Raw genomic sequence first — 83729 nt, forward strand, 5'->3', positions numbered from 1 at the left:
TCCCGAAAGTCCTGCGGACAGCTTCGGGGGCCAGCCCCCGGACCCCCTCCCCCAAGCTCTCGGCTTCGCTCGAGCAGGGGGGACCCCCATCTCAAACGCCGGAGGGGCTGGATTTTGCGGCCAGGGGCTGATGTGCGAGTGCCGCTACGAAACAGTGCGTACCCGCAACGCCCGTTCCAGGTCGTCCAGTTGGTCCACCAGCTTGCGGCGCAGGGACGGGGGCGGGTTGTCGCGTTCCAGGCAGGTGCGGCCGAGGCTCAGTGTGGTGTCGCTGACGGCGATGGCGGGGAAGGCCCAGCGTCCCGCTGCGTCGCCGATGGCGGGGCCTCGGCGGGCGGCGACGGCGAGGGCGGCGTCGTAGTAGCGGGGGATGTAGTCGCGTACGAGGTCGAGTTGTTCGGGTTGCCAGAAGCCTTGGGCGGTGGCGGTGAACAGGTAGTTGGAGAGGTGGTCCTCTTCGAACATGGCGCGCCAGGCGGTGGCTTTGGCGACGGGGTCGGGCAGGGCGGCGCGGCAGCGGGCCGCGCCTTCCTGGCCGGTGGCGCTGGGGTCCTGGGTGAGTTCGGCTTCGATGACGGCGTCGTCGACGGCGCCGAGTACGGAGAGCCGGTGGAGGATGCGCCAGCGCAGTTCGGGGTCGAGTTCGGGGCCGCCGGGGACGCTGCCGGAGTCGAACCAGTCGCGGATGGTGTCGGGCTGGGCGGCGGCGGAGATGAAGTGGCGGACCGCGGTGAGGCGCAGGCCGGGGTGGGAGCCGTCCTCGGTGCGGCGGATGAGGTCGCGGCACAGGTCGGTGAGGGTGGCGAGGGCGGCGGGGCGTTCGGTCGCGGGGAGGAAGCGGTCGACGACGTGGGCGGCGGTGAAGGTGAGGACGCCCTGGACGAGGGCGAGGTCCGCTTCGCCGGGGAGGTGGGCGCGGGCGGCTTCCAGGTAGGCGGCGGGCGGGAGTTCACCGTCGCGTACGGCGTCGCGGAGGGCGTTCCAGACGACGGCGGAGGTGAGAGGTTCGGGGAGGTGGGAGAGGCCGGTCTTGAGGGTGGTGAAGGAGTGCTCGTCGAAGCGGATCTTGGCGTAGGTGAGGTCGCCGTCGTTGAGGACGACCAGGTCGGGGCGGCGGCCGGGGAGTTGCCGCGCGTGGACCTGCGGGGCGTCGGCGGGGATGTCGACGTCGAAGCGTTCGCGCAGGTGGAGGGTGGCGGCCGAGGCGGCGGTGGAGAGGGAGACGGTGTCGTAGAGGCCGATGGTGACGTGGTGGGGGCGGCTGCCGTCGTGGTGGACGGTGAGCTGCATGCCGTCGTCGGTGTCGCTCAGCGAAGGCGTGAGGGTGTCGATGCCGGTGGTGCCGAGCCAGGCGCGGGCCCAGGCGTGGACGTCGCGGTCGGTGTGGGCGGCGAGGTTGTCGAGGAAGTCGGCGAGGGTGGCGTTGTCGAACTTGTGGCGCTTGAAGTGGGTGTTGATGCCGGCGAGGAAGTCCTTCTCGCCCAGCCAGGCGACGAGTTGGCGCAGTGCGGAGGCGCCCTTGGCGTAGGAGATGCCGTCGAAGTTGAGGTCGGCGGTCGCGGTGTCCGGGACGAGTTCCGGGTCGGGGGCGACGGGGTGGGTGGAGGGGCGCTGGTCGGCGTCGTAGCCCCAGGGTTTGCGGGTGATGCCGAAGTCGGTCCAGGTGTCGGTGAATCGGGTGGCTTCGGCGGTCGTCTGGTAGCCCATGTACTCGGCGAAGGACTCGTTCAGCCAGATGTCGTCCCACCAGCGCAGGGTGACGAGGTCGCCGAACCACATGTGGGCCATCTCGTGGGCGATGACCATGGCGCGGGTCTGGCGTTCGGTGTCGGTGACGGCGGATCGGTAGACGAATTCGTCGCGGAAGGCGACGAGTCCGGGGTTCTCCATGGCGCCGGCGTTGAACTCGGGCACGAAGGCCTGGTCGTACGAGTCGAAGGGGTAGGGCTCGTCGAACTTCTCGTGGTAGCGGTCGAAGCAGCCTCGGGTGACGGTGAGGAGTTCCTCGGCGTCCGCCTCCAGGTGGGGGGCGAGGGAGCGGCGGCAGTGCAGGCCGAAGGGGAGTCCGCGGTGTTCGGTGCGGATGGAGTGGTACGGGCCTGCGGCGATCGCGGCGAGGTACGTGGAGATCGGCGGGGTCTCGGCGATCTCCCACTGGCCGGGGGTGTGCTCGGTGGCGATGCCGTTGCCGAGGACGGTCCAGCCGGTGGGGGCGGTGACGGTGATCGCGAAGCGGGCCTTGAGGTCGGGCTGGTCGAAGCAGGGGAAGATCCGCTGGGCGTCGTCCATGCACGCCTGGGTGTAGAGGTACGTCTCGCCGTCGGTGGGGTCGGTGAAGCGGTGCATGCCTTCGCCGGTGCTGGAGTAGCGCATGACGGCGTCGATGTGCAGGGTGTGCGGGCCGGCGGTGAGGGCGGGGAGGGGGAGGCGGCCGGCGGTGTATGTGGTGGGGTCGAGGGGGTGTCCGTCGAGGGTCGCGGAGCGCAGTGTTTCGGCTTTGAGCTCGATGAAGGTGTCGCCGTTCGCGGTGGCCGTGAAGTGGGTCACGGTGCGGGTGTCGAACGTGGTGTCGCCCTTGGTCAGGTCGAGGTGGACCTCGTACCGGTGGGCTTCGATGAGCTCGGCTCGGTTGTGCGCTTCGTCGCGCGTCAGTACGGACATGGGTTCATGCTGCACGATGCGGTCCTGTTGGCACAGGGGAACCCTGGTCCGGGGCCGGGCCCTGGGGGCTCTGCCCCCGGACCCCGGCTTGTCCGACCCTCGGGTCGCCGTTCAGCGCACTCGGAGCGTGGGGCTGTGCCCACCCTCCCCCAAGCTCTCGGCTTCGCTCGAGCAGGGGGGACCCCCATCGCCCTGCGGAACGCCTGCCCACAGCAGGGCACAGCCAGCGAGGGCTAGGACCTCGCGATCGTCTCGTGGTGGCGGATTACCTCGGCGATGATGAAATTGAGCAGCTTCTCCGCGAACGCCGGGTCCAGTTTCGCGCTCTCCGCCAACGCGCGGAGGCGTTCGATCTGTTCGGCCTCGCGGTTGGGGTCGGCGGGCGGGAGCTGGTGCTGGGCCTTGAGATGGCCGACCTGCTGGGTGCACTTGAAGCGTTCCGCGAGCATGTGGACGACTGCGGCGTCGATGTTGTCGATGCTGTCGCGCAGGCGGGCGAGTTCGGCGCGGACCTGTTCGTCGACGCCCTCGGCGGGCTGACCGTTGTCGCTGTTCGTGATGCTGCTCATGGGGTCGAGCCTACGTTGCCGGGTCGAGCATGGGCGGGTCGTCCGGGTCCGGTATCTGCTGGGACCAGCCACCCGGTACGGCGCGGCCCTGCTGCTGGCGGAAGCGGACGGGGGCGACGCCTACGCGGCGGGTGAACAGGCGGGAGAAGTAGGCGGGGTCGTCGTAGCCGACGCGGCGGGCGACGGCGGCGACGGGGAGTTCCGTGGCGGCGAGGAGTTCCTTGGCGCGGCCGAGGCGGATGCCGAGCAGGTAGTCCTTGGGGCTGCAGCCGGCGCCGCGGCGGACTGCGGTGCGCAGCTCGGCGGGTGTCATGCCGTGGCGGGCGGCGTGCTCGGCGACGGAAAGGGGCTGAAAAGCATCGCGGGCGAGGGCCTGGAGGACGGGGTCGCCGTCGGGGGCGATGTCGGCGCGGGCGCGGCGCAGGGCGACGAGGAGTTCGTGGACGGCGGCGCCGGTCTCCACTTCGAGGAGGGGGTTGCCGCGGCGGGCGGCGCGGGCGATCCGGCCGACGGCGGTGCGCGGTGCGGCGGCGTCGGCCAGCGGGATCACGGGGCGCTCGGGTTCGATGTAGCCGAGTTCGGTGTACGTGCTGGTGGCGGGGCCGGTGAAGTCGACGAAGGACTCGTCCCAGCCGGTGTTCGGGTCGGCGCCGTAGTGGTGCGGGACGCCGGGGATGATCCACAGCAGGGCGGGGGCGGTGACGGTGGTGCGGTGGCCGTCGGGGCCCTGGTACCAGCCGCTGCCGGCGCTGATCACGATGGCGACGTGGTGGTCGAGGGTGCGGGGGCCGACGGTGGGCAGGGTGCCGTGCTGGAGTCCGACGCCGAGGCAGACGAGGCCGAGGCGGTGGTGGACGGGGCTGGGCGTGAAGTACCGCATCCACGTGTGATACATGCCTTTTTGCCCCTTTCGTCCTGGCCTGCGCGTGCGCTGCGCGGCCGCTGTTGCGTCCAATCAGGGCTGATCTTTGTCCATGGACCGGCCCGCCGCCAGGGGGTGAGGGTGGGGCGCACTGTGCGTGACGGAAAGGCGGGCCCGGTGGGCGAGTTTGTGGTGGGGGACGAGGAGTTCGAGCTGGACGGGCGGCCGGTGCGGCTGCTGTCGGGTGCGCTGCACTACTTCCGGGTGCACGAGGCGCAGTGGGGGCACCGGCTCGCGATGCTGCGGGCGATGGGCCTCAACTGTGTAGAGACGTACGTCCCGTGGAATCTGCACGAGCCGCGCCCGGGTGAGTGGCGGGATACGGCGGCGCTCGGCCGGTTCCTGGACGCGGTGGATCGGGCGGGCCTGTGGGCGATCGTGCGGCCGGGCCCGTACATCTGCGCGGAGTGGGAGAACGGCGGGCTGCCGCACTGGCTGACCGGGCCGCTCGGCGGGCGGATCCGGACGCGTGACGCGGAGTATCTGGCGCAGGTGGAGCGCTGGTTCGGGGTGCTGCTTCCGCAGGTGGTGGAGCGGCAGATCGACCGGGGCGGGCCGGTGATCATGGTGCAGGTGGAGAACGAGTACGGCTCGTACGGCTCCGATCAGGAGTATCTGCGCCACCTCACACAGATGCTTGAGGACTTGGGGGTGCGCGTGCCGCTGTTCACCTCCGACGGGCCCGAGGACCACATGCTGACGGGCGGGTCGGTGCCGGGGGTGCTCGCGACGGTCAACTTCGGCTCGCAGGCCCGGGAGGGCTTCGCGACGCTGCGCCGTCACCGGCCGAAGGGCCCGCTGATGTGCATGGAGTTCTGGTGCGGCTGGTTCGACCACTGGGGCACGGGGCACGTCGTACGCGACCCCGCGGACGCGGCGGCCGCGCTGCGGGAGATCCTGGAGGCCGGGGCGTCGGTGAACCTGTACATGGCGCACGGCGGTACGAGCTTCGCGGGGTGGGCGGGCGCCAACCGGGCCGGGGGCGCGCTGCACGACGGGGCGCTGCTGCCGGACGTGACGTCGTACGACTACGACGCGCCGGTCGACGAGTTCGGCCGTGCCACGCCGAAGTTCTGGGCGTTCCGTGAGGTGCTGGCCGGGTATGCGGACGGGCCGCTGTCCGAACTGCCGCCCGCACCGCAGGAGTTGGCCACCGCGTCGGAAGCCGCCCTCGGCGACTGGACCCCGCTGGGGGAGGTCCTGGACGCCCTCGGCGGACCGGAACAGGCCTTCGGGTCCGCGCCCACCTTCGAGGAGCTGGACGTGGACCGCGGCCTGGTCCGCTACCGCGTCGACGTGCCCGGGCCCCGGCAGCCGTACCCGCTGCGGGCGCGGGGCCTCAGGGACCGGGCGGTGGTGCACGTGGACGGCGTACGGGCCGGGGTGCTCACCGAGGACTCCCCCGAACTCCCCGAACCGGTCGCCGGACCGGCACGCGTGGAGCTGGTCGTGGAGTCCCTGGGCCGCGTCAACTACGGCCCCCGCCTGGGCGAGCCCAAGGGACTCACCGGGGGTGTGCTGCACGAGCGGCAGTTCCTGCACGGCGTACGGGCGACGGGGTTGCGGCTCGACGCGTTCGACGATGCGGAGCGGGTGCGGGGGCTTGCCTCCCGTGCCCCGGAGGGTGGGGCGGGCCTGTACCGGGGCACTCTCGACGTACGAGGCGCGGGTGACGCCGTGCTCGAACTCCCCACGTTCACACGCGGGTTCGTGTGGGTGAACGGGTTCTGTCTGGGGCGGTACTGGAGCGTCGGGCCGCAGAAGTCGTTGTACGTGCCGGGGTCCGTGTTGCGGGAGGGGGCCAACGAGGTGTGGGTCCTTGAGTTGGAGGGGGCTGGGGCGGGGGCGTCGGTGCGGGTGGGGGCGCCTGCGGCGGGCTGATCCCCTACCCGCCCCTTCCCGAAAGTCCTGCGGACAGCTTCGGGGCTCCGCCCCGGACCCCGCTCCTCAATCGCCGGAGGGGCTGAAAAATCAGCCCCTCCGGCGACGCCTAAACCTCCCGCACCTCGAAGCCGTCAAGGACGAACTCCGCCTTCCCGTCCTCCCCCACCTTCCTGAGGCCGACCCACGCCTCGCCCTTCTCCGGGGCCGTGAACTCGTAGGACAGAACCGTGGGTTCAGTAGCCACCGGCAGCGGCTCGCGGGACAGCTCCCGCTCCCCCGGCTCGTCCACCGCCGTGATCCAGGCGTACTGCCCCGCCTTCTCGTTCTCGTACCGGAACGTCACCCGGTACCTGCGGCCCGCGGTGAAGCGGACCGTGTGCGGGACCGTGCGGTAGACGAGGCCCTTGTTCTCGCCGCGGGACTTCAGGGACTCGGAGCCGTCGATGACGTCGTCGATCGCCTTGCCGTTCCAGCCGCGCTGGGTGTACGGGGCGTGCCGCTGGGCGATGTGGGTGCGCGGGTCGGTGGCGCCGCCCGCGTCGCCCTTGACGAAGACGCCCCAGCCCTGCGGCACGTGCTCGAAGTCCTCGAACGCCAGGGCGCCTTCGGGCAGCGCGGAGCGTCGTGCCGGGACGACCCGCAGGTTGTCGAAGCGGACCCGCGCCTGCCCCTTCTCCGCGCGGAGCGTGAGGGCGACCGGGCCGCCGCCCTCGGGGACCGTGAAGTACGTGAACAGGCGCTGGAAGCGGGTGCCGTGCTTGCGGTCGGCGGCGACGTGGTTCCCGGCCGTGGACGTGTGCGTGAAGTTCTCCGCCCGTACCCCGTCCGCGGTGCGCACCTCCAGGGCCGCCTTGCGCCGCTCCCCCGCCTTCGCGCCGACCTCGACCTGCACGGACGCCGCGTAGCTGCCGGGGGCGAGGCGGGTGAGGCGCTGGCCGACGGCGGCCGCGGCGCCCGCGCCGATCACCAGCTCGTGGTCGCCGAGCGCGCTCAGCTCCACGGAGGCCGGTCCTGACACCGTCCAGCCGTCCAGGGAGCCGGAGTTGAAGCCCGGGTCGTGCAGCGGTGTGGCCTGGCCCCAGTCGGGGTCGCGGGGTGCCGGGACCTTCTCGCGGTAGAGGACGTACGGCTGCTTCGCCTCGGCCTTCAGCGTCACCTTGCCGCCGCGGGCGACGCGTACCGTGCCCTCGTACACCCGGCCCTGGTCGGTGAGGCGGTACAGGGCCAGCTTCGAGGCGTTCGACCAGCCGCGCGGCAGTTGCCAGGTGCTGGAGCCGGCCTTCGGCGCGTAGTGGTAGAGCTTCGGCGGGTTCAGGGCCTTCCTCGGCTCCCAGGGCAGCAGATAGCGGCCGTCCTCGTAGACGGTGCGGCCGTCGGTGGTGATGACGCGCTTGCCGCTCGCGTCGGAGACCTTCGTGGCGGTGTCGCCGAAGAGCGTGATCTCGTGCTCGGTCCAGGTCTTGATCGGGTGCGCCTGCAAGTACTTGGCGGGCAGCGAGTCCGTCCAGATCTGGTCGTAGAACACGCTCCAGTCGGTCTTGCCGACCCAGCCCTCGAAGTTGCCGGTGCACGGGATGCCCAGGAGCGTGGGCCACTTGTCGGCGAAGACGTCCTTGTGGTCGTTGCGGATGAAGCGGATGAGCCGGGAGTTGATGCCGCGGGAGGTGTCCGGGCCGTAGTCCGTCTCCGTCGCCCAGTGCGACCAGAGCGAGGAGCGCTCCAGGCCGTGGCCCCACTCGGTGGTGACGTGCCAGCCCTGCTCGCGCAGGGCGCGCTGGAGCCGGTCGGAGTTCCAGCCGGACTCGCGGAACACGTCGATGTAGAGGGTGTTGAGGGCCGGGTCCGCCTCCGCGCGCAGGTCGGCGAAGCGCTTGACGATGTCGCCGGAGACCAGGTCGCGGCGGGGGTCGATGCGGTAACTCTGGTCGAGCCAGTCCCACTGCTCGTCGGTCTTGTCGACGAGGGTCTCGGAGAAGGCGTTGGCGACGGGGTACGACTCGGTGGCGTTGACGTGCACGCCGAAGTCGCTGCCCCACTTCCTGCCCTCCCTGACGAGGGTGTTGAGGTCGGCGAGACCGCCCGCGCGCTTGTTGTGGTTGCCCGCGTAGTCGGGGTGCGCGGAGTCGTGGCCCTCGGACTGGTAACCCTTGAGCAGGGTGTACTGGCGCAGCCCGTCCGTGGCCAGCGAGATCCGCTTGACGTGGTCGAGGGTCAGCAGGAACGGGTTAGTGGCCTGCGAGGCGAAGTTGAACGGAATGTGCGGGACCACGCGCAGGTGCTGGTCCTCGGCGCCGAGCGGCATCACCATCACGTCCCGGAACGCGATCGCGGCGTCCTGCCAGTCGACCAGCTCGTCGCCGTTGCGGTCCCCGGTGACGATGACGGTGGCGTACGGGAGGGGCTCGGTGGCGTCGACCGGCGAGGTGGCGGCGCGATGGGTGAACTGGCCGAGGGCGAGCCGCGCCTCGACCCGGCCGTCCTTCCGTACGGTGCTGCGCCGCAGACGCCCGTTGTCCCAGGTCGTGCCGGCCTCCGAAGTGGGCTTGTCGTAGACGGTGTTGGTCTCGACGGCCCCGCCGAGCCGGTCGTGCGCGACGACCGCGTACGCGCAGCCCTTGGCCGCCTCGGCCGGGGTGTCCGGGGTGACCTCGACGAGGGTGTCGCCGCTCTTCGCCTTGTCCAGCTCGATCCGCGCGGCGAGCAGCGCGGCCCCCGGCTGGTCGCTGCGCACCGCGAGCAGGGGCAGGTCGGGGAGATCCAGGGTGCCGACGCGCAGCGCCGCCGTGTCGGCGATCCGCGTGATGCGCCAGTGCACGCGGTCGCCGTCGACGCGTATCTCGGCGTCGATCTCGGTGCCGCCGGTCAGGGCGAGGGTGTACGTGATGCGGTCGGCGGCGGCCTTCGAGGTGACCTTCGGGGTGTGCTCGGTGCCGTCGATCACCAGCGTGGTGACGGGGGATCCGGCGCCGTGCAGGACGGCTCCGGAGGAGCGGTGGGTGTAGTCGACGACGCGCGGGAAGGCGGTGTCGACGCGTACGTCGAGCGTGCGGGAGCGCAGTACGGCCTCGCCCCTGGTCGCTGCGGCGGCTGTGGCTGCGCCGGGAAGCTGGACGCCGAGGGCAAGGCCGGCGCCCACGGCCGCGGTGGCGGTCACGACGCTGCGGCGGGACGGTCCATCGGTCTGTGCGCGCACTGCACCCCTCCTCGGGACGGTTCTGTGTGGCCGTCACGATGCGGGAAGGCGGGGCGGAGGGCCCATGGACAAAGGAGCGGGAGTGGTTGGACAAACCATTCCGGCGAAGGCGCGCACACACGCGTCCCCCGACCAGCCGCCGTGCGGGCCGGGGGACGCGTGGGTTCAGGAAACCGCCGGACGGCTTACAGCTCCGAGGCCGCCTTGGCTATGTCCGCGTTGAAGTGCGACACCTCGGTGTAGACACCGGGCTTGCCGGGACGGGCGCAGCCCTCGCCCCAGCTGACGATGCCGACCTGGATCCACTGGTCGGAGTCGTCCTTGCGGAACATCGGGCCACCGGAGTCGCCCTGGCAGGTGTCGACCCCGCCCTCGTCGATGAGGCCGGCGCACAGCTCCTCGCCCTCGATGAGGTTGGAGTACGCCTTCTTGCAGGTGGCGTCGTCGACGAACGGGACGGTCGCCTTCAGCAGGTGCTGCTGCTGCGCGCCGCCCTCCTTGTCGGCACCCCAGCCGGCGATGGTGAAGTCGCCCTTGTCGTAGGCGTCCGAGTCGGCCGTCTTCAGGGTGGGGATGCCGAGCGGCTTGTCGAGCTTGATGAGCGCCCAGTCCTTGCCGTTGCCGTCGTAGCCCGGGGCCTGGAGGACCTTGGTGGACTTCGCGGTGACGGCGTCCGGGGACTCCAGGTCCACGACGCCGCCGGTGGCGGTGATGGACGTGTCGTCACCCGAGCCGTCCACGCAGTGCGCGGCGGTCAGGACGATGTCCTCGGCGTACATGGAACCGCCACACCCCATGGAGAGCCGCACCATGAACGGGAATTCGCCCTGCTGGGCCTTGGTGCCGCCGACGACGCGGGTGGAGGGGCCGCCGCCGTTGTCGGACTGGGCCTGGGCCGAGGACAGGGGCTGCAGGCTGACGGCGGCGAGGGTGATCGCGCCGAAAGCGGCTGCTCTCTTGAATGAACCAAACGGGTTCTTCAACTGTCTTCCTTTCGTGGGGGGTTGCACGCGCACGGCAGCGCCCCGCCGAAATCCGATCGACATGGGCATGCCAAGCGCGTGCCTCGGATTATTGAGGGCCGAACGGCGCAGGGGCAAGGGTCTGTTTCAGGTCAGGAGGAACAGCACGTTTCCTGACGAACCCCCGTACAGTGGAAGTCCCTTGACCGGCGTGTGGCCGGTCCCGGCCGAGCCGAAGGCGGTGCGGGCGTGACGTACGGCAGCGGACGCCCCGTCGAGCACGGATTCCCGCACCTGGACACGGTGCGGGCGGCGATCAATGCCCTGTACCGCCGCCTCACCCCCGAGGCGCTGCGCACGTTCGACACCAGCGTGGCCCCGGCGGACGTGGCCTTCGCCGACCAGGACGAGCTGCATCTGGGCGTGCAGCGGGTGGCCCGCGCGATGGTGCAGCACCTGCGGCTCCCGGACGCCCGGATGATCGTGAGTTTCCGTGCGATGGAACACGCCGCGAATGTCGAACTGGCCGCGGGGCCCGAGTACTTCATCGAGCTGAACGACCGATTCCGTACGCACCGCAGGGACATCGGCGCGGCCCTCGCCCACGAGGTCATGCACGTCTACCTGCACCGCATCGACCTCGCCTTCCCCGGCACCCGCGGCAACGAGATCCTCACGGACACCGCCACGACCTACCTCGGCGCGGGCTGGCTGCTCCTGGACGCCTTCCGCGAGGACGGCACGTCGTCGCAGAAGCTCGGCTATCTCACCCCGGAGGAGTTCGGGTACGTCCTGGCGAAGCGGGCTGCGCTCTTCGATGAGGACCCGGCGATCTGGTTCACCAGCCCGCAGGCGTACACGGCGTACGAGAAGGGCCGCGAGCTCGCCCGCGAGGACACGCGGCAACCCCCGCTGACCGCGGCGGGCTGGGCGGGCCGCCACCACTACGCCAAGGCCCGCCGCCGCGCCGCGGCCGCCCCCGCCGGAAACGTCCGCTACCGCTTCGACCCCGGCCCGCCGCTCCGCGTCACCTTCCCGTGCCCCACCTGCGAACAGCGCATCCGCGTCCCCGTCAGGGGCCGGGTCAGGGCGCGGTGCGGACTGTGCGGGACGGTGCTTGAGTGCGATACGTAGGGTCCCGCTTCGCGGGTGGCGGCCCCACTCCCTCACCACTCCACGTCGGGCAAGAACCTTACGGGTTGGGCGAGTTGGCCGCTCCCGCGCGGGCGGCGGTGGAACGGCGGTACGGCGGTCTCGGGCTGTGCCCCCGCACGCTGGTGGCGTTGCGGGGGCGACTGGTCACCGAGGGCCGGGAAGAAGGGCGGGGCTCAGGCGGCCGCGCGGCGGCCGCCGCCCTGGGGCCTGCGGCCCCGACCGCCCGAACCGCGCCGCGCACCACCGGACTTGGCGCCGGAAGCACCGGAAGCACCGGCACCGGCTCCGGCTCCGGCTCCGCTCCCGGAGCCCGACTGGCCCCGCCGCGCGCCCGCGCCCGTACCCGTACCCGTGCTCGTGCCGGAACCGGACCCCGACGCGGACGTGCCCGCGGACCGGGAACCGCCGCGGCCGCCGCCCGTGCGCGAGCGGGACCGCGAGGGCCGCGACGGTCGCGACTTCGCGCCCGCGCCGGAAGCCTGCTGGGGCTCCGGTGCCGGAAGCGTCACCGCCACGCCGGACGGCTCGCGCGCGCCCGTGATCCGGGCCAGTTCCTCGTCCGTCGAGCGGATGCGGGTGGTGGTCGCGTCGATGCCGGCGACCGACATCAGGCGGCTCATCTCGCGCTTCTCCTCGGGCAGGACGAGCGTGACGACGCTGCCGGAGGCACCCGCGCGGGCCGTGCGGCCGCCGCGGTGCAGGTAGTCCTTGTGGTCGGTCGGCGGGTCCACGTTCACGACCAGGTCGAGGTCGTCGACGTGGATGCCACGCGCGGCGACGTTGGTGGCGACGAGCGCGCTGACGACGCCGGTCTTGAACTGCTCCAGGGTGCGGTTGCGCTGCGACTGCGAGCGCCCGCCGTGCAGCGCGGCCGCGGGCACGCCCTGGCCGAGCAGCCGCTTCGCGAAGCGGTCGGCGGCGCGCTTGGTGTCGACGAAGAGGATGACGCGTCCGTCGCGGGCGGCGATCCGCACGGCGACGGCCTTCTTGTCGGTCTCGTCGGCGACGTGCAGCACATGGTGGTCCATGGTGACGACCGCGCCCGCCGACGGGTCGACGGAGTGCACCACGGGGTCGCTGAGGAACATCCGGACGAGCCTGTCGATGTTCTTGTCGAGCGTCGCGGAGAACAGCAGCCGCTGCCCGTCCGGCTCGACCTGCTTCAGGAGGGCCGTGACCTGCGGCATGAAGCCCATGTCGGCCATCTGGTCGGCCTCGTCGAGGACGGTGATCGCCACGTCGCCGAGGGTGCAGTCGCCGCGGTCGATGAGGTCCTTGAGGCGTCCGGGCGTGGCCACGACGACCTCGGCGCCGCGCCGCAGCGCGCCCGCCTGCCGTCCGATGGAGAGCCCGCCGACGACGGTCGCGAGACGTATCCGCAGGGCGTTGGCGTACGGGGTGAGGGCGTCGGTGACCTGCTGGGCGAGCTCACGCGTGGGCACCAGGACCAGGGCCAGCGGCGCCTTCGGCTCGGCGCGGCGGCCCGCGGTGCGGGCGAGCAGGGCGAGGCCGAAGGCGAGGGTCTTGCCGGAGCCGGTGCGGCCGCGGCCGAGCAGGTCGCGACCGGCGAGCGAGTTGGGCAGCGTCGCGCCCTGGATCGGGAAGGGCTCGGTGACGCCCTGGGCGGCGAGGGTGCCGAGCAGGGCCTCGGGCAGGTCGAGCTCCGCGAACGACGTCACGGCGGGCAGCGCGGGCGTGACGGACTCCGGTACGGCGAACTCGCCCTGCGCAGGCACGGCGCGGCGGGGCGTGGCCCTGCGCCGGTTGGTGTTGCCGCCGTTCCTGGAGCCGCGGGCGGGACGTGCGGAGCTGGTCGTGCCGATGATGCCCTCCTGGAGCGTCGAGCCCCCGGTCCGGAGACCGACGGCAGAAACCGGGGCCCGCACCGGCTGGTGCGGGCCCCGGCTGTGGGATGCGCGATCCCCCGGACGTCAGGCCGGGAGGATGTTCTCCGCCTGCGGGCCCTTCTGGCCCTGCGTGACGTCGAACGTGACCTTCTGGCCCTCCTGGAGCTCACGGAAGCCCGAGGTCGCGATGTTGGAGTAGTGGGCGAAGACGTCGGCGCCGCCGCCGTCCTGCTCGATGAAGCCGAAGCCCTTTTCCGAGTTGAACCACTTCACGGTTCCGGTGGCCATGTTTTTCTCCTTCTGTTGGGGCAGATCCAGGGAGTCGCACCTCGCGGCTCCCCTTGTCGCGCTTGAGCCCCGTCCGGAGCGGCCGGAATAGAACCGGAACGGCCGGAAAACAAAAATGCGCCTGAGGATCATTCCCGTCAGGCGCACATAAAGTTCATGGGTACCAAAACTGCAACCCGGTCACCCTAGCACGATTCGGGCCCCGCCCACGTGACGCGTGCCACGTGGCCGGTACGAGGCCTCTGACCAGGGCATACGGGCGGTGCCGCAGGCCGCCTCACGCACGTACGGCGATTCCGTCCAGGACCATCGACAGGTACTGCCGGGCGATCTCCTCCGGGCTGTGCAGTCCGCCGGGCCGGTACCAGGAGGCCGCGACCCAGACGGTGTCGCGGACGAAGCGGTAGGTGAGCCGGATGTCCAGGTCGGAGCGGAAGACCCGGTCGGCGACGCCGCGTTCGAGGGTGCCGAGCCAGGCCTTCTCGAACTTCTCCTGGGACGCGGCGAGATACCCGAAGCGGGGCTGGCGGGCGAGGTGGCCGGACTCCTTCTGGTAGATCGCGACGGCGGCGCGGTGCCGGTCGATCTCGCGGAAGGACTCGGTGACGAGGGCCTCGATGGTCTCGCGGGGGCCGAGTCCGGCGGCGAGGACCGCGTCGTACCCCTCCCAGAGTTCGTCGAGGAAGGTGGAGAGGATCTCGTCGAGGATCCCCTCCTTGGAATCGAAGTGGTAGTAGAGGCTGCCCGCGAGCATGCCGGCCTCGTCGGCGATCTTGCGGACGGTGGTGGCGTTGTAGCCCTGCGCGGCGAATACCTCAGCGGCGGTCGCGAGCAGCTCGCGGCGGCGGTCGGGCGACGGGGGCACGTTCTTGGCGGTCTGCTTCGGGTTCTTGGCGGTCTGCTTCGGGTTCTTGGCGGTCTGCTTCGGGTTCTTGGCGGTCTGCTTCGGCACACGTCCATTGTCCGCCCCGCGACCGCATGCCTGCGCATGTTTCAGGGCCGCACGATCCCCTGTCCCCGCGCCGCCGCCAGCCACGACGGGAACTCCCCGACCAGCCGGTCGTAGAGCACCGCGTCCGGCACCGCCCGAGGGTCCGCCCCGGCATGGAAGAACCCCGCGTTGTCCACCGCCCGCCGCCCCGGCACGGGCAACTCGTCCAGCTTGCGCAGGAAGTCGAACTGCTTGCTGTCCGGATCTCCGAAGCCGATGAACTGCCAGAACAGCGGAAGTCTCGCCGCCTTGCAGAGGTACCGCTCCGCGGCCGGGCGGCTGATCGGGCCGCCGTCCGTCTGGAAGACCACCAGGGCGGGTTCCTTCGAACCGCTGTCGAGGTAGTGGTCGATGACCGCGTCCATGGCCAGGTGGTAGCTGGTCTTCCCCATGTGCCCGAGCCGGGACACGATCCGCTCGACACTCCCCCGGTGGTCGTCCAGGGCGACGGAGTCGACGGCGTCGATGTCGGTGGAGAAGAGCACCGTCGGCACCCGCCCGTCGTCGTCCAGGTGCGCGGCGAGCCCCAACACCCGCTCGGCGAGCGCCTGGACGGTGCCGTCCTTGTAGTACGGGCGCATCGAACCGGAGTAGTCGAGGACCAGGTACACCGCGGCCCGCGCCGAGTCCAGGCCGTGCTTGGTGAGGCTGACGCCCGCGTGCTTGTAGAGGTCGACGAGGGCGGGGGCGGTCTCCTCGACCTTGCGCAGGGAGATGGCGGACGGCATGCGGCGACTCCTCACGGACGGCCACGAACGGCCTGGCTCCTGCCTGTTGAGGTTACGGCAGGCGCTGTTCCTGGTGTCGGACGACGGCGGCAGCCGGCTCAGCCCTTGACCGCCCCCGCCGCGAGGCCGGAGCCGAGCTTGCGGTGGACCACGACGAAGAAGATCATCACGGGCACGGTGACGAGCGTGGAGCTGGCCATCACCGGGCCCCAGGCCGTCGAGTTCTCGCCGAAGAACTGGTAGATGCCCACGGCGGCGGTGTACTTGTCGCTGCCCTTCATGAAGGTGTACGCGAACACGAACTCGTTCCACGCGGTGATGAACGCGAAGATCGACGTGGCGACGAGGCCGGGCGCAACCAGCGGAAGCAGCACGGACCAGAACATCCGCGGCCAGGACGCCCCGTCGATGTACGCGGCCTCCTCGACCTCCTTCGGCACGGTCTGGACGAAGCCGCGCAGCGTCCAGATCGCGAACGGCAGCGACAGCGCGATGTAGACGACGCTCAGGCCGAGCAGCGAGTTGAGCATCTCGTAGTCCCGCATCTGGATGAAGAGCGGGATGACGAGGGCCTCCAGCGGCACCATCTGCACGATCAGGATCATGATCAGTACGGAGGTGCGGAAGCGGAACCTGAACCGGGCCACCGCGATCGCCGCGAACAGCGACAGCAGAGCGGCGGCCAGGATGGTCGCGCCGCCGACGATCGCCGAGTTCAGCAGATACGTACCGAAGTTGCCGCGCTCGAAGACAAGTTGGAAGTGGTCGGAGGTGACGCCGCTGGGCAGCAGGTCGGAGCCGCGGGTCAGGGCCTTCGGGTCGAACGCGGTGGAGACCATCCAGTAGACGGGGAAAAGCGTGAAGACGAGGAGCGCGGCGACGGCGGCGCCGAGCCCGAGCCGGCGCACTGGCGAGCCCTTGGTCTTGGCCTTGGTCAGGCTCTGGGTGCTCACAGGTCCTCCTCCCCCTGCCGGAACAATGTGCGGATGTAGACGATCGTGATGGCGAGCAGCAGCAGCGTGAGCAGCACGGCGGCCGCCGAGCCGGCCCCGTAGTCGTTCTTGGCGAACGCCTCGATGTACGAGAAGACGCCGAGGTTGTAGACATCCGGGTTGGAGCCGTTGCCGCCCGGCATCACGAAGATCTGCGTGAAGACCTTGAAGTCCCAGATGGTCGACAGGATCGTGACGACGAGGAACACCGGCTTGATCGTCGGCACGGTGATCTTCCAGAACCGCTGCCAGGCGTTGGCGCCGTCCAGCATGCCCGCCTCGTACAGCTCCTTGGGGATGGTGAGGAGGCCGGCGAGGACGGTGATGGCGACGAACGGGAAGCCGTGGTGGACCACGTTCACGGTGGCGATGGCGTAGAACGGCAGCCGCTCGGTGAACCAGTTGGTGGTGGCCGGGTCGATCAGGCCGGCGGCGCCCGCGAGTTGACTGAACAGCCCGTCCTGCGGCTGGAAGAGCCAGATCCAGACGTACGTGCCGGTGACGGCGGGCATCGCCCAGGCGGCCAGGATCGCGATCGAGCAGATCAGGCGCCAGGTGGTGCCGAGCCGGTTGAGCAGCAGCGCGACGAGGGTGCCGAGGGCGATGGTCAGGCCGACGCAGGCGACGGCGAAGAACACCGTGTTGGGCAGGACCGTCTTCCAGAGCAGACCGCTGGTGAGCAGGTCGGCGTAGTGGTCGAAGCCGGTGAAGGTGCCGACGCCGCCGCCGAACTTGACCTCGTAGTCCTGCAGGGAGAGCTTGCCGACCTGGATGAGCGGCCAGAGCAGCAGTCCGGCCAGGACGATCAGGGCGGGCGCCAACAGGAGCCAGGGGCGGGTGAGTTCGACCCGTCTGCGGCGGCGGAGCGCGGCCTTGTCGGTCGTGGGGTTCGCGGGGGCGGGGCGGCCGGCCGTCAGGGTGTCCCCGGCGTCCGGCCCGCTCCCGTCGATGAGCGTCTTGCTGGGCTTCACCTGCGCGCCGTCCTCACTCGTCCTTGGCGAAGATCGCGTCCATGTCCTTGGCGGCCTTGTCGGCGGCCTCCTGGACGCTCGCCTTGCCGCTCAGAATCGACTGGATCATGCCGGGGACGACCTGGGAGGCCTGGATCTCGCCGTACGCCTTGGTCTTCGGGACCGTGGCGCCGGCCTCCAGCATCTGCTTCGCGAACGGCTCGACCAGCGGGTCCTTCTTCGCGGCGACCTTCTCCAGCTCGGAGTTCTGGCCGGGGAAGTAGTTGGTCTGCTCGGCCCACTTGGCGGCGAACTCACCGGTAGTCAGGAGCTTCACGAACTCCCAGGCCAGGTCTTTGTTCTCGGTGTTGAACGTGGAGAGGTACGAGCCGCCGAGGAAGGAGCGGCTCATGCCGCCGTCCTTACCGGGGATCGGGATGGCGCCGAGCTTGCCCTTGAGGTCGGGGTTGGCCTCGACGATGGCCTTCGGGGTCCAGTTGCCGCCGATGGCCATGGAGATCTGGCCCTTGTTCCAGGCGTCGCCGACCTCCTTCTCGGTCCAGGTGTTCACCTTGGCCGGGGAGAGCTTCTCCTTGGTGGCGAGGCCGGTGTAGTACTCGATGCCCTCGACGGACTTCGGCGAGTTGATCGCCGACTTCCACTTGCCGCCCTTCTCGGTGGCGAGCTCGCCGCCCGCGCCCCAGATGAACGCGGTCGCGAACATCTCGGCGCCGCCCGCGACGGGGAAGGCGACCTTGTCGGGCTCCTTCTCCTTCAGCGTCCTTGCGGCGGCGGTCAGTTCCTTCCAGTTCGTCGGCGGCTTGATGTCGTGCTTCTCGAACAGGTCCTTGCGGTACACGATCGAGCGCACGCCCGCGTACCAGGGCATGCCGTACTGCTTGCCGTCGAGGGTGCCCGCGTCCTTGAGGCCCTCGACGAGGTCGTCGCCGAGCCCGGACTCCTTGACCTTGCCGGTGACGTCGACGAGCGCGCCGGTCTCGGCGAACTGGGGCACCCAGGTGGTGCCGACCTCGGCGACGTCCGGGACCTGGTCGGCGCCGCCTTCGATCGCGGTCGTGAACTTCTTCTGGCCAGTGGCCCACTGCTGGTACTCGACCTTGATGTCGGCGCCGGTCTTCTTCTTGAACGCCGCCGCGGCCTCCTTGAAGAAGGGCCGCGCGTCCGGGTTGGTGCCCTCCATGATCCATACGGTGAGGGTCTTGCCCTTGCCGTCGGTCGCGGACTCCTCGTCGCCCGACCCTTCGCCGCATGCCGTCGCGGTCAGGCCGAGCGTCAGGGCGATCCCCGCCGCGATGACACGTCGCTTCATACCGGCGCCTCCTGGATGGCGGTCCAAACGGAGATCTCGGTGAACGACCCCCGCTGTGGGTGATTCTCGCCACGCGGGATCGAGCCGGTCTAGACCCATCCGGATACGCGGCCGAACCGTGACTGTCATTGCGACGGGTGCAATATGTGCGGGCGTGATTGCAGAGCACGCAACTCAGCCTGCGGCACTCGTGCCCCGAAAGGGGCGCGGGGAACTGCGCGAGCAACCACGACGGCGCAGCAGCCGAACGAACAGCGCCGCAGACTTTCGGGAAGGGGCGGGGAGGGGCGGGGAGGGGAAAGACGAAATGCCGCAGCGCCCGCCCTGTCGTCCGGTCGGGGACAGTCAGGCAGGCGCTGCGTCAGGTCCGTACGCCGTTGTACGGAGCGTCTGTTGGAGCCGTACGGGTTACACCGTCAGGGCGCGGTCCGTGGGCTTGATGGGGGCCGGGAGGTCCGACGCCCCGGTGAGGAAGCGGTCCACGCCGCGGGCGGCCGAGCGGCCCTCGGCGATGGCCCAGACGATGAGGGACTGGCCGCGGCCCGCGTCACCGGCGACGTACACGCCGGGGACGTTGGTCTGGAAGTCGGCGTCGCGGGCGACGTTGCCGCGGGCGTCGAGCTCCAGGCCGAACTGCGAGACGAGGCCGTTCTCCTGGTCGGTGCCGGTGAAGCCCATCGCGAGCGTGACCAGCTGGGCCGGGATCTTGCGCTCGGTGCCGGGCTTCTGCTCCAGCTTGCCGTCCTTGAACTCCACCTCGACGAGGTGCAGGAACTGGACGTTGCCGTCCTCGTCGCCCTCGAAGTGGGTGGTGGAGACGGAGTAGACCCGCTCGCCGCCCTCCTCGTGCGCGGAGGTGACCTTGTAGAGCATCGGGAACGTGGGCCAGGGCTGGCCCGGGTTCCGGTCGTCGCCCGGCTTCGGCATGATCTCCAGCTGCGTGACGGAGGCCGCGCCCTGGCGGTGGGCGGTGCCCACGCAGTCCGCGCCGGTGTCACCGCCGCCGATCACGACGACGTGCTTGCCCTCGGCGGTGATCGGGGGCGCGACGTAGTCGCCCTCCTGCACCTTGTTGGCGAGCGGCAGGTACTCCATCGCGAAGTGGATGCCGTTCAACTCGCGCCCGGGGACCGGGAGATCGCGGGAGACCGTCGCGCCCGCGGCGATCACCACGGCGTCGTACCGCTTGCGGAGCTTCGCGGCGTCGATGTCGCGGCCGATCTCGATCTCGGTGCGGAACTTGGTGCCCTCCGCGCGCATCTGCTCGATACGGCGGTTGATGTGCCGCTTCTCCATCTTGAACTCGGGGATGCCGTAGCGGAGCAGGCCGCCGATACGGTCCGCGCGCTCGTAGACGGCGACGGTGTGGCCGGCCCGCGTGAGCTGCTGCGCGGCGGCCAGGCCCGCCGGGCCCGAGCCGATGACCGCGACCGTCTTGCCGGAGAGCCGCTCCGGGGCCTGGGGCGCGACATCGCCGCGGTCCCACGCCTGGTCGATGATCGAGACCTCGACGTTCTTGATGGTCACGGCCGGCTGGTTGATGCCGAGCACGCACGCCGACTCACAGGGCGCCGGGCAGAGGCGGCCGGTGAACTCCGGGAAGTTGTTGGTGGCGTGCAGACGCTCCTGCGCCGCCGACCAGTCCTCGCGGTACGCGTAGTCGTTCCACTCGGGGATCAGGTTCCCGAGCGGGCAGCCGTTGTGGCAGAACGGGATGCCGCAGTCCATGCAGCGCGAGGCCTGCTTGGAGATGATCGGGAGCAGCGAGCCGGGAACGTAGACCTCGTTCCAGTCGCGGACCCGCTCTTCGGTGGGGCGGGTCTCGGCGACCTCGCGGCCGTGGTTGAGGAAGCCCTTCGGGTCAGCCATTGATCGCCGCCTCCATCATCTTCTCGTGGGTCTCGGACTCGGGGAGCCCGGCCAGCTCGGCGGCGTCCTTGGCGGCGAGCACTGCCTTGTACGTACTGGGGATGATCTTGCTGAAACGCTCCACCGACACGGACCACTCGGCGAGCAGCTTCTCGGCGACCGTCGAGCCGGTCTCCTCCTGGTGGCGGCGCACGACCTCGTGCAGCCACTGCTTGTCGGTCTCGTCGAGGGCCTCGACCGCCCCGGCGTTGCCGGAGTTGACGTTGTCGGAGTCCAGGTCGATGACGTACGCGGTACCGCCGGACATGCCCGCCGCGAAGTTGCGGCCGGTCTCGCCCAGGACGACCGCCTGGCCGCCGGTCATATACTCGCAGCCGTGGTCGCCCACGCCCTCGGAGACCACCGTGGCACCGGAGTTGCGGACGCAGAAGCGCTCGCCGACCCGGCCGCGGAGGAAGACCTCGCCGCCGGTCGCGCCGTAGCCGATGGTGTTGCCCGCGATGGTCGAGTACTCAGCGAGGTGGTCGGCGCCGCGGTCCGGGCGGACCACGAGGCGGCCGCCGGAGAGGCCCTTGCCGACGTAGTCGTTGGCGTCGCCCTCCAGGCGCAGCGTCACACCGCGCGGCACGAAGGCGCCGAAGGACTGGCCCGCGGAGCCGGTGAAGGTGATGTCGATGGTGTCGTCGGGCAGGCCCGCACCGCCGAACTTCTTCGTCACCTCGTGGCCGAGCATGGTGCCGACCGTGCGGTTGATGTTGCGGATCGCGACCTGGGCGCGGACGGCCTGGGCCTCCTGCGCGGAGTTCGCGGCGAGGGCGTCACCGGCGAGCTTGATCAGCTCGTTGTCCAGCGCCTTCTCCAGGCCGTGGTCCTGCTCGACCAGCTGGTGGCGTACGGCGCCCGCGGGCAGCTCGGGCACGTGGAACAGCGGGTCCAGGTCGAGGCCCTGCGCCTTCCAGTGGTTCACGGCGCGCTCGGTGTCGAGGAGTTCGGCGTGGCCGACGGCCTCCTCGATGGAGCGGAAGCCGAGCTCGGCGAGGAGCTCGCGGACCTCCTCGGCGATGAACTCGAAGAAGTTCACGACGTACTCGGCCTTGCCGGAGAACCGGTCCCGCAGGGTCGGGTTCTGGGTGGCGATGCCGACCGGGCAGGTGTCCAGGTGGCAGACGCGCATCATGACGCAGCCGGAGACGACGAGCGGCGCGGTCGCGAAACCGAACTCCTCGGCGCCGAGCAGCGCGGCGATGATCACGTCGCGGCCGGTCTTCAGCTGGCCGTCGGTCTGTACGACGATGCGGTCGCGCAGGCCGTTGAGCAGCAGGGTCTGCTGGGTCTCGGCGAGGCCCAGCTCCCAGGGGCCGCCCGCGTGCTTCAGCGAGGTCAGCGGGGACGCGCCCGTACCGCCGTCGTGGCCGGAGATCAGGACCACGTCCGCGTGCGCCTTGGAGACACCCGCGGCGACCGTGCCGACGCCGACCTCGGAGACCAGCTTCACGTGGATGCGGGCGGCCGGGTTGGCGTTCTTGAGGTCGTGGATCAGCTGAGCCAGGTCCTCGATGGAGTAGATGTCGTGGTGCGGCGGCGGGGAGATCAGGCCGACGCCGGGCGTCGAGTGCCGCGTCTTGGCGACCCACGGGTAGACCTTGTGGCCGGGCAGCTGGCCGCCCTCGCCGGGCTTGGCGCCCTGGGCCATCTTGATCTGGATGTCGTCGGCGTTGACCAGGTACTCCGAGGTCACACCGAAGCGGCCGGAGGCGACCTGCTTGATGGACGAGCGGCGCGCCGGGTCGTACAGGCGGTCCGGGTCCTCGCCGCCCTCACCGGTGTTGGACTTGCCGCCCAGCTGGTTCATGGCGATGGCGAGGGTCTCGTGCGCCTCCTTGGAGATGGAGCCGTACGACATGGCGCCGGTGGAGAAGCGCTTGACGATCTCGCTCGCGGGCTCGACCTCGTCGATGGAGATGGACGGCCGGTCGCTCTTGAAACCGAACAGGCCGCGCAGCGTCATCAGGCGCTCGGACTGCTCGTTGACGCGGTCCGTGTACTGCTTGAACACGTCGTACTTGCGCTGCCGCGTGGAGTGCTGGAGGCGGAACACCGTCTCCGGGTCGAACAGGTGCGGCTCGCCCTCGCGGCGCCACTGGTACTCGCCGCCTATCTCCAGGGCGCGGTGCGCGGAGGGGACGCCGGAGGCCGGGTAGGCCTTGGCGTGGCGGGCGGCGACCTCGTCGGCGATGACGTCGATGCCGACGCCGCCGATCTTGGTGGTGGTGCCGTTGAAGTACTTGTCGACGAAGGCCTGGTCGAGACCGACACCCTCGAAGACCTGCGCGCCGCGGTAGGAGGCGACGGTGGAGATGCCCATCTTCGACATGACCTTGAGGACGCCCTTGCCGAGCGCGTAGATCAGGTTCCGGATGGCCTGCTCGGCTTCGATGCCGGGCAGGAACGTGCCTGCGCGGACGAGGTCCTCGACGGACTCCATCGCCAGGTACGGGTTGACCGCGGCGGCGCCGTAGCCGATGAGCAGGGCGACGTGGTGGACCTCGCGGACGTCACCGGCCTCGACGAGCAGGCCCACCTGGGTGCGCTGCTTCGTACGGATGAGGTGGTGGTGGACGGCCGCGGTGAGCAGCAGCGACGGGATCGGCGCGTGCTCGGCGTCCGAGTGGCGGTCGGAGAGCACGATCAGGCGGGCGCCCGCCTCGATGGCCGCGTCGGTTTCGCCGCAGATCTCCTCGATGCGGGCGGCGAGGGTGTCGCCGCCGCCGGAGACCCGGTAGAGGCCGGACAGGGTCACGGACTTCATGCCCGGCATGTCGCCGTCGGCGTTGATGTGGATGAGCTTGGCCAGCTCGTCGTTGTCGATCACCGGGAAGGGCAGGGTGACCGAGCGGCAGGAGGCGGCGGTGGGCTCCAGGAGGTTGCCCTGCGGGCCGAGGGAGCTGTGCAGCGAGGTGACGAGCTCCTCGCGGATGGCGTCAAGGGGCGGGTTGGTGACCTGCGCGAACAGCTGCGTGAAGTAGTCGAAGATCAGCCGGGGGCGCTCGGACAGGGCCGCGATCGGGGTGTCCGTACCCATCGAGCCGATCGGCTCCGCGCCGGCCTTGGCCATCGGCGTGAGCAGGACGCGCAGCTCTTCCTCGGTGTAGCCGAAGGTCTGCTGGCGGCGGGTGACCGAGGCGTGGGTGTGCACGATGTGCTCGCGCTCGGGCAGGTCGGAGAGCTCGATCTCGCCGGCCTCCAGCCACTCCGCGTACGGGTTCTCGGCGGCGAGGGCGGCCTTGATCTCGTCGTCCTCGACGATGCGGTGCTCGGCGGTGTCGACGAGGAACATGCGGCCGGGCTGCAGGCGGCCCTTGCGGACGACCTTGGCGGGGTCGATGTCGAGGACGCCGACCTCGGAGCCGAGGACGACGAGGCCGTCGTCGGTGACCCAGTAGCGGCCGGGGCGCAGGCCGTTGCGGTCGAGCACGGCGCCGACCTGGGTGCCGTCGGTGAAGGTGACACAGGCCGGGCCGTCCCAGGGCTCCATCATCGTGGAGTGGAACTGGTAGAAGGCGCGCCGGGCCGGGTCCATCGAGGCGTGGTTCTCCCAGGCCTCGGGGATCATCATCAGGACGGAGTGCGGCAGCGAACGGCCGCCCAGGTGCAGGAGTTCGAGGACCTCGTCGAAGGACGCTGAGTCGGAGGCGTCCGGCGTGCAGACGGGGAAGATCCGGTCCAGCTTCTGCTCACCGAAGAGATCGGACACGAGCTGCGACTCGCGGGCCCGCATCCAGTTCCGGTTGCCCTTGACGGTGTTGATCTCACCGTTGTGCGCGACGAAGCGGTACGGGTGCGCGAGCGGCCACGACGGGAAGGTGTTCGTGGAGAAGCGGGAGTGGACGAGCGCGACGGCCGAGGCGAGGCGGCGGTCGGACAGGTCCGGGAAGAAGGGCTCCAGCTGGCCGGTGGTCAGCATGCCCTTGTAGACGATGGTGCGGGCGGACAGCGACGGGAAGTACGTCGCGGCCTCGCGCTCGGCGCGCTTGCGCAGGACGAAGGCCTTGCGGTCGAGCGCGATGTCCTTCGAGGCGCCGTCCCCCACGAAGATCTGGCGGAAGACCGGCATCGTGGACCGGGCGGAGGCGCCGAGCAGCTCGGGCGCGACCGGCACGTCACGCCAGCCGAGGACGTTCAGGCCCTCTTCGGCGGCGATGGCCTCGATGCGCGCCGCGGTCTCGTCGGCGCTGTCCACGGGCAGGAAGGCGATACCGACGGCGTACGCGCCCGCCTCCGGCAGGTCGAAGCCGGCGGCCTCGCGCAGGAAGGCGTCGGGGACCTGGAGCAGGATGCCGGCGCCGTCACCCGAGTCCGGCTCGGAGCCGGTGGCGCCGCGGTGCTCGAGGTTGCGCAGAACGGTGAGCGCCTGCTCGACCAGCTCATGGCTGGCAACACCAGTCAGGGTGGCCACGAACCCGACACCGCAGGCGTCGTGTTCGTTACGGGGGTCGTACATGCCCTGGGGGGCGGGGCGACCGTCCATGGGCGACCAGGCGTCGGAACGCATCGGCACTCCCGTCGTCGTCGAGGCAAATGTGCAGTGTGTGCATGTGCCGAGGGACGACGTTGGCCCTCGCGGTGCGCAAAATTTCGTGCAGATTACATGATGGCGGCCTTCTCGAAAACCGGATACTTCGTTCCACCATGCGGACACCACCGAGCTGGCTCATGCGGTGAAAGAGGGTCGACCCGGACAGATCAACGACCGTCGACCCGGTGCGAGGGAGCTTCGTTGCCCACAGCGCTTACGGCTCATGCCCGGCGATCACGCAACCGAAACCGCCGAGTAACGATTGGTTATGCGGGACTTTGCATAGACCTTCGTGTGCTCATCCTAGAGCGGTTCCGAAGAGAGTGCCCAGGGCGTACGTCACACCGGCCGCCGCACCGCCGAGCGCGAGCTGCCGCAGACCGCTGAACCACCAGGACCGCGCGGTCACCCGGGCCACCACGGCACCGCAGGCGAAGAGCCCGAGCAGCGCGAGCACCACGGCCGGCCACAGCGCGCTCGCGCCGAGCAGATACGGCAGTACGGGAAGCAGCGCACCGAGCGCGAACGCGCCGAACGACGAGGCCGCGGCCAGCACCGGCGAGGGCAGGTCCCCCGGGTCGATGCCGAGCTCCTCGCGGGCGTGGATCTCCAGGGCCTGCTCGGGGTCCTCGGAGAGCTGCCGCGCCACCTCGCGCGCGAGCGCGGACTCGACACCGCGCGCCATGTACAGCTCGGCGAGCTCCTTCTCCTCGTCCTTCGGATGCTTGCGCAGCTCCCGGCGCTCGACGTCCAACTCGGCCTGGACCAGCTCGCGTTGGGAGGCGACCGAGGTGTACTCACCGGCGGCCATCGAGAACGCACCGGCCGCGAGACCGGCGAGCCCGGTGATGACGATGGTCTGCTGCGACACGGAGCCGCCCGCGACGCCCGTCATCAACGCCAGGTTGGACACGAGCCCGTCCATCGCGCCGAACACGGCGGGCCGCAGCCAGCCGCCGTTGACGTCGCGGTGGGTGTGGTTGTCCCGGTGGGCCTCGTGCAGCGTGGCCTCGTTGTCGATGATCGCCATCGCCCGTGGTGCTCCTTTCCCCTTCAGCCCGGTTCCGTACGCCCGGACTCCCCTCCGAGGCCCTCCCCGGGCCCCTTCACGGACTCGAAAGTACGCCCGAAAAATCGCCCTCGCCAGCAAGGAAGGCCGTACTTACCGGCCCCCGCGGAAGGTCAGGAAAGTCTGCCTCACCAGGGCTTCCGGGCCCGCCTCACCAGCGCTTCCGGGCCGCCTCGTACGACGTCGAAGGAGTGTCGAAGGGGTGACGTCGGCGGCCGTGCGCGGCGTGGACCGCCCGGTGTGGGAAGCATCTGCCATGGCGTCGATTGCATGCGATTTCCCGGTACCCGCACCCGGCGACGCGGCAGAGCTCCGGCCCCGCGCCCGCGGCGCACTGCTCGGCCTCGCGATCGGCGACGCGCTCGGTGCCCCCGTCGAGAACATGAAGCCCTCGGAGATCCGCCGCCGTTGGGGCCGCATCGAGGGCTTCGTCGCCGAGGACCCGGCGGGCACGGACGACACCGAGTACGCGATCTTCTCGGGCCTGCTGCTCGCCCGGCACGGCTCGGCCCTGACCGTGGCGCACGCCGAGAAGGCCTGGCACCGGTGGATCGCGGACGTCGACGAAGGCCCGTTCCGCGGCGCGGGGTTCAGCGAACGCGGCACCCTGGAGAACCTCCGCCGTGGCCTCGCCGCTCCCGTCACCGCACAGCACCGGCACGCCTGGAGCGACGGCCTCGCGATGCGCGCGGCCCCCTTCGGCGTCTTCGCCGCGGGCGACCCGGCCGAGGCGGCCCGCCTGGTCGCCATCGACGGCACGGTCAGCCACGACGGCGAGGGCATCTACGGCGCGCAGGCCATCGCGGCGGGCGTCGCCGCGGCCATGGTGGGCGAGGGCCCGGCGGCCGTCATCGGGGCGGCGCTCTCGGTGATCCCCCTGGACTCCTGGACGTCCCGCTCGCTGCGCCGCGCGGTGGTGGCGGCACCGGGCGGCGACCGCGCGGTCCGCAAGGCGGTGGTGATCGGCGGCTACCCGTGGACGGACCTCGCCCCGGAGGCGGTGGGCCTCGCCTTCGGCGCGTTCGCGGCGGCCCGCGGCGACTTCCGCGAGGCGGTCCTGACCGCGGTCAACATGGGCCGCGACGCGGACACGACGGCGGCACTCGCGGGCGCGCTCGCGGGCGCGCACCGCACGATCACCGCCATCCCCCCGGACTGGGCCCGCACCATCGGCCCGGTCCGCGGCACCTGCCTCCCGTCGATGGCGGGCTACCACGTCCTGGACATCGCGGACCTGCTGACGCCGGAGGAAACGTGACCGCTGACCCAGCTGTGGGCAGGCGTTCCGCAGGGCTGGGGGCACCCCCAGCGGTAGCTGGGGGAGGGTGGGCACAGCCCCACGCGCCGGGTGCCCTGAAGGAGGGGTCCAGCCCAGGACCAGCGAGGGCAACCCAGCCAACCCGCACAAAACTCCAGGGCCTACTCCTCGGCCTCGCCGCAGGCGACGCGGCAGGCTGGCCCGCGGCCAGACACAGAGCGGCCCGCATGCCGGAGTGGACCCGGCGACTGACCCGAGAACTCGACACCTTCGCCGAGCAGAACGCCACCACCACCCTCCCCGTCCCCATCGCCCTCAACCAGCCCCCCGAACCCCTCCGCCTCGGCCCCTCCGACGACGCCGAGTGGGCCGCGTACACCGCAACCGCCGTACTGGCAGCCACAGTTGACGGAGCAACGGACGTACGCGCCGCCATCGACCACCACTGGCAGATCCTCGCCGCCCAGATCGCCGCCGCCGCCGACCGCGCCCCCGAGGTCGAGTCGGCGCAGATCCCGCTGCGGGCACGGATCTCCGTACGCGCCGGGCTCGGCAATCTCGCCACCGGCCTGCGCCCGCCCGCCACCGGGCACGACAACCCGCACTTCTTCGACGACGCGGCCTGCGTACGGGCCGCCGTGCTCGCCGCCGTGCACCCCGGCGCCCCCCAAGCCGCCGCCGAGCTCGCCGAGTTCGACGCCCGGTACACGAACGACGGGGACGGCGTGCACGGCGCCCGGGCGATCGCCGCCGCCGTCGCCGTGGCGCTCGCGCAACCGGACGGGCGGTCCGACGTGGACGAGGTCGTGGACGCCGCCCTCGACCAGCTCCCGCACGAGACCGAGATCGGCCGTAACGCCCGCCTCGCGGTCCACCTGGCCCGGCACGCCGACGAGAACGGCACCTTCGTCCTCGTACCGCTCCTGGAGCACCAGATCGTGGACCACGTCTACAGCTACGGGATCGCCGCCGCCGAGACCGTGCCCGTGGCGCTCGCCCTGGCCACCGCCGCGCGCGGCAGTCTCGCCGAGGCCGTGCCCGCCGCCGCCTGCCTGTCGCGGGTCGCGGACTCGGCGCCGGCCCTCGCGGGCGCCCTGACCGGCGCGCTCGGCGGCGCCGAAGGTGTGCCGAAGAGCTGGCGGGACGCCTGCCGGACCCTGTCGGGCTGTGCGCTGCCCCGGCTCGCGGGGACCGATCTGGTGGAGCTGGGCACCGAACTGGCCGACGTGCTGTCGCGCCCCCGCCACAACTGACCGCTCCGGGTGGACACTCCGCCCCATGACCGACACAACAGACACCACACCCCAGGCCCGCAGGCCCACGCTCGACGAGCGCGTCACCGCGAGCCTCGTCGGCGCCGCGGTCGGCGACGCGCTCGGCGGGCCCGTCGAGGGCTGGACGCCCGAGCAGATCAGCGAACGCCACGGCGGCCGGGTGGGCGGCATCGTCGGCCCCTGGCACGGCGACGACTGGCGTACGGCCCGGCCGATCGCCCCGTACCACAAGGGCGACGGGCACATCACCGACGACACCCTGATGACACACGCGCTGGTCCGCGTCTACGCCACGGTCCGCGACCACCTCGACGCGTACGCGGTCGCCGACCACCTCGTCCCCGACCTGATGGGCACGCCCCGCTGGATCCCCGACCTTGAGGCCGAGGCGCTGCCGCTGCAGCGGATCTTCCTCGCCGAGAAGTGGATCGTGGCCCGCCTGCACTACGGCCACGTCGACCCGCGCGAGGCCGGCACCGGCAACATCGTCAACTGCGGTGCGGCGATGTACATGGCGCCGGTCGGCCTGGTCAACGCGGCCGACCCGCGCGCCGCCTACACCGAGGCCCTGGACGTAGCGGGCGCCCACCAGTCCTCGTACGGCAGGGAGGCGGCCGGGGTGTTCGCGGCGGCGGTCGCGGCGGCCTGCTCGCCCGAGGCCAGCCCCGCCTCGGTCGTGGACGCCTGCCTCCGCCTCGCCAAGGACGGCACGCGCGCCGCGATCGAGGCGGTCTGCGAAGTCGCCGTGCGGCACCAGGACTTCGAGTCCGCGCTTCGCCCGCTGCGCGAGGCCGTCGCCCCCTTCGACACGGTCGGCCCCGACTACCGCGCCCCCTCGCTCGGCGCCCGCCGCCCCTCCCGGCTGCACGCCATCGAGGAACTCCCCATCGCCCTGGGCATGTTGCTGGTCGGCGCGGGCGACTACCGCCGTACGGTGCTCGGCTCCGTCAACTACGGCCGGGACTGCGACTCGATCGCCACGATGGGCGGCGCGATCGCGGGCGCCCTCGGCTCCGGACCGCCGGACGAGTGGGCCAAGCAGGTCGCCGAGGCCAGCCGGCTCGACCTGCACGCCCCGGCGGAGCTGCTCGCGGCGGTGGCCCGCGAGGTGTTCGCCCGCGACCAGGAGCGCAGGGCCGCGCACGCGGACGCCTTCCAGCTGCTCGCGGGCGACCCGGTATGAGTCCGGCCACGGCGCTGCGGCTGACCTGGGTGCAGCCGGAGGACCTGCTCGGCCACGAGCTGCGCCAGGCCGCCGAGGACGGCCGGGACGCACGGGCGGTCGCGGACATCGAGCACCGCTGGCGCAAGGCGGGCGGAGCCCCGGCCCCGGTACGCGCGGGCGCCGCCACCACCCCGGCCACCCCCGAACTCCGCGCCCTGGCCGTCCAACTCCTCGACGAACTGGACGAACTGAACGAACTGGACGAGTCGACACCCCGGGGCCCGTACGCCGAACCCACCGCGCTGCCCGAGATCAGGGCTCTCTGCGGCACCTCCTGGCCCTCCCCCGACCCCGCGGCCGAAGCCTGCCTCGACCGGCTGCACGCCGCCTGGCTGGGCCGCGCCGTCGGCTGCCTGCTCGGCAAGCCCGTCGAGAAACTGCCGCTCACCGGCATCCGCGCCCTCGCCCGCGCCACCGGCAACTGGCCCCTCACCGGCTACTTCACCGCCCACGGCCTGCCCCCCGCGCTCGCCGCCGCCTACCCCTGGAACCGGCGCAGCGCCGCCACCTCGCTCGCCGAGAACATCGACGGCATGCCGGAGGACGACGACCTCAACTACCCATTGCTGAACCTGGAGTTGCTACGGCGGTACGGGCCCGGCTTCACGACCCGTGACGTGGCCGCGCTCTGGCTGGACGAGCTGCCGGCGGGCCGTACGTTCACCGCCGAGCGCGTCGCGTACCGCAATCTCCTCGACGGGGTCGAGCCCCCGCGCACGGCCCGGCGCCGCAACCCGTTCCGCGAGTGGATCGGCGCCCTCATCCGCGCCGACGTGCATGGCCTGACCCACCCCGGCGACCCCGGCGCCGCCGCCGATCAGGCCCACCGGGACGCCTGCCTCACGCACACCGCGAACGGCGTGTACGGCGCGATGTTCGCGGCGGCCACGATCGCCTCGGCCGCGAGCGGCACCGCCGACGTGCACCGCGCGCTGCGCGCCGGGCTCGCCGTCGTACCGCCCGGCTCCCGGCTCGCGCGCGCCGTGCGGCACGGCATCCGGCTCGCCCGTACGCACACGGCGTTCGACACGGTCGTCGACACCCTGCACGCCACGTACGGCACACACCACTGGGTGCACGTCGTGCCCAACGCCGCGCTGCTCGCCGCCGCGCTCACCCACGCCGACGGGGACTTCGACGGCTCGGTGACGCGGGCGGTGTCGGGCGGCTGGGACACAGATTCGGTCGGCGCGACGGCGGGTTCGGTGGCGGGCCTGCTCGCGGGCACCCCGGACACCATCGACACCCGCTGGACGGCTCCCCTCAAGAACCGACTCGCCACATCCGTCGCCGACTTCAACGGCACCAGCTTCGACGAGCTGGCCCGCCTGACGTACACGCAGACCACGCCGCCGCCCTCTCCCAACCCGCCCTCCCCCGTTGTGGGCAATCGTTCCGCTGGGGCGGAACGGGTGGGCACAACGCCACCGCGCCGAGTGCGCTGAACGACAAGCCCTGCACCGGGAGGACCCCGTATGCACACCCCACCCCTGAAACCCCTCCGCGTCCTCGACCTGGCAACCCTCTTCGCCGGCCCCCTCGCCGCCACCATGCTCGGCGACTTCGGCGCCGAGGTGATCAAGGTGGAGCACCCGCGCCGCCCCGACCCCTCCCGCGGCCACGGCCCCGCCAAGGACGGCGTCGGCCTCTGGTGGAAGCTGCTCGGCCGCAACAAGCGCACCGTCACCCTCGACCTCTCCACCGACGGCGGCCGCGCAACGCTCCTGCGCCTCGCCGCCACCGCGGACGTCGTGATCGAGAACTTCCGCCCCGGCACCCTGGAGCGCTGGGGCCTCGGCTGGGACGAACTCAGCGCCGCCAACGAGCGGTTGGTGCTCGCCCGCGTCACTGGGTTCGGCCAGTTCGGCCCGTACTCGCACCGCCCCGGATTCGGCACCCTCGCCGAGGCGATGAGCGGCTTCGCGGCGATCACCGGTGAGCCGGAAGGCCCGCCCACGCTCCCGCCGTTCGGCCTCGCCGACTCCATCGCCGGTCTGGCCACCGCGTACGCGATCATGACCGCGCTCGCCGCGCGCACCGCCACCGGCCGGGGCCAGGTAGTCGACATGGCGATCATCGAGCCGATCCTCACGGTCCTCGGCCCGCAGCCGCTCTGGTACGACCAGCTCGGCTTCGTGCAGCCGCGCACCGGCAACCGCTCCACCAACAACGCGCCCCGCAACACCTACCGCACCGCCGACGACCGCTGGGTGGCCGTCTCCACCTCCGCGCAGTCCATCGCGGAGCGGGTGCTGCACCTCGTCGGCCGGCCCGACCTGATCGACGAGCCCTGGTTCGCGACCGGCACGGACCGCGCCGCGCACGCCGACGTCCTGGACGCGGCCGTCGGCGACTGGATCGCCCAGCGCACCCGCGACGAGGTCATCGCCGCCTTCGAGAAGGCCGAGGCGGCGGTCGCCCCGATCCACGACGTACGGGACGTCCTCGCCGATCCGCAGTACGCGGCCCTCGACTCCGTCACGACGGTCGACGATCCCGAACTCGGCGCGCTCCGTATGCAGAACGTCCTCTTCCGCCTCTCCTCGACACCGGGCGCGATCCGCTGGGCGGGCCGCCCGCACGGCGCGGACACCGACAGCGTCCTGGCCGAACTCGGCCTCGGCGACGAGGAGATCACCGACCTACGAAAGACCGGCGCCGTATGACCACCGACGCGATGTACACCGACGCGCTGACCACCGCCCCCGCACCGGCCCTCACCTGGCTGTACGCACCCGGCGACCGCCCCACCACCGTCGCCAAGGCGCTCGCCTCCGGCGCGCACGCCGTCGTCGTCGACCTCGAGGACGCGGTCGCCCCCGAGCGCAAGGAGTACGCCCGCTCCGCCACCGCCGAGCTGCTCACCGCCCACCACCCGGTGCCGGTGCACGTCCGCGTCAACGCCCTGGACGGCCCGTACGCCGGCGCCGATCTGCTCGCGCTGACAGGCCTTGTGGGCCTCGCGGGCCTGCGGCTGCCGAAGATCACGGACCCCGCCCAGGTGGTCCGGGTCGCCGAACTCACCGACTCCCTGCCGCTGTTCGCCCTGCTGGAATCGGCCCTCGCCATCGAGCGCGCGTACACCCTCGCCACCGCGCACCCCGCCCTGCGCGGCCTCGCCCTGGGTGAGGCGGATCTCCGGGCCGACCTGGGTGCGAGCGACTCCGGCCTGGACTGGGTCCGCTCCCGTGTGGTCTGCGCGAGCCGTGCGGCGGGACTCGCTCCCCCGGCCCAGTCCGTCTTCCCGGACATCCGCGACGTGGACGGCCTCGCCGCGTCCTGTGCCCATGGCCGCGCCCTCGGCTTCCTCGGCCGCGCGGCGATCCACCCGCGCCAGCTGCCGGTGATCGAGCGGGCCTACCTGCCGGATCCGGCGGAGGTCGCGGCGGCGGAGGAGATCGTCAAGGCGGCGGAGTCGGAGTCCGGCGCACTGGCCCTCCCGGACGGCCGTTTCGTGGACGCGGCGGTGGTGCATGCCGCCCGACGCACTTTGACCTTGAGCAATCGCCGGAGGGGCTGATTTTCAGCCCCTCCGGCGATTGAGGAGCGGGGTCCGGGGCGGAGCCCCGAAGCTCCGCAGGATTTCGGGAAGGGGCGGGGAGGGGAGGGGAAAGAAACCCTCAGACCCGCTTGGCGGTACTGGGCCCGTCGGCCCCGTCGGACTCCTCAGACCTCTTGCCCGAGGACTCGGAACCCTCCGAGGACGGCTCGTCCTCAGCCTCCCCGGGCTCGACGATCTCCTCCCGCCCCGGCCGCAGCCGAGCCGACACCACGATGTAGATCACCGCGAGCAGGAAGACCAGGATCGACGTCCACACATTGAGCCGCAGCCCGAGCACGTCGTCCATCTGGACGTCGTCCACGCGCATGTACTCGATCCAGCCGCGCCCCGCGCAGTACGCGGCGACGTACAGGGCGAAGGCCCGGCCGTGGCCCATCTTGAAGCGGCGGTCGGCCCAGATGACCAGGAACGCGACGCCGATGCACCACAGCGACTCGTAGAGGAACGTCGGGTGGTACGTGCCCGGCACCCGGCCGCCGTCGGCGCGGGTGATCTCCAGGGCCCACGGCAGGTCCGTGGCACGGCCGTACAGCTCCTGGTTGAACCAGTTGCCCCAGCGGCCGATGGCCTGGGCGAAGGCGATGCCGGGGGCGACGGCGTCGGCGTACGCGGGGAGCGGGATGCCGCGGCGGCGGCAGCCGATCCAGGCGCCGAGCGCGCCGAGCGCGATGGCGCCCCAGATGCCGAGGCCGCCCTCCCAGATCTTGAGGGCGTCGACGGGGTTGCGGCCCTCGCTGAAGTACAGCTCGTAGTCCGTGATGACGTGGTAGAGCCGTCCGCCGACGAGGCCGAAGGGCACCGCCCACACGGCGATGTCCGCGACCGTCCCGGCACGGCCGCCGCGGGCGATCCACCGGCGGCCGCCGAGCCAGACGGCCACGAAGACGCCGATGATGATGCAGAACGCGTAGCCGCGCAGGGGGATGCCGAAGGGGTCGATCTCACCCTTGGCCGGGCTGGGAATGAAGGCAAGGAGTTCCATGGCGGGGTCGACGCTACCGTGCCGGGCGGGATGCACGGCAATCCGCCCGGCCTAACGGCTCCATAACGGGCCCCGGCCCGCCCACGGCCCTACTTGTTGGCGGCCTGCACCAGCTGCTTGAGCTTCGCCGGCGTCAGCGGGTTCTGCTGGTCGCCGAAGATGTCCTTGCCGTCGAGCTGGACGGTGGGCGTGCCCCGGAATCCGGCCTTCTGGAAGGCCTCGTTGGAGCGGGCCACCCAGCTGTCGTGCTTGCCGTCGTTCACACAGCTCTCGAACGCGGGGGTGTTCAGGCCCTCGACCTTCCCGGCGAGTTCGAGGAGCTTGCTGTTCTGCGCGAACGCGTCGTCGGTTTCCTGCGGCTGGTTCTGGAACAGCACGTCGTGGTACGGCGTGAACTTCCCGGCGTCCTGGGCGCAGGCCGCGGCGTTGGCGGCGCGTACGGAGCCCTCACCGCCCATGTTCCCGTCGATGATCGTGGCGAGGTGGTACTCGACCTTGAGCTGGCCCGCGTCGACGAGTTCGTGGATCGTCTTGCGGTACATGTTCTCGAACTGGGCGCACGCCGGGCAGCGGAAGTCCTCCCAGATCGTGAGGGTCGACTTGGCGCTCTCTTGGCCGACCGGGATGGCCAGACCGTCCTTGCCCATCGCCCCCTTCGGGGCCACGACCGGGCCCGCACTCTCCTTCTCGTCCTTGCCCGCGTTGGCGGCGATCACACCGACGACGGCGGCCAGGCCCAGGACTCCCACCACGGCCGCGGCCACGATCAGTGTGCGGCGCCGCCGCTCCTGCGCCTTCTGCTTCTCGCGCTCGATCGCCAGCCGCTCGCGGGCGGTGCGCTTTCCCTCACGGTTCTTCTCGCTCACACCCCGCAAACGAACCGGGGAGGCATGAGCATGCCTCCCCGGTCCCAGGTCCACCCGTACGAGCGATGAGCCCGCCGAGCCGTTCTAAGCGGCCTGCTAGGACTCCCGCACCCCGCTGCGCACGCCCTGTGCGAGGTCGGCGGCGAGCGCCCGCACCGCGTCGAGGCCGGCGGCCTCGTCCGGGGCGTCGAGCATGGCCTTCACGAAGGCGGAGCCGACGATCACACCGTCCGCGAAGCCCGCGACCTCGGCGGCCTGCCGGGCGTTGGAGACGCCGAGGCCGACGCAGACCGGCAGGTCCGTGGCGGCCGCCGACCGCGTGCGGCGCACCAGGTCGGCGGCCTGCGAACCGACGGACTCACGGGTGCCGGTGACGCCCATGAGCGAGGCCGCGTACACAAAGCCCGAACCGGCCGCGGTGATCGTGGCGAGGCGGGCGTCCTTGCTGCTGGGCGCGACGACGAAGACGGTGCCGAGCCCGTGCTTGTCCGCGTGCTCGCGCCACAGTCCGGACTCCTCGACGGGCAGGTCGGGCAGGATGCACCCGGCGCCGCCCGCCTCGGCGAGCTCGGCGGTGAACCGCTCGACGCCGTAGCGGTCGATGGGGTTCCAGTACGTCATGACGAGGATCGGCTTGCCGGTCGCGGCGTGCGCCTCGCGGACCGTACGGAGCACGTCCTTGATCTTGACGCCGCCGCGCAGGGCGATGTCGTCGGCGGTCTGGATGACCGGGCCGTCGAGCACCGGGTCGCTGTGCGGAAGGCCGACCTCCACGACGTCGGCGCCGGACTCCAGGACCGCCTTGGCGGCCGCGATGCCGCCCTCGACGGTCGGGAACCCGGCCGGCAGGTAGGCGACGAGCGCGGCCCGGCCCTCCGCCTTGGCGGCGGCGAGGGTCTCGCTCAACAGCCGTACGTTCCCGCTCACTTGGCGTCCCCCTCGATCTCGGCGGTGTCGGCGGCGTCGGCCGCGACCTCGGCGTCGGTGCCCTCGTCGTACAGGCCGAAGTAGCGCGCGGCGGTGTCCATGTCCTTGTCGCCGCGGCCGGACAGGTTGACGACGATCAGGCCGTCCTCGCCCAGCTCCTTGCCGACCTCCAGCGCACCGGCCAGGGCGTGGGCGCTCTCGATCGCCGGGATGATGCCCTCCGTACGGGAGAGAAGGCGCAGCGCCCGCATCGCGGCGTCGTCGGTCACGGCCCGGTACTCGCCGCGGCCGCTGTCCTTGAGGTAGGCGTGCTCCGGGCCGATGCCCGGGTAGTCGAGCCCGGCGGAGATCGAGTAGGGCTCGGTGATCTGGCCCTCCTCGTCCTGCAGGACGTACGACCGCGAGCCGTGCAGGATGCCCGGCTCGCCCGCGGTCAGGGTGGCCGCGTGCTCGCCGGTCTCGACACCGTGCCCGGCGGGCTCGCAGCCGATGAGGCGTACGTCGGCGTCCGGGATGAAGGCGTGGAACAGGCCGATCGCGTTGGAGCCGCCGCCAACGCAGGCGACCGCGGCGTCGGGCAGGCGCCCGGCGCGCTCCAGGATCTGCCGGCGGGCCTCGACGCCGATGACGCGGTGGAAGTCGCGGACCATGGCCGGGAAGGGGTGCGGGCCTGCGACGGTGCCGAAGAGGTAGTGCGTCCGGTCGACGTTGGCGACCCAGTCGCGGAACGCCTCGTTGATGGCGTCCTTGAGGGTGCGGCTGCCGGACTTCACGGCGACGACCTCGGCGCCGAGCATGCGCATGCGGGCGACGTTGAGGGCCTGGCGCTGGGTGTCGATCTCGCCCATGTAGATGGTGCAGTCGAGGCCGAAGAGGGCGCAGGCGGTGGCCGTGGCGACGCCGTGCTGACCGGCGCCGGTCTCGGCGATGACGCGGGTCTTGCCCATCCGCTTGGTCAGCAGGGCCTGGCCGAGCACGTTGTTGATCTTGTGCGAGCCGGTGTGGTTGAGGTCCTCGCGCTTGAGGAACACCCGTGCGCCACCGGCGTGTTCGGCGAAGCGCGGCACTTCGGTGAGCGAGCTGGGGCGCCCGGTGTAGTGCACGAGCAGATCGTCGAGCTCGCGCGCGAACTCGGGGTCCTGCTTCGCCTTGTCGTACTCGACGGCGACCTCGTCGACGGCGGCGACGAGCGCCTCCGGAATGAACTTCCCGCCGAAGGCGCCGAAGTAGCCCTGCGGCGTGGGAACTTGGCCGTCCGGATCGGGAATGAAGAACTGACTGGACATGCTGGACATGTGCGACATGCTCCTAGGAGTACGCGATGGGGTGGGCGTGTGGCGCCTGCGGCGGGCTTCTTCCCCACCCCGCCCCTTCCCGAATTCGTCCTGCCGGACAGGCCTCCTCAAACGCCGGAGGGGCTGATTTTCAGCCCCTCCGGCGATTGAGGAGCGGGGGTCTGGGGGCTGGCCCCCAGTTACGGGAAGGGGCGGGGCTGGGGAAGAGACCCCGTCGCCCCGGGCCATCGCATCCCGTTGACCTGACCGGGCTCCGAGCCGATCACGTACCGCACACGCCGCCCGTGCACACGCCGCGCAGGCGCGCGACAGCCCCGGGGCCTGCACCCCGGAGCGAGACGGACGGCGATGGGCATCAGGAACTCAGCTCCGTCCGTGCCGCAGCGCGGGGTGCGCGCCCGCGGCCACGAGGTCCACGACGGCGGCCTTCGGGTCCTTGCCCGTCACGAGGGACTCGCCCACGAGGACCGCGTCCGCGCCGTCGTTGGCGTACGCGATCAGGTCGTGCGGGCCGCGCACGCCGGACTCGGCGATCCGCACGATGTGCGGCGGGATCTCCGGGGCGACGCGGGTGAAGGTCGAGCGGTCGACCTTCAGGGTCTTCAGGTCGCGCGCGTTCACGCCGATGATCTTCGCGCCCGCGTCCACCGCCCGCTCGACCTCCTCCTCGTCGTGCACCTCGACGAGCGGCGTGAGCCCGATGGACTCGGCCCGCTCGATGAGGGAGACGAGGGCCTCCTGGTCGAGGGCGGCGACGATCAGCAGGACGAGGTCGGCGCCGTACGCCCGTGCCTCCCACAGCTGGTACGCCGTGACGATGAAGTCCTTGCGCAGGATGGGGATGTCGACCTTGGCGCGGACGGCCTCGAGGTCGGCGAGCGAGCCGCCGAAGCGGCGCTGCTCGGTGAGGACGGAGATGACGGCGGCGCCGCCCTCCTCGTAGTCGGCGGCGAGTCCGGCCGGGTCGGCGATCGCGGCGAGCGCGCCCTTGGACGGGCTGGAGCGCTTGACCTCGCAGATCACCTTGACGCTGTCGCCGCGCAGGGCGGCCACTCCGTCCTTGGCCCGGGGTGCCTTCGCCGCCCGCTCCTTGAGCTCGTCGAGGCTGACGCGCGCCTGCCGCTCGGCGAGGTCCTCACGCACGCCTTCGATGATCTCGTCGAGCACACTCACGCGAGCGGCCCCCTTCCCTGACGGCTAAGCGAGCTGACTGCACCGGATCCCGTGGATCCGATGGGGAACTGCCCCACCGGGGTGTTTGCGCCAGGGGCGCATTCCGGTAGGCACTGCGATGGTATCCGGACACCGGCGCAGGCTCCGCATCCGGCGGACGGCGGTCCCACTACCTGGACGTTCGCCACGTGGAGTGACCGGTTCCGGGTGGCGGTCACGGCGCCAGCCAGGCGCCGAACGGCAGGTTGCGCACGACGCTGAAGACCGCGAGGACCGCGCCGATCGTCCACAGCTGCGCGGAGCTCGGATTCAGCCGCCAGGCCCGCCCGCGGGCCGACGCGACGGTCCAGGCGATCCAGCCGACGGCGAAGGCGACGAAGCCCACGACGGCCGCCGCGTTGGCGCCGAGCGCGGTCAGGAAGTCGCCGGTGATGAACGCGTGCGCGCTGCGCAGGCCGCCGCAGCCGGGGCAGAGGATCCCGGTGAGCGCGAGCAGCGGGCAGGTCGGGTAGTGACCGGGTTCGTTGGGGTCGACCGAGCCGACGTACGCGAAGGCCGCGGCGACCGAGCCGAGCACGGCGACGGGCACGAGCAGCCGCTTGGCGACGGCGCGCGGGCGCATGTCGGGCGCGGGCGCCGTCGCGTACGGGCCGTACGGGCCGTACGGGCCGCCGGGCGCGGGCTGCCGCGGTGGGTGCGCGGCCGACTGCCTCGGCTGGTGCGCGGCCGACTGCCTCGGCTGGTGCGGGGCCGACTGCCTCGGCTGGTGCGGGGCTGCGGTGCGTTCTGCGGTCACCCCCGCATTCTGCCCTGCCGCCGAGTCACGCGCCCGGGGACGGCCGGGTACGGAACGGGACTTGTGGCCGGCCGTCTCGGGGCCTTCGGCCCGGTCGGGGGCGGGCGCCGCGGGGGCATGGTGGAGGTGCGTCGCCGCCGCCCGGGGCGGGCCCTGTCTTCCGGGCGGCGGCGCGCTGTGCGTCCGTACGGCGCCAGAGCGGATGTCCGCGGACGGACGGGTCCGCGGACAGAAGGCGAGAAGGGGCGGAACCGGTTCTCCCGGTTCCGCCCCTTCTCGTGCTCGCTGTCGGGGAGGCTCAGCTCTCGGCGCTGACGACCACCTGGTGAGCGGCCTTCGGCTGGCCCATGCCCGCGGCGCGCATGGCCATGCCGACCACACCGCCCAGGGCGACGACGATCAGGCCGCCCCAGAAGCCCAGCGGCTGGTTCATCACCATGAACGCACCGGAGATGCAGAAGCCGATGAACGCGATGATGACGCCGGTCCAGGCGGCCGGGGTGTGTCCGTGGCTGCTGCCCGCCATGAGTTGCTCCTCGTGTGCTGAAAGTCGAAAGCTCAGACCCATTGTATGGACCGGTGCGGGGCTGCTTCCGTCCAGCCCCTGAACCGTGGGCAACCTCACCCGGGCGGTGCGGGCCCGATCCGCAGAGACCGGGGAGACGGGCCCTAGTTCGTGGGGTCCTCGCCGCGGTCCAGGGCCTTCCACAGGTCCTCGGGGCGGTCCGGGTCGGTCTTGTCGGCCTTGCCGTGGCCCGTGCCCCGCTCGTACTTGCCGGACATCGCGGGCCAGCTCCCGCCGAAGCGCAGCGCGAGCACCCCGGCGAGCAGCAGCAGGAGGCCGCCGGCCGCGGCCACGAACGGCCAGGGCGTGAACGTGACGGCGTCGATCGTGGCGCCGGCCTGGCCGCTGGCCGTCGCCGCCTTCTCGTCCAGGGCCGCGGGGTCCTGCGCGCCCAGCAGGGCCGCGGCGATCGTGCCCGCGCCGCTGAGGGCGAGCAGGGCCGAGACCAGGACGCGGCCGGTGCGGCGGACCGCGAAGACGGCGACGAGTGCGGCGAGGCCCACGATGGCGAGCGCGGCGGGCACGCCCGTCACATCGCTGCCCTTGGCGACCTGGTGCAGGGCACCGCCCGCCGTGGCGGCGTCACCCTCGGCCCAGGTCTGCCGGGAGGCGAGCAGGGCGACCGCCGCGCCGAGCGCGCCGAGCAGCAGGGCTGCGGCGAGGCTGCGCCGGGCGGCGGGCGCCTTGGTCCGCCGGGATTCTGCGCGGGGCTGGGGTACGGCTGCGGAAGTCACGCCTTCCACTATCCCTCACGGCCTCCGCGATCACTCAGGCGGTTGGCGCTGTGCACCGCGCGCAGCACCGCCGCCGCCTTGTTCCGGCATTCGGTGTCCTCGGCGACCGGGTCGGAGTCCGCGACGACACCCGCTCCTGCCTGGACGTACGCCGTGCCGTCGCGGAGCAGGGCCGTACGGATGGCGATGGCGGTGTCGGAGTCGCCCGCGAAGTCGAGGTATCCCACACAGCCGCCGTAGAGGCCGCGGCGGGAGGGCTCCAGCTCGTCGATGATCTGCATCGCGCGGGGCTTGGGGGCGCCGGAGAGGGTGCCCGCGGGGAAGCAGGCCGTGAGGACGTCGAACGCGGTGTGGCCGTCGGCGACCTGGCCGGTGACCGTCGAGACGATGTGCATCACGTGCGAGTACTTCTCGATCGACATGAAGTCGACGACCTCGACGGAGCCGGGGGTGCAGACCCGCCCCAGGTCGTTGCGCCCCAGGTCGACCAGCATCAGGTGCTCGGCGCGCTCCTTGGGGTCGGCGAGGAGTTCCTCGGCGAGCGCCTGGTCCCGCTGCGGGGTGGTGCCGCGCGGCCGGGTGCCCGCGATGGGGTGCAGCATCGCCCGGCCGTCCTCGACCTTGACGAGAGCTTCGGGCGAGGAGCCCACTACGTCGAAGCCGTCGAACCGGAAGAGGTACATGTACGGCGAGGGGTTGGTGGCGCGCAGGACGCGGTAGACGTCCAACGCGCTTGCCGGACAGGGGGTTTCGAAGCGCTGCGAGGGCACGACCTGGAAGGCCTCGCCGGCCCTGATGCGCTCCTTGATGTCCTCGACGGCGTCCTGGTACTCGGCGCCGCCCCACAGGGCCGTGAACTCGGGCAGCGCGGCGTCCGGCAGGGAGGAGGGGTGCTGGGCGACGGGCCGGGCGAGGTCGGCCTCCATGGCGTCGAGGCGGGCGAGCGCGTCCGCGTAGGCCTCGTCGACGCCGGTGTCGAGGTCGTTGTGGTTGATGGCGTTGGCGATGAGCAGGACCGAGCCGTCCCAGTGGTCGAGGACCGCCAGGTCGCTGGTGAGGAGCATGGTCAGCTCGGGCAGCTTCAGGTCGTCGCGCTCGCCGGGGCCGATCTTCTCCAGGCGGCGCACGACGTCGTACCCGAGATAGCCGACCATGCCGCCGGTGAACGGGGGCATGCCGTCGTCGTGCAGGTCGCGGGGGGTGTGCAGGGCCTCGACCGTGGCGCGCAGGGCCTTCAGCGGGTCGCCCTCGGTGGGCACGCCGACGGGGGCGCCGCCCAGCCAGTGCGCCTGGCCGTCGCGCTCGGTGAGGGTGGCGGAGCTGCGCACGCCGACGAAGGAGTACCGGGACCAGGACCTGCCGTTCTCCGCGGATTCGAGGAGGAACGTGCCGGTGCGCTCGGCGGCGAGCTTGCGGTACAGGCCGACCGGGGTGTCGCCGTCGGCCAGGAGTTTGCGGCTCACGGGGATGACGCGGCGGTCGGCGGCGAGCTTGCGGAAGGTGTCGAGATCCATGCGATCCATGTCGGCCGACCCTACTGACCGGCGGGGCCGGGCTGCTCCACCGGCGTGCTGACCGGCAGCACATCGGCGTCGAAGCAGGTGCGGGCGCCGGTGTGGCAGGCGACGCCGACCTGGTCGACCTGGACGAGGACGGTGTCGGCGTCGCAGTCGAGCGCCACGGACTTCACGTGCTGGAAGTGGCCGGAGGTGTCGCCCTTCACCCAGTACTCCCCGCGGCTGCGGGACCAGTAGGTGCAGCGGCCGGTGGTGAGCGTGCGATGCAGCGCCTCGTCGTCCATCCAACCGAGCATCAGCACTTCGCCGGTGTCGTACTGCTGGGCGATCGCGGGCACGAGGCCGTCGGCGCCGCGCTTGAGGCGGGCGGCGATGGCGGGGTCGAGGTTGCTGCTCATGGGCCCATTGTGCCGGGTGACGCGGAGGGGGCGGCGCGGTTGTCCACAGGGTGAACGTCGCAGTCATACGAATGCCCGGCCCCTGTGGAAACGAGTGGGCGCCGTTCGGCGCACGGGCTTAGCCTTGCAGCATGTCGACCCATGCCAAGCGTGAACGGCTGCTCCTGGCGGACCTGTTGGAGGCGGCGGGCCCGGAGGCTCCCACCCTGTGCGAGGGCTGGACCGCCCGGGACCTGGCGGCCCATGTGGTGGTGCGCGAGCGGCGTGCCGACGCCGCGGGCGGCCTCCTCGTCAAGGCCCTGGCCGGCCGCCTGGAGAGAGTGATGGCGGAGTTCACGGAGAAGCCGTACGAGGAGCTGATCCAGCTGATCCGCACGGGCCCGCCGCGGTTCTCGCCGTACGCCGTGAAGCAGCTGGACGAGGCGGCGAACGCGGTGGAGTTCTATGTGCACGCCGAGGATGTGCGCCGGGCGCAGGAGGACTGGAGCCCGCGGGAGCTCGACCCGGTGTTCGCGGACACGCTGTGGTCGCGCCTCGAGAAGATGGCCCGGGTCCTTGGCAGACAGTCGCCGACGGGTCTGGTGCTGCGGCGCCCGGACGGCCGCACGGCGGTGGCCCACCGCGGCACGCCGGTGGTGACGGTCACCGGGGAGCCGGGTGAGCTGACGATGTTCCTCTTCGGCCGCCAGGACCACGCGCGCGTGGAGCTCGACGGCGACAAGGAAGCGATCCAACTCCTGCACGGCGCCAAGCAGTTGGGGCTCTGAGGGGTAGGGCGCGTCCGTAGAGCCCCTCCCCCGGCCTCCGGCCGGGAGGGGCCCCCAAGCCCCGCCCTGGTGAAGGACGCCCTGCTCACCAGCGCACGGGCAGGGTCCGTACGCCGCGCATCAGGAGACCGGGCACCCACGGCAGTGCGGCCTCGTCCGCGTCGAGGGTGAGGCCGGGGCAGCGCTCCAGGAGGGCGCGGACGGCGATGCGGCCTTCGAGGCGGGCGAGCGGGGCGCCGAGGCAGTAGTGCAGGCCGTGGCCGAAGGCGATGTGGCCTCGGGCGTCCCGGCGGATGTCGAAGCGGTCGGGTGCGGCGAAGCGCGCCGGGTCGCGGTCGGCGTCGGCGAGGGCGACGAGGACGACGGCACCGGCGGGGACAGGGCTGTCGCCCACGGTGACGGGTTCGGTGGTCCAGCGGGGTGTGGCGGTCTCGACGGGGCCGTCGTAGCGGAGCATCTCCTCGATGGCGCCGTCGAGCAGCCCGTCCGGGTCGGCGCGCAGCAGTTCCAGCTGGTCGGGGTGGGCGAAGAGGGCGCGCAGACCGTTGCCGATGAGGTTGACGGTGGTCTCGTGGCCGGCGATGAGCAGCAGGAAGACCATGCCGATCAGCTCGTCGCCGGAGAGCCGGTCGCCGCCTTCGTCGACGGTGTGGACGAGCGCGCTGAGCAGGTCTTCCTCGGGCCGTTCGCGTTTGGCCGCGGTGAGCCGGCGCAGGTAGTCGACCATGTCCCGGTAGGTCGCGTGGAGCCGGCCCTGTTCGGTGGGGGCGACGACCTCGTTGGACCAGGCGCGGAAGGCGTCCCGGTCGGCCGCGGGGACGCCGAGGAGTTCGCAGATGACGGTCATCGGCAGCGGGTAGGCGAGGGCGGCGATCAGATCGGCGCGGCGGGCGCCGCCGTCGAGCATCGCGTCGAGGAGCGCGTCGGTGATCCGCTGGACGCGCGGGGCGAGACCGGCGATCCGCCGCGGGCTGAATTCGCGGGCGACGAGCTTCCGGAGCCGGGTGTGGTCCGGGGCGTCGCGCAGCAGCATGTGGGTGAGGGCCGGGCTGTCGGCGCCGTCCTTCCCGAAGGGGTGCATCGCCGGGTCGACCTTGCGCAGGTCGCGGGTGAGCCGCGGATCGACCAGCGCGGCCCGGCAGGCCTCGTGCCCGACCACGATCCACAGTTCCTCGCCCTCCGGGGTCCGTACGTGGTGGACGGGGCCCTCGGCGCGCAGCGCCGCGTACACGGGGTAGGGGTCGCGGACGAAGTCGGGGCCGAGTTCCTTGAGATCCAGTACGGGGGCCGGTGACATGACGCTCCTCACGGGACGTACAGCTCGTCTCGCTCGGACGCTACCCGCGCGGCGGTCCGCGCGCCGCTCTCTTTCGGCCGGGTCCGAAGGTTGTCCGGCAGGGCGAACTGGCCAGTTCTGGCGGGGAGTCCAGGCATGCCAAGCTGCCGCTCATGACGAAGACTCCTGATTCGACGACTCCTGATTCGACGACTCGTACTTCGACAACTCCTTCGACTCCGGCTTCGACCCCCTGGACCATCGCCGTGCTCGGGCCCGGCGGGGTCGGCGGCCTCGTGGCCGGGCTGCTCGCGCGGGCCGGGCACCGCGTGATCTGTCTGGCGCGCGAGGAGACCGCCGCCGTCCTCGCCGAGCGGGGCCTGACCGTGCGCAGCGGCACGTTCGGGGACTTCACCGCGCGCGTGCAGGCGGACACCGAACTGCGGGAGCCTGTCGACGCGTTGATCGTCGCGCCGAAGGAGACCGGCCTGCGGTCGGCGCTCGAGCGGGTGCCGCGCGAGGCCCTCGGCGCGGGCCTCGTCGTCCCCCTCCTGAACGGCTTCGAGCACGTCGACGTGTTGCGCGGGCGCTACCCGGCCGAGCAGGTCGTACCGGGCACGATCCGGGTCGAGTCCACGCGGGTGGGGCCCGGGGTGATCGAGCACGGCGGGCTCAGCGCCCGGATCGAGCTGGCCAGTTCGACCGTGCCGCACGCGCGCGTGGAGGCGTTCGCCGAGGTGCTGCGCGGGGCCGGGCAGCAGGTGGACGTACTACCGGACGAGACGGCGATGCTGTGGGGCAAGCTGTCGTTCCTGCTGCCGATGGCGCTGCTCTCGACGCGGTACGGGGTGCCGGTCGGCGAGGTGCGTACGGTGCACCGGGACCGGATGCTGGCCGTGATCGGGGAGTTCGCCGAGGTGGCCGCGGCGCAGGGGGCACCCCCCGACGTACCGGCGCTGCTGAAGTTCGTGGACGCGGTGCCGGAGGCGACGCGGTCGTCGATGCAGCGGGACGCCGAGGCGGGCCGGCCGATCGAGGTCGACGCGATCGGCGGGGCGCTGCTGCGCGCGGCGGACCGGCACGGCATCGACGTCCCCGAGACGGCGGCGCTGGTCGCGGAGGTGGAGCGGCTGGGCGGTTGACGCGTCGAGCGGCTCGCCGGGGAGGGACTCCGCGGACGCGGCCGAGGGGGCGTCTCCCCGATCTTCGCGGATCAGACCGCGGCGACTGGTGGTGCTCTGGGGGTCCCCTCGGCCGGAGGCTGGGGGAGTGCGCCCGGATCGCCCTCGTACTGCACGTACTTGGGTGATTCGGGCGTGCGGCGAGTGGGGTCCCCCAGGCGAAGGCTGGGGGAGCGTGCCTGGGGGCACCTCCCGGCCGGAGGCTGGGGGAGTCGCGGGCCCACGAAGATCGGGACCCCTAGGCCGTCGACCGGCTGGGCGCAGGGGCAGGTGCGGGCGGTGTGCCGGGGCCGGGCAGGGACGCGCGGCGTAGCGCGGGCGACAGGGAGCCGACGATCGCGCCGCTCGCGCTGATCGCCCCGCCGATCAGGAACATCGGCCCCACCCCGAAGGCCCCGGCCGCCGCGCCGAACAGCGGGAAGGCGAGCGGGGCGATGCCCACGTGGGTCAGGGCGTTCACGGCGGCGACCCGGCCCTGGAACGCGGCCGTGGTGTGGGTCTGGATCAGCGCACCGGCGAGCCCGCCGCACAACCCGCTGAGCAGACCCGCGCCGAGCGCGACGGCTGTGGCGCCGGGGACGGTCGGCAGGACGCCGATGGCGCCGATGGCCGCGGAGGCGACGACGAGCAGGACGTTCTGGGCGACGCCCGCGCGCCGGAACCGTCCGCGCACCGTCAGGGCGAGCCCGCTGATCCCGGCGCCGACACCGAACGCGGCCAGGATCCAGCCGATGCCCGCCGCGTCCCAGCCCCGCTCGGCGGCGAGCAGGACGCCGCCGACCTGAAGCGGCGGCACGATCCCGAACTGGCTGAGCGCGCCGGACAGGACCAGGGGGCCGACGATCGGATGGCGCCGGATGTAGCCGAGGCCGTCCGTCAAGTCCCGCCAGGGGGTGGTGGGTTGGGCCGCCTTGTCGTCGGGCGGCAGGGGTCCGATGCGTACGAAGAAGAGCAGGACGAGCGAGAGGACGAAGAGGCCGCCCGCGACGGCGAAGGCCGCCGCGCTCTGCCCGTACGCCATGGCGAATCCGGCGAGCGGCGGTCCCGCGGTGGTGCCGACGCGGGTCAGGAGCATCCGCAGGCCCTGGACGCGGACGAATTGATCGGGGCTGGTCAGGCGGGGTGCGAGCGCGCCGACCGCGGGCATGAACAGCGCGTCCACGACGCCGAAGGCGAGGGCGACCACGACGAGCAGCCAGAGCCCCGGCCGCGCGAGCCACAGGGCCGCGGCGACGCCGAGGATCATCAGGGCGCGGGCCGCGTCGGAGCCGATGACGACGCGGCGCGGGTCGAATCGGTCGGCGACCACTCCCCCGACGAGCATCAGGATCGCCCGCGGCACGGCCCCCACGGCCATCACAAGCCCGACCTGCGCGGGCCCGGCGACCTGGGCGGCGGCCCAGCCGAGCGCCATGAAGTAGACGCTGTCGCCCATCACGGAGAGGCCGTACGCGCACAGCCAGCGCAGGACGTGGGGGTCGCGGTGGGCGGGGCAGGGTCTGCCGGTGCGGGCAGCGGAGTCGGCTGGGGTCACACGGCCGGATGATGCGCCCGACTCCGGTGCGGTGCAAGCGATTTCTCCCCTGACCCGCCCCTTCCCCAAAGTCCTCGCCGGACGGGCCTCCTCAATCTCCCCCAGCTACCGCTGGGAGGTGCCCCCAGAGGGGCTGAATTTGCGTTTGACGGCCTACCGCACCGGATGCCCCGCCGACCGCAAGGTCTGCTTCACCTCGCCGATCCGCAGGTCCCCGAAGTGGAAGACCGACGCCGCGAGGACCGCGTCCGCGCCCGCCGCGACCGCGGGCGGGAAGTGGTCGAGGCGGCCCGCGCCGCCGGAGGCGATGACGGGGACCGTGACGTGCTTGCGTACGGCCTCGATCATCTCGATGTCGTAGCCGTCCTTCGTGCCGTCCGCGTCCATGGAGTTGAGCAGGATCTCGCCCGCGCCCAACTCGGCGGCCCGGTGGGCCCATTCGATCGCGTCGATTCCGGCGGAGCGGCGCCCGCCGTGCGTCGTCACCTCGAAGGAGCCAGGACAGCCGCTGCGGGAAGGGGCGCGGCGCGCGTCCACGGACAGGACGAGCACCTGGCGGCCGAAGCGCTCGGCGATCTCGCGGATCAGCTCCGGGCGGGCGATCGCGGCCGTGTTGACGCCGACCTTGTCCGCGCCCGCGCGAAGGAGCTTGTCGACGTCCTCGGCGGTACGGACGCCGCCGCCCACCGTGAGCGGGATGAAGACCTGCTCGGCGGTGCGGCGGACCACGTCGTACGTCGTCTCGCGGTTGCCGGAGGACGCGGTGATGTCCAGGAACGTCAACTCGTCGGCGCCCTCGGCGTCGTACACCTTGGCCATCTCGACGGGGTCGCCCGCGTCGCGCAGGTTCTGGAAGTTGACGCCCTTGACGACCCGGCCGTTGTCCACGTCCAGGCAGGGGATGACTCGGACCGCCAGGGTCATGACTGATCGGGCTCCTCGTACGAGTCCCGGGCGCCGCCCAGGAAAGCTTCCAGTTCCACTTCGACCAGGATGCGCGGGTCGACGAAGCCGCTGACGACCATCATCGTCATGACCGGGCGCACGGAGTCAAAGACCTCCCGGTGTGCCCGCCCCGCCTCGTCGACGTCCCGCGCATGGGTCAGGAGCAGCCGCGTCCGCACCACCGACTCGGCGCCGATGCCGAACTCCCCGATCGCGTCGAGGGCGTTGGCGATGGCGACGCGCGTCTGCTCGTACGGATCGCCCTCGCCGTACAGGACCATCCCCTTGAACGAGGTGGTGCCGCCGACCACGACCCGGTCGCCCGCCGCTACGGCGCGCGCGAAGCCGAAGGCCTCTTCCCAGGGGCTGCCGCTCTGCACGCGTCGTACGTCGCTCATGAGGACACGGCCTCCAGGGCCTCTTCCAGGGTGAAGGCCTTGGCGTACAGGGCCTTGCCGACGATGGAGCCCTCCACGCCGAGCGGCACGAGCTCCGCGATGGCGCGCAGGTCGTCGAGCGAGGACACGCCACCCGACGCGACCACCGGGCGGTCCGTCGCGGCGCAGACGTTGCGCAGGAGCTCCAGGTTGGGGCCCTGCAGCGTGCCGTCCTTGGCGATGTCGGTGACGACGTACCGCGCGCAGCCCTCGGAGTTGAGGCGCTCCAGGGTCTCGTAGAGGTCGCCGCCGTCACGGGTCCAGCCGCGGCCGCGCAGCGTCGTACCGCGCACGTCCAGGCCCACCGCGATCTTGTCGCCGTGCTCGGCGATGACCTTGGCGACCCACTCGGGGGTCTCCAGGGCGGCGGTGCCGAGGTTGACGCGGGTGCAGCCGGTCGCGAGTGCGGCCGCGAGGGACGCGTCGTCGCGGATGCCGCCGGACAGCTCCACCTTGATGTCCATGGCGCCCGCGACCTCGGCGATCAGGGCGCGGTTGTCGCCGGTGCCGAACGCGGCGTCCAGGTCGACGAGGTGCAGCCACTCGGCGCCGGAGTTCTGCCAGGCGAGGGCCGCCTCCAGCGGGGAGCCGTAGGACGTCTCGGTGCCGGACTCGCCGTGCACGAGGCGGACGGCCTGGCTGTCGCGGACGTCGACGGCGGGCAGGAGTTCAAGCTTGTTCACAGTCGTCACAGTACGGAGATCCAGTTCTTCAGCAGCTGCGCTCCGGCGTCGCCGGACTTCTCGGGGTGGAACTGCGTCGCCCACAGCGCGCCGTTCTCGACGGCCGCCACGAACTTCTCGCCGTGCGTGGACCAGGTGACGAGCGGGGCGCGCATCGCCGGGTTGGCGGTCTGAAGGGTCCAGTCGTGGACGGCGTACGAGTGCACGAAGTAGTAGCGCTCGTCCGGCGAGAGGCCGTTGAACAGCTCGGAGCCCTCGGGGGCCTCGACGGTGTTCCAGCCCATGTGCGGGACGACGTCCGCCTTGAGGGGGCCGACCGTGCCGGGCCACTCGTCCAGGCCCTCGGCCTCCACGCCGTGCTCGATGCCCCGCTCGAAGAGGATCTGCATGCCGACGCAGATGCCGAGGACGGGGCGCCCGCCGGACAGGCGCCGGTCGACGACCCAGTCGCCGCGCGCCTCCTTGAGGCCCTTCATGCAGGCGGAGAAGGCGCCGACGCCGGGGACGAGGAGTCCGTCGGCGTTCATGGCCTTGTCGAAGTCACGGGTGATCTCGACGTCGGCCCCGGCGCGGGCGAGGGCCCGCTCGGCGGAGCGGACGTTGCCGAAGCCGTAGTCGAAGACGACAACTTGCTTGTCAGTCATGTCAGTTCCCGTATTCGAGCATGTCAGTTCCCGTATTCGAGCATGTCAGTTCCAGTAGTCGAGCCGCAGGACGCCCGCGAGCAGGCACATGCCTGCGCCGATCGAGAGGAGCGTGATCAGGCTCTTGCCCATGCCCTGCTTGGCGAACGAGATCACGCCGCCGATCAGGAACAGGCCGACGACGATGAGGATGGTCGAGAGGCCGTTCATGGTTAGAGCGCGCCCTTCGTCGACGGGAGGATGCCGGCGGCCCGCGGGTCACGCTCGGAGGCGTACCGCAGGGCGCGCGCGAGGGCCTTGAACTGGCACTCCACGATGTGGTGCGCGTTGCGGCCGTACGGCACGTGGATGTGCAGCGCGATCTGCGCCTGGGCGACGAAGGACTCGAAGATGTGCCGGGTCATCGTCGGGTCGTACTCGCCGATCATCGGCGCCATGTTCTCGGGCTCGGTGTGCACGAGGTACGGGCGGCCGCTCAGGTCCACCGTCACCTGGGCGAGGGACTCGTCGAGCGGGACCGTGCAGTTGCCGAAGCGGTAGATGCCGACCTTGTCGCCGAGGGCCTGCTTGAAGGCGGCGCCCAGGGCGAGCGCGGTGTCCTCGATGGTGTGGTGGCTGTCGATGTGCAGGTCGCCCTCGGTCTTCACCGTGAGGTCGAAGAGGCCGTGGCGGCCGAGCTGGTCGAGCATGTGGTCGTAGAAGCCGACCCCGGTCGAGACATCGACCTTTCCGGTGCCGTCGAGGTCGATCTCGACGAGGACGGAGGTCTCCTTGGTGGTGCGCTCCACGCGCCCGACGCGACTCATGCGCTCTGCTCCTGCTCCTTCTTGAGTTCGCGTACCGCATCGAGGAACGCGTCGTTTTCTTCCGGGGTGCCGGCGGTGACCCGCAGCCAGCCGGGCACGCCGTTGTCCCGCACCAGGACGCCTCGGTCGAGGATCTGCTGCCAGACGTCGTGGGCGGCGCCCTCTCCGTCGAAGCGGCCGAACTGCACGAAGTTCGCGTCGGACGCGGTGACTTCGTACCCCATCGACCAGAGTTCGCGGACGAGGCGGTCGCGCTCCTGCTTGAGCTGGTCCACGTACGCCAGGAGCGTGTCCGTGTGTTCCAGGGCGGCGAGCGCGGTGGCCTGGGTGACGGCGGAGAGGTGGTACGGCAGCCGCACCAGCTGCACCGCGTCCACCACCGCCGGGTCGGCGGCGAGATAGCCGAGGCGCAGACCGGCCGCGCCGAAGGCCTTGGACATGGTCCGGGAGACGACGAGATTCGGCCGACCTTCGAGCAGCGGGAGCAGCGAGGCGCCGTGGCTGAACTCGACGTACGCCTCGTCCACCACGACCAGGGACGGCTTGGCCGCCTGGGCCGCCTCGTACAGGCGCAGCACGGTCTCGGCCGGGACGGCGGTGCCCGTGGGGTTGTTGGGCGAGGTGATGAAGACGACGTCGGGCCGGTTCTCGGCGATGGCCTTCTCGGCGAGCTCGGTGTTGATCGTGAAGTCGTCGTTGCGCGGCCCGGAGATCCAGCCGGTGCCGGTGCCTCGGGAGATCAGCGAGTGCATCGAGTACGAGGGCTCGAAACCGATCGCCGTGCGGCCCGGTCCGCCGAAGGTCTGGAGCAGCTGCTGGATCACTTCGTTGGAGCCGTTGGCCGCCCAGACGTGGGCGGCCGTGACCTCGTACCTCCCGGTGCGGGTGAGGTAGCGGGCCAGTTCGGTGCGCAGCTCGACCGCGTCCCGGTCCGGGTAGCGGTTCAGCTCGCGGGCGGCCTCGCGCACCCGCTCGGCGATCCGCTCGACGAGCGGCTCGGGCAGCGGGTACGGGTTCTCGTTGGTGTTGAGCCGGACGGGCACGTCCAACTGGGGGGCGCCGTACGGGGACTTGCCGCGCAGCTCCTCGCGGATGGGGAGGTCGTCGATCCTGGTCACTTCCCGGGAACCTCCCATCCGAATCGCGCCTTGATGGCCGCACCGTGGGCAGGCAGGTCCTCGGCCTCGGCGAGCGTCACCACGTGGTGGGCGACGTCGGCCAGGGCGTCCCGCGTGTAGTCCACGATGTGGATGCCGCGCAGGAAGGACTGGACGGACAGGCCGGACGAGTGGCAGGCGCAACCGCCGGTCGGGAGGACGTGGTTGGAGCCCGCGCAGTAGTCGCCGAGCGAGACCGGCGCCCAGGGGCCGATGAAGATCGCGCCGGCGTTCTTGACGCGCCCGGCCACGGCGGTGGCGTCGGCGGCCTGGATCTCCAGGTGCTCGGCGCCGTACGCGTCGACCACGCGCAGGCCTTCCTCCAGGCCGTCGACCAGGACGATCGCGGACTGCCTGCCGGCCAGGGCGGGCTTGATCCGGTCCTCGATGTGCTTGGTGGCCGCGACCTGCGGCTCCAGCTCCTTCTCGACGGCGTCGGCGAGCGCGGTCGAGTCGGTGACGAGGACGGCGGCGGCCATCGGGTCGTGCTCGGCCTGGCTGATCAGGTCGGAGGCGACGTGGGCCGGGTCGGCGGTGTCGTCGGCGAGGATCGCGATCTCGGTCGGCCCGGCCTCGGCATCGATGCCGATCCGGCCGGTGAAGTAGCGCTTGGCGGCGGCCACCCAGATGTTGCCGGGGCCGGTCACCATGTTCGCCGGGGCGCAGCCGTCGGGGCCTTCTGTGCCGTACGCGAACATCGCCACGGCCTGGGCACCGCCCACCGCGTACACCTCGTCGATGCCGAGGAGGGCGCAGGCGGCGAGGATCGTCGGGTGCGGCAGGCCGTCGAAGTCGGCCTGCGGCGGGGAGGCGAGGGCCATCGACTCGACGCCTGCCTCCTGGGCCGGGACCGCGTTCATGATCACGGAGGACGGGTAGACGGAGCGGCCGCCCGGTGCGTACAGGCCGACGCGCTCGACCGGCACCCACTTCTCGGTGACCGTGCCGCCGGGCACGACCTGTGTGGTGTGCGGGGCGCGGCGCTGCTCGCGGTGGACGATGCGGGCGCGCCTGATGGACTCCTCTAGGGCGGCGCGCACCTCGGGGCCGAGCCCGGCGAGCGCCTTGGCGAGGGCCTCGGCCGGGACGCGGACCCGGTCGAGCTTGACTCCGTCGAACTTCTCCGCGTAGTCGATCAGCGCCGCGGTGCCACGATGATGCACGTCCTCGCAGATGGGCCGCACCTTGTCCAGGGCGGCCGCTACGTCGAACTCGGCACGGGGCAGCAGGTCGCGCAGGGCGCCACCCTCGGGGAGGGAGTCACCGCGCAGATCGATTCGGGAGATCACGGAACCAATTCTCGCAGACGGCCCGCGGGGGGCGATCGCCCGTATCAATGGCTGATACAAGCCCCTGGTCGGCGATGGGACGTGCATAAGGGCTCCCCGGAAGATCGGCTTCACCGCTAGGGTCTGCCCGGCGGGTCGGGCGGGACCCAGTCGACGGCGCCTGGCAGTCGAGCTGAGCGGGGCGATGGGGGTCCTCCCTGCTCTGGGGGCACCTCCCTCCTCTGGGGGTACCTCCCGGCCGAAGGCTGGGGGAGCCGAGAGCGTGGGGGTGCGGGCCAGCCCCGCGCCCCCGGAATGACCCGCCGGAGAGGCCCTGTGCGTTCGGGTCGTCACGCAGCGGGCATCACGGGGGCACGGGGGCACGCGCCGGGGCGGACATTCACGGGGAGGAAGTCGAGCAGTGGTCGACGGGCAGCACACGGACATGCCGGACGGCCTGACCGCGGCCGAGATCGGCATGTGGCAGGCCTTCCAGAACGGCAGCAGATACGACCTGTCCAGCGGCGACCAGGACGTGGACGACCCGCACGGCGGCCACCCCTGGGGCCCCGAGCGCAGCGTGCGCGCGCGGGTGATCTGCCTGCTGATGCTGGACGGGCCGCCGCCGCTGCCCGGCCGGGTCTCGTCGATCAAGCTGACCGGCGTGCAGATCACGGGGACGCTGGACGTCGCGGGCGGCACGGTCGAGCCGTACGTGGAGATGAAGGGCTGCCGGTTCGAGAAGGAGATCGTGCTGCCGGAGAGCCATTTCTCCACGCTGCGCCTGGTGGACTGCTCGATCCCGCGGTTCGAGGCGGCCCGGCTGCACACCGAGGGCGATCTGCATCTGCCGCGCTGCCATGTGCACCGCGGTATCCGCCTCACCGACGCCCAGATCGGCACGGACCTGCTCCTGAACCAGGCCGTGGTGCACCGCGACCGGCGCGGCCGCACGCTCACCGGAGACGGACTCACGGTCGGCCAGGACTTCCAGGCCGAACTGATGGACTCGCACGGCGAGATGAGCCTGCGCGGCGCCCAGATCGGGGTCTCGCTGAGCCTGCGCGGCAGCCGGCTGCTCAACCCGTACGGCAGCAAGGCCCTGAACGCCCCGCAGCTGACCGTGGAGCGCACGCTGTACATGACGCCCGCCGCGGCCTCCAACCCGCCGCTGACCGGCGGTTCGACCCCGGCGCGCGGGGTGCGGGTGCAGAAGTTCGAGTGCCAGGGCGGGATCCGGCTCGACGACGGGCGGTTCGGGGACGCCCTCGACCTGGAGCAGGCCCGCTTCCAGATGGAGAGCGAGCAGGAGCTGTCGCTTCGCCGCATCCAGGCGCCCGAGCTGCGCTTCCTGGGCGAGAAGCCGGCCCGGGGCAGTGTGGTCCTGTCCGGCGCGAAGATAGTCAACCTGGTCGACAAGTCGACGAGTTGGCCGGGTCCCGGCCAGCTGCGGGTCGGCGGTCTCACGTACGAGAACCTCGTGCCGCGCGGCAGCTTCCCGCTCGCCCGGCGCCTGGAGTGGGTGCTCTCGGCGACGCCGGAGTACAGCCCGGAGCCGTACGAGAAGCTCGCGACGGTGCTGCGCAACAGCGGCGAGGACGCCGACGCCCGCGAGGTGCTGCTCGCCAAGCAGCGCCGCCGCCGCGAGACCCTGCCGCTCGCGGGCAAGCTGTGGGGGTACGCGCAGGACTGGACGGTGGCGTACGGCTACCGGCCGGGCCGGGCCGCGGTGTGGATGGCGCTGCTGTGGGCGCTGGGCGCGATCGCGTTCGCGCAGTACAAGCCGCCCGCCCTGAAGCCCGGCGAGGGCCCGGAGTGGAATCCCTCGCTGTACGCCCTGGACCTCCTGGTCCCGGTGATCAACCTGGGCCAGGACGGCTACTGGCGGGTGGAGGACCACTGGCAGTGGGTGGCGGCGGCGCTCGTCCTGCTCGGCTGGATCCTGGCGACGACGGTGGCGGCGGGGGCATCACGGCTGCTGCGGCGGGGGTGAGCGCTCGCCTTCCGGACCACGTCCCGCACCGTCGGCTCAGGCGCCGTCGATCGCCCTGCGGGCTCGTCCTCAATCTCCCCCAGCTATCGCTGGGAGGTGCCCCCAGGACGGGCTGAAATTCAAACCGTTACCCGCCCCCGTACAACCCGGCGCCCCGTACGACCGTCATCCCTCCACGCAAGCACCAGGTGCAAGGGAGGAGGCCTCACGCCATGGCTCTGTTCCGTGCCGTGATCGGCACGGCCCGGATGGTCCGGCACGCGCCGCGCCTCGCGGCGGATCTGCCGGACGACGACGCGGTGCTCCTCGACGCGCCCGACGACCGCCTCGCCCCGGCCCTTCTCGCCGCGGGGCACGGGGAGTACGACGCGGCCGCGAAGCTGCTCGCCGGAACGCGCGAGGGCGCCGAGTGGGAGAACCGGGACCGGTATCTGCTGCGCCTTGCCACGTTCGCGCAGGCCCGCGGTGACTGGTTCGAGGCCTGGCAGTGCGCCGCGCCGCACGACCCGGACGCCCTCCTCGTCAAGGCCGAACTCGCGGTCCGGCACGCCTGGGAGTCCCCGGCCCGCGCCGAGCTGCTCCGCGAGGCGGCACCGCTGATCACGGCCGCCGCGGAGGCCGATCCGCGCGACCCGGTGCCCTGGCGGATCGCCCTCGACCACGCGCGCGGCCGGGGGGCGTCGCGCACCGCGTTCAACGCGCTGTGGGACCAGGCGGTGCGCCGCTCGCCGCATCACTACGGCTGTCACGCGGCGGCGCTGCAGTACCTCTCGGCGTCCTGGTACGGCTCGCACCGCGAGTGCCTGGACTTCGCCGAGCGGGCGGCGGCCGAGGCGCTGCCGGGGTCGCTGGTGCGGGCGCTGCCGGTGCGGGGCGCGTTCGCGTATCTGGCGGGTCCTGGCCGGTCCTCGGTGCCCGCGGGCCGGCTGCACGCGGCGGCGGACTGCGCGATCGAGCTGTCGGCGGCGTACGAGGCGGGCGACCCGTACCCGGCGGAGGTGCGCAATCTGCTCGCGTACGTCCTGGTCCGCCTGGAGCGGTGGCGCGATGCCCTGGAGCAGCTGCGGCTCATCGGGCCGTACGCGACGTCCTTCCCGTGGGACCGGATCTCCGAGGACCCGCTCGGCCAGTTCCTCGAACTGCGCGACGGCGTACGCCTGGAGGTGGCCGCCGCGACCCCGCTGCGCGCAAGGTCGTGTCCGTAAAGCCCCGTCGTCGCCCGAAGGGCGGCCCCGGCGGCGTCATGGGGGTCCCCCCTGCTCGAGCGGAGCCGAGAGCTTGGGGGAGCGTGCTCTCGGCGTGCCGGGCGCAGGCCCTCGTACTGGATGTACTTGGGCCTTCGCTCGGTGCGGCGAGCGTGCGTGCCAGGCGTCGCGGGGCTGGGGGCACCTCCCGGCCGGAGGCTGGGGGAGGGGCTTTACGGACACGGCCTGGCGCTCCGCGCGCGGCGGGCCGGGGCGGAGGAATCCGCTCTGGGCGGACTCGCTCCGGGCGGGCTTGAGCGGCCATTAGGCTAGTCCGTCGTGACCACCGTCCGGCTTCCGCTCTTTCCGCTGAACACCGTGCTGTTCCCGGGACTCGTGCTGCCTCTGAACGTCTTCGAGGAGCGCTACCGCGCGATGATGCGCGACCTCGTCAAGGCCTCGCCCGACGACTCCGACGAGCCGCGCAGGTTCGCCGTCGTCGCCATCCGCGACGGCCATGAGGTGGCGCCGGCCGAGCCGGGTCTGCCCGACGCGACCGCGGTGCCCGAGCGCGGCGCCGCCGCCGGCTTCGGGTCCGATCCGCTGAAGTCGTTCCACAAGATCGGCTGCATCGCGGACGCCGCGACCATACGGGAGCGCGCAGACGGCAGCTTCGAGGTCCTGGCCACCGGCACCACCCGGGTCCTGCTGCACTCCGTGGACGCCTCTGGCCCGTATCTGACGGCCGAGCTGGAGGAGCTGGAGGAGGATCCGGGCGACGAGGCGGGGGCGCTCGCGGAGGGGGTGCTCCGCGCGTTCAGGAACTACCAGAAGCGGCTCGCGGGCGCCCGTGAGCGCTCGCTCTCCACGGGCGCGGAGCTGCCGGACGAGCCGTCGGTGGTCTCGTACCTGGTCGCCGCCGCGGCGGTCCTCGACACCCCGACCAAGCAGCGCCTCCTTCAGGCCCCGGACACCGCGTCCCGGCTGCGGGACGAGCTGAAACTCCTTCGCGCGGAGACCGCGGTGATCCGTAACCTGCCGTCGCTCCCCGCCGTCGACCTGACGCGCGGGCCGACGAGCATGAACTGACCGCGTACGCGCAGGCGAGGGCCCGATGGCGAAGAAGTCCAAGAGCAAGCAGCAGCAGTCCGGCGGCACCCCGGCGACGGTGGCCCTCACCGAGGCGGGCGTCCCGTTCACGGTGCATGCCTACGAGCACGACCCGGCCCACCCGTCGTACGGCGAGGAGGCGGCCGAGGCGATGGGCGTCTCCCCCGACCGCGTCTTCAAGACCCTGGTGGCCGACGTGGACGGCGCGCTGACGGTCGCCGTGGTCCCGGTCGCGGGCTCGCTGGACCTGAAGGCGCTGGCCGCGGCGGTCGGGGGCAAGCGTGCCGCGATGGCCGACCCGGCGGCGGCGGAGCGCACCACGGGCTACGTCCGCGGCGGCATCTCCCCGCTCGGCCAGCGCAAGCGCCTGCCCACGGTCCTGGACGACTCGGCCTCCGGGCACGCCACGATCTGCGTCTCGGCGGGCCGCCGCGGCCTGGAGGTGGAGCTGTCCCCGGACGACCTGGCGAAGCTCACGGGGGCTGTGATGGCCCCGATCGGCCGGGCCTGACCTTCCGGTTCAGTCGGTACGCGTTCCCTGCGCGCCGTGGTCCGGCGGGTACGGGTGGGCGTCGCCCGGCTCGGCCGGCCAGCCGTGGTACGGGCCGAGGGGAGGCTCGGGGTCGCGCGGGCCGAACAGGGCCGTGAGGCCGAGGTGCACGGCGAGTGCGGCGATGGGCCAGGCGAGCAGGGAGCCGAGGGAGTTCAGCTCCAGGGGCGCGTCGAAGGCGACACCGGGACCGACCTCCTTGGCGCGGGCCACCACGTCGTCGCCCGGTCCGAGCAGCAGCCCGAGCCGCCACGCCACGACCGACGCGAGCAGCCCGCCGAGCGCGAGCCCGACCACCAGCGGGATGCCGCCGCGCCGCCGGAGCAGGAACACCACGATCCCGCTGACCAGGCCGAAGCCGAGCGCGAGCAGGATGAACGTGCCGTCGGCGCCGATCGCCTGCTCGCCCTCGATCTCCTTGAGGAACACGGCCTTCTCGTCGGCGACCAGCGGCACCCGCGGCGCGAGCTGCCCCCACAGCAGGCCGAGCAGCGCACCGGAGACCGTGAGGACCACCGCGACGAGCGCCGCCTGGATCAGTTCCCGCCGCAGTCCGGGCCCGTCGTCCTCGGGGACCGGAGGGGCGTTGTCGTACGACTGGGGCGTGGCCCAGGGGTCGTGGGCGGAGGCCTTGTGGGGAGGTGTGTGCGGTGCGGTCACCCTGCCATCGTGCCAGGCCCTCCGGGCGGCGGCGGCCCCGGGCCGCTGATGATCCGCCTCAGCGGACGGCGGCCCTCCGGTACGCCCGGGTCGCGACCGCGAGGGAGAGCACGCCGACGCCCGCGCACACCGCGAGGTCGAGGCCCACGGCGGTCCAGTCGGGGTGCGCGTCGAAGGTCCGGGCGAAGGCCTCCACGCCGTACGTCGAGGGCAGCAGGTCGCGCCCGTACTGCAGCAGGAGCGGCATCCGCTCGGCCGGGAGCACGCCGAGGAGCAGCGCCGCCGACATGCCCAACTGGCCGAGCAGCGTGGCCAGTTCGGGCCGCGGCGCGAGCAGGCCGAGGGCCGCGCCGAGCCCGGCGAGCGCGGCGCCCGCGAGCGGGATGACCGCCACGAGCACCCATACGTGCGTGAGCGGAAGCCCGAAGAGGAGACTCCCCACGACGGCCGTGACGAGCGTGCCGGGCACGGTGAACGAGGCGTACGCACCGGCCGCGCCGAGGACGACGGCGGCGGGCGGCACGGGCAGCGTCGCGTAGTGGTCGAGGCCGCCCTGGGCGCGCAGCTGACCGAAGTACTGGGCGAGCAGGTTGAGCGCGACGAAGGCCACGACGAGCACCGCGGACCCGGCGACCACGGCCCGCGCCTCCTGCCCGCCGTCGACGACGCCGCGCATCAGGACCATGATCCCCACGGATTGGAAGGTCGCGACGAAGAGCAGCGGGATGCGGGCGACGCGCGCCCGGGACAGCTGGGCCCGGTACACGGCGCCGAGCGCGGGCAGCAGGCGTGCGGGCGGGGCGAGCGGGGCCTCGGGCAGGGCGGCCACCGAGCCGCCGGCCCGCCCGGCCGCCGTACCCCTCTCCGTCTCGTACACCGTCACACCTTCACCAAACCCTTCGTACGCCCGCCGAGCGCGAGGTACACGTCCTCCAGGCTCGGCGTGGCCAGTGTGAAGTCATCGAGCGCCGCGAAGGCCTCGCCGCCGGTGACCGCCGCGACGGCGGCGCGGGCCTCGTCGGGGGCGAGCCGCAGCGTCCAGCGCCGCCCGGTCTCCTCAGCGGAGGCGTGCAGGGCCGCGACCTCGGGAACGTCGAGCGGCGCGCTCTCGCGCCAGACGAGGTCGAGCCGGACCTCCCCGGCGACCGCGCTCTTGAGGCCCGAGGGGGTGTCGCAGGCGATGACGCGGCCCTGTTCGAGCACGGCGACCCGGTCGAGCACGGTCTCCGCCTCGATGACGTTGTGGGTGACGAGCAGCACGGTCGTGCCGCGTTCGGCCCGACGCCGGTCGACGGCGGCCCACACCGCGCGCCGGGCCACCGGGTCCATGCCGGTGGTCGGCTCGTCGAGGACGAGCAGCGGCCGCTCGCCGACCAGGGCGGCGGCGAAGCAGGCGAGGCGCCGCTGGCCGCCGGAGAGTTTCTTCAGGGGCCGCCCGGCGAGCGGGGCGAGGCCGAGTTCGTCGAGGACGTCGTCGCGTTCGGCACGGGCGGCGCGCAGGTCGAGGCCGCGCAGCCGTCCGGTGGTCTCGGCGGCGAGGGCCACGGTCAGCTCGTCGAGCGCGGTGGACTCCTGGCCGAGGTAGGCGAGCAGCCGCGCGGCCCGCTCGGGGTGGCGCACGATGTCGTGCCCGAGGATCCGCACAGCGCCGGAGTCGGGCCGCATCAGCCCGGTGAGCTGTCGTACGAGGGTGGATTTGCCGGCGCCGTTGGGGCCGAGGAGGCCGAAGATCTCGCCGCGCCGCACGGTGAGCGTGATGGCGTCGGTGGCGCGCACGGCGGGTGTCGCGGGGGAACCTCGGCGCCCGCGCGCGGCGGGATACGTCTTGACCAGCTCACGCGTCTCGCACACGGTCTCGTCGCCGTGTGCACGGTCGTTCGGGTGGCCGGTGCGCGTACTCACGAGGGACGAGACTACGGGACCGGCCCGCCCGGGTCGGCCACGGGGACGACTAGGGCCCCGCAAGGGGCGCGGGGCTGTGACATATGCGGCTCCGCCGCGTGGGCGCGACAAGCCACGACGGAGCAGCGGCCGAACGACGGGCCCGGGGGGCAGGCGCCCCAAAAGGGGCGCGGGGAACTGCGCGCCCAGCCACAACGGCGCGGCAGCCGAACGACAGCCCAGCGGGCAGGGGGCTTAGGGGGACGCGCAGCGGACCCCCTACTCCCCCGAAGGCGCAGACGCAGCCACATGCACGTCGACCTCACGCCAGAACCCGGCCCGAATCGCGTACCGGTCGTGCTCGTCGATCTGGTCGTCCTTGTGCGCGAGGAGGCCGAACCGGGCGGCGTAGCGCAGGAGTTCGCCGTCGATGCGGTGCGGGATGCGCGGATACATGCCGGAGAGCCCCCGCACCTCGGCGGATTCGGGCAGCCGGGCCATCCAGCGGCGGGCGAAGACCTGCCCCACCTCGAAGGGGTCACCGCCGACCGCGGTGATGTCCTCCTCGCGGTCCGCCCAGCGCTGTTCGGCGGTGGTGAGCTGAGCGAGCGTGGGCAGCGCCACGACGTCGGGGGGTTCGCCGGGGCCGCCGGGCCGGTCGACCCAGCCCTTGTCGGAGGACCAGCGCAGCGTGGCGTTGGGCTGCTCCTTGCCGGCCGGGGCGCCGGGGCCGTGCAGCGCGGCGAGGTCCTTGGGGGTGGGTACGCCGGGTTTGGCCGGGGTGCGCTCGGGTCCGGGGTGCTCGGCGGCGCGGGCGGCGGCGGGACCGGCGTGGCTGCCGTTCTGCGGCGTGGCGGGTTCCTGGGGGGCGTGCTCGGCGAGCGCGGACTCGGGCAGCGGCGCGGAGAGGATCGCGGCGATCTCCGGACGGGGCGCGGGCTGCGGCGCGCAGACCCCGGTGATCTCCTTCGCGCGTACGGCCTGGGTGATCCAGGCGCGGTCGAGTACGCGCCGCTCGTCGGCCTCGGCGACCAGGTCCTCGGACTGGTTGTAGTCCCCGTCGGCGGCCTGCACGGCCCAGAGGTGGACGGCGACGCCGTGTTCCTTGGCGGACATCAGCCCGGGCAGCAGATCGCCGTCGCCGGTGACCAGGACGACGTCGGAGCAGGCCCGGTTGCGGGCGAGTTCGGTCAGCTCGGCGTGCATCGCGGCGTCCACGCCCTTCTGCGCCCAGCGCCCGTCGCTGCGGGTCAGGGCGCCGAGCCGGACGGTGACGCGGGGCATCACGCGGAGCCTGCGGTGCTCGGGCTGCGGTACGCGGTCGGGGGCGCCGTCGAACCAGTAGATCCGCAGCAGGGGGCGCTCGGTCTCGGTCTCGGCACGTTCGCGGAGGGCCTGGATGAGGGCGGGATGGTCGACGGTGATCCGTGACCGTGAGGGCTCCTTGGCGAGAAGACTCGCGGCGGCACCGAGGAGATACCCGGCGTCCACCAGGACGACGCAGCGGTCCACGCTTTCCACCCTCTTTCCCTGTGGCTCCCGACTGCGGGAATCGGGGGCGGGTTCGGTTCGGGTTGTCTTTCGAGTCTGCCCGACCGCACAGGGGTTGACGTCCCGAACTCGATCTTCGGCGTGGCGTTTCCGCAAGTTCGGCGCGCGCTTTCTCCGGATCGGTTAAAAGGGGCGGCAATTACGCACGGTAATCCTCTGACATGCGCGCTATGTCGGCGTATGTGAATCTGAACCCGGCCCTGGCCCCTAGATCCCCTTCAGGAGGCAGATCACCATGGCCAAGAACAAGAATCGCCAGCAGGCGGCCCAGCGGACGCAGTCGAGCCGCGGCCAGCAGCAGCCCTCGGAGCGCGGCGCGGAGCAGCAGGTCCAGTCCGAAGTGCGGAGCGACGCTCCGAGCCCTTCGAACCTGGCCGAGCGTGGCAAGCGGCAGAAGAAGTTCGGCCACAACTGACCCGGGCGGTACGCCACCTGACACTGGCGACGAAGGGCGCGTCCTTTTCAGGGCGCGCCCTTCGCGTACGTATCAATTCCCGCCGTGTGACCGGCAATTACGCGTCACTGACGCGCATGGCTATCCGGCCAGGCACTGCGGGCCGAGCAGCACCTTGAGGTCGCCGAAGAGCGCCGGATCGGGCTGCACGCGGTGCTTGTCGAGGCGGAGCACGGTGGTCTTGCGGGCGCCGACGAGCTTGATGCGCACCTCGGAGTTGCCCTTGTGGTGGCTGAGCACCTCGCCGAGGCGGCTGACCATCGGCGGGGTGACCTTGACCGTCGGGATGGTGATGAGGACGGGGGCGTTGGTGCCCGCGTGGGAGAGGTCCGGGACCTGCATCTCCATGGCGACCAGGCGCGGCACGTCCTCCCGCTTGTCGAGCCGTCCCTTGACGAACACCACGGCGTCCTCGACGAGTTGGGTCGACACCAGCTGGTATGTCGCCGGGAAGAACATGCACTCGATGGAGCCCGCGAGGTCCTCGACGGTGGCGATCGCCCACGCGTTGCCCTGCTTGGTCATCTTGCGCTGGAGGCCCGAGATGATGCCGCCGATGGTGACGATCGAGCCGTCCGAGTAGTCCCCGCCAGTGAGCTGCCCGATGCCCGCGTCCGCCTTGTCGGAAAGCACGTGCTCCAGGCCGAACAGCGGGTGGTCGGAGACGTACAGACCGAGCATCTCCCGTTCCTGCGCGAGGAGATACGTCTTGTCCCACTCGTCCTCGGAGAACTCCACGTCGAGCCCGAAGCCCGGCTCGTCGCCGCCCGCTTCGTCGCCCATCCCGCCGAAGAGGTCGAACTGACCCTCCGCTTCCTTGCGCTTGACCGCGACGACGTTGTCGATCATCGGTTCGTACTGCGCGGTGAGGCCCTTGCGGGTGTGGTGCATGGTGTCGAACGCGCCCGCCTTGATGAGCGATTCGGTGGTGCGCTTGTTGCAGGCGGTGGCCTCGACCTTGTCGAGGTAGTCGGGGAAGGAGCTGAACTTCCCCTTGGCCTTGCGGGAGCGGATGATCGACTCGACGACGTTGGTGCCGACGTTGCGGACCGCCTCAAGGCCGAAGAGGATCACGTCGTCCCCCTGGGCCGCGAAGTTGTGCACCGACTCGTTGACGTTCGGCGGGAGCACCTTGATGCCCATGCGGCGGCACTCGTTGAGGTAGACGGCCGACTTGTCCTTGTCGTCCTTGACCGAGGTGAGCAGCGCCGCCATGTACTCGGCGGGGTGGTTCGCCTTGAGGTACGCCGTCCAGTAGGTGACCAGGCCGTACGCGGAGGAATGCGCCTTGTTGAACGCGTATCCGGCGAAGGGGACCAGGACGTCCCACAGCGCCTGGATGGCTGCGTCGGAGAAGCCCTTCTTGCGGGCGCCGGCCTGGAAGAGGACGAAGTTCTTCTCCAGCTCCTCGGGCTTCTTCTTGCCCATCACGCGGCGGAGCACGTCGGCCTCGCCGAGCGAGTATCCGGCGATGATCTGGGCGGCCTTCTGCACCTGCTCCTGGTACACGATCAGGCCGTAGGTGAGACCCAGGGTCTCCTTCAGGGGCTCTTCGAGCTCCGGGTGGATCGGGGTGATCTCCTGGCGGCCGTTCTTCCGCTCCGCGTAGTTGATGTGCGAGTTCATGCCCATCGGGCCCGGCCGGTACAGGGCCGAGACGGCGGAAATGTCCTCGAAGTTGTCGGGCTGCATCTGGCGGAGCAGCGAACGCATCGGGCCGCCGTCGAACTGGAAGACGCCGAGGGTGTCACCGCGGCAGAGGAGTTCGAAGGTCTTCGGGTCGTCGAGCGGGAGGTTGAGCATCTCCAGGTCGACGCCCTTGTCGGCCCGCACCATCTTGACGGCGTCGTCCATGATGGTGAGGTTGCGCAGGCCCAGGAAGTCCATCTTGAGCAGGCCGAGCGACTCGCACTGCGGGTAGTCCCACTGCGTGATCGTCACGCCGTCGGTGTGCCGCGTCCAGAGCGGGGCGTGGTCGACGATCGGCTCGCTGGACATGATCACGCCGGCCGCGTGCACACCCATCTGCCGGACCAGGCCCTCCACACCCTTCGCGGTGTCGATGACCTTCTTGACGTCCGGCTCGTTCTCGTACATCCCCCGGATCTCGCCCGCCTCGCTGTAGCGCGGGTGCTTGGGGTCGGTGATGCCGGAGAGGTCGATGCCCTTGCCGAGGACGTCGGCGGGCATGGCCTTGGTGAGGCGGTCGCCCATCGCGTACGGATAACCGAGCACGCGCGCGGAGTCCTTGATGGCGTTCTTCGCCTTGATCTTTCCGTACGTGCCGATCATGGCGACCTTGTCGGAGCCGTACTTCTCCGTCACGTACCTGATCACCTCGACGCGCCTGCGCTCGTCGAAGTCGATGTCGACATCGGGCATGGAGATGCGCTCGGGGTTGAGGAACCGCTCGAAGATCAGGCCGTGCGTGATCGGGTCGAGGTCGGTGATGCCCATCGCGTACGCCACGATCGAGCCGGCCGCGGAGCCTCGGCCCGGGCCCACCGCGATGCCCTGGTTCTTCGCCCACATGATGAAGTCGGCGACGACCAGGAAGTATCCCGGGAAGCCCATCGAGATGATGGTGTCCATCTCGTACTCGGCCTGCTTCTGGCGGTCCTCGGGGACGCCGCCCGGATAGCGGCGCTCCATGCCGCGGCGGACCTCCTCCTGGAACCAGGTGACCTCCGTGAAGCCGTCCGGGATGTCGAACTTCGGCATCAGGTCGCGCTTCTCGAACATGCCCGTGGTGTCGATCTGCTCGGCCACCAGGAGCGTGTTGCGGCAGCCCTCCTGCCAGGCGTCCGACGAGTCGATCGCGTACATCTCGTCGGTCGTCTTCAGGTAGTAGCCCGTGCCGTCGAAGCGGAAGCGGTCCGGGTCGGAGAGGTTCTTGCCGGTCTGGATGCAGAGCAGGGCGTCGTGGGCCGTCGACTCGTGGGAGTACGTGTAGTGCGAGTCGTTGGTCACGAGCGGCGGGATGCCGAGCTTCTTGCCGATCTCCAGGAGGCCGTCACGCACCCGGCGCTCGATCTCGATGCCGTGGTCCATCAGCTCCAGGAAGTACCGGTCCTTGCCGAAGATGTCCTGGTACTCGGAGGCCGCCTTGAGCGCTTCGTCGAACTGGCCGAGGCGCAGCCGGGTCTGGAGCTCGCCGGAGGGGCAGCCGGTGGAGGCGATCAGGCCCTCCGACCACTGGGCGATGGTCTCCTTGTCCATGCGGGGCCACTTCTGCAGCCAGCCCTCGGCGTACGCGTCCGAGGAGAGCTTGAAGAGGTTGTGCAGGCCCGTGCTGTTCGACGCCCAGATCGTCTTGTGGGTGTAACCGCCCGAACCCGAGACGTCGTCCCGCTTCTGGTGCGGCTGGCCCCACTGGATCTTCCGCTTGTACTGCCGGGACTGGGGCGCGACGTACGCCTCGATGCCGATGATCGGGGTGACCCCGGCCTTCTTCGCGGAGTGGAAGAAGTCGTACGCACCGTGGAGGTTGCCGTGGTCCGTCATGGCGACATGGGTCATGCCCATCTCGTTGCAGGCGTTGAACATGTCCTTCAGCCGCGCCGCGCCGTCGAGCAGCGAGTACTGGGTGTGGACGTGCAGGTGCGTGAAGGGCGGCCTGGACGAGGCGGTCACGGTGGAAGACCTCCGGTGGAACTCACGGCGACGGGCGGGAAGACGCTCCCAGGGGGGACAGCGCTGAAGTCTACGTCCGGGGACTGACAACCCGCGGGCACTCACGAGTAGCTTCGTGCGTTGGAAGGGGCGGAACACCTGTCCCAAATGTCATGCACCAGGAGGCACCCAGCGATGTCGGTCCCCGAGCTCAGCGCCGAGCAGCGAGGCGAGCAGATCCTCGCCGTCTTCGACACCGCGTTCGGCGAGCTCCTCGCCGCGGATCCGGCCGCCTTCCGCGTGAAGTTCCGCAAGATGGCGGCCAGTGCCTTCGCCTTCTACCGCGGCACGGCGTGCCTCTTCTACCACGACCTGGAGCACATACCGGACGGCTCGTACCTGGACGAGCGCACCGGCAAGGTGTGGATCCACGGCGATCTGCACGCCGAGAACTTCGGCACGTACATGGACTCCCAGGGCCGCCTGATCTTCAACGTCAACGACTTCGACGAGGCGTACGTCGGCCCCTTCACCTGGGACCTGAAGCGGTTCGCCGCCTCCGTCGCGCTGATCGGGTACTCCAAGGCGCTCTCCGACGAGCAGATCACCGGCCTGGTGCGGACGTACGCGAGCGCCTACCGCGAGCGGATCCACGCGCTCGCGACGGGCGCGAAGGATGACGAGGTGCCGCCCTTCACCCTGGACACGGCCGAGGGGCCGCTGCTCGGCGCACTGCGCTCGGCCCGCTCGCTGACCCGGTTCGGGCTGCTCGACTCGATGACGGAGATCCGGGACTTCGAGCGCCGGTTCTCGGCGGGCGGCGGCGCCGTCGAGCTGGACGCCGCCACGCGGTACAAGGTCCTGGCCGCCTTCGACGGGTACCTGGAGACGCTGCCCGAGTCGTCCCTGTCCCGCCCCGACTCGTACCGCGTGAAGGACGTGGTGGGGCGGCGCGGGATCGGCATCGGCTCGGCGGGGCTGCCGTCGTACAACATCCTTCTGGAGGGCAATTCCGACGCCCTGGAGAACGACGTCGTGATCTATCTCAAGCAGGCGCAGACCCCGGCGGTCTCGCGGCACCTCACGGACCCGGCGGTCCGTGAGTACTTCCGGCACGAGGGCCACCGCACGGTGATCTCGCAGCGCGCCCTCCAGGCCCACGCCGACCCGTGGCTGGGCTGGACGGAGCTGGACGGCTCGGGCCAGCTGGTCGCCGAGGTGTCGCCGTACGCGGTGGACCTGGACTGGTCGGACATCGACGAAGCGGACGAGATCGCCGCCGTGATCGCCGACCTGGGGCGGGCCACGGCCACGATGCACGCGGCGGCGGACGACGAGAGCGGGCACTCCGAGCTGGTGCCGTTCTCCACGGAGCGGGCGATCGACGCGGCCATCGCGGGCGACGAGAACGGCTTCGGCGACCTCCTCGTGGAGTTCGCGCACGGGTACGGGGCGCGGGCCCGCCGGGACCACCAGATCTTCGTGGACCTGTTCCGCAACGGCCGGATCCCGGGCCTCTAGCCGTCGGCCAAGGCTTTCGCCCGGGGCTTTCACAGGAAACCTTGAAGGGGGGCTTACGCCGAGGCATGGCAGACTTTCGCGCCATGGACATATCCGGGTCGCAGCTTCGCGCGGCGCGGGCAGCGCTCTTCACGGCGGTCGTCGTGACGCTGTCCGCCGCCTCGCACGTGCTGCTGTCCGGGGTGCCGCTGCCGCTGACCACGGTCGTCGGGGTGAGCGCGGTCGTCTTCGCGCTCGCCTATCTGCTCGCCGGTCGCGAGCGCGGGTTCTGGCGGATCGCCGCCCTTCTGGTGCCCCTGGAGCTGGCCGCGGACACGGTGTTCACGGCCGGCCAGCATGTCTGTTACGGCGCGGCGGGCGGCCCGGTCGCCGGTCCGCTGCGCTCCTTCGGGTTCGACGTCCTGTGTGCCGGTGACGGGGTGGGCGCCACCCTGGCGCGGGCCGCGGGCGGCGGACAGCACCAGGCCGCCGGACTGCTCGCCTCCCCCGATCCGGCCGCGGCCTGGCTGCTGCTCGCCGCGCACGTCGGCGTGGGGCTCGTCGCCGCGGCCTGGCTGCGGCGCGGCGAGAGCGCCCTGGCGCAGCTCCTGCGCGCGGCCGCGTCGCTCGCCTTCCGGCCACTGCTGGTCGCGGTGGCCACCGTCGCCGTACGCATCGAACCGGTGCGGCGGGCCCGTACGTGGGCGCATCAGATCCGTATCCCGCGCGCGTGGCTCGTCGCGCACTCCGTGAACCGGCGTGGACCGCCGTGCCAGGCCCCTGTTCTCGCCTGAGCACGAGCACCAGCACCCACACCAGCTGGACCACCCCACACCACGTCACGTACGGAGAAGATCATGAGCAAGCGCAACAGCCAGGCGGCGAAGACGGCGGCCCGCGAGCGGCTGCGGGCCGAGCGGGAGCGGCAGGCCAAGAAGGACAAGGTCCGCCGGCAGGTGATCGTCGGCGTGAGCATCGTCGGCGTCCTGGCCGTGGCCGGCGGCGTCGGCTGGGCCGTGATGCAGGCGAGCAAGCCCTCGGCGTGGGAGGCCGCCAAGACGGCGAAGGTCGTCGCGCCCGCCAACACCTCGGGCAAGAACGGCACTACGGTCGTGATCGGCGAGGACAGCGCGAAGAAGACCCTGGAGCTGTACGAGGACCCGCGCTGCCCGATCTGCGCCACGTTCGAGCAGGGCGTGGGCAAAACGATCGAGAAGGACGTCGAGGACGGCAAGTACAAGGTCAAGTTCGTCGGTGCTTCGTTCCTCGACGGCGACAGCCTCGACGAGGGGAAGATCGGCAACCGCGGCGAGGGCTCGAAGAACGCCCTGAGCGCGCTCGGCGCCGCCCTGAACGTCAGCCCCGAGGCCTTCCTCCAGTTCAAGTCGGCGCTCTACTCCGCCGAGCACCACCCGGAGGAGTCGGACGACAAGTTCAAGGACGACTCGGCGCTGATCGAGATCGCGAACGACGTCCCGGAGCTGAAGGGCAACGCGAAGTTCGAGAAGGCGGTCGAGGACGGCACCTACGACCGGTGGGCCCTGGAGATGTCGGAGACGTTCCAGAAGAGCGGTGTGCAGGGCACGCCGACGCTGAAGATGGACGGCAAGAAGCTGGAGGCGAAGTTCCCCGACGGCCAGAAGGGGACGCCGATGACGGCCGAGCAGTTCACGAAGACGATCGACGCGGCGCTGAAGGGCTGAGTCTCCGGACCTTCTGAACGAGCGGGGAAAGAGCGGGCGAACTTTCGGAGTTCGTCCGCTCTTTGCTCATACCGGTCAGTAATCTGACCGTTCGTGACCAGTAGACTCCCCCGCCAGACCAGCAGCCGGACCACCGGCCAGACCACCGGCCAGACCACCGGCCCTTCGGCCTCAACTCCCAAGCGCCGCACGGTCGTCAAGGCGGCTGCCGCCACCGCGGTCGTCGTCCCCCTCGCGGCCGCCCCGCTCGCGCACGCCGCCGAGAACGGCCCCGCCTTCCTGCACGGCGTCGCGTCCGGCGATCCGCTGCCCGACGGGGTCCTGCTCTGGACCCGCGTGACGCCCACCCCGCAGGCCCTGCCCGGCTCGGGCAACGGGCCCGACACGGCGGTGCGTTGGGAGATATCCGAGGACCGGGACTTCAGCCGGATCGCGGGGAGCGGGTCCGTCACCGCGCGCGCGGCGTCCGACCACACGGTGAAGGCCGACGTAAGGGGTCTGCGCCCGGCGACCGACTATTACTTCCGCTTCAGCGCGGGCAGTGCGGCCTCCTCCGAGGACTCCCCCATCGGCTCCCCCACCGGCTCCCCCGCCGTCTCCCCCATCGGCCGCACCCGCACCACCCCCGCGCACGAGGCCACGGCTCCCCACGTCCGCTTCGGCGTGGTCTCCTGCGCCAACTGGGAGGCCGGCTGGTTCTCCGCGTACCGCCATCTCGCCGACCGCCCCGACCTGGACGCGGTCCTCCACCTCGGCGACTACCTCTACGAGTACGCCTCCGGCGGCTACCCCGTCGACGATGACGTGCTGCGGCAGCACGAGCCGAAGCACGAGATCCTCTCGCTCGCCGACTACCGCACCCGGCACGGCACCTACAAGACCGACCCCGACCTCCAGGCGCTGCACGCCCGCCACCCCGTCATCGCGATCTGGGACGACCACGAGATCGCCAACGACACCTGGTCGGGCGGCGCCGAGAACCACACGCCGGGCGCCGAGGGCGACTGGTCGGCACGCCAAGCCGCCGCCAAGCAGGCCTACTTCGAGTGGATGCCGGTCCGACCCGCCACCGAGGGCACCGTCTACCGCCGCGTCCGCTACGGCAAGCTGGCCGATCTGCACCTGCTCGACCTGCGCTCCTTCCGCTCCCAGCAGACGACGGTCGGCAACGGCGACGTGGACGACCCCGAGCGCACCCTCACCGGCCGCGCCCAGCTCGACTGGCTCAAGCAGGGGCTCGCCGCCTCGCAGGCGCGGTGGAAGCTGGTCGGCACCTCGGTGATGATCTCGCCGGTGGCCTTCGGCTCCGTACCGGCCCATCTCCTCGGCCCGGTCGCTGAGTTGCTCGGGCTGCCGAAGGAGGGGCTCGCGGTCAACGTCGACCAGTGGGACGGCTACACCGACGACCGCAGGGAGCTGCTCGCCCACCTCACGGACCGGGGCATCCGCGACACCGTCTTCCTCACCGGTGACATCCATATGGCCTGGGCCAACGACGTGCCGGTGAAGGCCGCCACGTACCCGCTGCCGCAGAGCGCCGCCACCGAGTTCGTCGTCACCTCGGTGACCTCGGACAACCTGGACGACATCCTGAAGGTCGCCCCGCAGACCGTGTCCCTCGTCGCGGCCGGCGCGGTCAAGGCCGCCAACCGGCACGTGAAGTGGCTCGACATGGACTCGCACGGCTACGGCGTCCTGGACGTCACCGCGGAGCGCTCGCAGATGGACTACTACGCGCTGTCCGACAAGGCCGACCCGCGGGCCACCTCGTCCTGGCTCCGCTCGTACCGCACACTTTCGGGCACACAGCGGGTGGAGCGGGCGCAGCAGCCCGTACGCTGACCCGCATGAACGGGGACGGGGACGCGGCCCGCAGCAGAGTGGTCGACGGGCGCTTCGAGCTGATCGAGCGGCTCGGCAGCGGAGGCATGGGCACGGTGTGGCGGGCGCGCGACACGGCGCTGCACCGCGAGGTGGCCCTGAAGGAGGTCCGCTCCCCCGACCCGGCCCTGTCCCCGGACGCGGACCGGGTGCTGCGCGAGCGGGTGCTGCGCGAGGCCCGCGCGCTCGCCCGGCTCAGCCATCCGCACGTGGTGACGATCCACCACATCGTGGACGCGGCGGCGGACGGCCACCCGTGGCTCGTCATGGAGCTGCTGCCCGGCCACACCCTCCAGGACCGGCTCGCCCAGGGCCCGTTGGGTCCGCGGGAGGCCGCCCGCCTAGGCCGCCAGGTCCTCTCCGCGCTGCGCGCCGCGCACGCCGCCGGCATCCAGCACCGGGACGTGAAGCCCGCCAACGTGATGCTGCGGGCGGACGGCAGTGCGGTGCTCACGGACTTCGGCATCGCCGCCCTCCAGGGCACCTCAGCCCTGACCGCCACGGGCGACCTGATCGGCTCCCCCGAGTACATCGCCCCGGAACGCATCCGCGGCACCGACGACGACCCCGCCTCCGACCTCTGGTCCCTCGGCCTCGTCCTGTACGTCGCGGTGGAGGGCGTGAGTCCGATGCGCCGGGCCACCACGCTCGCCACCCTGGCCGCGGTCCTTGACGAGCCCGTGCCGCCGCCGGTCCGCTCGGGCCCGCTGGCGCCGGTCCTGTCCGCCCTGCTCGTACGGGACCCGGCGGCGCGGCCCGACGCCGTCCGGCTGGACGCGATGCTGGCGCGGGCCGAGTCCGGCGAGCCGCCGCTCTGGTCGGCACAGCCGACCCGGACCTCGTACGCGCCGACGCCTCCCCCGCCGCCCACGGCCCTGGACAGCCCGCGCCCGGCGGCGCCCGGTCATCCCGGGCCGGGTCCGTATGCCCCCGTGCCTGCGCAGGCGCCCACCCGGCGGCAACAGCCCTCGGGCCGCTCCCGTACGCCCGTGATCGTGACGGTGATCGCGGTGGCCGTCGCGCTGGTCGTCGGCGCCGGTGCGCTGTTCGCGCTGCGCGGCGGCGGTGGCGGTGGCGGTGGCGGTGGCGGTGAACGGACCGAGGGCGGCGGAGGCCCGAAGCCCACCCGTACCTCCGGATCCGGCCCCTCCCAGTCCGCAGGCCCCGGCCCCTCCAAGTCCCCCGGCCGCGGGGCCGGTCCGGACCGCGGCAAGGAACCGGCGCCGACACGCAAGCCCAGCCGGACGCAGCAGCCTCCGGCCGCCGGCAGCTGGGTCGCCCAGCTCTTCTCGGAGCCGGTATCCACAGGTACGGCGGCCCGCGACAAGCGCCTGGCGAACATCCGCAAGACCGTGCCCGGGGCCCGCTACGTCCGCAGCGACAACTACGCGTCCCTCAAGCCGGGTTACTGGGTGATCTACGCGCCGGGCCCGTTCGCCGACGGCCGGGCCGCGCTCAACCACTGCGCGACCCTCGGCCGGAACAGCCCGAACACCTGCGTCGGCCGGTACCTGAGCCACGACCGCGCGGACTTCCCGCTGCAGTGCCGCCCACCGTCCGCGAACCCGACGGGCCGCTGCACGCGCCCGTGACCGTGACCGTGACAGCTACAGGGACTCGATGAACCCGAGCGCCACCCGCCACGTCTGCTCGGCCGCCTCCGCGTCGAAGTCCGGCAGGTCCGGGTCCGTGTAGAGGTGCCCCGCGCCCGCGTACCGGAAGACCTCGACGTCCGCCCCGGCCCGCCGCATCCGCAGGTACCACGCGTTCAGCCAGTCGTGCGGCTCGAACGGGTCCGGGTCGGCGACGTGCAGCTGCACCGGCAGGTCGTCCACCGACGCCTCGTCCGCGATGTCCGACGTGCCGTGCAGCAGAAGCAGCCCGCGGGCCTTCTCGTCGGCGAGCGCGAGGTTCTGCGCGAGGGAGCCGCCGAGCGAGAACCCGGCGTACACGAGGCCGCGCTCCGAGTACGGCGCGGAGGCGACGACGGCGCGGCGGAGCAGCTCGTCCGAGCCGATCTCCTCCTTGATCTTCATTCCCTCCTCGACGGTGTCGGCGGTCCGCCCGTCGTAGAGGTCGGGCACGTGCACCTCGTGCCCGGCGGCGCGCAGCCGGTCGGCCGCCGCGTGCACGGCCGGGCGCAGGCCCTGCGCCGAGTGGAAAAGCATGATGTTCATGCGGCCATCGTGCCAGGCGCCGTTACCCTCGGGCGCATGGAGAACGTACTGCGTCCGCTGATCGTCCTCGGTGGCACGGTCGTCCTCACGCTGATCGTGGGCTGGCTGGTCGACCGCCTGCTGCGACGCATCGACGCCCGCCACCCCGAGACGCCGCTCTGGGGCCTGCTCCGCCGCTGCCGCCTGCCCCTCCAACTCGTCCTCGCCACCGCCCTGTTGGGCGCCTCGCACGACCAGTCGGGGCTGCTCCACGACCACCGGGCCGGGATCGCGCACCTTCTCGCGCTTGCCCTGATCGCGTCGTCCGCCTGGCTGGTGGTGCGGATCGCGGTGGCGATCGTCGACGCCTCGTACGCGCGGTACGCGGCCGCGCACCGCGATCCGGCCCGGGTGCGTCGGGTCCGTACACAAGTCACGCTGATCCAGCGCGTGGTGACGGCCGTGGTCGCCGTGGTCGCGGTCGCGGTGATGCTGCTGACCTTCCCCGCGATGCGCACGGCGGGCGCCTCGCTGCTCGCCTCGGCCGGGGTGCTCGGCATCGTCGCGGGAATCGCCGCCCAGTCCACGCTCGGCAACCTCTTCGCCGGTCTGCAGATCGCGTTCGGCGACATGGTGCGGCTCGGCGACACCGTGGTCGTGGACGGCGAGTGGGGCACGATCGACGAGATCACCCTCACGTTCCTGACCGTCCGCACCTGGGACGAGCGCCGGATCACCATGCCCGTCTCGTACTTCACGTCGAAGCCGTTCGAGAACTGGTCGCGCGGCGGCTCCCAGATGACCGGCACGGTCTTCTTCCACCTCGACCACCGGGCGCCGGTGCCGGAGATGCGGGAGAAGCTGCACGACATCGTGCGCGAGTGCCCGGCCTGGGACGGCCGCGACTGGGGCATCGCGGTCACGGACACGACGCCGTCCACGATGCAGGTCCGCGCCCTGGTCACGGCGAAGGACGCGGACGACATCTGGACGATACGGGTCACGGTCCGCGAGCAGATGATCCGCTGGCTCACCGAACACCACCCGTACGCCCTGCCCCACATCGCGACGACCTCGGCACCCCTGCCACCGCCACCGGCGAAGCACGTCGACGAACCGGCGCCGCGGACGGGCCGGGGGTAAGGGGCGAGCCGGCCGATCAGACGTTTCGGGGGGTAATCCAGCCCGTCCGGCGCTTGAGGACGAGGCCGCAGGCCGAAGCGGGGTCCGGGGCGGCAGCCCTGGAACCGAGCCCCGGACGACAGCGACCGTTCTCAGCGCAGGCTGCGTACGTCCAGGTGCCGCAGGACCCGGTCCACGATCTCCGGATCGGACCCGGGCTCGTTCCGCGCGGCCAGCACCTCGTGCCGCGCCGCGCTCATCATCTCCCCCTGGATCCGCCGCACCCGCTTCACCCACTCGGTGCGCTTGACGTACGCGGCCCTGCGGTCGTCGTCGACCATGTCGGGGCTGATCCTGGCGCCGATGTCGTAGGCGCGGCGGGCCAGTTGCTCGGCGAACTCGTCCGGCAGCGCCTCGACCTCCTGGATCTCCTTGAGCCGCCGCTTCGCCGCCTTCGCCGCGCGGACCGCGAGCTCCTTCTCGAAGGCCTCCTCGGCCTCGGCATCCGCTTCGACCCCGAGTCTCCGTACGAGCCAGGGCAGCGTGAGCCCCTGCAGGACGAGGGTCGCCATGATGACGCCGAACGCGATGAAGATGATCTCTTCGCGTACGGGGAAGGCCGCCCCGTCGTCCGTCGTGAGCGGGATGGCGAGCGCGAGCGCCACGGACGCCACCCCCCGCATCCCCGACCACCACATGACGACGGTCTCGCGCCAACTGACCGGAATCTCCTCGTCGTAGTCCCGCTTGTGGTGCAGCCGCTTGGCGATCCAGGTCGCGGGCAGCAGCCAGAGGAGGCGTACGAAGACGACGACCGCCGTGACGGCCGCGGCCCAGCCGAGGAGTTCGCCCCAGCGGCCGGACGCGGTCCTGATGGCGTTGTGCAGTTCGAGGCCGATCAGGCCGAAGGCGATCCCGGTGACGAGGGTGTCGACGACCTCCCAGAACGTCCGCCCCGCGATCCGTCCCATCACATCGTCGGCGTCGACCGCGTACTCCGCCAGGAACAGCGCGGTGACCAGGACCGCGAGCACGCCGGAGCCCTTCAGCTCCTCGGCGAGCACATACGCGACGAACGGGACGAGGAGGGTCAGGCCGACCTGGAGCGTGGCGTCGCCGAGGAAGCCCATCAGCTTGTTGGCGGCCCAGCCGATGGCGAGGCCGACGGCGAGCGCGACGACCGCGGAGAGCAGGAAGTCGAGCGCGGCCTCCGGCAGCGAGAAGGAGCCGCTGACGGCCGCGGCGATCGCCACGTGGTACAGCACGATCGCGGTCACGTCGTTGAAGAGGCCCTCGCCCTCCAGGATCGACACCAGGCGTCTGGGCAGCCCGAGTTGACCGGCGACCGCGGTGGCGGCGACCGGGTCGGGCGGCGCCACGAGCGCCCCCAGCGCGACGGCCGCGGCGAGCGGAAGCCCCGGCACGACGGCGTGGGCGACCACCGCGACGGCGGCCGTGGTGACGAAGACCAGCGCGACCGCGAGCAGCAGGATCGGCCGGAGGTTGGCGGTGAACTGGCGCCAGGAGGTGCGCTGCACGGAGGCGTAGAGCAGCGGCGGCAGGACCAGCGGAAGAATGAACTCGGGTGGAATCTCGACGTTCGGCACGAACGGCAGCAGCGCGAGCACGATCCCGGCGACCGTCATGAGGACCGGCGCGGGCACCCCGAGCCGCTCACCGAGCGGAACACTCAGAACGGCCCCGAGGAGCAGGACGAACAGCAGGGCCAACTGGTCCACTTCGGGGGCCTCCACAGAGGTGCGCGATCGGCCCCCGCACCCTCGGGACGGCACGCGGGCGCGCCCCCGAAGATCGGGAACGCGCCCTCAAGCCTGCCACGCATATCCGGAAAACCGGTCATGTCCCCGCTGCTCAGGGCACCACGCCCCCCGGGACCGCCCTACAGCTTCCGCCGCATCGCCCGGTGCACGATCCCCGCGTCCAGGAACTCCCCGCCGTACGCCGCGTATCCGAGCCGTTCGTAGAAGGCGAGCGCACGCGTCTGCGCGTGCAGGTCGACCTCCGCCAGGCCGAGCGAAGCGGCCGTCTCCTCGATGCCCCGCACCAGCGCTGCCCCCACGCCGAGCCCGCGCGCGGCCGACGTGACGGCGACCCGGCCGAGCGAGCCGACGGCCGGGTCGACGCCGGTCCTCTCCGCGGCCGCCGCGCCGTGCAGCAGCCGCGCGGTGCCGAGCGCCGCCCCGTCGTCCCCGATGGCCAGCACATGCACGGCGACCTTGTCGTGCGCGTCGTACTCCAGGTTCACCGGTACGCCCTGCTCGCGTACGAAGACCTCGTGGCGCACCGTCAGACAGGCCGCACGGTCGGCCGCGGACTCGGCGACCCGGACCGCGTACGACCGCGTGGTCACGCGCTCTCCGCCCGGACCCGGTCGAGGGCCGTCTGCAGGTCCTCCGGGTAGCCGCTCTCGAACTCGACCCAGCGGCCGTCCCCGGGGTGCTCGAAGCCGAGCCGCACCGCGTGCAGCCACTGCCGGGTGATCCCGAGCCGCTTGGCGAGCGTCGGGTCCGCGCCGTACGTCAGGTCGCCGACGCAGGGGTGCCGGTGGGCCGACATGTGCACGCGGATCTGGTGCGTGCGCCCGGTCTCCAGCTTGATGTCGAGCAGCGAGGCCGCGCGGAACGCCTCGACCAGGTCGTAGTGCGTCACCGAGGGCTTGCCCTCGGCGGTCACCGCCCACTTGTAGTCGTGGTTCGGGTGCCGGCCGATGGGGGCGTCGATGGTGCCGCTCATCGGGTCGGGGTGGCCCTGCACGAGCGCGTGGTAGCGCTTGTCCGGCACGCGCTCCTTGAACTGCCGCTTCAGCGAGGTGTACGCACGCTCCGACTTGGCCACGGCCATCAGGCCCGACGTACCGACGTCGAGCCGGTGCACGATGCCCTGGCGCTCGGCGGCGCCGGAGGTCGAGATCCGGTACCCGGCGGCGGCCAGGCCACCGATCACGGTGGTGCCGGTCCAGCCGGGGCTGGGGTGCGCAGCGACCCCGACCGGCTTCATGATCACGACGATGTCCTCGTCGTCGTGCACGATCTCCATGCCTTCGACGGGCTCCGCGACGATCTGCACGGGCGGCGCCGCCTGCGGCATCTCCACCTCGAGCCAGGCCCCGCCGTGCACACGCTCGGACTTGCCGACGACGCTGCCGTCGACCTGCACCTTTCCGGCTGCGGCCAGCTCGGCGGCCTTCGTACGGGAAAAGCCGAACATGCGGGAGATGGCGGCGTCTACGCGCTCGCCCTCCAGGCCGTCGGGCACGGGCAGGGTGCGGATCTCGGGAATCGTGCTCACCCGTCGAGTATGCCGGACCGGTACGACAGCCCCGTACGAGAGCCCTTGCGCGGGGCCCGGGGCACCGGGGAGCTCAGTCCTTGTGGACGGTGCCGTCCGGGTCGAGGCCGCGGAAGGAGAGGATCACGATCAGGATGCCGCCGCACACGATCGCCGAGTCGGCGAGGTTGAACACCGCGAACCCCTTCGGCGCGATGAAGTCGACCACCGCGCCCTCGAAGACCCCCGGCGCCCGGAAGATCCGGTCGGTGAGGTTGCCGAGCGCACCGCCGAGCAGCAGGCCGAGCGCGATCGCCCACGGCACGCTGTAGAGCTTGCGGGCGAGGCGGGCGATCACGACGATCACGGTGGCCGCGATAATCGTGAAGATCACGGTGAAGGCCTCACCGATCCCGAAGGCGGCACCCGCGTTCCGGATGGCCTGCAGCTTCAGCCAGTCGCCGATCAGCTCGATCGGCTCGTGGTGCTCCAGCTCGGCCACCACGATCAACTTGCTGATCAGGTCGAGGGCGTACGCCACGGCGGCGACGGCGAACAGCATCGCGATCTTCCGGCGCCCCTTGGGCTGCTCCGGCTCGACGGCCGACTCACGGTCGCCCGGCTCCTGGTCGCGGCCCTCCGGGGACGGGGTGCCGTCCGTGCCGTCCGTGCCGTCCGTGCGCTCCGGCTCCGCACCCGCCCCGGCGTCCTCGCTGTCCGGCGTACCGATGATGCGCTCCGCCTCTGCCACGTGAGTCCCTCAACCCTAGATTCCGACTGAGGACGAGGGTACGGCACACCCTTGCGGCGACCGCGTGTCAGGAGCGCCGTTCCTGCTTCTGCTTGCACTCCACGCACAGGGTCGCGCGCGGGAAGGCCTGCATCCGCGCCTTCCCGATGGGCTGCCCGCAGTTCTCGCACAGCCCGTACGTCCCCGCGTCGAGCCGCTCCAGGGCCCGCTCGGTCTGCTCCAGCATCTCCCGCGCGTTCGCCGCCAGGGCCAGCTCGTGCTCGCGCGTGATGTTCTTCGTCCCGGTGTCCGCCTGGTCGTCACCGGCCCCGTCCCCGGAGTCCCGCATCAGGCCCTGCAGCGACTCCTCGGACGCGACGATCTCGGTCCGCAGCCGGCCCGCCGCCTCGGCCAGCATGGTGCGCGCCTCGGCCACCTCCTCGCCGGTCCACGGGTCCTCGCCGGGCCGTACGGCGAGTTCGCCCGGCTCGGCCGCCACCACGCGCGCCTTCGGTACGGAAGGGGCCGACCGCTGTGCCGGCGTCGCCCTGGTCTTCTTCGCAGCCACCGACTTGGCTCCCGTCTGCTTCGCGGCGTGCGCCGCCTCCTCGACCGCCTGCTCCCCGGCGGCGGCCTTCTTGGTCGCGCCCTTCTTCGCCGTGCTCTTCCCGGTCTTCTGCTCAGCTTCGGGCTTCCTCGTCGCGGCCTTCTTAGTGGCCGTTTTCTTGGCCGCCGCCTTCTTTGTGGTGGCCCTTTTCGCTGCCCTCTGCTTCGCCGTCCCCGACTCGGCAGCCGTGCCCGCTTCGACCTTCTTCGCGGTCCTCGCTGCCGCGGTCGTCGCTGCCGCGGTCTTCTTCTCGGCCTTGGCCGTCGTGGACTTCTTCGCCGTCTTCTTCGCGGTCTTCTTCGCGGTCTTCTTCGCCGTCTTCTTCGCGGTCGTCCTCGCCGCCTTCTCCGTCTGCTCCGACCCGGCCGACGGCTCCGATGCCGGCTCCGATACGGCGGTCTGTTTCGCCACCATGGCCGCGGCCCCTTCACATTTTGTGATCTCGCTCGCGAATCGTGCTGGGACGATAAATCGACTCCAGGCCCGCGGCAACGGGGCACGCCGCCCGATTCGGCCGCCCCACGAGTGCGTCGGGACCGGCATGCATCCGTTGTGCCCAGCTCTTCGCCGGGTAATCCGCCACGACCTTCGGGCCGGGATCCGGACACCGAGCGTGTCCCCATTCGGGTCAGCCCCACGCCCGCACCGGCACCGTCCGCCCGCCTCATCCTGGACCGTATTCAACCGGACTTTCAGGCATAAAATGAGACAAAACCTAGGAAGGTGCACCATGCGCAAGACAGCCGACTGCCGTGACTTCCCCAGCGAGACCAAATGCACCCTCACCATCTCCGGCGAGGAAGAAGAAGTGGTCAGCGCCGCCAGCGAGCACGCCGTGTCCGTCCACGGTCACACCGACAGCCTCGACCTGCGGAAGATGGTCCGCGACTCCCTCAAGGACGTCATCCCCGAACACGCCTGACCCGGCGCCCTCGCCACGGCCCCACCGCCCGTACGAATTCCGGTCGGCCCACCGCCCCTGTGCCCCGTACACTGGGCACAGCGAAAAGGCATGGATGGGGACGAGTAGCGCCCGTACGCAGCCAGGAGCGACCCGGGGACGGTGAGAGCCCGGGGGCCGGCGCGAGCGTGAAGATCACCCCGGAGCCGCCGGAAGAAAGCCGCAGCGGCCGAGCGAATCGGCAGCGGCGGTGAGTAGACCCGGCCGCGACCCCAATGAGGGGGCCCATCGGCGCACAACCCGAGCCGGCGGGCCAAGGAGGGTGGTACCGCGGGAGCCCGCGCCGCACACGGCGCAGGCCGGCTCTCGTCCCTCCGACGGAAACAGTGTCCGCCGGAGGAAGCTCGTTGAATACGCAGCCGCAGTACCGCCAGGTGCCCGCCCAGGTCGACCTGCCCGCCCTCGAGCACGCCGTGCTCCAGTTCTGGGACGAGCAGAAGATCTTCGCCAAGACCCTGGAGCAGTCCGAGGGCCGCCCCGAGTGGGTCTTCTACGAGGGCCCGCCCACCGCCAACGGAATGCCCGGCGCCCACCACATCGAGGCCCGCGTCTTCAAGGACGTCTTCCCGCGCTTCCGCACCATGCGCGGGTACCACGTCGCGCGCAAGGCCGGCTGGGACTGCCACGGGCTGCCCGTCGAGCTCGCCGTCGAGAAGGAGCTCGGCTTCAACGGCAAGAAGGACATCGAGGCGTACGGCATCGCCGAGTTCAACGCCAAGTGCCGCGCGTCCGTGACCCGGCACACCGACGCCTTCGCCGACCTCACGACCCGCATGGGCTACTGGGTCGACCTCGACGACGCGTACCGCACGATGAACCCCGAGTACATCGAGTCGGTCTGGTGGTCCCTGAAGCAGATCTTCGACAAGGACCTGCTCGTCCAGGACCACCGCGTCGCCCCCTGGTGCCCCCGCTGCGGCACCGGCCTCTCCGACCACGAGTTGGCGCAGGGGTACGAGACGGTCGTCGACCCCTCGGTCTACGTCCGCTTCCCGCTCACCGGCGGCCCCCTCGCCGGCCAGGCCGCGCTCCTGGTGTGGACGACCACCCCCTGGACCCTCGTCTCCAACACCGCCGTCGCCGCGCACCCCGACGTCCGGTACGTGGTGGCCACCGACGGCACCGAGCGGCTCGTCGTCGCCGAGCCGCTCGTCGAGAAGGCGCTCGGCGAGGGCTGGGAGACCACCGGCGAGTCCTTCACCGGCGCCGAGATGGAGCGCTGGACCTACCAACGCCCGTTCGAGCTGGTGGAGTTCCCGAGCGCCAGCGAGGGAACCGACAAGCACAGCCCGGCTCCGGCGCACTATGTCGTCAACGCCGAGTACGTCACGACCGAGGACGGCACGGGTCTGGTCCACCAGTCCCCCGCCTTCGGTGAGGACGACCTCAAGGTCTGCCGCGCGTACGGCCTGCCGGTCGTGAACCCCGTCCTGCCCGACGGCACGTTCGAGCCCGAAGTCCCGCTCGTGGGCGGAGAGTTCTTCAAGAAGGCCGACGAAAAGCTGACCGCCGACCTCGACACGCGCGGCCTGCTCTTCCGCCACACCCCGTACGAGCACAGCTACCCGCACTGCTGGCGCTGCCACACGGCGCTGCTCTACTACGCGCAGCCGTCCTGGTACATCCGCACGACGGCCGTCAAGGACCGCCTGCTCGAAGAGAACGAGAAGACCAACTGGTTCCCGGACTCGGTCAAGCACGGCCGCTTCGGCGACTGGCTGAACAACAACATCGACTGGGCCCTGTCCCGCAACCGCTACTGGGGCACCCCGCTGCCGATCTGGCGCTGCGAGGAGGGCCACCTCACCTGCGTCGGCTCCCGCGCGGAGCTGTCCGAGCTGACGGGCACGGACCAGTCGGGCCTCGACCCGCACCGCCCGTTCATCGACGACGTCACGTTCACGTGCACTCACGACGGTTGTACGCAGACAGCCGCGCGTGTGCCGGAAGTCATCGACGCCTGGTACGACTCGGGCTCGATGCCGTTCGCGCAGTGGGGCTACCCGTACAAGAACAAGGAGCTCTTCGAGAGCCGCTACCCGGCGCAGTTCATCTCGGAGGCCATCGACCAGACCCGCGGCTGGTTCTACACGCTGATGGCCGTCGGCACGCTCGTCTTCGACAAGTCGTCGTACGAGAACGTGGTCTGCCTCGGCCACATCCTCGCCGAGGACGGCCGCAAGATGTCCAAGCACCTGGGCAACATCCTGGAGCCCATCCCGCTCATGGACCAGCACGGCGCCGACGCGGTGCGCTGGTTCATGGCCGCGGGCGGCTCCCCGTGGGCGGCCCGCCGCGTCGGCCACGGCACGATCCAGGAGGTCGTCCGCAAGACCCTCCTCACGTACTGGAACACGGTCGCCTTCCAGGCGCTGTACGCCCGTACGTCGAAGTGGGCCCCGTCGGCCGCGGACCCGGCCCCGGCCGAGCGCCCGCTCCTGGACCGCTGGCTGCTCAGCGAGCTGAACACCCTGGTCGCCCAGTCCACGGACGCCCTGGAGTCGTACGACACCCAGCGCGCCGGCAAGCTCCTGTCGGCCTTCGTCGACAACCTCTCCAACTGGTACGTGCGCCGCTCCCGCCGCCGCTTCTGGCAGGGCGACAAGGCCGCGCTGCGCACGCTGCACGAGGTCGTCGAGACGGTCACGCGTCTGATGGCCCCGCTCACGCCGTTCATCACCGAGCGGGTCTGGCAGGACCTGGTGGTGCCGGTGACTCCGGACGCCCCGGAGTCCGTGCACCTGGCGACGTGGCCGGAGGCCGACAACTCCCTTGTGGACCCGGTGCTTTCGCAGCAGATGGCGCTCGTACGGCGGCTCGTCGAGCTGGGCCGTGCCACCCGCGCCGAGTCCGGGGTGAAGACGCGGCAGCCGCTGTCCCGCGCCCTGGTCGCGGCCACCGGCTTCGACGCGCTCGGCGAGGAGCTCCGCGCCCAGATCACCGAGGAGCTGAACGTCACGTCCCTCGCCTCGCTCGCCGAGGTCGGCGGCTCCCTGGTCGACACCACGGCCAAGGCCAACTTCCGCGCCCTGGGCAAGCGGTTCGGCAAGGGCGTGCAGGCCGTGGCCAAGGCCGTCGCCGACGCCGACGCGGCCGCGCTCTCCCTCGCCCTGCGCGACGGTTCGGCGACCGTGCAGGTCGACGGCGAGACGGTCACCCTCACCCCCGACGAGGTCTTCATCACGGAGACCCCGCGCGAGGGCTGGTCCGTCGCCTCCGAGGCCGGTGCCACGGTCGCGCTCGACCTGGAGCTCACCGAGGAGCTGCGCCGCGCGGGCCTCGCCCGTGACGCGATCCGCCTGATCCAGGAGGCCCGCAAGAACAGCGGCCTGGACGTCGCGGACCGGATCGCGGTGCGCTGGTCGGCCACGTCCGGCGACACCACGGACGCCCTCACCGAGCACTCCGCCCTCATCGCGGACGAGGTCCTCGCCCTGGACTTCGCCGAGGGCGAGGCCGACGAGACGTACGGCGCGCCCTTCACCGACGAGGGCCTGGGCCTGACGTTCCGCCTCCGCAAGACCGAGGCG

Annotated in this window: 70 protein-coding genes; 23 read left to right on the forward strand and 47 right to left on the reverse strand. The window is 71.7% G+C overall.

Going from position 1 to position 83729, the window contains the following annotated elements:
- Positions 1-144 precede the first annotated feature (144 nt).
- The 3 genes from pepN to QIT00_RS28155 all read right to left on the reverse strand — a co-directional run bounded on the left by pepN (position 145) and on the right by QIT00_RS28155 (position 4125).
- Complete coding sequence (pepN, locus tag QIT00_RS28145) at positions 145-2661, reverse strand: aminopeptidase N (RefSeq protein WP_282538228.1); 2517 nt, start codon at positions 2659-2661, stop codon at positions 145-147.
- Positions 2662-2894: 233 nt separating this feature from the next.
- Entirely contained in the window at positions 2895-3230 is a 336-nt protein-coding gene (locus tag QIT00_RS28150; protein ID WP_282538229.1) for a chorismate mutase, read from the reverse strand.
- A 10-nt stretch (positions 3231-3240) separates the two neighbouring features.
- Positions 3241-4125: a helix-turn-helix domain-containing protein gene (locus QIT00_RS28155; protein ID WP_282538230.1), complete on the reverse strand. Its 885-nt coding sequence runs from the start codon at positions 4123-4125 to the stop codon at positions 3241-3243.
- A 144-nt stretch (positions 4126-4269) separates the two neighbouring features.
- Between QIT00_RS28155 and QIT00_RS28160 the strand changes: the two genes are divergently transcribed.
- Positions 4270-6033, forward strand: coding sequence for a glycoside hydrolase family 35 protein (locus tag QIT00_RS28160; protein WP_282538286.1), 1764 nt, complete (start codon positions 4270-4272; stop codon positions 6031-6033).
- Between the two features lie 109 nt (positions 6034-6142).
- Here QIT00_RS28160 and QIT00_RS28165 read toward each other — a convergent pair whose 3' ends face one another.
- Complete coding sequence (locus QIT00_RS28165; protein ID WP_282538231.1) at positions 6143-9229, reverse strand: endo-alpha-N-acetylgalactosaminidase family protein; 3087 nt, start codon at positions 9227-9229, stop codon at positions 6143-6145.
- Between the two features lie 185 nt (positions 9230-9414).
- Entirely contained in the window at positions 9415-10212 is a 798-nt protein-coding gene (locus tag QIT00_RS28170) for a S1 family peptidase (protein ID WP_282538232.1), read from the reverse strand.
- Positions 10213-10440: 228 nt separating this feature from the next.
- On the opposite strand from QIT00_RS28170, the gene QIT00_RS28175 reads away from it, so the two are divergent.
- The gene (locus QIT00_RS28175; protein ID WP_282538233.1) at positions 10441-11325 is read left to right on the forward strand and encodes a hypothetical protein; all 885 of its coding nucleotides are present in this window, start codon (positions 10441-10443) and stop codon (positions 11323-11325) included.
- Between the two features lie 194 nt (positions 11326-11519).
- Here the strand turns inward: QIT00_RS28175 and QIT00_RS28180 are convergent, their stop codons facing one another.
- From QIT00_RS28180 to QIT00_RS28225, 10 genes are all read right to left on the reverse strand, one after another.
- Positions 11520-13172, reverse strand: coding sequence for a DEAD/DEAH box helicase (locus QIT00_RS28180; RefSeq protein WP_408909871.1), 1653 nt, complete (start codon positions 13170-13172; stop codon positions 11520-11522).
- 105 nt (positions 13173-13277) lie between these two features.
- Positions 13278-13481, reverse strand: a complete 204-nt coding sequence (locus QIT00_RS28185) for a cold-shock protein (protein WP_005318814.1) — start codon at positions 13479-13481, stop codon at positions 13278-13280.
- Between the two features lie 277 nt (positions 13482-13758).
- A complete protein-coding gene (locus tag QIT00_RS28190) occupies positions 13759-14346 on the reverse strand; it encodes a TetR/AcrR family transcriptional regulator (RefSeq protein WP_282538287.1) in 588 nt (195 codons plus the stop codon).
- 128 nt (positions 14347-14474) lie between these two features.
- The gene (locus QIT00_RS28195) at positions 14475-15200 is read right to left on the reverse strand and encodes a vWA domain-containing protein (protein WP_282538235.1); all 726 of its coding nucleotides are present in this window, start codon (positions 15198-15200) and stop codon (positions 14475-14477) included.
- Positions 15201-15298: 98 nt separating this feature from the next.
- Entirely contained in the window at positions 15299-16153 is an 855-nt protein-coding gene (locus tag QIT00_RS28200; RefSeq protein ID WP_282538236.1) for a carbohydrate ABC transporter permease, read from the reverse strand.
- Positions 16150-17163, reverse strand: a complete 1014-nt coding sequence (locus QIT00_RS28205; protein WP_282538237.1) for a carbohydrate ABC transporter permease — start codon at positions 17161-17163, stop codon at positions 16150-16152. Before QIT00_RS28205 ends, QIT00_RS28200 begins: the two co-directional genes overlap by 4 nt.
- Positions 17164-17176: 13 nt before the next feature.
- On the reverse strand, positions 17177-18472 hold the full coding sequence (locus tag QIT00_RS28210; RefSeq protein ID WP_282538238.1) for a sugar ABC transporter substrate-binding protein: 1296 nt from the start codon (positions 18470-18472) through the stop codon (positions 17177-17179).
- A gap of 408 nt (positions 18473-18880) precedes the next feature.
- Positions 18881-20341 (reverse strand): glutamate synthase subunit beta, encoded by a 1461-nt coding sequence (locus tag QIT00_RS28215; protein WP_282538239.1) that lies wholly within the window; start codon positions 20339-20341, stop codon positions 18881-18883.
- Positions 20334-24893: a glutamate synthase large subunit gene (gltB, locus tag QIT00_RS28220; RefSeq protein WP_282538240.1), complete on the reverse strand. Its 4560-nt coding sequence runs from the start codon at positions 24891-24893 to the stop codon at positions 20334-20336. The genes QIT00_RS28215 and gltB overlap by 8 nt, the downstream gene beginning before the upstream one ends.
- 322 nt (positions 24894-25215) lie before the next feature.
- A complete protein-coding gene (locus QIT00_RS28225; protein WP_282538241.1) occupies positions 25216-25947 on the reverse strand; it encodes a VIT1/CCC1 transporter family protein in 732 nt (243 codons plus the stop codon).
- Positions 25948-26242: 295 nt separating this feature from the next.
- On the opposite strand from QIT00_RS28225, the gene QIT00_RS28230 reads away from it, so the two are divergent.
- Genes QIT00_RS28230 through QIT00_RS28255 form a run of 6 tightly spaced genes read left to right on the forward strand, consistent with a single transcriptional unit; the run spans position 26243 to position 33263 of the window.
- Positions 26243-27244, forward strand: coding sequence for an ADP-ribosylglycohydrolase family protein (locus QIT00_RS28230; RefSeq protein WP_282538242.1), 1002 nt, complete (start codon positions 26243-26245; stop codon positions 27242-27244).
- The gene (locus QIT00_RS28235; protein ID WP_456316493.1) at positions 27241-28497 is read left to right on the forward strand and encodes an ADP-ribosylglycohydrolase family protein; all 1257 of its coding nucleotides are present in this window, start codon (positions 27241-27243) and stop codon (positions 28495-28497) included. Before QIT00_RS28230 ends, QIT00_RS28235 begins: the two co-directional genes overlap by 4 nt.
- A gap of 25 nt (positions 28498-28522) precedes the next feature.
- Positions 28523-29701 (forward strand): ADP-ribosylglycohydrolase family protein, encoded by a 1179-nt coding sequence (locus QIT00_RS28240; RefSeq protein ID WP_282538243.1) that lies wholly within the window; start codon positions 28523-28525, stop codon positions 29699-29701.
- Positions 29698-31188 carry an ADP-ribosylglycohydrolase family protein gene (locus tag QIT00_RS28245; RefSeq protein WP_282538244.1) on the forward strand — a complete coding sequence of 497 codons (1491 nt, stop codon included), beginning with the start codon at positions 29698-29700 and terminating at the stop codon, positions 31186-31188. Before QIT00_RS28240 ends, QIT00_RS28245 begins: the two co-directional genes overlap by 4 nt.
- Positions 31189-31218: 30 nt before the next feature.
- Positions 31219-32409: a CaiB/BaiF CoA transferase family protein gene (locus QIT00_RS28250; protein WP_282538245.1), complete on the forward strand. Its 1191-nt coding sequence runs from the start codon at positions 31219-31221 to the stop codon at positions 32407-32409.
- Positions 32406-33263 carry an HpcH/HpaI aldolase/citrate lyase family protein gene (locus tag QIT00_RS28255; RefSeq protein WP_282538246.1) on the forward strand — a complete coding sequence of 286 codons (858 nt, stop codon included), beginning with the start codon at positions 32406-32408 and terminating at the stop codon, positions 33261-33263. Before QIT00_RS28250 ends, QIT00_RS28255 begins: the two co-directional genes overlap by 4 nt.
- Before the next feature lie 100 nt (positions 33264-33363).
- Here the strand turns inward: QIT00_RS28255 and lgt are convergent, their stop codons facing one another.
- From lgt to hisI, 11 genes are all read right to left on the reverse strand, one after another.
- Positions 33364-34287 (reverse strand): prolipoprotein diacylglyceryl transferase, encoded by a 924-nt coding sequence (gene lgt, locus QIT00_RS28260; protein ID WP_282538247.1) that lies wholly within the window; start codon positions 34285-34287, stop codon positions 33364-33366.
- An 89-nt stretch (positions 34288-34376) separates the two neighbouring features.
- Positions 34377-35153, reverse strand: coding sequence for a DsbA family protein (locus tag QIT00_RS28265; RefSeq protein ID WP_282538248.1), 777 nt, complete (start codon positions 35151-35153; stop codon positions 34377-34379).
- Positions 35154-35249: 96 nt separating this feature from the next.
- Positions 35250-36080, reverse strand: a complete 831-nt coding sequence (trpA, locus tag QIT00_RS28270; protein WP_282538249.1) for a tryptophan synthase subunit alpha — start codon at positions 36078-36080, stop codon at positions 35250-35252.
- On the reverse strand, positions 36077-37366 hold the full coding sequence (gene trpB, locus QIT00_RS28275; RefSeq protein WP_282538289.1) for a tryptophan synthase subunit beta: 1290 nt from the start codon (positions 37364-37366) through the stop codon (positions 36077-36079). Before trpB ends, trpA begins: the two co-directional genes overlap by 4 nt.
- A 188-nt stretch (positions 37367-37554) precedes the next feature.
- Positions 37555-37731: a tryptophan biosynthesis modulator TrpM gene (gene trpM / locus QIT00_RS39020; RefSeq protein ID WP_408909869.1), complete on the reverse strand. Its 177-nt coding sequence runs from the start codon at positions 37729-37731 to the stop codon at positions 37555-37557.
- Between the two features lie 7 nt (positions 37732-37738).
- The gene (gene trpC, locus QIT00_RS28280) at positions 37739-38548 is read right to left on the reverse strand and encodes an indole-3-glycerol phosphate synthase TrpC (RefSeq protein ID WP_282538250.1); all 810 of its coding nucleotides are present in this window, start codon (positions 38546-38548) and stop codon (positions 37739-37741) included.
- Between the two features lie 214 nt (positions 38549-38762).
- The gene (locus QIT00_RS28285) at positions 38763-39344 is read right to left on the reverse strand and encodes a DUF2752 domain-containing protein (RefSeq protein ID WP_408909870.1); all 582 of its coding nucleotides are present in this window, start codon (positions 39342-39344) and stop codon (positions 38763-38765) included.
- A gap of 298 nt (positions 39345-39642) precedes the next feature.
- Positions 39643-39870, reverse strand: a complete 228-nt coding sequence (locus tag QIT00_RS28290; protein WP_282538251.1) for an HGxxPAAW family protein — start codon at positions 39868-39870, stop codon at positions 39643-39645.
- 143 nt (positions 39871-40013) lie between these two features.
- The gene (locus QIT00_RS28295; protein ID WP_282538252.1) at positions 40014-40652 is read right to left on the reverse strand and encodes a TIGR02234 family membrane protein; all 639 of its coding nucleotides are present in this window, start codon (positions 40650-40652) and stop codon (positions 40014-40016) included.
- Complete coding sequence (locus QIT00_RS28300; protein ID WP_282538291.1) at positions 40652-42157, reverse strand: anthranilate synthase component I; 1506 nt, start codon at positions 42155-42157, stop codon at positions 40652-40654. Before QIT00_RS28300 ends, QIT00_RS28295 begins: the two co-directional genes overlap by 1 nt.
- A gap of 20 nt (positions 42158-42177) precedes the next feature.
- Positions 42178-42558, reverse strand: coding sequence for a phosphoribosyl-AMP cyclohydrolase (hisI, locus tag QIT00_RS28305; protein WP_282538253.1), 381 nt, complete (start codon positions 42556-42558; stop codon positions 42178-42180).
- Positions 42559-42689: 131 nt separating this feature from the next.
- Here hisI and QIT00_RS28310 point away from each other — a divergent pair, with 131 nt between their 5' ends.
- On the forward strand, positions 42690-43325 hold the full coding sequence (locus tag QIT00_RS28310) for a TIGR03085 family metal-binding protein (protein WP_282538254.1): 636 nt from the start codon (positions 42690-42692) through the stop codon (positions 43323-43325).
- 85 nt (positions 43326-43410) lie between these two features.
- Here QIT00_RS28310 and QIT00_RS28315 read toward each other — a convergent pair whose 3' ends face one another.
- Positions 43411-44622 (reverse strand): cytochrome P450 family protein, encoded by a 1212-nt coding sequence (locus QIT00_RS28315; RefSeq protein ID WP_282538255.1) that lies wholly within the window; start codon positions 44620-44622, stop codon positions 43411-43413.
- Between the two features lie 152 nt (positions 44623-44774).
- On the opposite strand from QIT00_RS28315, the gene QIT00_RS28320 reads away from it, so the two are divergent.
- A complete protein-coding gene (locus QIT00_RS28320; RefSeq protein WP_282538256.1) occupies positions 44775-45743 on the forward strand; it encodes a ketopantoate reductase family protein in 969 nt (322 codons plus the stop codon).
- A 277-nt stretch (positions 45744-46020) separates the two neighbouring features.
- Here QIT00_RS28320 and QIT00_RS28325 read toward each other — a convergent pair whose 3' ends face one another.
- The 9 genes from QIT00_RS28325 to hisD all read right to left on the reverse strand — a co-directional run bounded on the left by QIT00_RS28325 (position 46021) and on the right by hisD (position 53277).
- Positions 46021-47316 carry an MFS transporter gene (locus QIT00_RS28325; protein ID WP_282538257.1) on the reverse strand — a complete coding sequence of 432 codons (1296 nt, stop codon included), beginning with the start codon at positions 47314-47316 and terminating at the stop codon, positions 46021-46023.
- Between the two features lie 153 nt (positions 47317-47469).
- Positions 47470-48240 carry an imidazole glycerol phosphate synthase subunit HisF gene (hisF, locus tag QIT00_RS28330; protein WP_282538258.1) on the reverse strand — a complete coding sequence of 257 codons (771 nt, stop codon included), beginning with the start codon at positions 48238-48240 and terminating at the stop codon, positions 47470-47472.
- A complete protein-coding gene (locus tag QIT00_RS28335; protein ID WP_282538259.1) occupies positions 48237-48659 on the reverse strand; it encodes a RidA family protein in 423 nt (140 codons plus the stop codon). The genes hisF and QIT00_RS28335 overlap by 4 nt, the downstream gene beginning before the upstream one ends.
- Positions 48656-49381 carry a bifunctional 1-(5-phosphoribosyl)-5-((5-phosphoribosylamino)methylideneamino)imidazole-4-carboxamide isomerase/phosphoribosylanthranilate isomerase PriA gene (priA, locus tag QIT00_RS28340; protein ID WP_282538260.1) on the reverse strand — a complete coding sequence of 242 codons (726 nt, stop codon included), beginning with the start codon at positions 49379-49381 and terminating at the stop codon, positions 48656-48658. The genes QIT00_RS28335 and priA overlap by 4 nt, the downstream gene beginning before the upstream one ends.
- A 5-nt stretch (positions 49382-49386) precedes the next feature.
- Positions 49387-50025 (reverse strand): imidazole glycerol phosphate synthase subunit HisH, encoded by a 639-nt coding sequence (hisH, locus tag QIT00_RS28345; RefSeq protein ID WP_282538261.1) that lies wholly within the window; start codon positions 50023-50025, stop codon positions 49387-49389.
- Between the two features lie 45 nt (positions 50026-50070).
- Entirely contained in the window at positions 50071-50235 is a 165-nt protein-coding gene (locus QIT00_RS28350) for a hypothetical protein (protein ID WP_282538262.1), read from the reverse strand.
- A gap of 2 nt (positions 50236-50237) precedes the next feature.
- Positions 50238-50831 (reverse strand): imidazoleglycerol-phosphate dehydratase HisB, encoded by a 594-nt coding sequence (gene hisB, locus QIT00_RS28355; RefSeq protein WP_282538263.1) that lies wholly within the window; start codon positions 50829-50831, stop codon positions 50238-50240.
- Positions 50828-51949, reverse strand: coding sequence for a histidinol-phosphate transaminase (locus QIT00_RS28360; protein ID WP_282538264.1), 1122 nt, complete (start codon positions 51947-51949; stop codon positions 50828-50830). The genes hisB and QIT00_RS28360 overlap by 4 nt, the downstream gene beginning before the upstream one ends.
- Entirely contained in the window at positions 51946-53277 is a 1332-nt protein-coding gene (gene hisD, locus QIT00_RS28365) for a histidinol dehydrogenase (protein ID WP_282538265.1), read from the reverse strand. The genes QIT00_RS28360 and hisD overlap by 4 nt, the downstream gene beginning before the upstream one ends.
- A 424-nt stretch (positions 53278-53701) precedes the next feature.
- Between hisD and QIT00_RS28370 the strand changes: the two genes are divergently transcribed.
- From QIT00_RS28370 to ybaK, 4 genes are all read left to right on the forward strand, one after another.
- Positions 53702-55249, forward strand: coding sequence for an oxidoreductase (locus QIT00_RS28370; protein WP_282538292.1), 1548 nt, complete (start codon positions 53702-53704; stop codon positions 55247-55249).
- 212 nt (positions 55250-55461) lie between these two features.
- On the forward strand, positions 55462-56454 hold the full coding sequence (locus QIT00_RS28375; protein ID WP_282538266.1) for a hypothetical protein: 993 nt from the start codon (positions 55462-55464) through the stop codon (positions 56452-56454).
- Between the two features lie 318 nt (positions 56455-56772).
- Positions 56773-57522, forward strand: a complete 750-nt coding sequence (locus tag QIT00_RS28380; protein WP_282538267.1) for an LON peptidase substrate-binding domain-containing protein — start codon at positions 56773-56775, stop codon at positions 57520-57522.
- A gap of 25 nt (positions 57523-57547) precedes the next feature.
- Positions 57548-58054 (forward strand): Cys-tRNA(Pro) deacylase, encoded by a 507-nt coding sequence (gene ybaK / locus QIT00_RS28385; protein WP_282538268.1) that lies wholly within the window; start codon positions 57548-57550, stop codon positions 58052-58054.
- 9 nt (positions 58055-58063) lie between these two features.
- Here ybaK and QIT00_RS28390 read toward each other — a convergent pair whose 3' ends face one another.
- The 4 genes from QIT00_RS28390 to QIT00_RS28405 form a co-directional block, all read right to left on the reverse strand.
- Positions 58064-58753: a hypothetical protein gene (locus QIT00_RS28390; RefSeq protein ID WP_282538269.1), complete on the reverse strand. Its 690-nt coding sequence runs from the start codon at positions 58751-58753 to the stop codon at positions 58064-58066.
- Positions 58754-58811: 58 nt separating this feature from the next.
- Positions 58812-59582: an ABC transporter permease gene (locus QIT00_RS28395; protein ID WP_282538293.1), complete on the reverse strand. Its 771-nt coding sequence runs from the start codon at positions 59580-59582 to the stop codon at positions 58812-58814.
- Positions 59583-59632: 50 nt separating this feature from the next.
- Complete coding sequence (locus QIT00_RS28400; protein WP_282538294.1) at positions 59633-60604, reverse strand: ABC transporter ATP-binding protein; 972 nt, start codon at positions 60602-60604, stop codon at positions 59633-59635.
- Positions 60605-60913: 309 nt separating this feature from the next.
- Complete coding sequence (locus QIT00_RS28405) at positions 60914-62146, reverse strand: NYN domain-containing protein (RefSeq protein WP_282538295.1); 1233 nt, start codon at positions 62144-62146, stop codon at positions 60914-60916.
- Between the two features lie 274 nt (positions 62147-62420).
- Between QIT00_RS28405 and QIT00_RS28410 the strand changes: the two genes are divergently transcribed.
- Positions 62421-62600: a hypothetical protein gene (locus QIT00_RS28410; protein WP_282538270.1), complete on the forward strand. Its 180-nt coding sequence runs from the start codon at positions 62421-62423 to the stop codon at positions 62598-62600.
- Positions 62601-62720: 120 nt separating this feature from the next.
- Here QIT00_RS28410 and dnaE read toward each other — a convergent pair whose 3' ends face one another.
- Positions 62721-66272 (reverse strand): DNA polymerase III subunit alpha, encoded by a 3552-nt coding sequence (gene dnaE, locus QIT00_RS28415; RefSeq protein WP_282538271.1) that lies wholly within the window; start codon positions 66270-66272, stop codon positions 62721-62723.
- Positions 66273-66446: 174 nt separating this feature from the next.
- Between dnaE and QIT00_RS28420 the strand changes: the two genes are divergently transcribed.
- From QIT00_RS28420 to QIT00_RS28440, 5 genes are all read left to right on the forward strand, one after another.
- Positions 66447-67772, forward strand: coding sequence for a DUF2252 domain-containing protein (locus QIT00_RS28420; protein WP_282538272.1), 1326 nt, complete (start codon positions 66447-66449; stop codon positions 67770-67772).
- 83 nt (positions 67773-67855) lie between these two features.
- Positions 67856-68545, forward strand: coding sequence for a hypothetical protein (locus QIT00_RS28425; RefSeq protein WP_282538273.1), 690 nt, complete (start codon positions 67856-67858; stop codon positions 68543-68545).
- 63 nt (positions 68546-68608) lie between these two features.
- Positions 68609-69454: a DsbA family protein gene (locus QIT00_RS28430; RefSeq protein WP_282538274.1), complete on the forward strand. Its 846-nt coding sequence runs from the start codon at positions 68609-68611 to the stop codon at positions 69452-69454.
- Positions 69455-69547: 93 nt separating this feature from the next.
- Positions 69548-71296, forward strand: a complete 1749-nt coding sequence (locus QIT00_RS28435; protein ID WP_282538275.1) for an alkaline phosphatase D family protein — start codon at positions 69548-69550, stop codon at positions 71294-71296.
- Positions 71297-71301: 5 nt separating this feature from the next.
- The gene (locus tag QIT00_RS28440) at positions 71302-72927 is read left to right on the forward strand and encodes a serine/threonine-protein kinase (protein WP_282538276.1); all 1626 of its coding nucleotides are present in this window, start codon (positions 71302-71304) and stop codon (positions 72925-72927) included.
- 15 nt (positions 72928-72942) lie between these two features.
- Here QIT00_RS28440 and QIT00_RS28445 read toward each other — a convergent pair whose 3' ends face one another.
- Entirely contained in the window at positions 72943-73512 is a 570-nt protein-coding gene (locus tag QIT00_RS28445) for a dienelactone hydrolase family protein (RefSeq protein WP_282538277.1), read from the reverse strand.
- Positions 73513-73548: 36 nt separating this feature from the next.
- On the opposite strand from QIT00_RS28445, the gene QIT00_RS28450 reads away from it, so the two are divergent.
- Entirely contained in the window at positions 73549-74634 is a 1086-nt protein-coding gene (locus tag QIT00_RS28450) for a mechanosensitive ion channel family protein (protein ID WP_282538278.1), read from the forward strand.
- A 131-nt stretch (positions 74635-74765) separates the two neighbouring features.
- Here QIT00_RS28450 and QIT00_RS28455 read toward each other — a convergent pair whose 3' ends face one another.
- From QIT00_RS28455 to QIT00_RS28475, 5 genes are all read right to left on the reverse strand, one after another.
- Positions 74766-76352 carry a Na+/H+ antiporter gene (locus tag QIT00_RS28455; protein ID WP_282538279.1) on the reverse strand — a complete coding sequence of 529 codons (1587 nt, stop codon included), beginning with the start codon at positions 76350-76352 and terminating at the stop codon, positions 74766-74768.
- A 161-nt stretch (positions 76353-76513) separates the two neighbouring features.
- Positions 76514-76984 (reverse strand): GNAT family N-acetyltransferase, encoded by a 471-nt coding sequence (locus QIT00_RS28460; protein ID WP_282538280.1) that lies wholly within the window; start codon positions 76982-76984, stop codon positions 76514-76516.
- Positions 76981-77922 (reverse strand): RluA family pseudouridine synthase, encoded by a 942-nt coding sequence (locus QIT00_RS28465; protein ID WP_282538281.1) that lies wholly within the window; start codon positions 77920-77922, stop codon positions 76981-76983. The genes QIT00_RS28460 and QIT00_RS28465 overlap by 4 nt, the downstream gene beginning before the upstream one ends.
- Before the next feature lie 73 nt (positions 77923-77995).
- Positions 77996-78652 carry a signal peptidase II gene (gene lspA, locus QIT00_RS28470; RefSeq protein WP_282538282.1) on the reverse strand — a complete coding sequence of 219 codons (657 nt, stop codon included), beginning with the start codon at positions 78650-78652 and terminating at the stop codon, positions 77996-77998.
- A 67-nt stretch (positions 78653-78719) separates the two neighbouring features.
- Positions 78720-79652 (reverse strand): TraR/DksA family transcriptional regulator, encoded by a 933-nt coding sequence (locus QIT00_RS28475; RefSeq protein ID WP_282538283.1) that lies wholly within the window; start codon positions 79650-79652, stop codon positions 78720-78722.
- A 316-nt stretch (positions 79653-79968) separates the two neighbouring features.
- On the opposite strand from QIT00_RS28475, the gene QIT00_RS28480 reads away from it, so the two are divergent.
- Both QIT00_RS28480 and ileS read left to right on the forward strand, forming a co-directional pair.
- On the forward strand, positions 79969-80160 hold the full coding sequence (locus tag QIT00_RS28480) for a DUF1059 domain-containing protein (RefSeq protein WP_282538284.1): 192 nt from the start codon (positions 79969-79971) through the stop codon (positions 80158-80160).
- 386 nt (positions 80161-80546) lie between these two features.
- A partial coding sequence (gene ileS, locus QIT00_RS28485; protein ID WP_282538285.1) for an isoleucine--tRNA ligase occupies positions 80547-83729 on the forward strand: 3183 nt, incomplete at its 3' end.

Origin of the sequence: Streptomyces luteolus, from assembly GCF_029968015.1 — a bacterium.
GTDB classification, from domain to species: domain Bacteria; phylum Actinomycetota; class Actinomycetes; order Streptomycetales; family Streptomycetaceae; genus Streptomyces; species Streptomyces luteolus.

Bases quoted from the DNA above. Each gene is read 5' to 3' on its own strand.
- QIT00_RS28245 (WP_282538244.1), top strand. From the start codon at position 29,698: ATGAGTCCGGCCACGGCGCTGCGGCTGACCTGGGTGCAGCCGGAGGAC.
- QIT00_RS28430 (WP_282538274.1), top strand. From the start codon at position 68,609: ATGAGCAAGCGCAACAGCCAGGCGGCGAAGACGGCGGCCCGCGAGCGG.
- QIT00_RS28230 (WP_282538242.1), top strand. From the start codon at position 26,243: ATGGCGTCGATTGCATGCGATTTCCCGGTACCCGCACCCGGCGACGCG.
- lgt (WP_282538247.1), bottom strand. From the start codon at position 34,287: ATGGAACTCCTTGCCTTCATTCCCAGCCCGGCCAAGGGTGAGATCGAC.
- QIT00_RS28310 (WP_282538254.1), top strand. From the start codon at position 42,690: ATGTCGACCCATGCCAAGCGTGAACGGCTGCTCCTGGCGGACCTGTTG.
- QIT00_RS28255 (WP_282538246.1), top strand. From the start codon at position 32,406: ATGACCACCGACGCGATGTACACCGACGCGCTGACCACCGCCCCCGCA.
- QIT00_RS28150 (WP_282538229.1), bottom strand. From the start codon at position 3,230: ATGAGCAGCATCACGAACAGCGACAACGGTCAGCCCGCCGAGGGCGTC.
- hisH (WP_282538261.1), bottom strand. From the start codon at position 50,025: ATGACTGACAAGCAAGTTGTCGTCTTCGACTACGGCTTCGGCAACGTC.
- QIT00_RS28480 (WP_282538284.1), top strand. From the start codon at position 79,969: ATGCGCAAGACAGCCGACTGCCGTGACTTCCCCAGCGAGACCAAATGC.
- ybaK (WP_282538268.1), top strand. From the start codon at position 57,548: ATGGCGAAGAAGTCCAAGAGCAAGCAGCAGCAGTCCGGCGGCACCCCG.
- gltB (WP_282538240.1), bottom strand. From the start codon at position 24,893: ATGCGTTCCGACGCCTGGTCGCCCATGGACGGTCGCCCCGCCCCCCAG.
- QIT00_RS28350 (WP_282538262.1), bottom strand. From the start codon at position 50,235: ATGAACGGCCTCTCGACCATCCTCATCGTCGTCGGCCTGTTCCTGATC.
- QIT00_RS28155 (WP_282538230.1), bottom strand. From the start codon at position 4,125: ATGTATCACACGTGGATGCGGTACTTCACGCCCAGCCCCGTCCACCAC.
- trpM (WP_408909869.1), bottom strand. From the start codon at position 37,731: ATGCCCATCGCCGTCCGTCTCGCTCCGGGGTGCAGGCCCCGGGGCTGT.
- QIT00_RS28445 (WP_282538277.1), bottom strand. From the start codon at position 73,512: ATGAACATCATGCTTTTCCACTCGGCGCAGGGCCTGCGCCCGGCCGTG.
- hisB (WP_282538263.1), bottom strand. From the start codon at position 50,831: ATGAGTCGCGTCGGGCGCGTGGAGCGCACCACCAAGGAGACCTCCGTC.
- QIT00_RS28250 (WP_282538245.1), top strand. From the start codon at position 31,219: ATGCACACCCCACCCCTGAAACCCCTCCGCGTCCTCGACCTGGCAACC.
- QIT00_RS28225 (WP_282538241.1), bottom strand. From the start codon at position 25,947: ATGGCGATCATCGACAACGAGGCCACGCTGCACGAGGCCCACCGGGAC.
- QIT00_RS28300 (WP_282538291.1), bottom strand. From the start codon at position 42,157: ATGGATCTCGACACCTTCCGCAAGCTCGCCGCCGACCGCCGCGTCATC.
- QIT00_RS28410 (WP_282538270.1), top strand. From the start codon at position 62,421: ATGGCCAAGAACAAGAATCGCCAGCAGGCGGCCCAGCGGACGCAGTCG.
- pepN (WP_282538228.1), bottom strand. From the start codon at position 2,661: ATGTCCGTACTGACGCGCGACGAAGCGCACAACCGAGCCGAGCTCATC.
- QIT00_RS28240 (WP_282538243.1), top strand. From the start codon at position 28,523: ATGACCGACACAACAGACACCACACCCCAGGCCCGCAGGCCCACGCTC.
- QIT00_RS28335 (WP_282538259.1), bottom strand. From the start codon at position 48,659: ATGAGCGACGTACGACGCGTGCAGAGCGGCAGCCCCTGGGAAGAGGCC.
- QIT00_RS28320 (WP_282538256.1), top strand. From the start codon at position 44,775: ATGACGAAGACTCCTGATTCGACGACTCCTGATTCGACGACTCGTACT.
- QIT00_RS28215 (WP_282538239.1), bottom strand. From the start codon at position 20,341: ATGGCTGACCCGAAGGGCTTCCTCAACCACGGCCGCGAGGTCGCCGAG.
- QIT00_RS28425 (WP_282538273.1), top strand. From the start codon at position 67,856: ATGGACATATCCGGGTCGCAGCTTCGCGCGGCGCGGGCAGCGCTCTTC.
- QIT00_RS28450 (WP_282538278.1), top strand. From the start codon at position 73,549: ATGGAGAACGTACTGCGTCCGCTGATCGTCCTCGGTGGCACGGTCGTC.
- QIT00_RS28375 (WP_282538266.1), top strand. From the start codon at position 55,462: ATGGCTCTGTTCCGTGCCGTGATCGGCACGGCCCGGATGGTCCGGCAC.
- QIT00_RS28420 (WP_282538272.1), top strand. From the start codon at position 66,447: ATGTCGGTCCCCGAGCTCAGCGCCGAGCAGCGAGGCGAGCAGATCCTC.
- QIT00_RS28210 (WP_282538238.1), bottom strand. From the start codon at position 18,472: ATGAAGCGACGTGTCATCGCGGCGGGGATCGCCCTGACGCTCGGCCTG.
- hisI (WP_282538253.1), bottom strand. From the start codon at position 42,558: ATGAGCAGCAACCTCGACCCCGCCATCGCCGCCCGCCTCAAGCGCGGC.
- QIT00_RS28475 (WP_282538283.1), bottom strand. From the start codon at position 79,652: ATGGTGGCGAAACAGACCGCCGTATCGGAGCCGGCATCGGAGCCGTCG.
- QIT00_RS28315 (WP_282538255.1), bottom strand. From the start codon at position 44,622: ATGTCACCGGCCCCCGTACTGGATCTCAAGGAACTCGGCCCCGACTTC.
- QIT00_RS28440 (WP_282538276.1), top strand. From the start codon at position 71,302: ATGAACGGGGACGGGGACGCGGCCCGCAGCAGAGTGGTCGACGGGCGC.
- trpB (WP_282538289.1), bottom strand. From the start codon at position 37,366: ATGTCCAGTCAGTTCTTCATTCCCGATCCGGACGGCCAAGTTCCCACG.
- QIT00_RS28370 (WP_282538292.1), top strand. From the start codon at position 53,702: ATGCCGGACGGCCTGACCGCGGCCGAGATCGGCATGTGGCAGGCCTTC.
- hisF (WP_282538258.1), bottom strand. From the start codon at position 48,240: ATGACCCTGGCGGTCCGAGTCATCCCCTGCCTGGACGTGGACAACGGC.
- QIT00_RS28195 (WP_282538235.1), bottom strand. From the start codon at position 15,200: ATGCCGTCCGCCATCTCCCTGCGCAAGGTCGAGGAGACCGCCCCCGCC.
- QIT00_RS28290 (WP_282538251.1), bottom strand. From the start codon at position 39,870: ATGGCGGGCAGCAGCCACGGACACACCCCGGCCGCCTGGACCGGCGTC.
- QIT00_RS28185 (WP_005318814.1), bottom strand. From the start codon at position 13,481: ATGGCCACCGGAACCGTGAAGTGGTTCAACTCGGAAAAGGGCTTCGGC.